Source organism: Pelagicoccus sp. SDUM812005 (assembly GCF_031127875.1).
GTDB lineage: Bacteria > Verrucomicrobiota > Verrucomicrobiia > Opitutales > Opitutaceae > Pelagicoccus.
On record NZ_JARXIA010000022.1, the window covers coordinates 1 to 106,756 of the forward strand.

Annotated in this window: 90 protein-coding genes and 1 riboswitch; of the genes, 49 read left to right on the forward strand and 41 right to left on the reverse strand. The window is 59.7% G+C overall.

All coding sequences use genetic code 11. The features are described from left to right. Positions 1-35 precede the first annotated feature (35 nt). From QEH57_RS20995 to QEH57_RS21015, 5 genes are all read right to left on the reverse strand, one after another. Entirely contained in the window at positions 36-266 is a 231-nt protein-coding gene (locus QEH57_RS20995; protein WP_309008753.1) for a helix-turn-helix domain-containing protein, read from the reverse strand. 104 nt (positions 267-370) lie between these two features. Beyond that, a complete protein-coding gene (locus QEH57_RS21000) occupies positions 371-1,405 on the reverse strand; it encodes a sugar phosphate isomerase/epimerase family protein (RefSeq protein ID WP_309008754.1) in 1,035 nt (344 codons plus the stop codon). A 24-nt stretch (positions 1,406-1,429) separates the two neighbouring features. Further along, positions 1,430-3,181, reverse strand: coding sequence for a sulfatase-like hydrolase/transferase (locus QEH57_RS21005; RefSeq protein WP_309008755.1), 1,752 nt, complete (start codon positions 3,179-3,181; stop codon positions 1,430-1,432). Positions 3,182-3,184: 3 nt separating this feature from the next. Continuing rightward, positions 3,185-4,777: a metallophosphoesterase gene (locus tag QEH57_RS21010; RefSeq protein ID WP_309008756.1), complete on the reverse strand. Its 1,593-nt coding sequence runs from the start codon at positions 4,775-4,777 to the stop codon at positions 3,185-3,187. A gap of 226 nt (positions 4,778-5,003) precedes the next feature. Continuing rightward, a complete protein-coding gene (locus QEH57_RS21015) occupies positions 5,004-8,381 on the reverse strand; it encodes a TonB-dependent receptor plug domain-containing protein (protein WP_309008757.1) in 3,378 nt (1,125 codons plus the stop codon). A 356-nt stretch (positions 8,382-8,737) separates the two neighbouring features. Between QEH57_RS21015 and QEH57_RS21020 the strand changes: the two genes are divergently transcribed. The 3 genes from QEH57_RS21020 to QEH57_RS21030 all read left to right on the forward strand — a co-directional run bounded on the left by QEH57_RS21020 (position 8,738) and on the right by QEH57_RS21030 (position 12,340). Further along, on the forward strand, positions 8,738-9,931 hold the full coding sequence (locus tag QEH57_RS21020; protein WP_309008758.1) for a XylR family transcriptional regulator: 1,194 nt from the start codon (positions 8,738-8,740) through the stop codon (positions 9,929-9,931). A 91-nt stretch (positions 9,932-10,022) separates the two neighbouring features. Continuing rightward, the gene (gene corA / locus QEH57_RS21025; protein ID WP_309008759.1) at positions 10,023-11,186 is read left to right on the forward strand and encodes a magnesium/cobalt transporter CorA; all 1,164 of its coding nucleotides are present in this window, start codon (positions 10,023-10,025) and stop codon (positions 11,184-11,186) included. 536 nt (positions 11,187-11,722) lie between these two features. Continuing rightward, a complete protein-coding gene (locus QEH57_RS21030; RefSeq protein WP_309008760.1) occupies positions 11,723-12,340 on the forward strand; it encodes a VPDSG-CTERM sorting domain-containing protein in 618 nt (205 codons plus the stop codon). Between the two features lie 255 nt (positions 12,341-12,595). On the opposite strand, the gene QEH57_RS21035 is transcribed toward QEH57_RS21030, so the two are convergent. Together QEH57_RS21035 and yihA are read right to left on the reverse strand one after the other, a co-directional pair. Continuing rightward, entirely contained in the window at positions 12,596-13,207 is a 612-nt protein-coding gene (locus tag QEH57_RS21035; RefSeq protein WP_309008761.1) for a 3'-5' exonuclease, read from the reverse strand. A 16-nt stretch (positions 13,208-13,223) separates the two neighbouring features. Continuing rightward, the gene (gene yihA / locus QEH57_RS21040) at positions 13,224-13,871 is read right to left on the reverse strand and encodes a ribosome biogenesis GTP-binding protein YihA/YsxC (RefSeq protein ID WP_309008762.1); all 648 of its coding nucleotides are present in this window, start codon (positions 13,869-13,871) and stop codon (positions 13,224-13,226) included. A gap of 138 nt (positions 13,872-14,009) precedes the next feature. On the opposite strand from yihA, the gene tyrS reads away from it, so the two are divergent. The 3 genes from tyrS (at position 14,010) to QEH57_RS21055 (ending at position 16,874) form a co-directional block, all read left to right on the forward strand. Then, positions 14,010-15,299, forward strand: a complete 1,290-nt coding sequence (gene tyrS, locus QEH57_RS21045; protein ID WP_309008763.1) for a tyrosine--tRNA ligase — start codon at positions 14,010-14,012, stop codon at positions 15,297-15,299. Between the two features lie 127 nt (positions 15,300-15,426). After that, a complete protein-coding gene (locus QEH57_RS21050; RefSeq protein ID WP_309008764.1) occupies positions 15,427-15,657 on the forward strand; it encodes a zinc ribbon domain-containing protein in 231 nt (76 codons plus the stop codon). An 86-nt stretch (positions 15,658-15,743) separates the two neighbouring features. Continuing rightward, positions 15,744-16,874: a DUF3524 domain-containing protein gene (locus tag QEH57_RS21055; RefSeq protein WP_309008765.1), complete on the forward strand. Its 1,131-nt coding sequence runs from the start codon at positions 15,744-15,746 to the stop codon at positions 16,872-16,874. A 12-nt stretch (positions 16,875-16,886) separates the two neighbouring features. Here the strand turns inward: QEH57_RS21055 and QEH57_RS21060 are convergent, their stop codons facing one another. From QEH57_RS21060 to QEH57_RS21070, 3 genes are all read right to left on the reverse strand, one after another. Next, positions 16,887-17,990, reverse strand: a complete 1,104-nt coding sequence (locus tag QEH57_RS21060) for a C1 family peptidase (protein ID WP_309008766.1) — start codon at positions 17,988-17,990, stop codon at positions 16,887-16,889. Positions 17,991-18,115: 125 nt separating this feature from the next. Next, a complete protein-coding gene (locus QEH57_RS21065) occupies positions 18,116-20,038 on the reverse strand; it encodes a methyl-accepting chemotaxis protein (RefSeq protein ID WP_309008767.1) in 1,923 nt (640 codons plus the stop codon). A 66-nt stretch (positions 20,039-20,104) separates the two neighbouring features. Then, entirely contained in the window at positions 20,105-20,671 is a 567-nt protein-coding gene (locus tag QEH57_RS21070; protein WP_309008768.1) for a TonB family protein, read from the reverse strand. A gap of 240 nt (positions 20,672-20,911) precedes the next feature. Here QEH57_RS21070 and QEH57_RS21075 point away from each other — a divergent pair, with 240 nt between their 5' ends. Further along, complete coding sequence (locus tag QEH57_RS21075) at positions 20,912-21,319, forward strand: thioredoxin family protein (protein ID WP_309008769.1); 408 nt, start codon at positions 20,912-20,914, stop codon at positions 21,317-21,319. Between the two features lie 93 nt (positions 21,320-21,412). On the opposite strand, the gene QEH57_RS21080 is transcribed toward QEH57_RS21075, so the two are convergent. From QEH57_RS21080 to QEH57_RS21125, 10 genes are all read right to left on the reverse strand, one after another. After that, on the reverse strand, positions 21,413-22,942 hold the full coding sequence (locus QEH57_RS21080) for a glycine hydroxymethyltransferase (RefSeq protein ID WP_309008770.1): 1,530 nt from the start codon (positions 22,940-22,942) through the stop codon (positions 21,413-21,415). A gap of 33 nt (positions 22,943-22,975) precedes the next feature. Further along, positions 22,976-23,058, reverse strand: a riboswitch (ZMP/ZTP riboswitch). A 77-nt stretch (positions 23,059-23,135) separates the two neighbouring features. Continuing rightward, positions 23,136-24,320 carry a HAMP domain-containing sensor histidine kinase gene (locus tag QEH57_RS21085; RefSeq protein ID WP_309008771.1) on the reverse strand — a complete coding sequence of 395 codons (1,185 nt, stop codon included), beginning with the start codon at positions 24,318-24,320 and terminating at the stop codon, positions 23,136-23,138. Further along, positions 24,320-25,444 carry an FIST C-terminal domain-containing protein gene (locus QEH57_RS21090; protein ID WP_309008772.1) on the reverse strand — a complete coding sequence of 375 codons (1,125 nt, stop codon included), beginning with the start codon at positions 25,442-25,444 and terminating at the stop codon, positions 24,320-24,322. Before QEH57_RS21090 ends, QEH57_RS21085 begins: the two co-directional genes overlap by 1 nt. An 11-nt stretch (positions 25,445-25,455) precedes the next feature. Then, the gene (locus QEH57_RS21095; protein WP_309008773.1) at positions 25,456-25,821 is read right to left on the reverse strand and encodes a nucleotide pyrophosphohydrolase; all 366 of its coding nucleotides are present in this window, start codon (positions 25,819-25,821) and stop codon (positions 25,456-25,458) included. A gap of 75 nt (positions 25,822-25,896) precedes the next feature. Then, positions 25,897-27,045: an N-acetyl-alpha-D-glucosaminyl L-malate synthase BshA gene (gene bshA, locus QEH57_RS21100; RefSeq protein ID WP_309008774.1), complete on the reverse strand. Its 1,149-nt coding sequence runs from the start codon at positions 27,043-27,045 to the stop codon at positions 25,897-25,899. Then, on the reverse strand, positions 27,046-27,756 hold the full coding sequence (locus QEH57_RS21105; protein WP_309008775.1) for a PIG-L family deacetylase: 711 nt from the start codon (positions 27,754-27,756) through the stop codon (positions 27,046-27,048). Beyond that, the gene (locus QEH57_RS21110) at positions 27,749-28,519 is read right to left on the reverse strand and encodes a hypothetical protein (protein WP_309008776.1); all 771 of its coding nucleotides are present in this window, start codon (positions 28,517-28,519) and stop codon (positions 27,749-27,751) included. The genes QEH57_RS21105 and QEH57_RS21110 overlap by 8 nt, the downstream gene beginning before the upstream one ends. After that, complete coding sequence (locus QEH57_RS21115) at positions 28,512-30,221, reverse strand: sodium:solute symporter (RefSeq protein WP_309008777.1); 1,710 nt, start codon at positions 30,219-30,221, stop codon at positions 28,512-28,514. The genes QEH57_RS21110 and QEH57_RS21115 overlap by 8 nt, the downstream gene beginning before the upstream one ends. A gap of 143 nt (positions 30,222-30,364) precedes the next feature. Beyond that, on the reverse strand, positions 30,365-32,893 hold the full coding sequence (locus QEH57_RS21120; protein ID WP_309008778.1) for a PIG-L family deacetylase: 2,529 nt from the start codon (positions 32,891-32,893) through the stop codon (positions 30,365-30,367). 78 nt (positions 32,894-32,971) lie between these two features. After that, positions 32,972-33,835: a DUF2911 domain-containing protein gene (locus QEH57_RS21125; RefSeq protein ID WP_309008779.1), complete on the reverse strand. Its 864-nt coding sequence runs from the start codon at positions 33,833-33,835 to the stop codon at positions 32,972-32,974. A gap of 216 nt (positions 33,836-34,051) precedes the next feature. Here QEH57_RS21125 and QEH57_RS21130 point away from each other — a divergent pair, with 216 nt between their 5' ends. The 4 genes from QEH57_RS21130 to QEH57_RS21145 all read left to right on the forward strand — a co-directional run bounded on the left by QEH57_RS21130 (position 34,052) and on the right by QEH57_RS21145 (position 39,032). Beyond that, positions 34,052-35,371 (forward strand): MFS transporter, encoded by a 1,320-nt coding sequence (locus QEH57_RS21130; RefSeq protein WP_309008780.1) that lies wholly within the window; start codon positions 34,052-34,054, stop codon positions 35,369-35,371. A 370-nt stretch (positions 35,372-35,741) separates the two neighbouring features. Next, positions 35,742-36,944 carry a hypothetical protein gene (locus QEH57_RS21135; protein WP_309008781.1) on the forward strand — a complete coding sequence of 401 codons (1,203 nt, stop codon included), beginning with the start codon at positions 35,742-35,744 and terminating at the stop codon, positions 36,942-36,944. Between the two features lie 31 nt (positions 36,945-36,975). Beyond that, positions 36,976-37,389 carry a hypothetical protein gene (locus tag QEH57_RS21140; RefSeq protein WP_309008782.1) on the forward strand — a complete coding sequence of 138 codons (414 nt, stop codon included), beginning with the start codon at positions 36,976-36,978 and terminating at the stop codon, positions 37,387-37,389. 41 nt (positions 37,390-37,430) lie between these two features. Continuing rightward, positions 37,431-39,032: a methyl-accepting chemotaxis protein gene (locus QEH57_RS21145; protein WP_309008783.1), complete on the forward strand. Its 1,602-nt coding sequence runs from the start codon at positions 37,431-37,433 to the stop codon at positions 39,030-39,032. Here QEH57_RS21145 and QEH57_RS21150 read toward each other — a convergent pair. Next, a complete protein-coding gene (locus QEH57_RS21150; protein ID WP_309008784.1) occupies positions 39,029-40,219 on the reverse strand; it encodes an RsmB/NOP family class I SAM-dependent RNA methyltransferase in 1,191 nt (396 codons plus the stop codon). The genes QEH57_RS21145 and QEH57_RS21150 overlap by 4 nt on opposite strands. Before the next feature lie 157 nt (positions 40,220-40,376). Here QEH57_RS21150 and QEH57_RS21155 point away from each other — a divergent pair, with 157 nt between their 5' ends. Further along, positions 40,377-42,227: a GreA/GreB family elongation factor gene (locus QEH57_RS21155; RefSeq protein WP_309008785.1), complete on the forward strand. Its 1,851-nt coding sequence runs from the start codon at positions 40,377-40,379 to the stop codon at positions 42,225-42,227. A gap of 127 nt (positions 42,228-42,354) precedes the next feature. Beyond that, entirely contained in the window at positions 42,355-43,287 is a 933-nt protein-coding gene (locus QEH57_RS21160) for a metalloregulator ArsR/SmtB family transcription factor (RefSeq protein WP_309008786.1), read from the forward strand. Positions 43,288-43,359: 72 nt separating this feature from the next. Here QEH57_RS21160 and ptsP read toward each other — a convergent pair whose 3' ends face one another. Both ptsP and ispE read right to left on the reverse strand, forming a co-directional pair. Next, positions 43,360-45,126, reverse strand: coding sequence for a phosphoenolpyruvate--protein phosphotransferase (gene ptsP / locus QEH57_RS21165; RefSeq protein WP_309008787.1), 1,767 nt, complete (start codon positions 45,124-45,126; stop codon positions 43,360-43,362). 104 nt (positions 45,127-45,230) lie between these two features. Next, positions 45,231-46,154: a 4-(cytidine 5'-diphospho)-2-C-methyl-D-erythritol kinase gene (ispE, locus tag QEH57_RS21170; protein ID WP_309008788.1), complete on the reverse strand. Its 924-nt coding sequence runs from the start codon at positions 46,152-46,154 to the stop codon at positions 45,231-45,233. Between ispE and pyrF the strand changes: the two genes are divergently transcribed. The 14 genes from pyrF (at position 46,153) to QEH57_RS21240 (ending at position 63,095) form a co-directional block, all read left to right on the forward strand. Further along, positions 46,153-46,869, forward strand: a complete 717-nt coding sequence (gene pyrF, locus QEH57_RS21175) for an orotidine-5'-phosphate decarboxylase (protein ID WP_309008789.1) — start codon at positions 46,153-46,155, stop codon at positions 46,867-46,869. The genes ispE and pyrF overlap by 2 nt on opposite strands. 34 nt (positions 46,870-46,903) lie before the next feature. Beyond that, positions 46,904-47,614 carry a 2-C-methyl-D-erythritol 4-phosphate cytidylyltransferase gene (gene ispD, locus QEH57_RS21180; RefSeq protein WP_309008790.1) on the forward strand — a complete coding sequence of 237 codons (711 nt, stop codon included), beginning with the start codon at positions 46,904-46,906 and terminating at the stop codon, positions 47,612-47,614. A gap of 51 nt (positions 47,615-47,665) precedes the next feature. After that, a complete protein-coding gene (gene ispF, locus QEH57_RS21185) occupies positions 47,666-48,163 on the forward strand; it encodes a 2-C-methyl-D-erythritol 2,4-cyclodiphosphate synthase (protein WP_343224833.1) in 498 nt (165 codons plus the stop codon). Between the two features lie 11 nt (positions 48,164-48,174). Beyond that, positions 48,175-49,833, forward strand: coding sequence for a peptide ABC transporter substrate-binding protein (locus QEH57_RS21190; protein ID WP_309008791.1), 1,659 nt, complete (start codon positions 48,175-48,177; stop codon positions 49,831-49,833). Between the two features lie 48 nt (positions 49,834-49,881). Continuing rightward, positions 49,882-50,799 (forward strand): ABC transporter permease, encoded by a 918-nt coding sequence (locus tag QEH57_RS21195; RefSeq protein ID WP_309008792.1) that lies wholly within the window; start codon positions 49,882-49,884, stop codon positions 50,797-50,799. A gap of 52 nt (positions 50,800-50,851) precedes the next feature. After that, positions 50,852-51,919: an ABC transporter permease gene (locus tag QEH57_RS21200; protein ID WP_309008793.1), complete on the forward strand. Its 1,068-nt coding sequence runs from the start codon at positions 50,852-50,854 to the stop codon at positions 51,917-51,919. A gap of 187 nt (positions 51,920-52,106) precedes the next feature. Further along, a complete protein-coding gene (locus QEH57_RS21205; RefSeq protein WP_309008794.1) occupies positions 52,107-53,852 on the forward strand; it encodes an ABC transporter ATP-binding protein in 1,746 nt (581 codons plus the stop codon). A 91-nt stretch (positions 53,853-53,943) separates the two neighbouring features. Then, a complete protein-coding gene (locus QEH57_RS21210; RefSeq protein ID WP_309008795.1) occupies positions 53,944-54,831 on the forward strand; it encodes a hypothetical protein in 888 nt (295 codons plus the stop codon). Between the two features lie 587 nt (positions 54,832-55,418). Next, positions 55,419-56,294 (forward strand): sugar phosphate isomerase/epimerase family protein, encoded by an 876-nt coding sequence (locus QEH57_RS21215; RefSeq protein ID WP_309008796.1) that lies wholly within the window; start codon positions 55,419-55,421, stop codon positions 56,292-56,294. Continuing rightward, a complete protein-coding gene (locus QEH57_RS21220; protein WP_309008797.1) occupies positions 56,279-57,298 on the forward strand; it encodes a c-type cytochrome in 1,020 nt (339 codons plus the stop codon). Before QEH57_RS21215 ends, QEH57_RS21220 begins: the two co-directional genes overlap by 16 nt. After that, positions 57,295-58,785 carry a hypothetical protein gene (locus QEH57_RS21225; RefSeq protein WP_309008798.1) on the forward strand — a complete coding sequence of 497 codons (1,491 nt, stop codon included), beginning with the start codon at positions 57,295-57,297 and terminating at the stop codon, positions 58,783-58,785. The genes QEH57_RS21220 and QEH57_RS21225 overlap by 4 nt, the downstream gene beginning before the upstream one ends. Positions 58,786-59,008: 223 nt before the next feature. Then, on the forward strand, positions 59,009-60,529 hold the full coding sequence (locus QEH57_RS21230; RefSeq protein ID WP_309008799.1) for a tetratricopeptide repeat protein: 1,521 nt from the start codon (positions 59,009-59,011) through the stop codon (positions 60,527-60,529). A gap of 119 nt (positions 60,530-60,648) precedes the next feature. Beyond that, positions 60,649-61,983 (forward strand): ammonium transporter, encoded by a 1,335-nt coding sequence (locus tag QEH57_RS21235; protein ID WP_309008800.1) that lies wholly within the window; start codon positions 60,649-60,651, stop codon positions 61,981-61,983. A gap of 221 nt (positions 61,984-62,204) precedes the next feature. Beyond that, complete coding sequence (locus tag QEH57_RS21240) at positions 62,205-63,095, forward strand: DMT family transporter (protein ID WP_309008801.1); 891 nt, start codon at positions 62,205-62,207, stop codon at positions 63,093-63,095. 30 nt (positions 63,096-63,125) lie between these two features. Here QEH57_RS21240 and QEH57_RS21245 read toward each other — a convergent pair whose 3' ends face one another. The 6 genes from QEH57_RS21245 to QEH57_RS21270 form a co-directional block, all read right to left on the reverse strand. After that, entirely contained in the window at positions 63,126-64,202 is a 1,077-nt protein-coding gene (locus QEH57_RS21245; protein WP_309008802.1) for a M48 family metallopeptidase, read from the reverse strand. 72 nt (positions 64,203-64,274) lie between these two features. After that, positions 64,275-64,637 carry an Hpt domain-containing protein gene (locus QEH57_RS21250; RefSeq protein ID WP_309008803.1) on the reverse strand — a complete coding sequence of 121 codons (363 nt, stop codon included), beginning with the start codon at positions 64,635-64,637 and terminating at the stop codon, positions 64,275-64,277. Between the two features lie 155 nt (positions 64,638-64,792). Next, the gene (locus QEH57_RS21255; protein ID WP_309008804.1) at positions 64,793-65,941 is read right to left on the reverse strand and encodes an ATP-binding protein; all 1,149 of its coding nucleotides are present in this window, start codon (positions 65,939-65,941) and stop codon (positions 64,793-64,795) included. Between the two features lie 113 nt (positions 65,942-66,054). Beyond that, positions 66,055-67,197, reverse strand: coding sequence for a response regulator (locus QEH57_RS21260; protein WP_309008805.1), 1,143 nt, complete (start codon positions 67,195-67,197; stop codon positions 66,055-66,057). 321 nt (positions 67,198-67,518) lie between these two features. Beyond that, positions 67,519-67,887 carry an Hpt domain-containing protein gene (locus tag QEH57_RS21265; protein WP_309008806.1) on the reverse strand — a complete coding sequence of 123 codons (369 nt, stop codon included), beginning with the start codon at positions 67,885-67,887 and terminating at the stop codon, positions 67,519-67,521. A 128-nt stretch (positions 67,888-68,015) separates the two neighbouring features. Next, the gene (locus tag QEH57_RS21270) at positions 68,016-68,303 is read right to left on the reverse strand and encodes a hypothetical protein (protein ID WP_309008807.1); all 288 of its coding nucleotides are present in this window, start codon (positions 68,301-68,303) and stop codon (positions 68,016-68,018) included. A 115-nt stretch (positions 68,304-68,418) separates the two neighbouring features. Between QEH57_RS21270 and nadC the strand changes: the two genes are divergently transcribed. The 6 genes from nadC to QEH57_RS21300 all read left to right on the forward strand — a co-directional run bounded on the left by nadC (position 68,419) and on the right by QEH57_RS21300 (position 72,415). After that, a complete protein-coding gene (gene nadC / locus QEH57_RS21275; protein ID WP_309008808.1) occupies positions 68,419-69,330 on the forward strand; it encodes a carboxylating nicotinate-nucleotide diphosphorylase in 912 nt (303 codons plus the stop codon). 31 nt (positions 69,331-69,361) lie between these two features. Then, entirely contained in the window at positions 69,362-70,345 is a 984-nt protein-coding gene (locus QEH57_RS21280; protein ID WP_309008809.1) for a biotin--[acetyl-CoA-carboxylase] ligase, read from the forward strand. A gap of 64 nt (positions 70,346-70,409) precedes the next feature. Further along, entirely contained in the window at positions 70,410-70,955 is a 546-nt protein-coding gene (locus QEH57_RS21285) for a pyridoxamine 5'-phosphate oxidase family protein (RefSeq protein ID WP_309008810.1), read from the forward strand. An 84-nt stretch (positions 70,956-71,039) separates the two neighbouring features. Beyond that, complete coding sequence (locus QEH57_RS21290) at positions 71,040-71,480, forward strand: DUF2721 domain-containing protein (RefSeq protein WP_309008811.1); 441 nt, start codon at positions 71,040-71,042, stop codon at positions 71,478-71,480. Then, a complete protein-coding gene (locus tag QEH57_RS21295) occupies positions 71,473-71,916 on the forward strand; it encodes a DUF2721 domain-containing protein (protein ID WP_309008812.1) in 444 nt (147 codons plus the stop codon). Before QEH57_RS21290 ends, QEH57_RS21295 begins: the two co-directional genes overlap by 8 nt. Positions 71,917-71,920: 4 nt before the next feature. After that, on the forward strand, positions 71,921-72,415 hold the full coding sequence (locus QEH57_RS21300) for a tetratricopeptide repeat protein (protein WP_309008813.1): 495 nt from the start codon (positions 71,921-71,923) through the stop codon (positions 72,413-72,415). A gap of 43 nt (positions 72,416-72,458) precedes the next feature. Here the strand turns inward: QEH57_RS21300 and QEH57_RS21305 are convergent, their stop codons facing one another. Then, positions 72,459-74,027, reverse strand: a complete 1,569-nt coding sequence (locus tag QEH57_RS21305; RefSeq protein ID WP_309008814.1) for a response regulator — start codon at positions 74,025-74,027, stop codon at positions 72,459-72,461. 295 nt (positions 74,028-74,322) lie between these two features. On the opposite strand from QEH57_RS21305, the gene larE reads away from it, so the two are divergent. Genes larE through QEH57_RS21325 form a run of 4 tightly spaced genes read left to right on the forward strand, consistent with a single transcriptional unit; the run spans position 74,323 to position 77,236 of the window. Further along, positions 74,323-75,150 carry an ATP-dependent sacrificial sulfur transferase LarE gene (larE, locus tag QEH57_RS21310; RefSeq protein ID WP_309008815.1) on the forward strand — a complete coding sequence of 276 codons (828 nt, stop codon included), beginning with the start codon at positions 74,323-74,325 and terminating at the stop codon, positions 75,148-75,150. Further along, positions 75,147-75,803 (forward strand): nickel pincer cofactor biosynthesis protein LarB, encoded by a 657-nt coding sequence (gene larB / locus QEH57_RS21315; RefSeq protein ID WP_309008816.1) that lies wholly within the window; start codon positions 75,147-75,149, stop codon positions 75,801-75,803. Before larE ends, larB begins: the two co-directional genes overlap by 4 nt. Positions 75,804-75,810: 7 nt before the next feature. Further along, positions 75,811-77,019, forward strand: a complete 1,209-nt coding sequence (gene larC / locus QEH57_RS21320) for a nickel pincer cofactor biosynthesis protein LarC (protein WP_309008817.1) — start codon at positions 75,811-75,813, stop codon at positions 77,017-77,019. 25 nt (positions 77,020-77,044) lie between these two features. After that, positions 77,045-77,236, forward strand: coding sequence for a hypothetical protein (locus tag QEH57_RS21325; RefSeq protein WP_309008818.1), 192 nt, complete (start codon positions 77,045-77,047; stop codon positions 77,234-77,236). Between the two features lie 58 nt (positions 77,237-77,294). Here the strand turns inward: QEH57_RS21325 and QEH57_RS21330 are convergent, their stop codons facing one another. Further along, complete coding sequence (locus tag QEH57_RS21330; RefSeq protein WP_309008819.1) at positions 77,295-80,099, reverse strand: ATP-binding protein; 2,805 nt, start codon at positions 80,097-80,099, stop codon at positions 77,295-77,297. Positions 80,100-80,279: 180 nt separating this feature from the next. On the opposite strand from QEH57_RS21330, the gene QEH57_RS21335 reads away from it, so the two are divergent. Beyond that, positions 80,280-80,798 carry a hypothetical protein gene (locus tag QEH57_RS21335; protein ID WP_309008820.1) on the forward strand — a complete coding sequence of 173 codons (519 nt, stop codon included), beginning with the start codon at positions 80,280-80,282 and terminating at the stop codon, positions 80,796-80,798. A gap of 87 nt (positions 80,799-80,885) precedes the next feature. Here QEH57_RS21335 and QEH57_RS21340 read toward each other — a convergent pair whose 3' ends face one another. Together QEH57_RS21340 and QEH57_RS21345 are read right to left on the reverse strand one after the other, a co-directional pair. Further along, the gene (locus QEH57_RS21340; RefSeq protein ID WP_309008821.1) at positions 80,886-82,367 is read right to left on the reverse strand and encodes a M56 family metallopeptidase; all 1,482 of its coding nucleotides are present in this window, start codon (positions 82,365-82,367) and stop codon (positions 80,886-80,888) included. 1 nt (position 82,368) lies between these two features. Beyond that, on the reverse strand, positions 82,369-82,740 hold the full coding sequence (locus tag QEH57_RS21345) for a BlaI/MecI/CopY family transcriptional regulator (RefSeq protein WP_309008822.1): 372 nt from the start codon (positions 82,738-82,740) through the stop codon (positions 82,369-82,371). A 346-nt stretch (positions 82,741-83,086) separates the two neighbouring features. On the opposite strand from QEH57_RS21345, the gene QEH57_RS21350 reads away from it, so the two are divergent. Then, a complete protein-coding gene (locus tag QEH57_RS21350) occupies positions 83,087-83,899 on the forward strand; it encodes a DUF1080 domain-containing protein (protein ID WP_309008823.1) in 813 nt (270 codons plus the stop codon). A 51-nt stretch (positions 83,900-83,950) separates the two neighbouring features. Here the strand turns inward: QEH57_RS21350 and QEH57_RS21355 are convergent, their stop codons facing one another. Continuing rightward, positions 83,951-84,802, reverse strand: a complete 852-nt coding sequence (locus tag QEH57_RS21355) for an RluA family pseudouridine synthase (protein ID WP_309008824.1) — start codon at positions 84,800-84,802, stop codon at positions 83,951-83,953. A 99-nt stretch (positions 84,803-84,901) separates the two neighbouring features. Then, complete coding sequence (locus tag QEH57_RS21360) at positions 84,902-85,783, reverse strand: LysR family transcriptional regulator (RefSeq protein ID WP_309008825.1); 882 nt, start codon at positions 85,781-85,783, stop codon at positions 84,902-84,904. A gap of 157 nt (positions 85,784-85,940) precedes the next feature. On the opposite strand from QEH57_RS21360, the gene QEH57_RS21365 reads away from it, so the two are divergent. Then, complete coding sequence (locus QEH57_RS21365; RefSeq protein ID WP_309008826.1) at positions 85,941-86,636, forward strand: pirin family protein; 696 nt, start codon at positions 85,941-85,943, stop codon at positions 86,634-86,636. Between the two features lie 82 nt (positions 86,637-86,718). Then, on the forward strand, positions 86,719-87,174 hold the full coding sequence (locus QEH57_RS21370) for a DoxX family protein (RefSeq protein ID WP_309008827.1): 456 nt from the start codon (positions 86,719-86,721) through the stop codon (positions 87,172-87,174). A 45-nt stretch (positions 87,175-87,219) separates the two neighbouring features. Here QEH57_RS21370 and QEH57_RS21375 read toward each other — a convergent pair whose 3' ends face one another. After that, positions 87,220-91,029, reverse strand: coding sequence for a hydantoinase B/oxoprolinase family protein (locus QEH57_RS21375; protein ID WP_309008828.1), 3,810 nt, complete (start codon positions 91,027-91,029; stop codon positions 87,220-87,222). 124 nt (positions 91,030-91,153) lie between these two features. Here QEH57_RS21375 and QEH57_RS21380 point away from each other — a divergent pair, with 124 nt between their 5' ends. Then, positions 91,154-92,215 carry a lactonase family protein gene (locus tag QEH57_RS21380; RefSeq protein ID WP_309008829.1) on the forward strand — a complete coding sequence of 354 codons (1,062 nt, stop codon included), beginning with the start codon at positions 91,154-91,156 and terminating at the stop codon, positions 92,213-92,215. A gap of 88 nt (positions 92,216-92,303) precedes the next feature. Here QEH57_RS21380 and QEH57_RS21385 read toward each other — a convergent pair whose 3' ends face one another. Further along, positions 92,304-93,629, reverse strand: a complete 1,326-nt coding sequence (locus QEH57_RS21385; RefSeq protein WP_309008830.1) for a mechanosensitive ion channel family protein — start codon at positions 93,627-93,629, stop codon at positions 92,304-92,306. Between the two features lie 116 nt (positions 93,630-93,745). Between QEH57_RS21385 and QEH57_RS21390 the strand changes: the two genes are divergently transcribed. The 3 genes from QEH57_RS21390 to QEH57_RS21400 all read left to right on the forward strand — a co-directional run bounded on the left by QEH57_RS21390 (position 93,746) and on the right by QEH57_RS21400 (position 96,426). Next, a complete protein-coding gene (locus QEH57_RS21390) occupies positions 93,746-94,480 on the forward strand; it encodes a phosphatase PAP2 family protein (protein WP_309008831.1) in 735 nt (244 codons plus the stop codon). A gap of 159 nt (positions 94,481-94,639) precedes the next feature. Further along, complete coding sequence (locus QEH57_RS21395) at positions 94,640-95,623, forward strand: diacylglycerol kinase family protein (RefSeq protein WP_309008832.1); 984 nt, start codon at positions 94,640-94,642, stop codon at positions 95,621-95,623. Further along, positions 95,620-96,426 carry a DUF1206 domain-containing protein gene (locus tag QEH57_RS21400; RefSeq protein ID WP_309008833.1) on the forward strand — a complete coding sequence of 269 codons (807 nt, stop codon included), beginning with the start codon at positions 95,620-95,622 and terminating at the stop codon, positions 96,424-96,426. Before QEH57_RS21395 ends, QEH57_RS21400 begins: the two co-directional genes overlap by 4 nt. A gap of 34 nt (positions 96,427-96,460) precedes the next feature. Here the strand turns inward: QEH57_RS21400 and QEH57_RS21405 are convergent, their stop codons facing one another. Next, entirely contained in the window at positions 96,461-98,197 is a 1,737-nt protein-coding gene (locus tag QEH57_RS21405) for an ABC transporter ATP-binding protein (protein ID WP_309008834.1), read from the reverse strand. A gap of 120 nt (positions 98,198-98,317) precedes the next feature. On the opposite strand from QEH57_RS21405, the gene QEH57_RS21410 reads away from it, so the two are divergent. From QEH57_RS21410 to QEH57_RS21425, 4 genes are read left to right on the forward strand one after another with little or no spacing between them, the layout of a single operon-like run. Next, positions 98,318-99,331, forward strand: a complete 1,014-nt coding sequence (locus tag QEH57_RS21410) for a small ribosomal subunit Rsm22 family protein (protein ID WP_309008835.1) — start codon at positions 98,318-98,320, stop codon at positions 99,329-99,331. A gap of 28 nt (positions 99,332-99,359) precedes the next feature. Continuing rightward, entirely contained in the window at positions 99,360-100,295 is a 936-nt protein-coding gene (locus QEH57_RS21415) for a DUF2167 domain-containing protein (protein ID WP_309008836.1), read from the forward strand. Between the two features lie 54 nt (positions 100,296-100,349). Continuing rightward, a complete protein-coding gene (locus tag QEH57_RS21420) occupies positions 100,350-101,207 on the forward strand; it encodes a hypothetical protein (protein WP_309008837.1) in 858 nt (285 codons plus the stop codon). 24 nt (positions 101,208-101,231) lie between these two features. Next, a complete protein-coding gene (locus QEH57_RS21425; RefSeq protein ID WP_309008838.1) occupies positions 101,232-101,642 on the forward strand; it encodes a hypothetical protein in 411 nt (136 codons plus the stop codon). Between the two features lie 66 nt (positions 101,643-101,708). On the opposite strand, the gene QEH57_RS21430 is transcribed toward QEH57_RS21425, so the two are convergent. The 3 genes from QEH57_RS21430 to QEH57_RS21440 all read right to left on the reverse strand — a co-directional run bounded on the left by QEH57_RS21430 (position 101,709) and on the right by QEH57_RS21440 (position 106,649). Further along, positions 101,709-104,510, reverse strand: a complete 2,802-nt coding sequence (locus QEH57_RS21430; RefSeq protein WP_309008839.1) for a TonB-dependent receptor plug domain-containing protein — start codon at positions 104,508-104,510, stop codon at positions 101,709-101,711. 197 nt (positions 104,511-104,707) lie between these two features. Beyond that, complete coding sequence (locus QEH57_RS21435; RefSeq protein WP_309008840.1) at positions 104,708-105,910, reverse strand: RtcB family protein; 1,203 nt, start codon at positions 105,908-105,910, stop codon at positions 104,708-104,710. 124 nt (positions 105,911-106,034) lie between these two features. After that, complete coding sequence (locus QEH57_RS21440; protein WP_309008841.1) at positions 106,035-106,649, reverse strand: HNH endonuclease; 615 nt, start codon at positions 106,647-106,649, stop codon at positions 106,035-106,037. Between the last annotated feature and the right edge of the window lie 107 nt (positions 106,650-106,756).

A 106,756-nucleotide genomic window follows, 5' to 3' on the forward strand; every position in this document is an offset into this window, starting at 1 on the left:
CTGCTTCTTCGACGTGGGAGTGGTAGTTTTCTGCTTCATACACGGGAACCGTTAGCGTGATCGCTCACGACTGACAACTGCTCCCATGTCATCTTGTCCTGCAAAAATCCCTCCGACTCCAAGGTCTTAACGATCCGCAAGGCGCTGGTGCGGGGAAGCTGCAAGGCCTCCGCCAGCTCCGTGACACTCTTCTCTCCGTCCTGCTCGCCCAGATAGAGCAACAAGCGACAAGCATTGCGTAAGTTTGGAATATTGTACTCAGCCATCCCCCAAACTATGGGCCCCGCACCCCGCTCAAGAACAGCAAATTCTCATTCGAACAAGCCGTTCAGAAGTGAATCCGTCTGCCATCACGCCGCTTTCCTTTCCCTCAAGCATTCGTTTCACGAAACAGTTTACGGCGCGCCTTCCTCAGCAAAGCCACCGTAAGCCTCGTTCCTTCGTCTTCCGACAAGCGCTCGCCTTCGTACTCCGCGCTAGCTAGCCCGCGAAATCCTCCCTGCAACGCCGTTCGCAAGCACAGCTCGAAGTCCACCTTTGGCTCGTTTCCATCGGAATCGAAATCGTAGGACTTGGCGCTCACCGCTCTCGTATAAGGCGCCAAATCGAGCATTCCTTGCAACGTATCGTAACGGCGTTCCGGCACATGCCCCCAGCCGCCCATGAAGAAGTTGTCGAAATCCGTAAAGGCGCCCAGTCGAGGATGCTCCGCCATTTCCAGCAACATCGCCAGCCATGCCGCGTTGCTGCTGGGATGCCCATGGTTCTCGACCAGCACATGCAACCCCCTGGATTCAGCAGCCTCCCCTAAGGCACGCAGGCTTTCCGCAGCATTTCGACAAAGCTGCAGGTAACTTCCGTCACCATAGGCGTTCACGCGCAAGAAACGACACTCCAGCGACGCTGCCGTATCCATCCACTGAATATGGTTCTGAACAGCCTTCCTACGTTCGACAGGATCGCTAGCTCCAATCTTGCCCAGCTCATCGCACATCAAGACGCCGAAGCGAACGCCTTCTCCATCCGCCCGCTTCTTGAACTCAGCCAACCAGGCCGCATCGTCGCCACGCCCAAACCAAAGAATATTGACCAGGTCCACGACCGAAACCTCCAACTCCCGCGCTTTGACCACGACGTCGCGAGGATCCAAATCTCCCTTCAGCACCGCGTCCGGATCGCTGCGCAAGGTTTTCAAAAACCACCCATAGTCGTCGCGAGCGTTTCCAAAAATGGCTCGGTGGTAGCACCACTGCGACAAGGATATCTCGAAGAGGTCCTCCGGCTTGTCCGGAGCCGCAAGCGCCTTCGCGTTCTCCGGCGTGCCCGCTTTGGCACTGACGTGGCTGCCAAGCAGCGTTCCTGCAGCCAATGCCGCGCTTCGCGTGAGAAAGGTTTTCCGGTTCATGGTCATAGGCATTGGGATAAGGGGTTAGCGACGACTCGCGACCAACCAGCGCAATGTCGCAATCTGCTCATCCACTCCTACCCCGGCGGCGCTAAGCCTCAAGCCTATCCGAGTAACATCTGGCGCTACCTGATGAGTCCCGAACTCAAGACTCCCCGCTCGCGCTTGCGAAGTGGCCACATGCTTCCCGTCCATCAACAGGTCTAGCGCAACGCCATCCGCGCACTCCAGCGAGACCGCCATCTCGTAGACGCCCGCCGCCGGCACCTGTACCGCCCAATCGATGCCTGCTCCAACTCCTGACCAATCGTGACTGTAGTGGCTACCCTGCCGCAAGCTTCCATGAATCGCAGCCGGGGCGCACCCGTGCAAGCGGAGCGAGCGGCCGGCATCCCTAGGCAATGGATACACCGGAAGGGCGTAGCTCGCTGGATTTTTCAACACCTTTTCCGTCCACCACTCCTCCAGACTCTTCTTTATATCATGCGCTCGTTCGGGCTCCGACGCAGCCAGGTTTCGCAACTCCTGTGGGTCGTCAACCACCTGATAGAGCTCTTCTCGCCCGTAGCCCTGAACCCATTTGTAATCTCCCAGCCGAGCGGACAACACCTGTTCTTCGAAGGCCATTACTTGCTTGTCCTGCAAGTAATCGTATAGCCGCGTCCGCTTTGGCCAAATGGCTTCGTGATTCGCGTACACGCGTAGCTTGGGTTCGTAGTGATGCTTTCCATACAATCGATCCACGATACTCGTGCCATCGGGATCGAGTCCTTCTGGAGCCACACCCGCAATATCCAAAAGCGTCGGAACAATATCCGTTACGTCGCCTTCGAGACCGTCCCGACGAGCTGGAAAACGATCTCCAAACCGAACGAAGCTCGGAACGCGATGTCCTCCCTCGTACAGGTTTCCCTTCATCCCCTTCAGGCCAGAGGGATTCCGGCGCCGCATTTCCTCATCGCTGAGGTGCGGGACGTTCATGGGATTTCCGATCGGTCCATTGTCTCCCATAAACCAGATCAAGGTATTGTCGCGTAGCCCCATAGCGTCTATCGCATCGAGCAAACGCCCCACCTCCCTATCGAGGTGCTCGACCATCGCGCAGAGGCGGGCATAGGATTCGGAAAGCCCTCTAGCCTTGTATCCGTCAACCAATGACTGGGGAGCGTAATAAGGCTCATGCGGATACGGGTGAGCCAGGTACAAAAAGAAAGGGCCCTCCTTGTTCTCGGAAATCCAATCGATGGCACGGTCCGTCAGGTACTCGGCTGTCCAGCCCTTGGGACGCAGTTCGGTACCATTGTGATCGATGACGGGATCGGTATGCTCGTAGAGACGATCCGTGATCGACCAAGTCGCATCGAAACCGCGATTGTAGGGCAAGTAGGCATCCGTCTTACCAAGGTGCCACTTGCCTAGCATCGCCGTGGCGTAACCGCTCTCGCGGAGGACCTCAGCCACCGTTTTCTCCGACAAGTCCAAATAATCGCGGCCGCCATGCACGCCCCAAACCCCGGCTCTCAAGAACTGTTTGCCCGTCATGAGCGAAGCTCGAGTGGGCGAGCAAACAGGAGCGGAATGGAAGTCGTCGAAACGCACCCCCTCCGCAGCAAAAGCGTCCAACCGCGGCGTCTTCATGTCTGCGGCGCCGTGCGAGGAAATATCGCCATACCCCTGGTCGTCGGAAAGGATGAAAATGATATTGGGTCGACCACCAGCAGCAAGCAGTTGCTGTATTGCAATCGTAAATACAAATATGAGAATTAGTTTCTTCATGGCCTATGGGATTATAAAGGTTCCACTCCCTTCGAAATCCTCCTCAGATCCCCATTCGGGTTTCCAATAGAGTCGCGAGGGTTTCTGGTTCTCGCTCCAATCGTGATCGAGGTAACGAAGGTTGAATCGCACTTGGGAGCTATCTGCGGCGAGACCGATTTCATCGAACGGGATCTCGATCTGAAAAATAAGTTTCCCTTGCCAGTTGAGAAGCGACGCGGCCCCTGTGTAGCCTTTAGGAGCCAGAAGCTCCCCCTGCTCCGTTGGCACGAAATCAAAAACCTTAGCACCCGAGCCAGCGTCGAAGTACAGACGCAGGCGGTCGCTCAATTCTCCGGGCAGGAACAAGTGCACGTCATCTTCAACCTCGGCTCGAAGCACCAAACGGTCGACGAGACTACTCAACGAGAAATGCAACAAGCAGTCCTCGGGACCATGCCAATCCCATCCCTGGGTCAAATATCCAGGAGGATCCAGAGCTTCGTAGTCTCGGCGGGCCGAGTCGTCTCGCAGCATTCGCCGCTGCCAATCGATTCTCCACTGCTTGCGGGTCGGCAAGCCCAGCTCAGACACCGTACCGCGCCCGTAAGTCCCCACGATCTCCACGAACACCGGCGGCAAGCGGTCCAAGTACACCGCCCCGCCATTGCTCGCGCTTATGCTGAATGGGACGTCAACCGTTTCGCCCTTACCCAAGGAAACCGCAGCCCGATCGCATTGAAAGCGTACTCCCTCGATTTCGGGGAAACGTATTTCCACATCCAATACAGACTGATCCGGATTCTCGATGGTCACCCTCCCCTCCAACGAAGCGACATAGGGTCGCGAACTCACCGAGGCGGCGACCTGGACAAAGTCTCCCGAACGCAAGGTTTCCACGCGAGCGCGGTTCTCCTCGTTGACCACATCCTTTTCCACGAAGCCGTCTAGGCTCAGGTGCGTTATTTTGGGACCGCTTTCCGTAAGGACCACATGGGTAATGTGATCGAATTCGCCAAACTCCGCCCCGCGCAGGTAGCTCCCTCCGCCAGCCGTACCTAGGATCAGGCGCTCGTTTCCCGAACCGTCCGCTTCGTAGTAATAATTGTGATGGTGTCCCGAAAAAAGCGTGTACGTCCGTCCTCGCAGCGCCTTCTCGACGACCTCGAAGCCCTCCTTGTTTCCATAAGACCAAAGCGGACGGTGCATGAAGAGAAAGGTCCAACGCACGTCGGGATGCTCCGCCAGAGCCTTCGCAAAATAGACGCCCTGCTCGGCAGAGATCCCAGACCTTCCCCCGTCCTCCGTGTGCAGGACAAGAAACAAGGCCCCTTTGTATTGAAAATGATAGTACGGTTGCCCGAGGCGTTCACGCCATTGCTCCTCCATCCACTCGTTGCTGATGTCGTGATTTCCAGGAACGTAATAAAAGGGCATATCTAGAGTATCCACCATTTGGTCGAACTCCTTCCATTGGGAATCCAACAGCTGAGGATCCAAGGTGTATCCATCGATCAGATCTCCTACCGAAAGGAGAAACTCCGGATGCATCAAGTTCGCCTTCCGCAATGCCTCCCTGAAGACACCGGCTCGCATGCCACCGGTCCGATCGGGCATGACGACGAAACGAATATCCTGATCGGACGCGCTAGGCGCTCTGGATACAGGAAGGCCTTGCCCGAAACAAAGTCCGGCAAACAGCAAGAAAACAGTTAAGCAAAGAAAGAGACGGAGCATAGAACAGATCCTAACCGACTCGTCGGCATTTTGTCGAATTTCCAAGGAATAAAGAAGACGCCGCGCCTTTCGACGCGGCGTCCGCTACCGCTTTGATACAAGCGAACTAAAACTCAAAGCTGTTGGTTAGAGTGAACAATCGTTTCGGAGCGATACGGGCTCCAGCCATGCCACCGTCCGGATTGCGGGTAAGTTCGATCAGATCGTCGCCAGCGAGGACATCCTTCACGTTGAGTTGAATTCTCCACTGAACGTCTTCGCCGAAAATAGCCTTCTGGTACCCGATCCAGAGATCGAGATGGCTCTCGGAATCGCCAATATAAGGATTGCTCAGGTCGAAGGACTCGCCATCGGGCGTCGCGATCGGCGGGTATCCGATAGCCAGTTCGTCTTCCCATCGGTAGCTACCGCCCACGTTGACTCCACTGAACTTGCCCGACTCGAAACGGTAATTGCTGACTATGTTCGCTCGCCATGGACGCAGTTCCGCGACATTGGCCCCGTCCAGCAAACGCTGCAGCTGCCAGTTGCGGTAGAACGTATTGTTCCACTGCTGCTTGATGCTGCCGCTCCCCGTGCCGTTCCACATGCGGATATCGCCAGCAGGACCGTTCCAGATTTCGTTGCGAGACTCTACCCATGCCGCCAGGCTTCCGCCGGGGTTGGCGCGGGACGCTTCCGTCTTGGACGCATTGATCATGATATCCCAATTGCTGCGAGGGCGATAGAACAGCTCCATCTCAACCCCTTCCGAACGCGTATCGGAAGTAGCGGTGATGCCCGCTGGCTCGAAGCCGCCGCTGCTCCACGGATCCCACTGCTTGTTTTGCCACTTGCTATCCGCAGGATTTGCCCAGCCCCAAGCGGCAGCCATCTCCGGCGAAAAGGCGCCGAGCACCGCGTCGACATGCTGCTGCTGCAAGGCGCGATCCGCCGCAGTCTGTACAAACTCGCCGTCCACGTTGGAACCATAGTTCCAAGACGCCCCCGCGTAATCGGGGTCTCCGCTCAAGCCCGCCTCGAAGCCCTTGGCCGCTACCCAGGCACGCGACTCGACCGCGCCGATAAACCACTTGGACAATCCCAAGTTGTCGCTCGCGCCCGCGGCCACCGTTTCATACCAATTGACCTTGAGGCTCAAGCGATCCTCCCAGCCCGAGAGCATGAAACCAACTTCCTTGGTATCTCCACTGGGAGCTCCGAGGGGATTGCCGAGCGGGTCGATGCGGCCCGCGGCAGGCTGGAAGTTCTCGGAGGTGTTCCAGAAAAGGCTGAAGTTGAAGCCACCCAGCTTTTCCGACCACGACTTGGGAGCGTGCACCACAACGCTGTAGGTTTTGGTATCGCCCTTGACGGTCGAGTCAGGATCCTCGCCGAAGGCGTAGAGCGGGGTATTCACTTCCTTGGTACCCGTTGCCGGATTGTTGGGAGCTTGCACCGACCAGGCCGAAGCCTCGTCACTGCGTAGTCCAATCGTGGGTACGAGCATTCCGTCTAACATCTTCGCCTGCCAGATGACCGCTTCGGACTCGACTGTGTCCTTGTCCAAACGGGCAGCTCGATAAAGTTGGTTTTCCGCCCCGTGCATGGCGTTGAGCAAACCGAAGCTCTCGGGAGACCAAACGCCAGCATCGATATCGTACACGGAAACGTATTGAGTCGCATTCGGCGCTTGCGGTACAGAGATCGTAGCGATGTCCAAGCCATCAGATAGGCTTTTCCCGATCAGCGAATCGCTCAGGTAGCTGACCAGCTGAAGTTCGCGATTGGGATCGATATTCGGCACCAAGCTCAAAGCACTCGTGTATCCGGTATCCAATCCGTAGAGAGCCCAACTCCTAGAGTCGGACTCGTTCGTCGTCTCCGACAGCAGTCCGGTGAAAGCGTGCTTCCCGAGGAACTTAGCAAGCATGCCATCCGAGTCCAAATGGTCGCGAAAATCGAACTCGGCGAACGCCGTAAAGCGCTTGTTCTCCCGTTCCGTCGTCAAACCGGTACTGGTGTAGGTCGTGCGATTGCTGACGAAAGCCCGCCCTACATTCGGATTCGGCTCGCCATTCAGGTAGTGCGTGTTGATGTCGACCTGAATCGCCGCATTGTCGCCTAGCATGTGCTTATTTTGCCCATCGCTGTAGCTCTGTTTGTTATAAACGAACTCGTAGCCGAGCTTGTTGTCGAGGAAGGTTTGCGAAAGAGCGAAGTTCGCGACGTCAAAGGAGCGGCGCTCGCGCTTCGTTTCGCCATCCAATAGATTATCATAGAAATTGTAGATACTCGTATCCGTGAGGACGCGGTCGCGGTAGTCTGCCCGAAACGGAATAGTCTCCCCATTGGGTCCACGGTAGGCGTTCACATATCCATTGTATCCATTAACGGATACCATTCGGGCGAAGTCACGCGGGTCCGGAGCGTCCGAAGGAAAGTTTACCGCATCGCCTTCGCGCGGAAACGCGCTCACCCCATCAAGCACGAACTGCTCGGCAGAGTCCGGATCCGCGAAGTAGATGAAGTTCCCGCCATAGAGCTGTCCGATCCAAGGTTCGGCATCGACCACTCCGTCCGGGTAGGCTTCCAGGGGATTGTAAGTGGCCTGGTCCAGCTCCGTGAACCACGGCGTGATGCGATCCTTCGGCGGCACGACCCGCGGACGGTTCGCCACGATGTCGCCATCCTCATAGCTAGCCTGGATCGAAGTGCTCCAGCTCTCTCCTTGCAACTTCTTAGGATCGAGCTTGAGCGAAAGGTAAACGCGCTCGTCATCCTCGAAGGCTGGCTTCTGTTGAAACGCTTGCTGATCGTTCAGGTAAATAAAACGAGCTGCCAACTGGTCTTCGATCAGCACTTGGTTATAGTCGAAAACACCGCGTACCGATCCGTGATTGTCGAGCTTCAGTTCGAAACGGCCTTCGTCTTCGTAGTGAGCGCGCTTCGTATGCGTATTTATGATACCCGCCGGCGATCCAAGACCGAAAAGGATCGAATTCGGTCCGCGCTGCAACTCCACCCGTTCGACATTATAGGAATCCCAAGGAACATCCGTAATAAAAAAATCGCGGGTATTCTCCGCCGCTGCAAGCCCTCGAACACGCGTATTGGTATTCGGGCGAAGCTGGGCCGTGCTTTCGTCCAAGGTACTGCCATTGCCCAGACCCGCATAGTTTCCCTGCATGCCGCCTACTTCCGTGCCGGTCGTGTAGACGAGCAAGGATTCGCTATCGGTCGAGCCCGTATCGCGCAAGAACTCTTCGGTCACCACCGAAATGGCCGAGCCAACATCGCGCAGATCCGTTCGGATACGCGTTCCCGCTAGCGTACTGGTGGCTCGGTATCCGTCAGTCTTCTCTCCTTCTACCGTGAACGGCGAGAGCTCGAAGATGTCGTCGTCGGATTCTTGCTCTACTTGGGAATAAACAAAAGGGGACGCTATCGCTAACGCGGCGAAGCAAGTCCCTGTGTATCGTTTGTAGGATATATAGGTTTTCATAGTTTGGTTTATTGATCGGGGTAAATCGTCGATCCGTGCCACTGGCGGATGACTAGGAAAATCGTTCCACGGAAAGGTACTTGGCATGGGACACAAAGCAACCGGCCGAAAGCAGCGACTCCGGTTTTCGTAACGAATATCAGGATACAGCCTATCCTGAGCTATTTTCACTTGTCAGCTCGATGCGTCCTAGTCGGAGTGAATCATGTGGGTTGCGGGGGGTTGGGGTTGGATAACAAAGGAAAGCGGCTCGCGATTCCTCGGGAGACGGCCCAATCTTAACCTAATCTCACCGCGATATCCATTTGAACGCTTGTTCGTAACCGTCGATATTTTACCACCTGACCCAATCCCCCATGAATCAAGCCAGCCGAAAGAGAGTCGCCATCATCATGCCCACCGGTCGCGAGGAATGCTTGCGATTCCTGAGAGGTGTCGGAGCCTTCCAATCCAGCTACGAGCGGTGGAACTGCCTTCTGGACAACGACGCCCACTCCATCGCCAACCCAGGCTGGCTCTTCAAGAACGAGCTCGACGGGGTCATCTGCCACCATCGCAACCCAGTGGTCCTGGAAGAGTGTCGTCAACGAAACATCCCCTGTATCGACATCAACGACGAAACCCCGCCACGCCCCGGCATTCCCAAAATCAGGCCCGACAACGTAGCGATCGGACAAATGGGAGGCGAGTACCTCATCGACCGCGGCTTCAAGAACTTCGGCTTCTGCGGATTCAACGACGAATCCTGGTCGCAGGAGCGCATGACTGGCTTTCGCGAAGCAGTCCAGCAAGTTCGCCGCAACAGCGCCGAATTGGAAACTGAATACACCCTCAACGAATCCGAACTCCTCATCGTCGTCCAAGACGACTGGGCCGCCGAGCAAGAGAAGCACATTGCGGATTGGATACAGTCCCTCCCGAAGCCCGTCGGCATCATGGCCTGCAACGATCTAAGAGCGGTGCAAGTCATCAACGCCTGCCTGAAACTGGAGCTGCCCATTCCGGAAAGCGTGGCGATCCTCGGGGCCAACGACGAGAAATCGCGCTGCGACCTCTGCCACCCGTCCGTATCCAGCGTACCAGTCAACGCCTTCTACTGGGGACAAAGGACCGCCAGTTACCTATCCAAGCTGATGAACGGCGAAGGGATTGATATCGAGGAAGAGCTGATCGAGCCCCTGGAAGTCGTCACCCGCAAGTCCACCGACATACTCGCCGTACCCGACGCCCACATCGCCAAAGCCATGGCCCTGATTCGGGAGAAAGCCTGTAGCGGCCTCAGGGTCGAGGACCTGCTGGAGGAAATCCCCGTTTCCCGCAGCTATCTCGAGAAACGATTCCGCAAATACTTCGGCAAGTCTCCGCAAATGGAAATTCGGAACACCCAGATATCCCGCATCAAATCCCTGCTCGTCGAAACCGATTTGACGCTGGGCGAAATCGCGGACCGGACGGGCTTCAGCCAAGCCGAATACCTCGGGGTCGTCTTCCGACGCGTAACCGGCGATACGCCTGGTGCATTTCGGGCCAAGATGAAGATGACCACCTAGCCAGCCAAGAGCTCCGCGCCACCGGAAAAAAGAGTCTAGATTTACCCGAATATATCGTTAGCCTTTCACCCTAGCTAACGCCTTCCAGTCTATGCCCAAGAAAAAGCCGACCCTGCATTCCCACCTCACCGACGCCGTTTCCTCCATCGGAAAGCTCGTGACCGCGCCGCTTCATTTCGTTAAGCCCCCCAAGCCTACCGTGGCTCGCAAAATCGCGTCGTCTCCCGGCATCGAGCACGCGAAGGGCGTGGACGTACCGCCCGCAGACGGCTCCATTCCCATCCAATGCATCGACTTCGGCAAAGGCGGCTGCGAAAAAACGGACTTCTCCAACGTCACCGACCTCATCGCCCACCCCCGTCCCGAATGGGGCGGATTTCGCTGGATCAACATCGAAGGCCTGCACCCCTTCATCATCAACGAACTGCGGAAGGCCTACGACTTCCACACCCTCGCCGCCGAAGACGTCCTGCACACCCCTCAGCGCCCCAAGCTCGAGCTCTACGATACCCACAGCCTCATCATCCTCGACATGGTTCGCCTCAAAGGAGAATCCCTCGCGAGCGAACAGGTCAGCATCATCGTCATCGGCGATACCCTCATCACCTTCCAGGAGAACCCCGGCGACGTCTGGAACCCCATCCGCACCCGTCTCCAAAATCCGGATGCGCGCTTCCGCCGCTACCCAATCTGGTACCTCGCCTACGCCCTCATCGACGCCATCGTCGACAACATCTACCCCATTCTCGAACGCTACGGCGACGTCCTAAACGACTTGGAAGAGGAGGCCATGGAAGACCCCAAGCCCAGCATCCAACAGCACATCTACCTCATCAAGCGCGAGCTCTACGCCCTGCGACGCTCCTTCTGGCCCGTGCGCGAGCTCACCAGCAAGCTCACCTTCGACGAGACCTCGCCCGTGGAAAAGAAAGTCCGCGTATTCATGCGAGACGTACACGACCACTCCTTGCAGATTATCGAACTCATCGAAAGCTCCCGGGAAATGTGCAACAGCCTGCAAGACTTCTACATTTCAGTGGTCTCCAACCGCATGAACGAAGTCATGAAGGCCCTCACCATCATGGCCAGCCTCTTCATGCCGATCACCTTCTTCGCCGGCATCTACGGGATGAACTTCGAGCACATCCCCGAACTCGGCTGGAAATACTCCTACCCCATCTTCTGGGGCCTCTGCATCAGCACGACCGTAGTCCTCCTCTGGTACTTCAAACGCAAAGGCTGGATCGGAAAGTAGCCTCAGTTCCCTGCTTTTCTACAGAGAAAGACGATCGCAGAATTTCCGGTTTGGAACCGGCCAGAACGACGCGCGCTCCAAGGAGAGCGACGAGCGCATCCTCGAGATTATCCTCTCGCAAACAGTTTTGGGCACGGCACCCGTTTTATGATCGTTGCCCAAGACGGCGACACAGGCGCAGCAGTATCCGCTCGCTCCCATTCAGACTACCGACCTAGTGGATTCCATGCAGTGCGAATAGCCGAGCCTAACTTGGCCTAATTGAGTGATGCGTTAAAGGTACCGACAACAACAACAATCCCCTTAGCCCCTCTCTATCAAGAACTAACCTGCCCATTCAGATTCGTTGTCGAAATACGTGACGCTTTCCAAATCTCGAAAAACAAACAACCAACTCATTTACCCTATTAAACCACTGTTAAACATATACTTAACAAACCTGACCTACTTTTGTAAAAAATAAGGCCCAATGCCTGCTCTAGCGGGCATCGGCCAGAACCGCTCCCCAAAAACAAGCCTCCGGCCCCACTTACATAATGAATAACATAAAGAAGACACTCCTCGCACTCGCACTAGCGTTTAGCTCCTTCCAAGCTCAGGCCGTTCTCATCGACAACGGGGACTATACCACGGACACCGAAACCGGTCTCGATTGGTTGGACATGTCGTTCACAATTGGAAAGACCTACAATGACGTTCTGTCCGCGACTACTGGCGGCAGCCTCAGCGGTTGGCGATTCGCGACGACATCGGAGTTTGACGCTCTCATTAGCAGCGCCGTTGGAAGTATCTATACACCTACAGCAAGTGGCAATGACTCATCCATTCTCGTTCAAATGCAGAACCTGGTTTCGCTCCTAGGCTATACCTACTCCTGGACAACCACCAGCGAGTATACAGTAGGATTTGTAGACAGTTCTAGCCTCTCCTTCGCAGACGCTCGTCAATTCGGCTACAATAATCCAAATGGCTTTGTACGCCCTGCTTCAAACACCAACTGGGACGCTTCGAAAGACGATGATGTTTTTTCATCCTACCGAGGTAGCTTTCTCCTTCGCTCCTCCAATGCCTCTACCGTGCCAGACGTCGGCAATAGCGCCCTCTTGCTCGGACTCGCCCTCACAGGCCTCGCCTTTTTCAAGCGCCGCAAGTAAGGCGAGTTTAGCCAATTTCTTAATCATAGCCGGACGGGTCGCCTCGCCCGGCTTTTTTGCGTACACAAGCCATCGATCCTATCCGAGGAACGCCAAGGCAGCTTATAAACGATCCAAACGACAGCAGTCCGTCGAGGAATTCCAAAAGACCGTGACCTCTGATAAGAAGCTGCGAATCCTAAGCATCCATTGCGACACCGCCGACGCCGTATAGCAAAAGGACCGCTTCCTAACGCTCGCTTCGCGACCCCTAAGCTAGCACTTTCTCAGGAACTTGTCCACCGCGCGCTTCGGGGTCTTGCACAGCTTCTGCATCAACGCGAAGGGCGCGTCGAAGATGCCGTGGCGATCCCCGATCGTATCCAACATTCGGAGCCAGATCTTCACCGTCATCTCCGAATCGTAGAGGGCTCGGTGAAAGGTTCCGTCTACCGGAATCCCAGCGTAACTGACCAGACTGCCCAGCTTATGGTTGGGAGCGTCCTGAAACACCCGCCGCGCCGCGAGCATCGAACACACGAAGTTTCCCGAACGGCGACGGGCAATCCGTCCCAGCTCTGCATCTAGGAACCGTTGGTCGAAGGACGCGTTGTGAGCGACCAAGTTGAAATCTCCGATGAATTCCGAAAAACGCTCCATCACCGCTTCGCAAGGTTCCGCCTCCTGCAACATGGCGTTGGAAATCCCCGTGTAGCTCTCGATAAACGGGTCGATGCGTCGCCCCGGGTTCATCAGCTCCTGAAAACGCCCGGTAACTTCCCCTGCCTCGATCCGAACCGCCCCAATCTCGATAGCCCGATCACCCAGATTAGGAGAAAGCCCCGTCGTCTCGAAATCGAGAACCACCACCGTATCCGCCCTGCTCATACTCAACCTTCAAAGCCTACCGCTTCTTCAGCCAATTCAGCTGCACGCCCGTGCCGGAACCTTTCTTCGGTTTCTTCGGCAAGGCGCCTTGTATGTACTGCAGCAATACGCCGCGTCCCGCTCGCTCCACGGAGGAGCAAGGAATCATTTCCACCTTCCTCAGCTCCAAGGCCTCCAGAGTCTCCTCGTAGATCTCCATGTTGCGCTTCCAAACCTCTTCCTTCACCTCGTCCGTCTTCGTAAAGACGATCACGTGCGGCACGGGGCAGTCTTCCAGCCAATTGAGAAATCCGAGGTCGAGCTCGATCGGTTCGGAACGGGCGTCCACCAAGGCGCAGATCAGCTTCAGCTGCTTGCGCCCCATCAAGTACTCGCTCACCGCTTCGTTGAAGTCAGCCTGCTTCCCCTTGGAAACCTGAGCGTAGCCGTAGCCCGGCAAGTCGACGAGGTTCCACCATTTGTTCATGGTGAAGAAGTTCAGCAACTTGGTGGCGCCCGGCTTCTTGGACACCTTGGCCAAGCCCTTCTGCTTCGTGAGCATGTTCACCAGCGAGGACTTCCCCACGTTCGAGCGCCCGATAAAGGCAACTTCGGGCAAGGAGGAACGCGGGCAATCCTCCAAATTCTTCGCGCTGGTCAAAAACTCCGCAGATTCGATCTTCATGCCAGCGACACAAGGGACACAAACCTCGCAGGTCAAGGGAGCGTCTGCTCGCCACGACCCCAAGCCTCCCCAAATCCCCTTTCTCTCCGCACTTCGCGTTGGACACCTCCCTGATTTCTCCCCAAAACCGTTCGCCTTATGAACATTTTGGAAGATCTACAGTGGAGAGGACTCTACACAGACTGCACGGCGCTCGAAGAGCTGACCAAGCGTCTCGAAGAAGGACCCATCACCCTCTATGCAGGCTTCGACCCGACCGCGGACTCCCTCCACGTCGGCAACCTCGTCCCCCTCATCGCCCTGCGCCGCTTCCAAAACTACGGCCATAAGCCCATCATCCTCGCCGGTGGAGCGACCGGCAGCATCGGCGATCCCTCCGGCAAGAAGGCCGAGCGCCAGCTGCTGACCAAGGAGCTGCTCGCCCACAACGTCGCCTGCGTCAAGAATCAGCTCGTCAAGATCCTCGATTTCTCCGAAGGGCTCGCCAACACCGCCCGCCTCGTCGACAACGCCGACTGGTTCGGCCCCATTGGCTTCATCGAGTTCCTGCGCGAAACTGGCAAGTACTTCACCGTCAACTCCATGATCGCCAAGGAGAGCGTCAAGTCCCGCCTCGGCGGCGACAACGAGGCCGGCATCAGCTACACCGAGTTCTCCTACATGCTCATCCAGGGCTACGACTTCTTCCACCTCAACGCCACCTACGACTGCGAACTGCAGATCGGCGGCTCCGACCAGTGGGGAAACATCACGGTCGGCACCGAGCTCACCCGCAAGAAAGCCGGCAAGTCCGTCTACGGCCTCACCTTCCCCCTTATCACCAACGCCGACGGCTCCAAGTTCGGCAAGAGCGTCGGCGGCGCCATCTACCTCGATCCCGCCCGCACCAGCGTCTACCGCTTCTACCAGTTCTTCATCAACGTCGACGACCGCGACGTCATCAAGTTTCTCAAGTTCTTCACCTTCCTCAGCCACGAGGATATCGAAGCCCTCGAAGCCAAGCACAACGAAAATCCCGGAGCCCGCGAAGCCCACCGCGCCCTCGCCTTCGAAATGACCAAGCTCGTGCACGGCGAGGAAGCCACCAACGACGCCATCAACGCTTCCAAGATCCTCTTCGGCGGCGGCCTCGACGGCATCTCGGAAAACGCCCTCGCCCAAGTCGCCAGCGAAGTGCCCAGCGCCACCATCGCCAAGGCCGACCTCGAGTGCGAAGAAGGCCTCTCCCTGCTCGACGCCCTCGTCACCGCCGGACTGTCCCAGTCCCGCAAGACGGCCAAGAAGGACGTGCAAGGCGGCGGCGTGAACGTGAACAACGAACGCGTGCAAGACCTCGGCTACAAGCTCACCTCCGCCGACGTGCACTACGGCAAGTACATTCTCCTCCGCCGCGGCAAAAAGAACTACGCCGCCCTGATCGTGGAGTAAACGAATCCTAACCATCCTCTTAGTCCCACCATCAAAAAAAATGGATGAGGACCAAGGGGATGAGGAAGATTTGCCTCTCCGTTTTCACCCTTCACTTTTCGCTCTCCACAATTCACTCTTCCCTTCCATGGCTACTTACGTTTACGAGACCATTCCCCAGTCCGCTGACGAGAAGCCCGAGCGCTTCGAGATTCAGCAGAGCATGAAAGACGAAGCCCTCACCGCGCATCCGGAAACCGGCAAGCCGATCAAGCGCGTCATCGTGGGCGGCTACGGATTCACTATGGGCGGCAACGCGCCCACGCCCTCCTCCGGCGGCCACTCCTGCGGCGGCGGTGGCTGCGGCTGCCACAATTAATCCGTAGCGCTGCGCTTTAGCCAGCGACCGCAATGCAGGATCCATTCTCCACGGACGCGGGCTAAAGCTCCGCGCTACGCCGACTCATGCCTCCTAAAAAAATCGCCCTCATCGAGCCCTTCTTCTCCGGCTCGCACCAACGTTGGGCGGAGGAGCTCCAGCGCCACTCCCGCCACCAGTTCGACCTCATCACCCTGCCCGGGCGCAGCTGGAAGTGGCGCATGCACGGGGCCGCCGTCACCCTCGCCCAAGAGCTGCTGTCGCGAGAAACTCAATACGACCTGCTGCTCGCCACCGACATGCTCGACTTCGCCGTCTTCCTGTCGCTCGCCCGCTCCCGCTACGCCCACACCCCCACCGCCGTCTATTTTCACGAGAACCAGCTCTGCTACCCCTGGTCGCCCCGCGACGCCGACGTTAAGAAAAAGCGGGACCTGCACTACGCCTTCATCAACTACACCACCGCCCTCACCGCCGATCGCGTGTATTACAATTCCCAATACCACCGCGACGCCTTCGTCGGTGCCCTGCCCCAGTTCCTCGACCGTTACCCCGACTTCCCAAACAAAGGCACCATCGCCAGCATCGACGCCAAGAGCCAAGCCCTCCCGCTCGGCATGGACCTCAAAGCCTTCGACGCCTACCAGCCTGCCGCCCCCTCTCGCAACGACGTTCCCCTACTGCTCTGGAACCACCGCTGGGAATACGACAAAAACCCGAAAGGCTTCTGCAAGCTCCTCTTCGCCCTCGCCGACCGAGGGCTCGACTTCGAAGTCGCCCTGCTCGGCGACCGATTCGAAGAGGAACCCGAATACTTCCAACAAGCCCGCCAGAAGCTCGGACAACGCATCGTCTCCTACGGACGCGCCGAGAAGTTCGAAGAGTATGCCCAGTGGCTGTGGCGAGCCGACATCCTACCCGTAACATCGCGGCAAGACTTCTTCGGCGGCAGCGTAGTCGAAGCCATCTATTGCGGCTGCCATCCCGTTCTGCCCAAACGTCTCGCGTATCCAGACCACATCGACGTCACCCAACATCCGGAGAACTACTACAAGACGCACGACGAAGCCGTTGAACGCCTCACCGCCTTGATCCAATCCGGCAATTGGCGCCAATCCAGCCCCCACGCCAGCAAGATGACTGCCTACGACTGGACGGATTGTATCGATAGATACGATACAGCCCTGTCTGAGACAGCGAGCGCGACAGCGCCTTGAAGGAACAGGCCTCTACTTCAGCTCTACCACGTAGCAGCTGTTCAGGTTATTCAACAAATACTCGTAGGTGAAGAAGCCGTATCCGCCTGCGCCCCAGTCGTCGCCCCAAGAATTGCGGAAGATAAACTTCGCATTCTCGATCTTTCCGTCTTCGCAGCGGTAGCCGATAATCGTAACCGCGTGACCGCCATCGGGCCGAACCGGCTGCTTGCTCAACACGCTAGTATGAGCGATTCGCGAGTAGGCAGGCCATGAAACGCCAACCACCACCGGCATATTCGCATTGAGCACGTGTACGATATTCTGGATACCTTTCTCGCTACGCGCCCCAGGAACCATAAAGGGACTGAAGTTCACCGTATCCAACATCGAATACGGAGTCTTCGCCGCGCGCTCCTCGCGCGTCTGCTCCAGAGCGAGACCGTGGCCGCGTATCGCTTGGAATACGTGCTCAAGGGCAAACCCGAGATCCAAGCCGTTTCTTCGTCCCGTTTCCCTGTCGAAGCCAACCGCATCGGGTCGGCCCAAGGAACGCGAGGTGGCGTTGATCAAATACGGCTCCGAAAGGTTCAGGGCTTGGCCATGTCCTTCCGCAAACTGGTACTCCAAGGCAGCCACGATGGCATGCACCGAACAACTCGGACCACTCTGGCTGCGCACCCGAATGCCATGGCTGCGGAAGCGGTCGCGCAGGTCGACTTCCGTCTTCAATTGCGGCTCCGTCCCGAAGAGCGAAAAGGCGCTGCTCGATCCCGCGGGCGACGGGGCGACGGCGCGGGCTTGGCTGCGGAGCTCTCGGGCTTGGACTGCCTTGGCCGCGGCGATGCGCTGTTCCTGGGCTTGAATCTGACGTTGGCGTTGAGCGGCCAGCTCCGCTTCGCGATCCGCCGCTCGCGCGGAGTCGTATCCATACTTCGCTTGCAGCTCCGGCGAGAGCTTCGACAGCGGCACTTGAGCGATGCCTCGAGCATGACGGATGGAAAGCGAAGACTCGTTGGCCGAGAGAACGACGACCCGATGGAAAACGTCGCTCCCCACCTCCAGCTTTTCATAGGAGTCAGCCGCGAAGGCATGGAGCGAGAAGATCAAGGAGAAGAGCAAGAGGAAGGATTTCATAACGAGCGACAGTGGATTCCTTTTCCTACCTTCGGATTTTTCGCGCGCTTCTTCAGCCGGATACAAAAAAGACGCGCTCCCGAAAAGGAAGCGCGCCTTGAAAACTTAGAACTGGCTCGTGCGGACTAGTTGTCCCACATGTCGGCGAAGGCGTCGTCCTTGACCACCTGCTTCTGGCGGGACGAGGTGCGAGGGGCCGGCGAATCGAAGGCATTTTCGATCGGAGCCGAGTAGGAACGTGCGACCGAAGAAGAGGCATTGCTGCGAGAGCCTCCATTAACCACGGCGACGAGGTCTTGGATAGTCTGCTGCATACTGTTCGACTGCTCGAGCAAGACGCGGCTGGAAGAGGCGGTTTCTTCCGCGCCAGCTGCGTTTCGCTGCGTAACGCTGTCCATGTTGCTGATAGAAGTCTGGATCAGACCCACGCCGCGGTTCTGCTCGGCGGAAGCATCGGAGATTTGGCCGACGATTTCGTCCATCTTCTGCGTATGGCTGACGATGGTCTGCAGGTTTTGGGCAACGCGCTGGTTGATCTCCACCCCGCGCTCGGACTTCTGAACCGAATTCTCGATCTTCTGAGCGGTAATGGAAGCCGCTTCCGCGGAACGGTGAGCCAGGCTGCGTACTTCGTCCGCAACTACGGCGAATCCTGCGCCAGACTCGCCGGCACGTGCCGCTTCCACCGCTGCGTTGAGAGCGAGGATGTTGGTCTGGAAAGCGATTTCGTCGATGGTCTTGATGATGTTGGCGATGTTGTCGGAAGACTCCTTGATGTCCTCCATCGCAGTGATCATGTCCTTCATGGACTCGGCGCCAGACTCCGCAGCAACACGGGCTTCGCTGGCGAGCTTCTTCGCGTTTTCGGCGTTCTGGGCGTTCTTCTCGGTCATGGCATTGACCTCCTCGAGCGACGAGCTGGTCTCCTCGATAGAGGCAGCTTGCTCGGAAGAGTCGCGGGCCAGGGCTTCGCTGCTCGCGGAGACCTGTTCGGAGGCGACCAAGGTTTCGGCGGCGGCGCCTTGCAGACGGCCTACGATCTCGTCGATGCTGCGAGTGATGCCGCGAACGACGTACCATCCGCCTACGGCGCCGATCGAAAGACCGACGAGGCTGATGATCATCACGGAGAGATTGACCGTAGCTTGGAGGCTCTCGGCGTTCTTCTTCAAATTAGCTTGATGCTCGCCGATGGTACGCTGGAAGACTTCAATCTTTTCCACAAACTCGGGACCGACCGGACGCAATTTCGTGGCGTCGATTTCCACGATGTTCTTGAGCGTGTCAGCCAGTTCCGCAACTCCCTTGGAGAAGGCGGCCGACACTTCGATGCTGTTGGCGAGGACGCGCTCCTTGAGCTCGTCCTTCAAGCTTTCGTCGAAGTCGACATTCATCTGGTAGTCTTCCTTCAGTACGCCGAGCTTGGACGCGAGCTCTGCGACCTTCTCCTTGGCTTCCGCGATGTCCTCGTCGTTGTACTTGACGATGACGCGGTTGATCGCGGAGTCGGCTTCGAACATGCTCTGCAAAGCGGACGAAGTAGCGAAGGCACCCGCGATGTCTCCCTTGGCCTGGTCGGCCGCGAGAAGCTCCTTGAGCATGTCCTTGATCTCCTTGCCGCCCGGCTTGACGACCTCTTCCAGGAGCTCGCTCTGGCGGCCCTTGAGGCTGACGATTGAATTAAAAGCGGAATTGTATCCATCCATCAACGCCGTCGCCTCCTTCAGGGCAGTGCGAGCGGTATCGTTGTCGGCTTCCCGAGCGAACTTCTCCAAGTCCGAAGAAAGCGCGCCATACATGGCTTCGTGCTTTTCGACGTGGCTGGGATCGGTCGTCGTAAGGTATTCGGCGATGTTGGATCGCATCGACAAGGCGACGTTTACTTTATCAGAGGCAGCGTTTCCTTCTTCAACGCTTTCGGAGAATTCTCCGAAAGAATCGTTGAGCTTCGATACCGCGACATAGGACACGGCAGCGAGCACGACGAAGAAGGTGAGAGCTATCGCGATGGTGAAGCCAATTTTCTTGGCGAGTGACATTGAGCTCATTTTACAGGTGGGATGTGAGGTGTTGCTTAGTTTTTAGAGTATTAAGGTGTAGTTTCCTTTTGGATACTAGCTTACAGGAGTCTCCTCGGCCGGAGACGGTGGCGGGGTATTTACAAACTTGAATGGGATTCTCAGCTTCGATCGAACCGACTTTCCTCCAACCTTCGCAGGCTCGAAAATCCAGGACTTCGCAGCCGCCAGTGAAGGCGCCTCCAAATCCGAGTGGGTCGACTTCTTGATCGATGCGTGAATCACTTGTCCTGCTTCGTTCAATACGAGATCGACCGAAACGAGACCTTTAAATTCTTCGGCGAGATACTGCTCCGGCAGGGTCGGCATGGCGCTGGACTTGATCACCGGCTGCACGTCCCACTTCGTGTAGACATCTACCTTGAGCGGATTTTCCTGGGTCCAATGCGCGATCGCGGCCTGCGATTCCGCGTCGAACTCCGATACTGGCAAATCGATGCGATCATCGCCTACTCGCAAGTAGACCGAGCCATCGAGAACCTTGTAAATGTTGCCGTCTAAGGAAGTGCCGTCCGCCTTGGTGTAGACGTCCGCAAACGCCGCTGCGATCGGAGAAATTCCGACGACGAAAAGAGCGACAATACGTGAGAGTTGGGTGTTCATTTTTTCAATACGGGAGATACCTAAACCGGCTAAGTAGAGAGCTCGGTCCCCTGTGAGATCGGTTATCGCACGTAAAGCTTGAACCGCTTTTTTCGTTCCCAATCGAAATTCAGTGAAAACAACTAGATTTCGGCGACGCTCGCCTCGGGAATTAACAATTGCTTAACGCAATTCAGGCGCGGCGGGGAGCGTTCCCTTCCCAAGGCGCACCTGCCAAAACCTTCAACAAAACGAATCGCAATGCTACCCAGATCGCTTCTCCTCCTCGCTTCCCTATTTCTCTTCGCCATGCCCTCCCACGCCAAGTCCGTGGAGGTCGTGAAACCAAAGCTCGTCGGCCTCTACTTTCATGCGACCTGGTGCGCGTCCTGCAAAACCTTGGACCCAGAAGTCGAAAAAGCAGCGGCCAGCCTCAAGAAGAGCCCCTTTCTCCTAGTCAAGCTCGACGTGTCCAACAAGGTGACTCAACACCAAGCCGGCATGACCGCCGCCGCTCTGGGCTACGACGATATCTACGCGGAGACCGGGCTCAAGACTGGGTTCATCATCCTGGTGGATACCAGCACCGGCGCCGAAGTGGGACGCATCTCCCGCGACGACGACGCCGCCACCATCTCAAGCAAAGTGAAGGCCCTGACCAAAACCTGAAGCTGAAAACCGATTTTCGAAGACACAAAAAAGGCGCGTCCCGAGCAAACGGGACGCGCCTTTGTTTTAAATAGGTTCCGAGCGAGCGGCTTCCTAGCCCACGAAAGCGGACTTGAGGAACTCGAGGTCGATCTCCGGATAGAGCACGAACTCGTCGAGCAAGGCCTTCACGCGACCGCGAGCTTCGGCGATCACCTCGTCCGCCAGCTCGTACTTGACCTTGCTTTGCTGGCCGGCGTTCTTGCCGCTAGCGATGGTGGCTGGCTTGGTGTTGGAGAGGATCAACTTGAAGATCGAAGCGATTTCCTTCATCTGCTCCACGCCCATGCCGAGCGAGGTAACCGCAGGAGCTCCCACGCGCAGGCCGCTGGTGTAGTGCGGGCCGTTCGGGTCGAACGGCAGGGAGTTTCGGTTCAGGGTAACACCGGCTTCGCGCACGGCGGCTTCCGCTTGGCGACCGTTGAGGCCGAAGCTGGTCACGTTGATCAAAAGCAAGTGGTTATCCGAACCGCCAGTCGCGATGGTCAAGCCCTCGTCGATCATGGCCTGGGCCAAGGCGCTGGTGTTTTCTACGACCTTGGCCGCGTAGTCCTTGAACTCGGGCTTGAGCGCTTCCTGGAAAGCGATGGCCTTGGCCGCCATGACGTGCGGGAGCGGACCGCCGATCACGAGCGGGCAACCCTTGTCCACGAACTCGGCGAACTCCTTCTTGCAAAGGACGATGCCGCCGCGTGGGCCGCGGAGCGTCTTGTGCGTGGTGGAAGTGACCACGTCCGCGAATGGCATCGGGTTGAAGTCGCCTTCGAAAACGTCGCCTGCCACCAGACCGGCAAAGTGCGCCATGTCGACCATGAGAACGGCGCCCACCTTGTCAGCGATCTCCTTCATGCGGCGGAAGTTGACCTTGCGCGGATAAGCGGAATAGCCGGCCAGCAGGATCAGCGGCTTGACCTCTTCGGCCTGCTTCTCGAGGGCGTCGTAGTCGAGCAAGCCAGTCGATTCGTTGACCGAGTAGCTGTAGGCATCGAAGAACTGGGCGGAAACGTTGAAACGGTAGCCGTGGGTCAGGTGACCGCCGGAGTAGTAGTCGAGGCCGAGCATGCGCTGGTTACCCATTGCGGCCCGAACCTTGTTCCAGTCCTCGCGGGAAAGCTTGGCTGGGTTGGGCTCGCCGAGTTCCGCAAGAGTCGGTACGCCGACCTTGGCCTGCAGGATAGCCCAAAACGCGATCATGTTCGCGTCGGCGCCGGAGTGCGGCTGCACGTAGGCGTGCTCGGCCTTGAAAAGCTCGCAAGCGAGGCGGCATGCCTCGGACTCGATGTCGTCGATATTGTCGCAACCCGCGTAGTAGCGAGCGCCGGCGAAGCCTTCCGCGTACTTGTCAGTCAACAAGTTGCCCATGGCCGCCTGCGTGTTGGTGGAAGTGAAGTTCTCGGACGCGATCAGCTTCAAGTTGCTGCGCTGGTCCTCGAGCTCCTTCACGATCGAGCGGGCGATCGATGGATTGACCTCTGCAACCTGCTGGAGGCTAGCGAGATAGCTAACCATTGCGGGCGAGATGGACTCGGCTGAACGGGAGGACAAGTAGTCCTGCAGTGGCGTGGCGGCGGTGGTTTCACTCATGATGGTTCTATGTGGAAGCGGTTAATCTCTGAAAAGTTCTACCCAGGCGCGCGATAGAACTGAACCGCTTCCCAGCGGTCAATCCCGCCTTTGCTTCGCCAGTCGCATTTCGGAAAAAAGCCGCTGAGCCCCTTCAAGTCAATGCGAAGTCCGCGCAGATTTGCAGCGCTTCAAGCCTGGCTTGCGCCCGCGGTCAAAGCTTGAGCTGGAAGCAGGCGCCCTTCCCCTGCCCCTCGCTTTCGGCGGAGAGCTTCCAGCCGTTGGCCTCGCAGATGAGGTTTGCCCGCGGCAAACTGAAGCCGTACCCGCCATCGCTGCGCTTGTGCTCCGGCATCTGGCACGGCTTGAAGACAACGCGCAGGTCCTCCCGTTCGATGCCAACTCCTTGGTCCCTGACCCGAAAGACGACTTGGCCCGCCTGACGCTCCAGCGAAATGCGGATGCTCTGCTCCCAAACCGAGAAGTCGACCGCGTTATCCAGCAAAACCTGCAAAACGAACAGAAGGCCCTCCTTGTCCACGATCAGGTTACCGCTCCAGCTGCCCTCGAACACCAGAGTGAGCTCCTTGGCGGCCAGCTTGGAAATCGTCTTGGATTGCAGCATCGCCTCCAGCTCGGAAAGGCTCAGGACCTGAGTCTCCCCGGGATGCTTCTGCCGGGCCTCCTCGAAGTAGGAACTGGCGAGCTGGGCCAGCTTGGAAATCCGCCTGAACCCCTTGCGCACGTAGTCCAAGTAGCGAGCGTTTTCGGGACTCAGCTCCTTGCTCTCCATCATGTTCAAGCTGCCGATCCAGTTGAGCGGCGTATTCAGCTCGTGGGAAATGTATTGGATGAAAGCCAGCTTGTCCGCGTCAAACTCCGCCAGGCGCGCGTTCGCTTCCGCCAAGCGCCGCTGGCTCTCCTCCAACGCCTCCTTCTGCAAACAGGCGTTCAAGGCGTTCGCCAGCTTGGAGTTCAAGCCGACCAGCGAATAAATCGTGCGTTGGTCCAGCGGCCCCCCGCTCTTGACCAGCGCGAGCAGGCCAAAGCCCGGCAGCGAGAAGAAGTAGGCGTACTCCTCCTCCAGCGAACTGTAGGAAAACGGAAGCTCCTCCCCCAAGGCCTTCAATCCAGCCGCGTCGTAGCTTCGTTCCAGTCGCGCTTCGACGATATGGACCGCCCGGTTGGCGGCCGCCTTCTTGGGCAGCAAGTAGAACGGCTCGAAAGCGAAGCGACCTTCCCCTGCCTCCACCTGCTTCAATACGCAGCCAGCCGAGAGGTTGAGCTTTCGCAGGTACTTCCCCAAGCACTCCTTGAGCATCTGCCGATAGCCTAAGCCGATGCCGATCGACATCGAAATCTCGTAATAGATCTGCTGCTCTTCCGCTCGCAGTAACATCAGGCTTCGATCACAGCGACCACCGCTGTCTTGTTATAGAATTCCAAGTAGTCCTTCCGGTTGTTGGCGATCTCGCCCAAGCTGAGCACGCCAAAGCTCGGAATCTCGGAATCGATCGACAGCGCCTTCAACTCCTCCTCGAAGGCCTCCCCAAGAAAGAGGTAGCGGGAAATGCAGTCCACCAAAAACACTGCCCGCCGCTCGGGCCGCCCCTCGAAAGACTCCCTCCCCCGCCGCAATGCTTCTCGGGCCGCCGCGACCAGGGATGCCGGATCCCCCTTCAAGATATGCACGAACGACTGCTCCGGCACCTCGCCGATGCAGACGATCTCCTGGTTCGGCCCCAGCGAAATCGGGTCGCGTACGATCTTTTCGGCCGCCAGCCGACTGATGCCGAACGGATAGCTGTTAGCCACCTGGAAGAAATTCTTGGTCGCGAAAACGTTGCCCGCATGGGCCTCCACCATCTCGCGATAAACCTCGAAGGCCGGCTGCCAGTCGAGCGAGACGATCTTGTTGCGATCCGACTCCGTCACCTCGAACGGCCCCTCCAGCTCCTGCCAGCCATGCGAAACTCCGATCCCCGTAGCCAAGTTGGAAAAGGCCAACACCGCGCAGTCCTTCAGCAGCCCCTCGTTCGTGAACAAGCACGGACGCTGCTCCAAGCTCAAGGAACCCGCTCCGCCGCCAATGTAGTTCGCCTCCAAGCCGAATACGGAAAACAGGTCCTCCACCAAATTGTTGATGCGCGTAGACAAGCCGTCCACGAAGACCATCACCGTGCGCGTCCGGGAAAAGTCCACCTCCAAAGCTTCCAAACGATCTTCGAAATCGTCGAAGGCATCGCTCAATCCCGCGATCGTCTCCACCTGCATCGTTTCGCCCAAGCCCACTACGATATGACCCTTCTCCATGCGGCAAGCGCCCAAGACGATCTGGGGAAAAATCCCGCCCACCACAGGGAGCGTCTGAGCCTTGAGGACCGGATCCACCGCGTCCGCCGCGTAACCGTTACCATCGCATGCCAGCACCAGCAGCGACGCCACCCCCGGCTGCGAGGCAACCGCCTCGAGGCTCCTTGCGAGCTCCCCGACCTCCGGACTTGAACTGCTCTTGATCGGCATGGCTAAGGTAACTAACCCCGCTTTTCCGAACTTCCCTTTGCTAGAATCACAGGATACTTCCGCGCATTCTTTAGCATCTTCCGGTCAATCGCCTTAGCGAGGTCGATTCCCGCCCGATTGGCGAACTGCAAGGCGTAGATCGCTACGTCAGCCAACTCGTCCTCGACCGCTTCGCGCTTCTCCCCGTCCCGCATCAGCGACTCGCATTGAGAACCTTCCAGCCATTGGAACGGCTCCATCAGCTCCGCCGCTTCGCCCGCCAAGGCCACGCTCAAGTTCTTCAAGGTGTGGAACTGCTCCCAATCCCGCTCCCTCGCAAACGCGGCCACACGCTCCTTCAAATCCGCAATGGGGGTATCCTGATCGCTGCACGACATAGGTAATCAATCAACGGATACATCCGAAGAATGCGAGCGCCGAGCAACGATTTAAGTAAACCCACCTAAGCCGAACTAAGCGACCGGCGCCCCTTCGAGCAAGGCCTGCTCGTAGCAAGCCAGGTACTTGGGAACGATCTTCTCGGCGGTGAAACGCTCCACCGCCCGTTCCTTGGCCGCAAGCCCCAAGGCGCGAGCCCGGGCCGGGTCTTCGACCAGCTCGTCGATACGGGCCGCCATCTCGTCGCAATTCCCAAAGTCGCAAAGCAAGCCGGACACGCCTTCCTCCATCACTTCCGGAATCCCGCCCACTCGAAAGGCCAAGGACGCCTTGCCCAAAAACATCCCTTCCAGAATGCTCAGGCAAAAGCTCTCCGTCTCCGAAGTGTAGATACCTAAATCGCTCGCTTCGATGTAGTCTTCCACCGGATACCCGTTCTGACGCACGATCACCGTCGACTCCAAGCCAAGCTCCCGCACCTTCCCCTCGAACTCCTCGAAAGAGTTACCCGCCAGCACGATCAGTTTCAGGCGGGAGCGAAACTTGCATCGGGCCACCGACTCCAGCAACAGGTCGATCCGCTTGACCGAACGCAGGTTCGAAGCGTGGAAAAGCGTGAAGCAGTCTCCGAGCTCCAGGTCCTTCCTCATCCGCTCCCGGGTCGAAGTCGCCTGACCGGGCGTATAGAAATTATGGATAACCTCCACCGGCTTCCCCACGTCGAAAATCTCCTCCGTGTCCCGTCTCAAACTATCCGATACAGTCGTGACACGATCCGAGTGCTGCAGCGAATACTCGATTGCCCGTCGGTAGTTCGGGTCGCGACCGAGCAAAGTCGTATCCGTGCCGTGCAGCGTCGTCACGATGCGCAAGCGATCCTGCTTGGCCATTCGCTTGGCGATATACGCCGCCGTCGCATGCGGCACCGCGTAGTGAGCGTGGATGATGTCCAAATGGACTTGGTCGGCCACCTCGGCGATCTTGACCGCCAGCGGCAGCGTATAGTCAGCGTATTCGAAAAGCTTATATTTCGAAACCGCGACCGCGTGAAAATGGATGCGCGGCAAGGACGTATCCAAGCGAACCGGCTTCGCGTAACTGAAGAAATGCACCTCGTGCCCACGAGCCGCCAACTCCATTCCCAATGCCGAAGCAAGAATTCCGCTGCCCCCGACCAAGGGGTAACAAGCGATGCCAATCTTAAGTGGGTTTTCGGAGTTCACCTAAAACAGACGAATCCCGCGCGGAGCCGAATTCAACCCATTTACAAGAACAGGGTCATTCGGCCAGAGGGCTTGAGCGTACTCGCACCCTGCTTGCAGTCCTAAGGTCCGAGCCCGCGAAACCTGCAGGTCCAGGTAACGCCGTGTCTTCATCTGGGATTGGTGACAGCTCATCAACTCCCGCCAAGCCTCGATCTGCAGTGATACGTCGAAGACGAAGGGCAGCTGGGCAGCAGGCTCCGCCCCAGGAGTAATCGCGTAAAAATAGAGCGACTCGATGGCGTGCGGCTTCAGCTCAGCCAAATCGCTTACGCCCGCGTACCGCGCCAGCCGGGCCGCGTCCATAGCCACTTTTCCAATCGCCACGTGGTCCGGATGCTGGTTTTCCACCCGGCTAGGCGCCAGCAGCACCGAAGCGCCCGTTGCCCGTATGACACGAGCCACTTCCATCGCGTTTCGAGGGCTGGCAACGATGCGCCCATCGCCGCCGCAATCGAGAAAGGAGAGACTCGCCCCGCAACGCGCCGCAGCAGCCTCGCTTTCCGCGACGCGCTCCTCCGGAGTCCCGTTGCTTCCCGACTCCCCCTTCGAACAAACCAAGAAATGGATACGGCTCCCCGCTTCCGCTTCCTTCAGCAGAATCGCCCCGCAGCCAAACTCGATATCGTCGGGATGCGCTCCTACCGCTAGAATGGTTGTTTCCTTACTCACCGACATAGGCTTCGTCACTGCGTTCAATGGGGTCACGTTCAACAAACTCGATCTCAGGTGCGTCGTCCAGGTTCAAGTATTTAATCTCCCCCGCTCCAGCAACGTAGTGCGTGCAATGCAAGACCGACTGCATCCACCGCAGGCGCGTATCGCGCGTCGGCGTGATCTTCGCCTTGTCGCTCGCGTCAGCCTCCACCTGCAAGTAAGAGCTTCCCCCTTGGTGCAAGGCGAAGCCGTCCCCATGCTTGCGAGCGCGAACCACCTCGCCCTCCAGCATCGTATCCACGAAAAAATCATCCACCGAAATCGCCTTAGCCCGAAACTCAGCCGAACCGGAACGCTCAATCCGCACCCCCTCCAGCAGTCCCATCCCGCGATACATCTCCAAGCAAAAGTCGGCTACGCTCTCCGCTTGCACCGAAGCGAAAAGCTCCGCCAACTCCGAGCTTACGAACTGCGGCAATTGTCGCGCCGTATTGGCCTGCCAACTACGATCCACTCGCTTTGCGAATAGCGGAGAGTACTTTTTCTGGATCTTGTTCTCGAAAGCAAAATTCAGGCACTGCAGCTCGCCGGTCTTCAAGTGGCAGAGCTTCGTCTGCGTTTCGCGCGGATCGTGATCGCAATCGTGATAAAAGAAAACGATTTCCCCGCCTAGTTCGCGTTGCAGTCGCCTCGCCGTCCAAATCTTGGATACGAGAAAACGCTTCGGAAAGAAACCGCAGGGCTGCTGCCCAAAACAAATAATCGGAGAGCTACTCATGCGTACCTACGCTCCTTCCCTTTCGAAAAACCGTCTGCTGCAACACAAAGGACAAAAGCATCACCATTCCGCATCCGATCAAGTTATACCAAAGGTAACCTATCTCCAAGGTCTGATACATTGCCAACACAGCCAATTGGCTCGCGATCGCTGCTGAGAAAACCGCGCTTCCTTTCACCGACTTCACAAAAAACGCCACCAGAAACATACCCAAGATGCCCCCGTAAAAGAGGGAACCGAGAATATTAACCGCCTCAATCAAGTTCTCGACCAAGTTAGCATACAGGGCAAAGGAAATAGCCAAGCCACCCCAAGCCGCCGTCAGTATTCGAGAAACCCTTACATAATGGGCATCGCTTTGGTCGGCCTTGGCAAGCCGCCGATAGAAGTCGACCATGGTCGTCGAACCCAAGGCATTCAATTCGGATGCGGTAGACGACATCGCCGCCGCAAAAATAACCGCCACTAACAAGCCAATAAGCCCCTCCGGAAGGTAGTTCAAAATGAACGTGATGAAAACGTAGTCGGAATCCTTCGCCTCGAAGTCCTCCCCTGCCTTGCCGATCAGCTCCTTCACCTCGCTGCGTACAAGCAAGGCCTCGGACTCCAAAGCCACCGCTTGCTCCTTGGACAACGCAATGGCAGCCGCGTCTCCTTGGTCCAGGTTCAAGGCAAGAGCGCGTACCGCTTCAGCCCTTTTCTCGACTACCGCTTCGTACCGATCCTGCAGGGCAGACAAATCGCCCGCGTATTCAGTTTCCGCGACCGCATCCAAGGTCGCTTGGTTGAAGAATACCGGCGGCTCCTCGAAAAGGTAGAAAACGAAAACCATCACCCCTACGAACAGGATGAAGAACTGCATCGGGATCTTAACGACCGCATTGAACAGAAGCCCGAATCGGCTGGCGCTTACCGAACTGCCCGCCAAATAGCGCTGCACTTGCGACTGGTCCGTTCCAAAATAGGATAGCGACAGAAAGAGACCGCCGAACAAGCCGGACCAAAACGTATAGCGCTCTTCGATATCGAAGGAAAAGTTGACCACCTCCAGCTTATCCATGGCGCCGGCCACCGAAAGGGCCGTGCCGAAGGAAACTTCGTCCGGAAGGTTGCCGATGATCATAGCGAAGGCTACGAACATCCCGATCAAGATGATTCCCATCTGGTAGCGCTGGGTGATGCTCACCGCCTTGGTGCCGCCCGAAACCGTGTACAGCACCACCAACGCGCCTACCAATACGATAGTCAGATCGAGGTTCCACCCCAACAACGAGGAAATCACAATGGCCGGAGCATAGATCGTAATCCCCGCCGCGAGGCCTCGCTGGATCAAAAACAAAAAGGCGCCCAGGTAGCGCGTCTTGGAATCGAACCGCTGTCCCAAGTATTCGTAGGACGTGTAGACGTTCAAACGGCGATAGATCGGAATGAAGAACACGCAAATAAAGATGATGGCGAACGGCATTCCGAAATAGTTCTGCACGAAGCCCATTCCATCGTCGTAAGCCTTTCCGGGAGTCGAGAGGAAGGTGATCGCGCTCGCTTGAGTCGCCATGACCGATAGCCCAATCGTACCCCAGCGGATCGAATCATCTCCCTTGAGGTACCCCTGCAAGCCGCCCGAACTCCGCGTGCGCCACATCCCATACGCCGCGATTCCCACCAGCGTTCCGAGCAGAACGATATAATCTAAAGTACTCACGCGTAGAACTTGGTAAACAAATAGAAGGCGATTACCTCCGCTACGAAGAAGAGAGCTACAAACCAGTATACCCGTCTCCAACTACCGAATACAGGAGCCTGGTCGCTCTCTCGTTTTTCTTTATTCGCTTCCATCAGTATCGATTATGGTCGTGCGTCAGAGCTGGCTTCATGTCCGAGAGAAAGCAAGTTCGCAAAAATCCGGTACGCCCCGGGGACGCCCGCGGGCAGCTGGCGAAACCAAGAAATCCCCGTATAAACGAAATATCCTTTCCCATGCTTGGCGACTAGCAGGCTGCCTTCCCGAGCTGGCTCGCCGGGATCGTTGATCGAGAAAACGGGCGTGAACGCTCGATCCCAGGAATCGGGAAAATAAAGCCCCCTCTCCTGCGTCCAAAAATCAAAATCGTCGGCCGTGATGCGATTCGGCGAATTCATGACCGGATGCTCCGGCGCGATAACCCGTACCTCAGCCGACTCGTCCGTCACGCGGTCGCGGGAAAGGCTCAGCGGATACGGAGCGAACTTCTGAGTCTTCAAACCTCGGTTCGTATTGTACTGAACCAACACGGTGCCGCCCTCTTCGGCGAACCGAAACAGGTCTTCCATTATCGCATCAATATTCTCAACCGTATTGTAGGCGCGGATACCAACGACTACCGTATCGATTCCCACCAGCTGAGTTTGGTCAAAGCCTTCCGCGGAAAGCTCCACGACCTCGTATCCAATCTCCCGGATGCTGGCCGGTACCACATCGCCCGCCCCCGGCAGGTAGCCGATGCGCTGCCCGAACCGGGCCACCTCCAGGCTGACTGCCCGAGTCGCTGCAGTCGCAAACACGGTCTGCTCCCGAATATGATCGTACTCGATCTGGGCAACCGACTGGTCGAACGCCCCCGCATTGGTAGACAGCCTTGCCGCGATGCTAACTTGCTCCGGCTGCGAGCGGGGCGTCACCGTAAACGAATAGCTTCGCGTGCCGCCGCTGCGCAGGGTCGGCACCTCGTAAGCCGAAGGCTCCACGGACCAACCTTTCGGCAGGTCGAGCGTCAAGCGCCCCTCGACGTCATCCAACAGAGCGCTGATGGTAACCTCGACTTGCCGGCTCTCATAGTTCGGGAAAAGCGTGACCGGATTCGCAAACTCGATAGCCGCCGCGGGCAGATTCAGAACCGGGTGGATCGTTTCCCCTTTGGCTGGATCGACCTCGCGATAGGAGATCGGCAAGCCCACCAGAACCGCCGTATCCATAATCTCGATCGCAACTTCGGCGTAGAAAGCGGGGTCGTTCTCCGCCTTGCCAATCAGCAGCTGATCTTCGACGTCGAACATCCCCAGCGTCCCCTCCCTTTCCAGCCAATAGGGCTGAGGGTAGGCCGTATCCTCCCCGATCGATACCGAAACCGAATGCTCCACTCGCTCGTTGTAGCTCAATTCCAAGCCGAGCCGCTCCGCATGCTTGGCGAAGGGGATCGCCAAGCCCACCAACTGGGCCGGAACCTGCGAGCGATTTATCAACTCGAGGGTGAGCTTCATGGAGTCGCCATTGCGAACGTACTGCTCTGAGCTCAAGGCCCTCAGATCCAGTCCCATGCAGGCCAATACGATCTCGTCCAGCTCGCCTCGCTTGCGCAAGGCCCAGCTCCCGTCGGGAAGTTCCGAGATCGCTTGCCGCAATTCGAGCAAAGCAGGCACCGAACGAGCAGGATCCCCTACATCGAAGCTGGAAATGATCTCCCTTAGCTCTGCTTGAACCGTATCCGATTTTTCGACACGCGCCCAAGTCGTATCCACTCCGCTAAAGATGTCCCCTCGCACCGGCGCGCCGACCAGATGCTCGAAGTACTCGATTCGGGAACCGCGATCGATGCGCGTGCCGAAGCCTTGGCTGAGGTGCTTGCTGCGGCTGGCGGAAGCGATTTCGTTGTAGGACTTTCCAAGCAACGGCTCGAAACCTCCCACATCGATACGGGCATACTTTTCATCGTCGAAGCTTGCATCGTTGTTCCTGAAGAACCAGCTGCTGGTATTCCAGACCACTCGCTTGGCTTGCCAGGTGTCGACGAACTCGAGCTGTTCCGGAAAGCGGCTCGGATCCGCAGCGGCCTCGAACGCTTCCAAGGCAAGGATGGTGGAAGCAGTGTGGTGGCCATGCGTGCGACCGGGCTCGAGGCCGAAACGCGTAATCAAGACGTCTGGCTGAAAGTTGCGAATCACCCAGACCGTATCTGCCAAAACCGCTTCCCGGTCCCAAATCTGGAGGGTCTCGTCGGGATGCTTGGAAAACCCGAAATCCTTGGCCCGACTGAAGAACTGCTGACCGCCGTCCACCCTACGGGCCTCCAAAAGCTCTTGCGTACGGATTACCCCAAGCTGGTCTCGAAGTTCCGGGCCGATCAGGTTCTGCCCGCCATCGCCGCGCGTCAGCGACAGGTAAGCCGTATCGTATTTGCGACCCAACGACAGGTAGGAAATCAGGTTCGTATTCTCGTCGTCCGGGTGTGCCGCAACGTAGAGGGCTCGGCCCAGCGTATCCAGTTTCTGGAGCGACCAGAGAATTTCGGATCCGGTTCGCGGCTCCGGGGCGTTCACGGCTTGAGCTTGCAACAGGCTCGTCGCCGAAGCGAGCGAGAGCAGGTAGCAGCTCACGTTTCGGAAAAGTTCTAGGGACATGTTCGGATCGGACAGGACTGGATGAGTGGAAAAAAGGCTTCCGCGGCGCGTTCGGGCGGATTCAGGGGAAAGGTAGTCTTAAAGCTGAGCCAGCATGTCCCGGGCAATCTTCTGGTAGTCGGGATTCCCGCCGGCGGTCGCGAGCTCCAGCGTCTTTTCCGCCGACGCCTTGGCAGCCGCCTTCAGCCCCAGGTCCATTTCGATGCGGGCCTTGCGAGCATACATCCAGTAAGCCGGACGTTCGCTGAGCTCGCAGGCTTTGCTCACCCATTCGAGCGCCGTTTGCAAATCCTTGCCGGACTCGTGGTAGAAGGTAGCCGCATTGAAAAGCGCCCCCGGCTTTTCGAAAGCGGGCGTGCCCTTGAGGGATTCGATCTGGGCCATGACCTTCTGCTCGGTCGGAACCTGCAACGGCATCGAGATCCGAGTGCGGTCCCAGTCGAGGTTCAACACCGCGCCGTCGTTGCGAAGCGCGTCGATGGTGAAAGTCATGGATTCGACCGGACTGGAAAGCTGGGTCGGCTTGACGACGAAGCGGACGAGGTCGCCTTTCGGGTCGTAGCCCATCGCCCCCCAAAGGTCCGTGCTCTTGTAAACGATCACCGTCCACTGGTCCCTACCGGGAATGGTGTAGAGGGCGTACTGGCCCGCGGGGATGGTTTCGCCGCCTAGCGTAACCTCGTCGCTGAAGCTGATCTTACTCGGTTGGTTGGCCCCCGTTCGCCAGACTTGGCCGTAGGGCACGAGCCCGCCAAAAATCTCTCGGCCCTTCACGCTCGGTCGGGAGTAGTCGATGGCCACTTCCGTCAAGCCGACCGTTTGCTCCAGCAAGGAGTGCGGGCTGGCAGCCGGAGTCTTCAGTTGGGCCGCGGCGTTAAGCGCGAGGAAGAGCGCCAGCCCGGCAAAGGCAACGCGTTTGAGTGAGGCAGCAGTGTGGTTCATGGAGAAGCAGTTAACTTGGGAACGGGACAGTCGGCGACCGGACCATCGAAATAGTCCAAGGATGCTAGATAGACTCCGAAAGCCCCGCTTTGGCTGCAGCTTTTTTACCCAAGCCGGAATTAGGAGAATGCGAGGGATTTCTCCAAAAATGCAGATGCCCAGCGCCTTCGCCTTTGCGCTTGCCTGCCCTAACGGGCCCCCTAATAAACGACGCCCTTGAGCCCATCTACCGACCAGTCCCGCACCAAGAGCCTCTCGCTCGGAGTCATCTTCCTGACGATTTTCATCGATCTCGTCGGCTTCAGCGTGATCTTCCCGCTCTTCCCCTCCATGCTCGACTACTACCTCGAGCTCGACGGCCAACACGGCCTGCTCGCTTGGATCCTCGAGCAGCTCTCGCAAGTGACCGACGGTTCGGAGCGCTTCACCCCCGTTCTCTTCGGCGGAGTGCTCGGCTCCCTCTACGCCGCCTTGCAATTCGTCTTCGCCCCGATCTGGGGCACTCTCTCCGACCGCCTCGGACGCCGCAAAATCCTCCTTATCACCACCACCGGTACCTTCCTTAGCTACTTCGTCTGGCTGTTCGCCGGCAACTTCGCGCTGCTCATCGCCGCTCGCTTGATCGGCGGGGCCATGGCCGGAAACCTCTCCGTCGCCACCGCAGCGGTGGCCGACGTCACCACCAAGGAAAATCGCTCCAAAGGCATGGGCATGGTTGGCGCCGCCTTCGGGCTCGGCTTCGTGGTCGGCCCCGCCATCGGCGGCGTCTGCGCCATGTTCAACCCCCTCGATTGGAATCCGCAGCTCGGCAACTTCGGCATCAACCCCTTCTCTACGGTAGCCCTCGTGGCCTGCGTTCTCTCCTTCGTAAACATTATTTGGATACGAGCCCGCTTCGCCGAATCGCTTCCTCCGGAAAAGCGCGGCCAAAGCGCCCAGTCGCCCAACCCGCTCAAGCGAATCTTCCAACCGCAGTCGCGAGCCGTCCTGCGCACCAACATAGCCTACCTCGTTTACATTTTCGCCTTCAGCGGCATGGAGTTCACCCTCTCCTTCCTCGGCGTGCAACGCTTCGACTACACCCCCGGCGACATCACCCTGATGATGGTCTTCATCGGCTTCATCCTAATCCTCGTCCAAGGCGGCATCGTACGCCGCCTCGCCCCCAAGATCGGAGAAAAGCCAACCGCCCTCATCGGCCTGACCCTCGTCGCCATCGGCCTCGCCCTGCTTTCCCAAGCCGAGTCGCAAGGCACCCTCTACCTCGGCCTTGCCTTCATGGCCTTCGGCTCAGGCCTGAGCATCCCGACCCTGACCTCCCTCATCTCGCTCTACGCCAAACCGGAAGAACAGGGAGCTGCGCTCGGCGTCTTCCGTTCCATCGGATCCCTCGGACGCGCCATTGGCCCCATCACCGCCAGCGTCATTTTCTGGTGGTACGGATCGGACGTGGTCTACCTGATCGGAGCCGGCATCGTAGCCCTCGCCGTGGTGCTCTGCCTGCGCCTGCCCAAGCCCATCAAGACCGAGGCCTAGCCGACCGGGAACTTCCATCCTCTCCCTCCTCTCCACGCCCCACGCAGCTAGCCGATGGGGCGTTTTTTGTGCCTGCCTGGCGCGAAGCTGAAAGGTGAAAGCGCCCCAACCGCTGAAACGGTGCGACGAACAGGCGCTTCTGGGAACTAGGGAGTGCTCCTTGGAAAAAAGCTAAGCAATGGGCCCTAGCGCTTATAAAAGCCCCATAAAAGGAGCCGATCCCCTACCAAAAACTGAGCGGTTCCACTTATCAAAGAAACGCTGCCGCCGATACATCCCCCCACGGTGACCACGTAAATCGCGGGACCCCGCGCGGAGCCTCTTCCCGAAGCTCCTCAGTCCCTCAACACGCAACCACATCGGACCGCAAATGACTAAAACTCACATCATCTCTATCGCCACCGCGACCCTCCTTTCCGCATGCTCCGCCGCCGGGAGCGAGGTTTCCTTCGGAGGATTTTTCAGCAACGGCTACATCAAGTCCTCAGCCAACAACTACTTGGTAGATTCCGAGGAAGGCGATTTCGACTTCGCGGAAGTCGGACTCAACGCCACCTGGTCCCCACTCGACCGCACCACCGTGCGAGGACAAGTCTTCGCCTTCGAAGTAGGCCCCTACGGAAACTTCGACCCGCTCGTCGACTACCTATTCGTCGACTACAGCGTAAATCCAGCCTTCGGCTTCCGCCTGGGACGCATCAAGCGCTCCGAAGGCATCTACACCGATATCCAGGACATCGACGTGGCCCGCACCACCGTGCTCCTGCCGACCGGCATGTACGACGCTCGCTACCGCGACTTCAGCGCCTCCGTGGACGGAGCCTCCCTCTACGGCAACTTCCAGGCAGGCAACCACTCTTTCGAATACACCGCCTACCATGGCGAAATCGATCTCGCCAAAGAAAGCGGCGTAGCGGCTTACGCTCTCGGTGAAATCGGCCGCGGCGGCATCCAAGGCGCCAATCTTACGGACATCTCCGCCAACACCAACTCCGGAGCCCAACTCTGGTGGTACACACCCCTGATCGGACTCCGCTTCGGAGCCTCCTACACCTACTACGACGAATTCACCTTCGACGTGTCCGGAACCTTGCCACACCCCCTCTACGGTCCCCTGCCCCTGCGCATCGAGACCATCGCCAACGCCGAGCAAAACCGCTTCTCGGCCGAATACTTCCTAGGAGATTGGACCTTCGTCTCCGAATACAACACCATCACCATCGAAAGCTCGGCCCGCAACACCGTCGCCGGCGCTCCGGGCGATTGGGAGCCCAGCAAGGGCAAGGGCTACTCATGGTACCTCAGCGCCTCCCGCCGCTTTCTCGACAAGTTCGAAGCCGGCCTGACCTTCGCGGAATACGTCAACAACGAAACCCGCACCTCCAATCCAATCGACTACCAAAAGGATACCCAACTTTCCCTGCGCTACAACGCCACCGACTTTTGGACCCTCAAGGCGGAGTTCCACATGATGGACGGCACCAACCGCCTCTTCAACCAGCTCGGGCAAAACGCCGGAGCGCTCGACTCCAAGTGGAACCTCATCGCGACCAAAAGCACCTTCTCCTTCTAGAGGCCGATACGAAACACTGATCAAAACGAAAATGAACGCTCCCATTAAAAGTCTCGTAGCCGCAGGAATCGCTTTCGTATCCGCAAGCATGATACACGCAGCCCCCGCAGTCGTCGTAAATCCGGAAAACGCGGATTCAGTAGACGCCGATATCCTGTCCGCCTACCTCATCGGCAAGCGCAAGTTCTGGGAAAGCGGCGGCGAAGTCATTATCGCCGTCCTCAAGGACGACGCCGACGCCAACGGCGCGCTCCAGCAGTTCACGAAAATGGACGATTCCCGCTTCAAGAGCCACTGGCAACGCCTCGCCTTCAGCGGACGCGGCACCATGCCAAAACAGTTCTCCGACCCCGCCGCCCTCCTCGCCTTCGTCAAGGTGAACAAAGGAGCCATCGGCCTCGTGACCGACACCGCAGACCTCTCCGGCGTCAAAAAGGTCAACTAAGGCTCCTTCCCAGAAAACCACCGACAGCGACCCTCAGCTAGATGACTTCACTCAAAAACCTGAACCTGAAGAACTGCTTCCGCTTCATAAACGGCGCCCTCGCGATCCTCGCCGCCCTCATCGTCGTCGAAGGCATCTACATGTTCCGTTCGACGCGCACCGGCAGCGAAATCGTTAACCGCTTCCAACGGGAGAGCGTGCCCAGCCAAAACCTGCTAAACGAGCTCCAGCAAACCTCGCTCAAGTTCGAAATCGCCAACCTCGGCTTCATCTTCGGACAAAGCGAGGAGATCAAGAAAGCCAAGGAGAACGAAGCCATCGAGCTCGCCCAGTCGGCCCGGACCTCCATCAACGAGCTCGAAGCCCTCTCCTCCAATCCGCAAGTCGCCGCGCCCATCAACGCTATCCGCAACGCCTTCGACGCCTACGCGTCCAAGACGCAGGAGATTCGCAAGCTACTCAAGCAGGACATGTTCTTCGAAGCGGTCGAGCTTTGGGATACCGACATCCCTGTCCTCAACGAAAACCTGCGCGCCTCCGTCCAACGCGGCGAAACCGCCGTCACCGCCATTTACAACAAGTCGGTGCAATCCACCACGGACAGCTTCGAGCAACTCTCCTCCAATATCTCCCTGTTCAGCCTCGTAAACCTCGCCCTGGCCCTGCTGATCGCCATCTTCTCGGGCTTCGCTTCCCTCAAGACCAAGAACATCCTCGCCCGCTTGCTCCAGTCCCTCTCCGGAAGCGCCGAGCGCGTTTCAACCACTGCGAACGAGCTCGTCGGAGCCGCCGAGCGTTCCTCGCAATCCAGCGAAACCGGAGCCCGGCTCCTCGCCACCACCACCGAGTCCATGATAAACCAGGCCAACATGACTCAGACCACCGCCGTCAATTCTCGGGCCGCCGACGAGATCACCACCGACTGCTTTAAGCGCTTCGAACGGACCCGGGACACCATCCTCGATCTCGACAAGTCCATGCAGCAGATTTCCGAATCCGGAACCGAGACGCAAAAGATCATCCAAACCATCAACGAAATCGCATTCCAAACCAATCTCCTCGCCCTCAACGCAGCCGTCGAAGCCGCCCGAGCAGGCGAAGCCGGCGCCGGATTCGCAATCGTGGCCGACGAAGTGAGAAACCTCGCCATCCGCTCCGCGGACGCGGCCAACAACAGCTCCATGCTAATCGAAAAGTCCGCCCAAAACATCCGTACCGGCAGCCAAATCGTAAAGGAAACCTGCGAATCCTTCGACGAAGTTTCCGGCATGATGCAAACCGTCAGCACCCATATCCGCGAGATCGCGGACGAAACCGACAAGCAAGCCGCCTCGATCCAGGAAATGACCGCTTCCATTAGCGAACTTTCCCACAGCACCGAGGAAAACAAGCGCTTCGCCACCGAAACCGTTTCCTCCTGCAAGGGCCTGCAGGAACAGTCAGGCAACCTGGACACCATCGTGCATGAACTCCTGCACCTTTCCGGCGACTCCCAGAAGACAAGCCCCAAGCCTCAGAAATTCGAAACCGCCACCGCGACTCCTCCCGCCAGACCAAGCGTGGATCCCTTCGACGTGAACCGGAACCGACAAACGCTCACCACCTCCAGCCCGGCAGACAGCTTCGACGATCTCTGGAACTAGGGTCCCGCCCGCCTCATCAGAAAAACGCCCGCACCATCCCGAGCATCTCTCCAAGGCAAGCTCAGCTTCGACTCCACCAGAGCGAAGGGCTTGCCTTTTTCCGTCTGCAAAAAAGCGGACACGATCCCCTCGTTCTCCTCCGCATCCACGCTGCAGGTACTGTAGACCAAAGCCCCGCCTTCCTTTACGAAAGCCGAAGCCGCTGCCAGCAAGCGAGCCTGCAGCGCCAACAGCTCCTCCAAGCCCTGGGGAGACTGGCGCCAACGAGCGTCGACCTTGTGCTGCAACACTCCGGAATTGCTGCAAGGCGCGTCCAGCAAGACCCCGTCGAACAATCCCGTCGACGCCGCATCCAACTCGAAAAGGTCCGCCCCCAGCGCTCGCAAGCGCTTGGCCCGGTAGCGTTCGAAGTTTCCCTTCATGCGCTCCAGCCGCGGCCCTTCCAGGTCCACCGAGACGATCTCTTCGATCCCCTCGCCCGCGACCGATTCCATAAACAAGCCCTTCCCGCCCGGCGCCGCGCAAAGGTCCAGCACTCGGCCGCTCCCCACCGCATCCAGCAAAAGCTGCGGAGCCAAGCCCGCCGCCGGATTCTGCACGTAGAGCCGACCCTCTTCTATATAAGAAGCAATCCACTGCCAGCTCCCCGGGATCACCCGGAAAAACGGCGAGCCATCGCCCAAAGGGCTCAAAGCCTCCAGTTCCTCCGGCTCCCGCTGCCAGCGCGCGAAGAGCCCCGCTTCCTCCTGGTTCCACTTCAGGAATGCGATCGTCTCCTCCAAACCGAACTGCTTCAGCCACCGCTTCACCAGCCATTTCGGGTGGCTGTAGCGCCAAGCCAGGTCCTTCGCATCGCTTGAAACCACGTCCTGGAGTTCCGGCAAACGCTGGGCGACCTTTCGCAGAACCGCATTGGCCAGCCCCTTCTCCACCTTGCTGAAACGCTTGCCGATCCGCTCCACCGCATGGTGCACAATCTTGGCGCTGCGGTCCGGATTCTCCATCAGCTCCCGGCTCGCCACCAAGAGGCTAGCCCAGACCGCCGGCTTGGGCCGCCGCCGCAAAAACTCGTCCAGCGCCTTCTCCAGCAGGCGAATATGCCGGACCGTTCCGAAGAGCAGCGACTGGCAGGTCCGCCGCGTCCCGGCATCCCAATGCGTCGGCATTTGCTCGAGCAAATGCGACATCCGTGCGGGTTTACGCGTAAAAGACGCCACTAAATCTACCGCTACACTCCAGGAATCATCGCTCATAAAAAGAAGCACCCTATTGATGATCTGCCTGTCTCATTGACAACTCCATAAAAAGGCTCCTGTCTTAATCCTTTAGTCTCTTTACACGACGATGAACGAAGAAGCCGTATTGGAAATCATTTCGAAAAAGCCGGAGCTGAAGGCAGCGAAGGCCAAACTGGAGGCTATGCAGCCGGGCAACTACTGCATCCACCAAAGCTGGGGATTCGGTCAGATCAAGGACTACGACGCTCCCGAAAATAAGCTGATCATCGACTTCGAAGGCAAAGAAGGCCACCGCATGGACCCAGGTTTTTGCGTCAACACCATGCAGGTCCTCCTTCCAGACCACATCCTCGTACAAAAGGAACTCGAGCCCGCCGCCGTCGAAGAGCTCATCGCCAAGGAACCTGCCGAGCTCATCGTAAACCTCCTCAAGCAGTACCCGAACACTGCCGCCAGCACCGCCGAAATCGAGAGCGTGCTCGCCCGCGTCATCGGACCTATCAAGTACAAGAAGTGGTGGACCGCCACCAAGAAGCTGCTCGCCAAGGACCCACGCATCTCCGTGCCCGCCCGCAAGACCGGCATGTACATCCTGCGCGACGAGCCTGTCACTCTAGAAGAAGAGCTCATCGAGGACTACAACTCCACCCAGTCCGCCAAGCGCCGCGTCACCATCGCCGAGGCCCTGCTCGACACCGTCGCCGACAAGCTCGAAGAGCACCGCGACGCCCTCGGACTCATCCTCCACACCCTCGCGACCGCGGTGCGCGAATCCAACCAGCTCACTTCCGCCGAGAAGCTCAAGGGCGCTTGGATCCGTAACGACATCGCCCGCCTGCTCGAAATCGACGTCGAAACCTTCGAGCCCTCCGTCGTGCAAATCCTTTCCGACATCGACGGCCTCGACCAGCTCATCGACGAGCTGCCAACCAATTCCCAAGGCCGCGCCCTCAAGGCCATCAAGGCATCCCACCCGGCCGACTGGAAGGAAATCTGCTTCTCGCTGCTCAAGAACAGCTCCGGCAAGTTCACCACCGACAGCGTCAACTTCCTCGTCGAAAACGGCTTCGCCGACGAGATCAAGGAAACCTTCATCCGCTGGCAGACCGAGCAAAACCTCAAGGAGCCCGTACTCCTCTGGATCGTTAAGAACCGTAACTCCAAGAAGTACTCGGACCTCGTGCACGACATGATCCAGCCGCGCCTCCTCAACTCGATCTTCTTCGCGATCGACTACGAAGCGCTGCAGTCCTCCACTTCCCGCCGTATCCCGCTCGCGGATATCCTCAGCGACGACAAGGAGCTCATCCCCGACCTCCTCGCCACCGCCGACGCAGAAACCGCTCGCGACCTCGCGAACAACCTCCTGCTCAACCAAGGATTCGAAGAACTCACCAAGAAGTCGCTGCTCGCGCGCTTCATCAAGCTCTTCCCCGGCGTACAATCCCTGCTCGAATCCGACGAAACCCAAGAGAGCCAAGGCCTCATGGTTTCCAAGGAATCCTACGAGCGCGCCGTCGCCGAATTCGACGACATCGTCACCAAGAAGATCCCAGAGAACTCCCAAGCCATCGCCGAAGCGCGCGAACTGGGCGACCTCAAGGAAAACTCCGAGTACAAGATGGCCAAGCAGGACCAACAAGTCCTCATGTCCCGCCGCAACCTGCTCGAAGCCGACATCAAGCGCGCCCAGATCACCGACTTCACTTCGGCCACCACCGAAACCGTCGGTATCGGAAATATCGTTACGCTCAAGGACGCGGACGACAAGGAAGTCACCTACACCCTGCTCGGCGCATGGGACGGAGATCCAGACAACTTCGTCATCTCCTACCTCACCCCGCTCGGCAAGAGCATGCTCGGCAAGCGCATCGGCGACGAAGTCACCGTATCCGTCGACTCCAACGAAACGAAGCTCACTATCGTCGATATCACTCGCTACATCGACTCCAAGTAGCTCGTATCCAAGATCTCAAACATTTTCCAACGCCGCTTCCCTCGGGAAGCGGCGTTTTTCGTACCCAGGTCCCACCTACGCCACAATTTCCTTTCCCTTTTCATTCGTCCCCCTTCACTCTTCCCCCATGAAACCCGCCTGGGACACCCTCAAAACCCTCGCCGATCCGACTCGCCTCCGAATCCTCAACCTCCTCTCCCGAGACGAGCTTTCCGTCGCCGAGCTCCAAGAAGCGCTCGGCATGGCCCAGTCCCGCATCTCCTCCCAGCTGGCCGTGCTCCGCCAGTCCGAGCTCGTCGCCGACCGCCGCGAAGGCAAGAAATCCTTCTACTCCCTCTCCCCCAACATCCCTCCCTCCGAAAGCGCCCTCCTGAAAGCAGCCCTCTCCGCTGCGGAAAATTCCAACGAAATCCAAGAGGACCTCGCCAACCTTGACCACGTCATCGCCAAACGCCGCCGCCAAGCCGAAGAGTACTTCAACCTCATCGCAGGCCGCCTCGGAAAGAACTATTGCCCCGGCCGTTCCTGGGAAGGCATCGGCCACTTCCTCCTCTACCTCGTCCCCAAGATCCGCGTCGTCGATCTCGGCGCCGGAGAAGGCCTCATCTCCCAGCTCCTGGCCCGCCACGCCGAGCACGTCTACTGCGTCGACAGCTCTCCCCGCATGGTCGAAGTCGGCACCGACCTCGCCAAACGCAACAAGCTCGACAACCTGGAGTACATCCACGGCGACATCGAAGAAACGTCTCTCCCAGACCAATCCGTCCACCTCGCCCTGCTCAGCCAAGCCCTCCACCACGCCCTCCACCCGGAGCGGGCCATCGCCGAAGCTTTCCGCCTTCTCAAGCCCGGCGGGCGACTGGTCATACTCGACCTCAAGGAGCACAACTTCGAAAAAGCCCACGAGCTATACGCCGACCGCTGGCTCGGCTTTCCCGAGAACAAGCTCCACCACTGGCTAAAGGCCGCCGGCTTCGAAAACGTAGAAGTCACCACCGTCGCCAAAGAGGAACAGGAGCCCCAGTTCGAAACCCTACTCGCCAGCGGCGTCCGCCCCTAACGCGGTTTCGACACGACCGTTTCCATACCCCAGGATACGGTTCGTTCAGGACCTGCGAGATTTCCGCAGATCCTAGTAAAGCTGGTCCATCTTCGACGTGTAGAAATCCAGCAAGCGCTCCAGAATCAAGGAGCCGTCCGTCGTCTCCAGCGCCATCTGGGCCAGAGCCTTCGCTTCGGCCATATCCATGTTCTGCACCATGAACTTCACGTTCGGCAAAAGGCTCGGCGACATGCTCAGGCTTTCCACCCCAAGGCCGACCAACAGCGGGACCATTACCGGATCCCCTGCCACTTCGCCGCAAATGCTTACGCCGATCCCGCCCTCGCGAGCCGCGTCGACGATCGTCTTAAGCGTGCGCACCACTGCAGGATGCGTCGGTTCGTACAAGTGGGCCACCCGGTCGTTCAAGCGATCGACCGCTAGGAGATACTGGATCAGATCGTTCGTTCCCACGCTGAAAAAGGAAGAACCTTCCACCAACGTATCCGCCGCGATCGCCGCGCTCGGGATTTCGATCATCGCCCCCGCTTCCACCTTTTCGTCGAAAGCGATCCCCTTCTTGCGGAGCTGCTCCTTCGCCGTTTCCAAAACGAGATTGGCGCGGCTCAACTCCAAGGCGCCGCTGATCATAGGATACATGATCCTGACCTTGCCGAAGGCGCTTGCCCTCAAGATCGCCCGCAGCTGCTCGAGAAAAAGGGGTTCGTGATCCAGGCAGAAGCGAATCGCCCGGTATCCAAGAAACGGATTCGACTCCCGATAGGTCGGCATCTCGGAAGAGTCCATCACCTTGTCACCGCCCAAATCCAAGGTACGGATCGTGACCGGCAAACCGTTCATGCTGCGCACCGCCGTTTGGTAAGCCTCGAACTGCTCTTCCTCGGACGGCAAACGATTCGCGTTCATGAACAAGTACTCCGAACGGAACAAGCCAACTCCGTCCGCGCCGAGCGAAACCGCCTTCGCCGCCTCCTCCGCGCGCTCGATGTTAGCCATCAAGTCGACTCGCGACCCATCCCGCGTACGGGACGCATCCTTGGTAAACTCGATCATCCGCTTCTCCAAGGAGAGCTTCTTATCCTTCAGCTTACCGTACTTGAACAAAGTGCTCTCGCTCGGATTCACGACGACCTTGCCGTCGTAACCGTCAACTAACACCACCGAATCGGAATGCAGGCTGGCAAAAATATCGCCCAGTCCCACCACCGCTGGAATTCCCATCGACCGGGCCACGATAACCGTATGGCTCGTCTTGCTACCCGCCGCCGTCACGATTCCCAGCAAGCCGTTCTGGTCCATGCTCGCCGAATCGGAAGGCGTCACGTCGTTGGCCACCAACACGCGATCCTTCACGATCTCGCCCAGATGCTGGAGCTGCTGCCCCGTCAAATTACTCAATAGGCGACGCATCACGTCGCGAATGTCGCTGGCTCGCTCCCGCAAGTACTCGTCGTCGATCTGGTCGAAGGCCTCGATGTAGCGCTGCCCCACCTTCCAGATCGCGTTCTCTATGTTGCAGGACGAGTCCTTCATCTCGCGGATCGACTCCGCGATCAAGGCCTGGTCCTCGAGCACCAACAAGTGGGCATCGAAAATTCGAGCTTCATCCTCGCCGATCGAATTCCGGATCTCCTCCTGGATCTTCTGGATCTGCTTGCGCGTTTCGACAATCGCATTGTCTAAACGCTCCTGCTCCGCATCGAACTTCGACGCCGAAACCGCGTACTTAGGGATGGCGATCTCCCGCTCCGCCAAGATGTAGATCTGCCCATGGGCGATCCCCGGTGAAGCGGCGATTCCCGAGAAAACTTTTTCAGACCTGTCTTTGGATTCCATGCGATGACGAGACGTTCGTGCAGAGGGGCTTAGCGAGCGAACGCGACATAGCAAACGGGAATGCCTTTCGCCTCAAGAGGAAATACTTCAATGTGCAGGAAACTTCACCCCAACAACCGCGCCCGCTGCGCAAAACTGCGCTCTCCCCAACAGGCCCGGACCTGCGAAACCACCCAATCCGCCGCCTCGTCCGAGTCGACCAACGCGAAGCAACAGCTTCCGCTGCCCGACATCAGGCACGCGACTTCCCGCTCTTCCAAGGCCTTGCACAAGGCCCCCAAGGCCGGAAACTTGTGGAAGGACGGCTGCTGGAAGCTGTTATGCAACAAGGACTCCAGCGAAAGCTCCCCCGCTTCCCAAGCCGCCAAACGCCCCTCCGACCACTCCCGTTCGTCGAAGGCGCCCGCCGCCTCAGACAAGGAACGGTACGCCCAAGCCGTCCCGATCGAAAAGCTGGGCTTGAACAAAACCAGCTCCCGGCCGGCCAAACTTTCCCGAGCTCGCGGCGAAATCGGCGCCAGCAATTCGCCGCGGCCCCGCATCACCACCGGCTTACCCTCCAAAAACAGCGGGCAATCCGATCCCAGCTCCGCAGCCAGCTCCAAGCGCTCCCCTCGCGAAAGCCCCAGCGCCCCCCGCTCCGCCGCCAGTTCAGATAGCCCCAGCAAAACCGACGACGCGTTGCTGCTCCCGCCGCCCAGGCCAGCCCCATGCGGAATCCGCTTCTCCAATTCCACCTTCACCCGCCAGTTCAAGCCGCTGCGCAAAAGGAAGCCCTCCGCCGCCGCATAAGCCAAATTGCTCCGATCCGTCGGCAAGCTCGAGTCGCTGCAGCTCAACTCCACCGCCCCCTCCGCCGCATCTTCCACTTCGATCCGGATCCGATCTCCGAAGTCCACCGGAGCCACCAGGCTGGCCAGCTCGTGGAAGCCACTGCTCATCTTCCCCAGCACCGACAGAAACAAGTTTATCTTTGCTGGACTGAAAACCTCGATTTGTCCCATAGTCCCGCAAACAAAAACCTTCATGACCGACACGCTACAAAGCAAAAATTCCTGCGAGCTCATTCTCGCCCTCGACATCGAAGAACGCGAAGACGCCCTCGCCCTCCTCGCCAAGGCCGGCCCCGAACTCAAATGGGCCAAGATCGGCCTGCAGATGTTCACCAAATACGGTCCCGACTACGTCCGCCAAATCGCCGACCTAGGCGTCAACGTCTTCCTCGACCTCAAGCTGCACGACATCCCCAATACCGTCGCCAAGGCGATCGAATCCGTCGGCAAGCTGCCCATCCAGATGCTCACCATCCACACCTGCGGCGGAAAGGAAATGATGCAGTGGGCCATCCAAGCCCAGGAAAACGTCAATCCCGACCTCCAGCTCCTAGGCGTCACCGTCCTCACCTCCATGGACCAGACCTCCCTCGACCTGCTCGGCATCCAGCAAACGCCCGCCGAACGCGTCTCCTACCTCGCTAGCCTCGCCAAGGACTCCGGCATGACCGGCCTCGTCTGCTCCACCCATGAAGTGCAAACCATCCGCGCCGCCCACGGCGACCACTTTAAGCTCATCACTCCCGGAGTCCGCCCCGCCGGCTCCGCCGCCGGCGACCAAAAGCGCATCATGACCCCCGCCCAAGCACGAGCCGTCGGCTCCAACTACATCGTGGTCGGCCGCCCCATCTACGGCGCTGAAGACCCCGCCGCCGCCGTCGCCGCCATCAACGCCGAATTGCAACGGTAAGGCTGGACCGCCGGGCCAGCCGCCAACGCACACCATGCCCATCTCAACCGCCATTCTTCTCGCCGGGGGCTCCGGCAACCGCATGCAAGGACAGGTCGAGGACAAGATCCTCGCCCCCCTCGCCGGCAAACCCGTCATCGCCCACTCCATCGAAGCCTTCCTAGCGAGCGGCCAAGTACAGCACCTCGTTATCGTCGTACGAGACGCTGCCCAACAAGCCGCCATCGAGGCCATTCTCGCTTCATCCCTCATCCCTCATCCTTCCTCCGTCTCCTTCACAACCGGCGGCGCCCAACGCCAAGACTCCGTCTTCGCCGGCCTGCAAGCCGCGCCCGCCGACACCGAAATCGCGCTCATCCACGACTGCGCCCGTCCCTGCGTTACCCCCGAGGCCATCCGCGAATCCATCGCCCAAGCCGCCGATATCGGAGCCGCCTGCCTCGCCCGTCCCGTCACCGACACCATCAAGTCCGCCGACACCTACGACGGCGCCTACCTGCCCACCACCGTGGACCGATCCAAGCTCTGGGCCATGGAAACGCCCCAAAGCTTCCAGTATCCAATCATTCGCGACGCCTACCAAAGCATCATCGCATCCGGCGCCCAGATCACCGACGACCTCTCCGCCATCGAAGACATCGACCAACCCGTAGCCTTCGTCGACAACCGCCGCCCCAATCCCAAGCTCACCACCCCCGCCGACCTCCCCTACTTAGAATACCTGCTCACCCAATCCCTCTCTTAGCCTCCCCCCCAAAGCCGCCACGCACCCACAACCCTTAAGTCACTTTTCGCCATTAACTCTTCACACCTCCCAAATCTCCGCATCGGCCAAGGCTACGACATCCATCCCTTCCAAGACGGACGCCCCATGGTGCTCGGCGGCGTCACCTTCGACACCCCCTACGGCCTCGAAGGCCACTCCGACGCCGACGTGCTCACCCACGCCATCTGCGACGCCCTCCTCGGCGCCGCTGGCCTGCCGGACATCGGTCATTACTTTCCCAATACAGACCCAAAGTACAAAGGCATCAACTCCCAGGAACTGCTCAAGGAAGTCGCCGCCACCCTGCGAGAAAAAGGCTGGGAGATCGTCAACATCGACACCGCCATGATCGCCGAAAAGCCCAAGATCTACCCCAAGCTCGGCGAAATGAAAGCTGCCCTTTCCCAATCCGCCGGGATCGAGCCCGACCGGATCGGCATCAAAGCCACCACCAACGAAAAGATCGGCTCCCTCGGTCGCGCCGAAGGCATCGCCGCCCACGCCTCCGCCCTTATTTACAAGACCTGAACACCGCTCAAATGCACCAGCGTCGAAATCCAACTCTTCACCTTTCAGTCTTCACGCTTCTCGCCGCTGCCCTGCTGCTAGCTACCTCCTGCTCCCGCTCCCCCGGTGGCGATTCCCTCCGCGACCAAGCCACCCGCGACGGCATCCTTCTTTTCGGAAACTCCGGCGAGCCGCCCTCCATCGATCCCCACCTCAACACCTCCGTCAACGGCTCCCGCATCACCTCCGCCCTCGTGGAAGGCCTCATCGCCTACCACCCCACTGACGACAATTTGCCCGAACCCGGGGTCGCCGAATCCTGGGAAAACGTCGACTCCACCCTCTGGACCTTCCACCTCCGCAAGAACGCCCGCTGGTCCAACGGCGACCCCGTCACCGCCCACGACTTCGTCTATTCCTATCGCCGCATGCTCACCCCCGAGCTCGGCGCCAAATACGCCCAACTCCTCTACATCATCAAAAACGGGCGCGAGTACAACACCGGCAAGCTCAAGGACTTTTCGCAAGTCGGCGTCAAAGCCCTCGACGACTACACCCTCCAGCTCACCCTCGCTGGTCCCACTCCCCACCTGCTCAACCTCATCAAGCACCCCACCTGGTATCCCGTCCATGCACCCACCATCGAAGCCTACGGTGGTATCGGAAAACCCGACTCGAACTGGACCCGAGAAAATTTCGTCGGCAACGGCCCCTACCAACTCAAGACCTGGATCATCAACAAAAGCATCGAAGTGGAACGCAATCCCTACTACTGGGACGCCGACAAAGTATCCATCAAGGAAATACACTTCCTTCCCATCGATGATATCTCCACCGAAGACCAAGTCTTCAACTCCGGCCGCCTCCACTACCAAAATACCGTTCCCTCGGATATGATCCCCATCTACGTCAAGGAGAACGACCCCTACTTTCGTTCCGAGCCTTGGATCGCCACCTACTATTATTCCCTCAACGTTACCGATCCCGTCCTCGCCGACAAGCGAGTCCGCCAAGCCCTCTCCCTAGCCATCAACCGGCGAGCCATTGTCAAAAGGGTTATGAAAGGCGGGCAAGACATCGCCCTCTCCCTCACTCCCGACGGGATCAAGGGCTACCAACCACCCAAGCTCGAAAGGTTCAACCCCAACAAAGCCCGCCAACTCTTGGCAGAAGCAGGCTATCCAAACGGAGAAGGATTTCCCACCCTCAAATTTATTTTCAACACCTCCGAGCAACACAAGCAGGTCGCCGAAGCCATCCAGCAAATGTGGCTAAATGTCCTCGGCATCAAAATCTCGCTCGAAAACCAGGTCTGGAAGTCCTTCATCGAAACTCGCAACAACCTCGATTTCCAGGTCGCGCGAAACGGATGGATCGGCGACTACGTTTTTCCCGACACCTTTCTCTCCATGTACAGAACCGGCGACGGAAACAACAACACCGGCTGGGGCGATCCCCGCTACGACCAACTCATAACTGACTCAATCACCGAGCCGGATTCAGCAAAGCGACTAGAAATGCTGCACGAGGCCGAAACCATCCTGCTCGAAGCGCAACCGATCATCCCACTTTTCCACTACAACCGCATCTACCGTATCGACCCCGCCGTCAAAGGCTGGTATCCAAAACTCACTGACAACCGCAACTACAAGTACATCTCCCTCGAACCTAAACGTAGCGCGGAGCGTTAGCCCGCGGCCGCATTGCAGGATCACCTCCACCCTTCACTCTTCCCAAAAGTGCTCACCTTCATCCTAAAGCGACTCGCCCAAGCGATCCCCGTCCTGCTGGCGATCTACACGATCACCTTCTTCATGATCCGCTTCTCGCCGGGCTCCCCTTTCTCCGACGAGCGCAAGGTCGCCGAGCACATCATCGCCGCCCAAAGCGAGTACTACGGCTTCAACGACCCCGTACCCGTCCAATACCTCAACACCCTCCTCCAGCACCTCCAGCTCAACCTTCCTCCTATCACCAGTCACCCCGGCCTCACCGCCGCCGACATCATTTCCGAATCCTTCCCGGTCTCCCTCGAGCTCGGCATCTGGGCGATGCTCATCGCCCTCACCCTCGGCATCCCCGCCGGCGTGCTCGCCGCCGCCCGCCAAAACACTACCCTCGACTACGCCCCCATGTCCCTGGCCATGGTAGGGATCTGCCTCCCCACCTTCGTCATCGGCCCCATCCTCGCGCTCGTATTCGGGATCTGGCTACAGTGGACCTCCGTCTCCGGCTGGTCGACTCCCACCGACCGCGTCCTCCCCTCCCTCACCCTCGGCCTCTTCTACGCCGCCTACATCGCCCGCCTCACCCGAGGCGGCATGCTCGAGATTCTAAGCTCCGACTTCGTACGCACCGCCAGAGCCAAAGGAGCCTCCGAATTCCGAGCCGTAGTGGTGCACGCCCTACGCGGCGGCATCCTCCCCGTGGTCAGCTTCCTCGGTCCCGCTCTCGCCGGCCTCGTAACCGGATCCTTCGTGGTGGAAAGCATCTTCCAAATCCCCGGCCTCGGCCGCCACTTCGTGGAAGCCACCTTCAACAAAGACCAATCCCTCATCCTCTCCACCGTGCTCTTCTACGCCGGGCTCATCATGCTCGCCAACCTCAGCGTCGACGTCGTCCAAGTCCTCCTCAACCCCAAGCTCCGCCACAAGTAAGGCTAGCTCGGCCGCGAACCCGATCCCACCACCTAGCACCCACCGCCCGACCATGCGACTCAGCCCGAAGCTTCCCACCGATACCGACGCGCCCAGCTCCCTCTGGAACGACGCCCTGCGACGCCTGCTCGACAATCGTCTCGCCATGGCAGGCCTCGCATTCTTCGCCTTCATCACCCTCTTCTGCTACGCCGGCCCGCTCGTCTACCGCTTCAACCCCGAAGCCCAAGTCCTCGCTCTCGAGAGCACCCTCCCCTTCACCACCGCCCACCTCGTCGAAGTCCGCTTCGACCCCAGCAAAGCCACCCCTGACGAAGTCACCACCCTCGAAGACTTCGCCGAAGTCTACGCCCAAAACCCCGAAGCCGAGCTCGCAGCCCTCGCCACCGGCCAGCCCCTCGAAGTAAACGGCATGCTGTTTACTCCACTCACCCGCTTCCACGTCTTCGGCACCGACGCCAAAGGCCGCGACATGCTGGCCCGCATCATGTCCGGCGGACGCATCTCCCTCGGCGTCGGCTTCCTCGCCACCGCCACCGCCCTGCTGATCGGCGTCGCCTACGGCTCCATCTCCGGCTACCTCGGCGGCCGCGTCGACGCCCTCATGATGCGCTTCGTCGACATCCTCTACGCCCTGCCCTTCCTCATCTTCGTCATCCTCCTCATGGTCCTCTTCGAAGACTTCGAGCACAAGATCCTGCTCGTATTCCTCGCCATCGGAGCCGTGGAGTGGCTCACCATGGCCCGCATCGTGCGCGGCCAAGTCATCAACCTCAAGGAGCAGGAGTTCGTGCTCGCCGCAAAAGCCACCGGCGTGCGCACCGCCTCCATCATCACCAAGCACATCGCCCCCAACCTCCTCGGCCCCGTCGTAGTCTACGCCACCCTGCTCATCCCCGCCGTCATGCTGCTCGAGTCCGTGCTCAGCTTCCTCGGCCTCGGCACCCAGGCCAACGCCGCCAGCTGGGGCAGCCTCATCCGCGAAGGCCAGCAAGCCATGCGCTCCGCCCCCTGGCAACTCATCGCCCCCTCCCTCTTCTTCTCCGCCACCCTCTTCGCCATGAACTTCCTCGGCGACGGCCTCCGCGACGCCCTCGACGTCAAGTCCGCCAAGGACTAAGGCTGCGAGAGCTCTCGCCTCGCGTCACCTTCGCTTACCAAGAACCGCGCCTTGCGATCGTCCGCATGCTCAAGAAACAAGACTTCGGGAAGTCCCTCGACCGCTAGCCTCCGCTCATTCTCCTTGTGCCCTCCGCTCCTTTTGTGGTTAACCCAGCTCCAGTTCCACCAATCCAATTTCCAGACGCGTGCTCAAAGACCTAAAAACCTTCCTCCTGCTCCTCGCAGACCATAAGAAACGGCTCAGCCTCGCCGTGCTCTTCGGCTCCATCGCTGGCTTCGTCACCGGATCCGTCCTCGTCGAAGGCGTGGAAAAGCTGTTCACCCTCATCATGGACGGCGAGCGCAACCTCTCCACCTCCGAAGTTGCCGCCATCGCCGCCGGCTTCCCCCTCATCTTCGTCGTCATCGGCGTCAGCGTATTCAGTAGCGCCTACCTGCTCAACTACGCCGGACTGGACTCCATCAGCTCCCTGCGCGCCCGCGTCTTCAACCAAATCCAAATCCTCCCCCTCGCCTACTTCGAGTCCAACAAGACCGGCGACCTCATCTCTCGCATCACCGCCGACGCCACCATCCTGCAGCAAACCATCACCTTCATCGCCCGCAACGTGATGATTCAGCCGGCCGTCGCCATCGGCGCCATCTACCAGCTCACCAGCCTCGCGATCGAAAACGAAGGCGTCTACAAGATCTACCTCTGCCTCGTCGCCCTGCCCTTCGTCATCTTCCCTATCCGCAAGTTCACCCACAAGATCGAGAAGAAAGCCCGCCAACAACAGGAAGAGCTCGGAGCCCTCACCAACAACCTCTCCCAAAACCTCACCGCCACCCGCGAAATCCGGGCCTTCAACCTCCAGCTCCGCGAAAACCGACGCTTCTCCCATCGCCTCGCGGAACTCTTCCGCTCCCAGATGAAGGTCGTCAAATACCAGTTCGGCCTCGGCCCCGTGGTAGAAGTCTGCTCCTCCATCGGCCTCTCCATCGCCTTCATCATCGGCTACTACAACGGCGTCTCCGGCGCCGTCTTCACCGCCATCTTCCTCGCCCTCTACCTGCTCTACACCGCCGTCAAGAAGCTCGGCACCTTCGCCTCCGAGCTGAAGAAAGGCGTCGCCTCCTACCAACGCATCGCCGAGATCATGGATACCCCCGTCGACATCGGCGACCCCGACGACCCTATCGATATCGAAACCGTAGCCGGCGACATCGAGTTCAAGGACGTCTCCTTCTCCTACGGCGAAACACCCGCCCTCAAGTCCGCCAACGCCCGTATCCAAAAAGGCGATATCTGCGCCCTGGTCGGGCCCTCCGGCGCCGGCAAGTCCACCTTCGCCAACCTCGTCCCACGCTTCTACGACGTTACCAGCGGCTCCATCACCCTCGACGGACAAGACCTGCGACGCTTCCGCCTCAACGACCTGCGCGAGCAAATCGCCATCGTCTCCCAAGAGCCCGTCCTTTTCGACGACAGCATCCTCGAAAACATCCGCCTCGGCCGCCAGGACGCCACCGACGCCGAAGTCCGCGAGGCCGCCCGCCAAGCCTTCGCCCACGAGTTCATCTCCGACCAAACCAATTGTCCCGACGGCTACGACACCCTCGTCGGCGAACGCGGAGCCCGCCTCTCCGGCGGCCAAAAGCAACGCATCGCCATCGCCCGCGCCTTCCTGCGCAACGCCCCTATCCTCATCCTCGACGAAGCCACTTCCGCCCTCGACTCCGAGTCCGAAGCCAAGGTCCAAGCCGCCCTCGACAAGCTTGTATCCGGAAAGACAGTACTGATCATCGCCCACCGCTTCAGCACCATCAAAAACGCCAACAAGATCCTCGTCTTCAACGAAGGCGAGATCAAGGACAGCGGCAGCCACGAAGAGCTCTACCCCCGCTGCCCCCTCTACAAAGCCCTCTACGACCAACAGCAAAACAGCTAGCGCGGAGCTCCAGCCCGATCTCGCCGCCACGCGCTGAGCCAAAGAGGCGAAGCGCTTGAACAATCCCCCCTTCCCCGCAGTCTGAGCAGCCATGATCCTGCTCAGGTACGTAGCCGCATCCTTCATCCTATTCGCAGCCAGCGCCCAAGCCCAACTGGCCCTGCGGCCTTACGCCCAAATCGAGCCCAAAGCCATCGACGAGCCTTCCGGCCTAGTCAAAAGCCGCCAGTTCGCAAACGTCTACTGGACCCATAACGACTCCGTCGACTCCGCCCGCATCTTCGCCATCACCCGCGACGGCGCAGCCGTGCAAACGGCGCAGGCTAATCCCAACGCCCCAAGCTATCCCGGCATCCCCATCGCCGCCGCCGTCAACATCGACTGGGAAGACATCTCCACCGACGACCAGGGCAACCTCATCATCGCCGCCTGCGGCAACAACGACAACAACCGCCGCGACCTCTCCCTCTACATCGTTCCCGAACCCGATCCTACCCAAACCGAAAAAGCCCGGGCCAGCCGACGTATCGCCTTCCACTATCCCGACCAAAAGAAGTTCCCCTCGAAAGGCCTCAAGGACTTCGACTGCGAAGCCCTCTTCTTCGCCAACGAAAAGCATTACCTCGTATCCAAAAACCGGAGCTCTCCCGAGACCAAACTCTACCGGCTCGACAGCCAATCGACCGCCCAAAGCAACCCCCTCACCCTTCTCAGCACCTTCAACCTGCGCGGACAAGCCACCGCAGCAGATGCCTCCCCCGACGGCCAGAAGCTCGCCGTCCTCACCTACTCAGGCTGCTGGGTTTTCGAAAAGCCGAGCGACAGCGACAACTACTTCGCCGGCCAAGCCTTCTACAAAACCTTCTACGCCAAGCAGTGCGAATCCATCTGTTGGGATGACGAAGAAACCTTGATCATTTCCAACGAGCAAAAAGACCTCTACCAAGTAACGCTCTCCGAGCTCGTTCCCAACCCGTAGTCACGTTTCAACTACAGGCGCTAAAAAGTAGAAGAAGCCATTAGCCGAAAGCGCCCCAGCCTCAAAAGGCTGGGGCGCTTCGTTTAAAGGTTACAACACACCACACACATAATAAAGCAGCCGTTAGAACAGCTGCCGTTTGGCTCGTTCCCTGAGACCTTGCTGCATTTTATGCAAACGCTCAGAGCGCTCCCGAACCCTCTCTGGACGAATCGGAGCCAGCTCATCAGGGTACTTGTTAAGCAGTTGCTCGATCCAATCTTCGAGAGGGTAGCGGAGCCGAACAGGTTCATCGAATCGATGACTCTCGTAGTTACGGTTCGTATCCATTTTCCCTCCTTTAATTAGTGATACGTACGAAGGACATAATTGGTTGTCTTACGTTCCGAACTCAGGGAAATTGACCAGGTTTTTAAAAAGCATTTACCTGCCCCTTTGGACTACTCCTAGACCCCAATCTCCCCAACAATCGCACCCAGCTTCGCCGCAACTACCCCTGCCGCCGCACCACGCTATCCCTAACTCCTTTGCATTGACCGAGCTCCCTCACAAACAATAACCTCAGCGCCCCTCAACCCCATCGCCCTATGCCCCAAGCACTTACCCGTCGCTCCTTCAACCGAGCCTTGCTTCTCCTTACCGGAGCGCTCGGCCTCGGCGGCCGACTCGCCGCCCAAGCTGCCCAACTGCCTCGCCTCGGCATCCAGTCCTCTCTCCAAAACGCCGCTAAGATCCACGCCGCCGGCGGCCAATTCGTCGGGCTCAGCGTGGCCGGCTTCCTCGATCCGCTCGGTCCCGAGTCCGAATTCGAGCAAAAGCTCCAGGATCTCGCCCAATCTCCCCTTCCCATCTACACCTGCAACAGTTTCATCCGAGCCAAGCACCTGCGCTGCACCGGCCCCGACGCCAACCACGACGAAGTCGTAGCCTACTGCGAGAAAGCCTTCGATCGAGCCCAGCGAGCCCGCGTTTCCCACATCACTTTCGGCAGCTCCGGCTCCCGCAACATCCCCGAAGGCTTCGACTACGAGACCGCGATCGAACAATTCGTCTCCCTCCTCAAACGACTCGGCCCTCTCGCCGCCGAACGAGGCATCACCGTAAGCGTAGAACAACTACAGTCTCGCGAGTGCAACTTCATCAACCGTATCGGCGAAGTCGAACGCGTTGTTCGCGCCGCCAACCATCCGAACATACGCGGCGTCGCCGACTTCTACCATATGGCCGCCGAAGGCGACACCCCCGAGCAACTAGCCTCCGCCGCCGACACCATCCACCACGTCGAGATCGCCGAGCTGGAAGGCCGCCGCGTCCCCGGCACCACCGGGCAGGATTTCCGCCCCTACTTCCGCGTCCTAAAAAAAGCCCAATACGCCGGAGCCATCGGCATCGAAGGGCGCTGGGAAATCTCCGAAATCGAAGCCGCATTCAAAGAAATCAAAAAGCAATGGATCGAAGCCTAGCCACCCTCCTCACCGCTTGCAGCCTGCTCGTAACTGCAGGCTTCGCCCAAAGCAGCGGCGAGAAGACATTCTCGCAATACTGCGCCTCCTGCCACGGCGCCGACGGATCCGGTCTGCTCGGCCCCAACCTCACCGACGCGGAAGTTCTCCACGGCAGCGAACTCGCCGACATCGAATCGGTAGTTAAAAACGGGATACCGAGCAAAGCCATGCCCGCCTGGGGCAGCGTGCTGGACGACAACCAAATCCGTGACGTCGCCCAATACGTCCAGTCCATCATGGGCACCAACCGCATCGGCCCCAGCCAGCTCGGCAAATCCACCGTGACCCCCTTCCCTGAAGGCACCCTCGGCCAGCCCTACCTCATCCGTACCTTCATGCCCACCCTTGGCTTGAGCGACGAAACCTTTCCCCACCACGGCAAAGGAGCCCCCACCCCGCACTACAACCCACGCGACGCCAGCTTCGACAACGACAAGCTCGATCCCACCATCCCCGGCATTCCCGGCGCCATCGCCGTAAATTTCGGCGACACCCTTTCCTACTGCTTCGACACTACCGAGTGCCGCTTGCTCTACACTTGGAGCGGACCCTTTCTCGACATGACCGACTACTGGGGCGAAGGAGAAGGCGGACAACGAAAACGCTTCGGCTACCTGCCAAAGGTGCTCGGGCCGCTCGTCTTCCAAGCCTCCGCCGCACCCATCTTCGAAGGCGCCCCTCGCTTCCAAGCCTATCGCAAAGAAAACGGTGTACCCGTTTTTGAATACACGGTCGGCCAGCGAACGATTACCTTGAAGGTGGAACCCACCGACACGCCCGGCGAAGCACGCTGCACCTACAGCAGCTCTCCCGCTACTGAGCTCTCCATCCCTCTGCCGGACTCGTCCTCCTACACCTTGAGCTGCGACCAAGGCAGCCTCGCAGCCGGCACCCTGCAGCTCTCCGCAGAAGAAGCCGCCACCTTCACCCTCACTCTCACCCCGACCCCAGCCGCTCGATGAAAAAAGCCGCCACCCTCGCACTCTTCGGCCTGCTCTCCCAAGCTCCCTTCCTCAGCGCCGGCAGCTACGAAATAGAGGCCATCGAAGTTCCCCCCTACGTCGTGCCGGAGGTCGGAGGCCTCGGCTTCACTCCCGACGGCGAGCTGGTCGTCGCCCTGCGACGCCACGGCATCCTCATGGCCAAGCCTAGCGAAAACCCAAGCGCCTTCCCCTGGCGAGCTTTCTCCACCGATAGCCTGCACAATTCCTGCGGCATCCAAGTCATCTCCAGAAACGAAGTCATCGTCTCCCAGATGGCCGAACTCACCCGCGTGCTCGACACCGACCACGACGGCATCGCCGACCGCTACGAAAACATAGCCGCCCCTTGGGGAGTCAGCGGCAACTACCACGAAACCAACACCCTCGTACCCGACGAGCAAGGCGGCTGGTACGTCTCCGTAGGCACCGCCTCCCACAACGGCCCCACCTTCGCCCACACCCGCGGAGCTTTCGCCACCAACGGACGCACCGGCCGCAACTACGCCGCCGTACCCTGGAAAGGCTGGATCCTTCACCTCGACGCCGCAGGCAACAGCACCCCCATCGCCAGCGGTTTCCGCATGGCAAACGGAATCGCCCGCGATCCCCAAGGCCGCCTCTTCGCTACCGATAACCAAGGCGACTGGAAAGGAACCTCCCCTCTCTATCACGTCGAAGAAGGCAAGTTCTACGGACACCCATCCAGCCTCGTCTGGGACGAGGCCTTCATGGAGAACGTATCCAACGACCCCCTACAGTACTACATCGACGACTTCGAACAATACCAGCAAGACCGCACCCGGGCCGCCGTCGAGCTCCCCCATGGCTTCATGTGCAACTCGCCCAGCGAGCCCCTCTTCGACACCACCGGCGGAGCCTTCGGTCCCTTCGCCGGACAGGCCCTCATCGGCGACATTGCCGGCGATCGCATCCTGCGCTGCATGATCGAAGAAGTGGACGGCGTCCTCCAAGGCGCCGTGGTCAAGTTCATCGACGGCGGACTCGGCGCCGGCAACAACCGCCTCGCCTTCAGTCCCGACGGCAAATCCCTGTACGTGGGCCAAACCGTACGCGGCTGGGCCAAGAACCTAGCCGAAGGCCTCAAACGCGTCATCTACACCGGCGAACTCCCCTTCGAGGTGCAAAACATCTCCCTCGAAAAGGACGGCTTCACCCTTACCTTCACCAAGCCCATTTCATCGGCGAGCTCGTATCAGCTCGCCAACTACGCTGCAAAATCCTACTGGTACAAGTCCTTCCACGCCTACGGCAGCCCTCAGATGGACCTGCAGGAGCTCGAGATCCCCAAAATCCAAGTGGACGGCAATACCCTCTTCATCCAAGTGCCCCAACTGCAAGCGGACCGCATCGTCGAGCTCAACCTACCCGCCGACCTGCAAGCCGCCGACGGCACCCCGCTCGGCCAAAGCCAAATCTGCTACACCATCCGCAAGCTGAGAAAGTAGCCTGCCTCCGCCGGCTGGCCCTCTTTGACCAGAGCTTTCCCTCCCTCGCTCGCGAGCGTTCGTCCGCCCGGCGAGCGTGCCCGACGCGACCCCGCTTTCAGAGTTGCCCCCGATCTCCTTTCCGACTAGGAGAACCCCTTAAACAACTCCGGTAGCCTATCCTTCGCCGGTACACTCGAAAAGCCTCCCAGCATCGCTCGGTCGGAATCCTCGCAGCGACACCATGAATCCTCTCCTTCGCTCCCTTTTCCTCCTCTGCTGCCTGAGTCTCGCCAGCCAGGTCCTCGCCAAGAAAAACTGGATCCACATCCAGAGCGAACACTTCGAAGTGTTCAGCGAAACGGGAAAAGGCCGCACCCGCACCATCGTGGAGGAGCTCCACGACACCCACGGCATTTTCGAAGTGCTCTTCCCCAAACTCGGAAACAGCAAACGGCACCGGCTCAAGGTCATCATCGCCAAGGAAAGGACCTTGAATCGGGAAATCGCCCCCCTCTACAAAGGCAAACCCAAAGACCTAGCCGGATTCTACGGAAAATCCCTGGAAGGCAGGCTCCTCGTCATCAACGGAAGCGTCGACTGGAATTACCTGCGGGAAGTCGTGCTCCACGAATATACCCACTTCTTGCTCGATCAACCGGGAATCGAATTCCCGCTGTGGATGAACGAGGGGCTCGCTGAAGTATTCTCCACCATCAGCCGCAACGGAAAAGGAAAGGTCACAGTGGGAAGAGCAAACGATTACCGCCTCCTGCTGCTGGCCCGAAGCAAACTCATGCCGCTTGACGAATTGTTCGCCGTCGACCACAGCTCGCCCGTCTACAACAATTCCGGGCACGGGGCCGGCATCTACTACGCCCAGTCCTGGGCCCTCATCCACTACCTGCTTTTCGGCACGCACGAGCTGCCTAAGAACGCATTTACCAAAGTCGTCGAGCACGCCATCGCAGGAAAAACCTTCTACGATACCGCCATCCAAAAGCTGCTGGGGCGAGACTTGGACACCCTCAAGCGCGAGCTCGACAGCTACTGCGACGGAGGCGAGTATTCGAGTTATCGATACACTCTGGACGACGCGGACTCGGACCTGCAATTCGAGGAGTTCAAGCTGTCCGGCAAGGAGCTCGAATACTTGATCGTGGAAGCTAAGCTCAGCATCCGCGGACGGAAAGAGGCCCAAGCAAGCGTCGACGCCTTCATCGAAGCCTACCCCGACGAACCTGAGAGCTATTCCCTGCGCGGCTACCTGGAGCTCCTCTCCGGCCGGGACCCGCAAGCCATCGAGCTCTTGGAAAAAGCGGTGAAGCGTAGCAGCCAGTCACCCCAGACCTACCTCCACTTCGCCGGAGCCAAGCTGCGGCAATACATAAACTCGACCACCTATCGCGAAAACGCCCTCGACGAACTGAAAACGAGGGAACTGCTCACCTACCTCTTCAAAGCCCGAGCCCTGGCCGGCCCCTTCGACGAAAAGCTCTACCACTGCATCGGCGAAGTTTGGCTATCCTCCCAGGTCCGGCCCACCAGCGACCACATGGCAATCCTGATCGAGGGACTGCAAAACTACCCGCACGATTCCCACCTCGCCTTCTACCTCGCCCGCTACTACGAAAAGGAAGGCGAGTTCGAAAACGCCCTGCAGCTCCACCAACGCTACTACCAGCCCCACCTTCCCCCCTACCTCAAGGTCTCCTACGAACAGCTCGCCTACCGCATCAAAACGACGCAAGAGCAGACGAAATAGCCGCCGCGTCGGCCCTGCCACCCACTCCCAAGCAAATTTATCGAACCGGGTTTCCATGAATTAAACTCATGAAAAACCCCTTGCCTCATTCATGGCGGACGCGATTATCGCCGCCACAGATGAAGCGAATAAAATCCCTCCTCCCTCTACTCGCTCTACTGTCCCTCCCCCAAGTCTGCTTCGCCCAAGAAGCGAACGCAGAAGGAGCAGTAGACACTGGCACTACCGCGTGGATGCTCATATCCACCGCCCTCGTCCTCTTCATGGTCCCTGGACTGGCCATGTTCTACGGCGGGCTCGTCCGTACCAAAAACGTGCTCAGCACCATGATGCATAGCTTCGTAGCGATGGCTGTCATCGGCGTGCTCTGGGTCGTTTGCGGCTACGCCCTCACCTTCGGCGACAGCGTGCTCGGCGGATTCGTCGGCTGGAATCCCAACTATTTCATGCTCAGCGGCATCGACGACAGCATCGTGGATGGCATCCCCGAATACATCGTCGCCATGTTCCAAGGCAAGTTCGCCATCATCACGCCCGCCCTAATCAGCGGCGCCCTCGCGGAACGCGTATTCTTTCGTGGATACGTCTTCTTCATAGCCCTTTGGTTCCTCTTCGTCTACTGCCCGCTTTGCCACTGGATCTGGTCCGCGGACGGCTGGCTGCTCAACGCCGGGGCCGCAGGAGTCATCGACCTCGCAGGCGGCCTGGTCATCCACGTATCCGCCGGAACCAGCGCTCTCGTAGTCGCCCTTTTCCTCGGCAAGCGCCACGGCAACCCGCGCGACCTCATCAACCCGAACAACCTCGTCATGACCATGATGGGCGCCGGCTTCCTCTGGGTCGGCTGGTTCGGCTTCAACGCTGGCTCCACCGTGCAGTCCGGACTCGACACCGCCCGCGCCCTCACCATGACGCAAATCTCCGGCGCCGCCGGAGCCCTCGCCTGGACCGTCATCGAAGCCATCAAGTTCCGCAAGGTCACCTCCCTCGGCTTCGTTTCCGGCATCCTTTCCGGCCTCGTCGTCATCACCCCCGCCGCAGCCGTGGTACAGCCCATGGGCGCCATCCTGCTCGGAGCCGCCTCCTCCTGCGTCTGCTTCCTCGCCCTCAAGATGAAGGACAAGCTCGGTTACGACGACACCCTCGACTGCTTCGGCATCCACGGCGTCGGCAGCGGACTGGGCGTAGTGCTGCTCGCCTTCCTCCTGCGACCCAGCTGGCTCGCGGAAGCGGCCGCCAATACCGAATCCGGAGTCTGGACCGCCATGGACCAATTCGGTATCCAAATGCTGGGCATGGCCGCCACTATCGCCCTCTCCGGCGTCGCGACTTATCTCATTTGCGTGCTCGTATCCAAGACCACCGGCTTCCGCGTCGACAAGCAAACCGAGATCACCGGCCTCGACAAGACCCTGCACGGCGAACACGGCTACGGCCTCGCCAACAGCGAATAGCCTGGCGCCGCCAATCCGAAAACTTTTACCAGCCCCGCTTCGCCCTTCGCGAGCGGGGCTTTCGCTAGCCATCTTTTACATCCCCTCGGCGAACTGCTGCAACTCGTGCAGCAATTCCCCTAGCGCCATACGCCAAGGCAACGTCGACCAAACAAATCGCCGCCCCGCTTCCTTTTACGTCGTGACAGTCGCCGCCCTTCGTGGGAGATACGGCAGTTCGCATGCTTCGCTTTCTCCTACTGCTCTCCGGCGTCTTCTTTTGCTCCACTTCGGTTATCCTGATCCGGTCGAGCAGCCTGCCGCCCGCCTTGGTCGGCACCTACCGCCTCCTGTTCGCCTCCATCCTCCTGCTGCCGATCTTCCTCAAGAGCTGGAGCACGCACCGAGCCGCCGTGCAGCCGCGCCTGTTCCTCCGCTGCGTGATCCCCGCCGCCTTGCTGGCCATCCACCTGATGTCCTGGGCCATGGGCGCCCGGATGACCTACATCGCCAACGCCACCTTGATCATCAACCTCACGCCTGCCGTCATGCCCTTGCTCGCCTTTTTCCTCATCAAGGAAAAGGTCACCCGTCGCGAAATTCTGGGTACGCTGGTCGCCCTGAGCGGCGTTGGCATCCTCTCCGCGAACGCTTTCAGCATCAATCCCGACTACCTCTGGGGAAATATCGTTTGCTTCGCCTCCATGATCACCTTCGCGGCTTACCTCGCCTTTGGTCGCATCAACAAGGACTTCCCCTCCATTTGGCTCTACATGGTCCCGATCTACATGATCGCGACCGTCTTCTGCCTACTCTTTTCCCTGGCCACCCTCGACTCGGTAAGCCTCGGCTCCTGGGAGGAAGCAGGCTGGATGCTGGCGATGGCCATCCTGCCCACCATCCTCGGCCACGTTACCCTCAACAATAGCCTGCGCTACTTCACGGCCCAGACCTTCGCCGTCGTAAACCTGCACCAATTCGTTTCGGCCGGCATCATGGGCTGGCTCATTTTCGGCGACACCCCGCCGACCACCTTCTACTTCGCCGCCGCCCTTTGCGTCAGCGGAGCTATCATCGTCATCCACGAAGCCGCCAAGATCCGCCGCATCGCCCGAGCCCGCCAGGCGGGTTAGCGGAAGCGACAACAGTCGGACGCAGCTTCCCTATTCGATCTCGCTGACATCGCCCTGCAGGTATTCCTCGGGAAAGATCGGTTCCTCCGCCTCCCGTTTCGCTTCGATGGAAGCGATCACCTTGCCGGCCGTTTCGATGCGTTCGACCTCCTTGGCGGTCAGCTCTCCTTTGCGACTCCGTCCCCGCAGGGCCCTGTCCCAAAACTCTGGATACCCCGCAATTTCGTAGTCGGCAGAAGCCAGCAGGTAGAGGGCGATCAAGTCGGCCTCGACTTCGAAGGCATGCGAGTAGGCGTTGCCGCCCATGCCGCCAAAAATCCCGCCCGTATTCACTCCGCTGGCAGCCGCAGCCACGTCGAGCAATTGCCCCAGCATCGCGTTCTTTCCCTTCTGCTTGGAGTGGCGCATCACGTTTTTCGCGAGCGCGTAGGCGCAAAGGTAGGCGAGGTCCTCGCTGCGCTTAATGCTCTCCACCAAGGATAGGCCGATCCAAATCACGTCGCCGTCCACCTGCAAGTCCACCGCGTCGGTCGCGACCACCACCACGCCATAATAAGCGCCTTCGACGGGCGTCACCTCCAGTTCAAGAACCTCGTTCCCGCGCTGCACTTCCAACAGGTTGGGTCCGCCCGGCTCCAGCTGACGCTTGACCTGTCGTGCCGCGTAGATGGCCGAGCGAGAGCCTTGCGGCACCTTGGCTCCATTGATGGAGAGCAATCTGTCTCCCGCCCTCAAGCCCGCGCTCTCCGCTGGCGAATCGGGAAACACGGTGAGAACCGTCACCCACGGACCGAAGCCCTCCGCTCTCGCTTCCGCGAGTAGGGCCTCGCTGTAGAAGGCTTCCGTAACGAAGGCGGCTCCGATATAGCCGTGCGTTTCTTCGGCTCGATAGTTGGCCGCCTTTTCAATCAAGGGATGCAAGGTCTGCCAAACCGCTGACTCCGCTTCGTGGATACGCCCGAGGAAAGCCGCTCGCATGCGGGCTTGCTCCGCGGCTTGGCGAGCCTGTTCGGCCTTGCGTTCCGCGGAATGAGTCGAGTCGCAAGCGCTGAGCAGCAACAAGCTGAGGCTGATACCGAGGGCAAAAAGAGGTCTTGAGCGGAGCATAGGCTGGATGGACCGAAAGCCTAGCCCCAGCCGCCCGCTTATCAACTCCTTAACGGAGGGACTCGCGACGCCCTAGTTGTTGAGGTAGCGACGCACCTCGCCGATGGTTTGCCCTACCATCTCTTCGAGCTGATCTACGCTCCCACGAGCGAATTCGGTTTCCCCCGCCCGCAAGGACGACTCGATGCGTTGGGTGAGCTCGGATACCGCCGTCAGGTCCGCATTTTGCGAGGCCCCCTTCATGGCGTGGATGCGAATCGTAGCCGTATTGATTTCGCCGGATTCGATCGCTTCCACGAAATCGCGAAAATTTGCGTTGATATCCGGCACGCAGGCTTCGAGCACTTGAGCAACAAGTTCCTCGTCGCCCATGAGTCTAGATTTGAGGTTCTCCGAATCGAAGAGTTTCAATGAGTCGCAGGGTTGGTCGTTCATGGTTCGGGTGGGTCGATCCACAGGAAATAATAAAGCTTACCTTCCTGATCGGCAGCGGTAACCGCCATTTAAAGCAAAGATCAAAAGACGAGGTAAATAACCGTCCCCACTAGGCTCCACTACTCACACGCTAGGGACAACATCCCCCAACGCGCCTAGGGGTGAAGCGAAGGCGAGCTAGCCTCCTGCAGCTCGCAGGAGCTCTCCGTATCCTCCTTAGCCATCGGCAGGCTAAACTTGAATGTCGAGCCCAGGCCTAACTCCGATTCCACCCAAATTTTGCCGCCATGGGCCGCCACGACGCGCTGGCAAATCGCAAGGCCCAAGCCTACTCCTTCCGGCTGAGTCGGTCCGACCAAGCGCTTAAAGGGCTCGAAGATCCTCTCGAAATACCTCGCGTCGATGCCGCGACCATTGTCGGCCACCGCGATAACGATTTCCCCTTTCGCTTCCGCGCTCGAAATCCTTATCGATGGCGGAGCGTCTCCGTGGTACTTGATCGCATTGGCGACCAGGTTCTGCAGGACATGGATCAAAAGCCCCTCGTCCGCCTGAGCCTGCGGCAAAGCTTCGATCTCGATGCTCGCGCCCTTCTCCTCCACCAAAGCGCTCAGGTTCGAAACCGCTTGCTGAGCCAGGGCGGCAAGGTCCACCGCAGCCAAGGTCACCGACTTGTCGCCAAGCACGCTGAAATTCAAAAGGCTGTCTACCAGCCGCTCCGCTTGGTCGGTGAAGGACTCAATGTAACCGATGAACTCGAGCTCCTCCGCCTCCGCATCCCGGGCCTTCGCCTTCTGCATCAACAGGCTCGCGTACATGCCAATCGACTTGACGGGCGACTTCAGGTCGTGGGCGGCGACGTGAGCGAAACTCTTGAGATTTCGCTGGGCTTCTTCCAGTTCCAGCCGCTGCCGCCAACGCTCCAAGCCGTATCGAACCGCCCGGGCCAGTTGGTCCGCGCCAAATTCGCCCTTGGTCAGGAAGTCGATGGCGCCTCGGCGCAAGGACTGCTCGCCGATTTCCTCGTCCGTATTCGCAGTCAGCACAATGACCGGATTCGATGGTCCCAAAACTCGAAAAAAGGTTTCCACCGTCTCGAGACCTTGGCTCTCCGGCAGGCCGAGATCGAGCACGATCAAGTCGTAGGGCGTCACGGAAAGCTCCTCGAAACTTGAGGATAGCGAATCGACCACCCGAACATGGTGCGCCGGCTTGAAAGCCTTTCCCAAGGCAGCCTTGAAGAACACCGCATGGTCGCGGCTGTCCTCTACTAACAATATTCGAATAGGTCCTGAAAGCTCCATTTCTTGGTCGGTCTAAGAACGCGGCTCAATGGAGAGCCGCTTCTTCCACAACTGAAACGCGGCTTCGTCGCATAGTATCGACGCCACCTCGCCCCAGCTAATTCGCCACTAGACTACAAGCCGAATGGCAGCTTGAGCGGCAAGTTGAACGAGAACCTCACCCCTCGCTTGCTTTCGTTACGGATCTCCAAGGAGCAGCCCATAGCATCGAGCATATGGCTGGCAACCTGGATCGAGCAAATGGCCTGGCGGTCAGCCGCGCTGCGCTCCTGGCCATCGGATCCTGACGCATTGCAGAGCGTTGCGAAGTCGCTGGTCTCGATGCCGCGCCCCTCGCAGGAGATCGCGAGCCCGAGCTTTCCGTCGTCGACCTCGGATTCGATGCAAACGGTCTTGTTGTCGCCCGAATAACAAAGGGCAGCGGTTAGCAAATTGCGCAGGACCGTGGAAATCATCCGCTCGTCGCAATAGGCCTTGAAGTCGAAAACCCCGCGTTGGGCAATGTAGATGCCTCGCTCGTCGGCCAAAGTGGTGAGCAAACGCACCGCTCGGTGAATACTGCCGGCAACATCGACCATCGTCAGGTTCGGCCGCATCGCCCCCCTCACGCTGCGGCCCCAGTCCAACAGCTCCTTCGTCGCTACCAATGCCTCGCAGGAGGTTTGGTAGGCCGTATCCAAAAGTTCGATCAACATCTCTTTCGGCATGTTGTCCGCTTCCTTGTAAGTCGTGGAAAGCAGCTGGTTGAGCGCGAAAAGCGGCGTCGCCAAATCGGTCTCGAGCAGCGACATGAGCCAGTCCTTGGACGCGTTCGCTACCTTCAGCGAAGTCTCGGTCCGCTTGCGCTCCACCGCGTATTGGGCCATGCGATCGAAGATCATTCCGCAATCCTTGTTCTTCTGCACGAAATTCACGGCGCCCGCCCGAATGCCTCTCTTGTAGACGTCCGGATCCTGATTGCCCGTCACCATGATGTAAGCCGAAGCGGGATAGCTGCCCGCGAGGCGCTGGATCACTTCCGAACCTTCCTCCAAGCCCAGATTGTAGTCGACCGCTACGATTTCATAGCTGCCATCCTCGAGCTTCGACTCAGCTTCCTCCGAGTTGCGGGCCCAATCGAATTCGTAGCTATTGTCGGAATTAGTCCCTATCATCACCGAAAGGGAGCGGTAGTCGTGAATGCTGTCATCCACGATGAGGACGTTAACAGGGGCAGCGAGGGAGGTACCTTTCTCTGCAGGAGCGCTAGATTTCATGGGCAATCAGTGGTTTGGATTATCGTACGTCGGTGGCGCCCAACTCGCCCTTCGGTCAGAACAGGCTCGAGCAGCAATCGATGAACTTCGTTTTTCTCTACCCTCATGAACGGCAGCGGATTCACCTTAGGTAAGGGCTAAGGGCTTGAAACGCGTCCTTCTCGCCCCGATTAGCAAAGCTTTTAAAGGAGCCCCACGAAACGGTCCCAGCAATCGTCAAAAAGCGGCGCCTGCCGCATATCCTCTAAGGCAGCGTTTACAGGCCTAGGGTCACTCTTTCGCGAACTGAGAACTAAGGCCTGCCGCCCGCCCGCTTCCGACTCACCCCAACTCAGGAAAATACCCCTGTATCTCGCGGATGGTATTCTCTATCACGTCCGCAAGCTCGCCTACCTTGGCTCGCGCAAAGCCTTCGTCGCCCTCTTTCAAGGAATCTTCGATCTCCAAGGTAAGGGCCGCCAAGGCCCTCAAGTCGGAGTTTTGCGCGGAGCCCTTAATCGAATGCACCGTCCGACGGGCTTCCTTCACATCCCCCGCTGCCAGCTGCTCCCGGAAACGCTCCAGGTTGTTCCGCAGATCCGGCAAGCAAGCTTCCAGAACTTGCAACATCAAGTCCCGATCGTCCATCAGGCGAGAGAGCAGGGATTCCGGAACGAACAACTTCAGGTCCTTGTAGGTAGCGTCGGGCATCAAAAAATAGGGGCAGGGTTCACGGTTTCAGTTCCCACAACATAGCGAATTTCCCTCAGCTCCGCCAGAGGGGCACCTTGCTTTTTACAACTTTAATAAAAATTGCCCCGCGAGAAGAACCGCTCTCCCTAGCCCAGCAAACGACTCGAGATATGGGTCCATTCCTCCTCCAGGGTCCCCTCGAAAAACGGCTGACGCGCCCGAGCATACCAATAGCCCGCGTTTCCCTCGTCCCCCTCCTTGCGGTGCAGGTAGGCGTGCACCCAATCCCCCTCGCGGTTCCCCGCCTTCTGGGCCAACTCGTGGGCGAGCTCCCAATTCCCCTTCGCGTCCCACCACAAGGCCAGCAGAGCGGTCGGCAATCCCTCCGGAGCCGACTCCGATTCCACCGACTCGATAAATGCGTTCAAATCCATCCCCAAATCCAAGAGCCCCTCCCCAAAGCCCTCAAGCGCCAATCGCCGCCGCCTAGCTACATTTCAGCTTTTCGCCCTTCACTCTTTCACAATCAACCCCACTATCCCCCCACAAATGAAACAACCTGACCGTTGCTGCCAGCGCCTGTCGTGGTCCGACCTCGACCTCGCTCCCCTCAAGTCACTCATCCAACTCGCCAAATCCGAAGACCTCTCGGCCGGCGGGCTACGCAACGGCACCGCCACTCCGGGCGACCACTCCTCCGCCCTGCTCGACCCTTCGCAAACCGTCACCGCCAGCCTGAGGGCCCGGACTGCCCTCACCCTTTGCGGCCTCGAGCTCGCCCCCCACGTCCTCGCAGCCTACGACAGCTCCCTGCGCTTCGACGCCGCCGCCCGCGATGGCGATACCCTCGCCAAGGGCGACGCCATCGGCACCGTTTCCGGCCCCGCCACCAGTCTCCTCAGCGCCGAACGCCCCCTGCTCAACTTCCTGCAAAAGCTCTCCGGCGTCGCCACCCTGACCCGCCGCTACGTCGACGCCCTCGGCGACTCCTCCACCCGCCTCCTCGACACCCGCAAGACCACCCCCGGCTATCGAGTCCTCGAAAAATACGCCGTCGCCTGCGGCGGAGGCTGGAACCACCGCATCGGCCTCTTCGACCGCGTCATGCTCAAGGACAATCACCTCGCCGCCTTCGGCGACAACCCGCGCCAATCCGCAATCGACGCCGTATCCGAATCGCGGAGACGCCACCCTGACATCCTCGTCGAGATGGAAGTCGATACCCTGGAGCAAATCGAGCACGCCCTCGCCGCCAAGGTAGACATCATCCTCCTGGACAACTTCCCCGTCCCCCAGCTCCAGCAAGCCATCCAACTCATCGGCGACCAAGCCGTCACCGAAGCGAGCGGCGGCATCACCATCGACTCGCTCCCCGAGCTTGCCAGCCTCGGACTCGATTTCATATCCACTGGAGCCACCGTGCATCAATCCACCTGGATCGACATCGGCCTCGACTCCTAACCCAGCTCCTTTCCCAATCACCTTCCATTCCATGCCCGACAGCCACGTCCTCATCATTCGCGAATTCCTTGCAGCCGACGGCGACTTCGTCTCCGGCAGCGAGCTTGCCGAACTCATAGGCGTCTCCCGCGTATCCGTCTGGTCCTACATGGAGAAGCTCAAAGCCCAAGGCTTCGACTTCGAAGCCGTACGCAGCAAAGGTTACCGCCTTACCAAAGTCCCCGAAGAGCTCAACCAAGCCCTCATCCAATCCCGCCTGCAGCACGCCGCCGAACACTTCCGAGCCATCGTGCTCGACGAAGTCGACAGCACCAACTCCGAGGCCGAACGCCTTATCGCCAACGGCGAAGAAGCCCCCTTCGTAGTCATCTCGCGACTACAAACCATCGGACGCGGAAGGCTCGGCCGAATCTGGCACAGCCCCCAAAACGGAAACCTCTACGCCAGCTTCGGCTTCCGCCCCCAGATCTCTCCCACTCAAATGTCGCTCTTCACCCTCTGGATGGGCATCAACATTTGCGAATGCATCAACTCCATCTGCCGCGTCAACTGCCAAGTCAAATGGCCCAACGACCTGCACATCGAAGGAAAGAAAGTGGCCGGCATCCTTACCGAAGCGCGCATGGAAGCAGACCAGGTCCTCAGCGCCGTGCTCGGACTCGGACTCAACGTCAATAGCGACGGTTCCGACTGGCCCGCCGAACTCAAGGAGATCGCCACCTCCCTGCGCCAAAGCGCCGGCCAAAGCTTCGACATCAACAAGCTCGTATCCGCAATCACAGGACGCATCGCCATCGCATACAAGCAGCTCGCCGACGGCAGCCACCGCGCCGCCCTCAAGGAACGCTGGCCCATCTACGATACCCTCGCCGGAAAAAAGATCAGCCTCATCCAAGGAGAAAACCGCATCTCCGGCATCGCCCGAGGCATCGATACCAGCGGCGCCCTGGTCGTGGAAAAGGAAGACGGCGCACGCTTCCTCGCCCGAGCCGGCGAAGTCACCATCGAAAAATAACGCCCCTCCCCGCAGCCCATCCGGACAGCGGCCATGCGACACCCCACTTCGCCGCACACCTTGCATGAAATTACATCCAGAAATGTCACCCAAGCACATCGCTTGGATCGAGAATCAAAAGATGTTCTTCGTCGGGACCGCCCCGCTCGCGGCGGACGGACACGTAAACCTGTCGCCAAAAGGTGGTGACAGCTTTCGCGTACTCGGTCCCCTCGAAGTCGCCTACCTCGACTACACCGGCAGCGGTGCCGAAACCATTGCCCACCTGCGCGAAAACGGCCGCATGGTTATCATGTTCTGCGCCTTCGAAGGCCCGCCGCAAATCTTCCGACTGCACGGCATCGGCACCGCCCACCTCAAGGGCTCGGAAACCTACGAGAAGCTAGCCGCCCACTTCCCCGAGAATCCCGGCGCCCGCGCCATCATCCATCTCGACGTCAAACGCGTCGCCGATTCCTGCGGCTACGCCGTCCCCTTCTACGACTACCGAGGCGATCGCGACGGACTCGACAAGTGGGCCTCGAAAAAAGGCGAGACCGGCATCCAGGCCTACCAGCAGGAGAAAAACACCCAGAGCATCGACGGGCTCCCTAGCATCGATCCCAGCTAAAGAGTAGACAGTCGACAAATTCGACTTTCTCCGCCTTACTTCACCCCGCCGACGTCGATGCGGCACGAACACTTTGTCGCCACAATGCAACTACAAGACGCCATAAACTTCATAAACGCCTCCCTGGCGCCCGCCGTCTTGGTCACCGGCGTTGGCCTCCTGCTCGCCGGGCTGCAATCCAAGTACAGCACCCTGGTCGGAGTCATCCGCCAGCTCAACGCCGAGCGCCGCAACCTCGAGCCGCTCAGCCCCAGCCTCAACCGCGTCAGCAAGCAAATCGACTCCCTCATGCAGCGGGCCCGCCTCGTACGCAACGCCATCTTCTGCTTCTACGCCACCGTCGTCTTCCTCGTCTTCTCATCGATAGCGCTCGGCATCGGCGTGCTGAGCTCTCTCGCCTCCACCATCCTCGTATTCATCCTTTTCGGAATATCCCTCGCCTTCCTCTTCGTCGGACTCGGCTACGCCACCCGCGAAGCCATCCTCTCCTACCGCATCGTCCAACTCGAGACCTCCGATGAGTGACCTCACGCAGCTCACCCTTGAGAACTACCAAGCGATCCTGGCGCCCTTCCTCATGATGACCTCGGCCGCCACCCTCGCTTGGGCATTGCAAACTCGCTTCAGCCGCATCGTGCAAGGCATCCGCAGCCTCGTATCCGACGGCAGCAGAGACAATATCGACTACGCCAGCTCCCTCGACAAACAAATCAAAAACCTCACCGAGCGCTCCCTCCTGCTGAGAAACGCGATCGCAACCCTCTACGGTTCCATGTGCCTCTCCCTCCTCACCGCCATCCTGCTCGCCGCCGCCACCGTCGCCAGCCTACCCCTCGCCGGCGCCGTGATCGGAACCTTCCTGCTCAGCCTCGTAGCCCTCTCGCTCGGCCTGCTCTTCGCCCTGCGCGAAACCACCCAGCACTACGTCACCCTCAAGGAGGAAATAGAGCACCACTCCTAGGCGCATGATCCCCACCGCCACACGACTGTCCTACGCAAACGGATACATCGAGCTCGGCATGCTCAAGGAGGCAAGCGAGGAGCTCGACGCGATCGATCCCGCCGATCGACTCAAGGACAGCGTCCTGCTCCTGCGCTCCAAGCTCTACCTCGAGGCCAAAAACTGGGAAGTCATGGCAGCCGTCTCCCAGCAGCTCGCCGAGCAAAGCCCCCACTCGCCGCACGCCTGGACCAATTGGGCCTACGCCCTGCGCGAAATGAACCGAAACGAGGAAGCCAAAAAAGTCGCCCTGCGCGGCCTCGTCATCCACCCGCAAGAGCCAATCCTCTGGTTCAACCTAGCCTGCTACTGTTCCCTGCTCGGCCAATTCCAGGACGCCTCCGACCACCTCGATTCCGCCATCAAGCTCGACAAGGACTTCGAAACGGAAAGCGTGGACGATCCGGACCTCGAAGGCCTTTGGAACTGGCTCAAAAGCCAGGAGGAAAGCGACGCCTGATTCCGCCCGCTCGCGAGCCCAGTCCAGCCCGCAAGCGCGCGACCTAGTTCACGCCCCGCCCGTGCTTCGGACGCGAAAGCGAAGCCGCCCGCAAGGTAGCTCGAATGTCCTCAATCTCGATCGGCTTGCTCAGCAAGCAGTGGATGCCGGCCGCTTCGCACTTGTCCTTCACGTCCTGGGTCACCGTCGACGTGATCGCAGCCACATAGGGCACGCTACCATCCGCCCCTTCCTGCAGTTCGAAAAGCAAGGCCGCCGTATCGAAGCCGTCCAGATCCGGCATGCGAATATCCATGAAAATCGCATCGTAGCGATTTTCATCCGCCAACCGCAAAGCCTCGCTTCCGCTCTCCGCTTCGTGCGGCTCGTAGCCAAGCTTCGACAAGGTCGCCATCAGGAAACTCCGCACCAAACGGCTGTCCTCCACCACCAACACGCTGAGCGGATAGGCCTGGGCGAAGCGGGCCGAGGACCCGTTTTCGAGCGCCCGCATCTGCGCCTCCACCTCCGAGCCCTCCGGACAGCTCACGGTGAAACGAAAATCGGAACCGCGCCCCAGTTCGCTTTCCACGCGAATCGTGCCGCCCAACATGCGCACCAAGCGCTTGCAAATCGCCAAGCCCAAGCCCGTGCCCGTGTAGCGGCGGCTGTACGACGAATCGACCTGCGTAAACGTGTCGAAGATCGAATCCACATCCGAGGGAGCGATGCCGATGCCCGTATCCGTCACGCGAAACTCCACCAGCTGCCCTTCCAACTGCCGAGCATGGATCCGCACCTCCCCCTCCGAGGTAAACTTAACCGCATTGCCAACCAGATTGACCAAGACCTGCCGTAAACGCTGGGCATCCGAAATCAACTCCCGCGGCAAGTTCGGGTCAATGCTCACGGCCAGCTTCAAGCCCTTCTCGCGGGCCGCATAGGACACCGCGCTCAATACGCTGGAGATCAAGTCGCGCGGACTGAAGCCCTCGTAGGCCAATTCCAAGCCACCCGCTTCGATCTTGCTGATGTCCAACACGTCCCCGATCAAGGTCAACTGGCTCTCCGCGCACTGCTTCATCATGGTCAGCAGCTCCTGGGCCTGCGGCTTCTCGCAAAGCGAGGACAGCAAGTTGATGCCGCCGATGATGCCATTCATCGGCGTGCGAAACTCATGGCTCATCACCGCTAGGAAATCGCTCTTGGCCTGCGAGGCAGCCTCCACCTTCCGCTTCGCCTTCGACAGCTCCACGATCAAACGGTAGCGCTCGATCGAGTGGTTTATGGTGCGCTCCAGAGCGGCCGCCGACAGCTCGTTCTTGCTCAGGTATTCCTGCACCCCCTTTTGCATCACCTTCCTCGCGATTTCCTCGTTGTCCAAGGCGCTCAGAATGACCAAGGGACAACTTGCGTGCTCCTGCAAGGCGTCGAGCTTCTCCATGTCCACCTCCACCGAAAGGCCGAGGTCCAGCAGCAGCACGTCGAAACGCTCCTCGTCCAGAAGCGCCAAAGCCGCCTCCTGGTTCGTGGCAAAGGTCAAACCGAAACGATTCCTCATTCCCCGAGCCTCGAACAAGCGCTTCAAAAACTCGCGATCGACCTCGCTCTCCTGGACTACGAGGATCCGCATCCGAATCTCCTTTTGCACACTGCTCTCACTTCTCTTTCTTCCGTTCTCCGTCTCAACCATACATAAGAGCTAACCAAACCTAGCCTCCCCACCGGCAGGCCGTATAAGGACGCTTTGGATACATACAATTAACACACAACTTTACGCATTTCGCAAAACCCATATGCCAATTGCGCCCTCTCTTTTCCCGGGAAAACAAGGCCCGCCCCCACTTCACAGAAGCGCTTCAGCGAAGACTCTTCTCGCATTTCCCCCCAACTCGCAGTCAAATGATCCCCTGCCTAGTATGAAGAGTGTGGCTCCCCAGTTAAACACAGACGAAACGCTGCTCCAGATCCGCGACTGGTTCGCCCAGATCCCGGGCAGCGTCACCGCATTCTCCGGAGGCGTCGACTCCGCCCTCGTGCTCTTCCTCGCCCGCAAGTACCTCGGCAAGGAACGGGCCATCGGCTGCATTTCCGACTCCCCCAGCCTTAAGCGCTCCGACCTCCAGGAAGCCAAGGACTTCTGCCAACGCTACGACATCCAGCTCGAAATCATCCATACCCAGGAGATCGACGACGAAGCCTACTACTCCAACCCCTTCAATCGCTGCTACGCCTGCAAGAGCCACCTCTACCAAGACCTTTCCGAGCTGCTGCAACGCCACCCCGGCTACGTGGCCACCAACGGCACCAACCGCGACGACCTCGGCGACTACCGGCCCGGACTGCAAGCCGCCTCCCAAGCGCAAGTCCGCTCGCCGCTGGCCGACTGCGGACTCGACAAGGCCGCCGTGCGCGCCCTCGCCAAACACCTCCAGCTGCCCAACTGGGACAAGCCCGCCAGCCCCTGCCTCAGCTCCCGCATCCCCTACGGGCAAGCCGTCACCCGCGAGAAGCTCAGCCGCATCGAACTCGCCGAAAGCGTGCTCGAACGCTACGGCTTCAAGCAAGCCCGCGTCCGCCACTACCAGGACGAAGCCCGCATCGAAGTCCCCGCCGCCGACATCGAGAAACTGCGCGACCAACTTCCCAAAATCACTGAAACCTTTACCGCTATCGGATTCCCTTCCACGACCTTGGATACCGAAGGGCTCGTATCCGGAAAACTGAACCGAGCCCTCCCCCGCCAGCAAACATGAGCGACTCTTTCGAAATCGATTTCAACCGCCCGGAACGGCTAGGCTTCCCCGAAGTCATCTTCGGAGCCAGCAAGCCCCTCCCCGTTCTCGCCGAAATCCTGCAAAGCCACCAAAGCAAGGGCCTCAACGCCCTCGCCACCAAAGTCCAAGCCGACAAGGGCGCCGCCCTCCAAGCCCAATTCCCCGGAAGCTTCTACGACGAGACTTCAGGCGTCTTCGCCCTCGAGGAGCCCGAACCCCGCGAGCCCGAGCAAAAGCAAATTGCCATCCTCTCGGCCGGCACCTCCGACGCCTTCGTCGTCAACGAAGCCTACTACACCCTGCGTTTCCTCGGCTGCGCCCCTAACCGCTACAACGACATCGGCATCGCCGGCATCCACCGCCTCCTCTCCAAAGTCGAAGCCCTAAAAAAGTACCGCGTCCTCATCGTCGTGGCCGGCTTCGAAGGCGCCTTGCCCACCGCTGTCGGCGGCCTTCTCCCCCAGCCCATCATCGCCGTGCCCGCCTCCGTCGGCTACGGTGTCTCCGCCGACGGAACCGTAGCCCTCAACACCATGCTCTCCAGCTGCGCCAACGGCATCACCGTGGTCAACGTCGACAATGGATACGGAGCCGCCATGGCCGCCTACCGCATCCTCCGCAGCAACGCCTAGTCACCAAATGTCGAATACGCTCTACATCGAACCCTTTTCCGGCATCGCCGGCGACATGCTCCTAAGCGCCCTCTGCTCCCTTGCAAATGCTTACGACACCATCCAGGCGCTCCCCGACAAGCTCCACCTGCACGACGCCAAGATAGAGATCCAAACCCTCAACAAAAACGGCATCGTCTGCAAACATATCAACATTATCGATACAGGCGAGCCGCACGGCCACCACCACCATCACCACCACGGCGAGCATTCCCACGACCACAGCCACGGGCCCCACCGTCACCTTAGCGATATCCTCGCCCTCATCGAAGCCGGACAAATTTCCCCGCGAGCCAAACAGATCGCAAAAGCCATCTTCCAAATAATCGGCGAATCCGAAGCGCGGATACACGATATCCCAATCGAAAAGATACACTTCCACGAAGTCAGCGGAGTCGACTCCATCCTCGACATCGTCGGCTGCGCCGTCCTGCTCGACCAACTCGACATCACCGCCTGCTACAGCGATCCCGTCTGCCTCGGCTACGGCTCCGTCAACACCCAGCACGGACTGCTTCCCGTGCCCGCGCCCGCCACCGCCGACATCCTCAAAGGCATTCCCACCTACAAGGGCGACGAAGCAGGCGAACGCTGCACCCCCACAGGGGCCGCCATCCTCAAGTTCCTGCAACCGCAATTCGCGCCGCCTCCCAGCCCCGCCCAAGACATCGCCTACGGCCCCGGCAAAAAGGACTTCAAGTCGGCCAACGTCGTTCGCCTCTCCCTGCTCGCCCCCCAACAAAGCGAAGCCACCACCACCTGGGTCATCGAAACCAACCTCGACGACTGCACCGGCGAGTACCTCGGCTCCGACTTCCAAGACGGACTGCTGCAAGCCGGCGCCCTCGACTACCACCTCAGCTCCGCGCAAATGAAAAAAGGCCGCCCGGGCCTGCTCCTCAGCGCCCTTGCACCCACCGAATTCCGGGACGCCGTAGCCGACTATATCCTGGAGAACACCAGCAGCATCGGGGTGCGCTACCACGCCACCGAACGACGCGTCCTCAAAAGAAGAAAGATTGCCATCGAGACCGAGTACGGTACGGTTCTAGCTAAAGAATCCGAAACGCCTTCCGGACAAAAAAAGACCAAACTCGAATACGAATCCCTCAAGGAACTAGCCCGAAAACACCAGATTTCCGTCCAAGAGCTGAAACGAAAGATTGCCCGCTCCTAAGTCGCAGCCAAGACTCCAGACTCAAATGAAAAAGACCATCACCGCAATTGCCTCCCTCGCCCTTGCCGCAACCGCCGCAGCGCACACCACTGCCGTTCCCCACACCCACTCCGGCTGGGAACTCAACGCAAACACGCTCCTAGGCGCAGCCGGCACCTTAGCCCTCGCCGTCCTCGCCATCTGTATCTTTCGCAGAAAAGCGAGCAGAGCCAAGTAGGCCTCCGGCCCAAACCATTTTCTCCCGCAAGCCCGCCGCCTTCCCGCTGCGGGTTTCCTTACGCCCCGATACCCAGAACATCGCGCAACAGTCGCTGCGCCTCGGTCTTCGTTTCCGCCACCATGGTCGGCACCTCCCGCCAAGCCGACTCGACCTGCCCCCAGTCACCGCCTACGCAGGCTGTCTCCACCACGTCGGCAACGTTCCCCAGCCGGTTCGCTCCGAAACTCCGAGAGCTCCCTTTCATGGTGTGGGAGTGCAAACGGGCCTTTTCGATGTCCGCCACCTCTTCGATGGCATGACGCAGCGCCTCGAAGGTTTCGTCCAATCCGCTCAAATAATCGCCGACCAAGCTGCTGACCAATTCCTTGTCCTCCCCAAACATGCTAAGCAGCTCTTCCAAGTCGAACAGAGCCGCCTCGCTCGTTCCCTCCACAGGCCCATGCGCTTGCGCAGTTCCCGGGCCGTCTAAGTCAACAGCAACGTCCTCACCGAGCGCCTCAACTTCCTGGCTTTCAGAACTGGCCGTATCCTTCGCCTGTTCCGAGGGCTGCCCTAGGAACTGACGCAGCTTCTCGGTCAAAACCTTCGGCCGGATCGGCTTCGCCAAGTAGTCGTCCATCCCGGCATTCAGGCACTTGTCCCGATCCCCCGACATCGCATTGGCCGTCAAGGCTACGATGACCGAATCGCGGCATAGCGTATCGCTCTTTCCACTACGGATAATTCCCGTCGTCTCGTATCCGTCGAGTTCCGGCATCATGCAATCCATGAAGATCATGTCGTAACGCTTCCGACGGGTCGCTTCGATAGCCTCCAAGCCGTTCGACGCCGTATCTGGCTGCAAACCGTGACGCTTGAAAAGCTCCTCCGCCACCAAGCGGTTCGCCGTGTTGTCATCCACGACCAAGACCTTCGCTTGCGGAAACTGGGGCAGCTCCTCGCTTTCCACGCGACGCTTCGCGTCCGCGTTCTCATCGTTCAAGATCGAATGCGCAATGCGGCGAGCCGACGCTGGCGGAAGCAAAAGCCGAATCCCCGGTACCGCCACGTCCACGTTGGTCCGCCGCAGCGAGGGGTCCGCCAGCATCAAGCTACGAACCTGCCTACCCTTGAAGCATGCCTTCCACGGGCCCAGCCCCAAGCCTTCCTCGAACACGACATCCGTATACGCCCGACCGTCGAAATCCGCTTCATCGAGCAATAGCTTGCTGGCCTCGAAGTCCGCCGCCACATCCGCTTCCACCGCGACTTCCCGCAAGGCATACTTCAGCGAATAGGCCAGCTCCGAGCGATTGGATACAATGAGGATGCGGCGCCGAGCCAGCGTTTCCTCCTGCTTCTGCCCCATCTTGAAACGCGGCCCCGCCGTTCGCTCAAACGGAATCCGTATCCAGAACTTGGATCCTTCTCCCACTTCGCTTGAGACCCCGATCGTTCCATGCATCAACTCCACTAAACGCCGACTGATCACCAATCCCAGGCCCGTTCCGCCAAACTTGCGGGATGTCGATTCGTCCGCTTGGGAAAAAGCCCGAAACAACTTCTTCTGCACCGATTCCGGAATACCCATTCCGGTATCGCGTACCCAAATATTCGCTACCAATTCATCCGCCCCTACTTCGAGCTCCACTCCCAACTCGATGGAGCCACGCTCCGTGAACTTAATCGCATTGTTCACCAAGTTCGAGAGCACCTGCTTTAGCCGATGCGAATCGCCCCGCACCGGTTCGCTGATCCGCCCATCCGGCAGCACCACCACGTCCAAACCTTTCTGGCTGGCGCTCAAGGCAAAGAGACTTGCGACCTCCTCCATCACCTCGATCAAGTCAAAGGGACTGTCGTCGATCTCCAGCTTGCCAGCTTCGATCTTCGAGAAATCCAAGATATCGTTGATCAAAACCATCAAGGACTCCGAACAGTTCGACAAGGTATCGAGATAACGACGCTGCACGTCGTCGAGAGCCGTCTCCCTTAACACCGTATTCATTCCTAGAATACCGTTCATGGGCGTGCGAATCTCATGGCTCATGTTCGCCAAAAAGTTCGACTTCGCCTCCTCAGCCTCCTTCGCCTGACGGGCAAACGCTTCCGCCCGCCTCATCTGCTGCTCCAAAGCCACATTCGATTCCGTCAATTCCTTGGTACGCTCCCTCACTAGCTCATGCATTCGGCTCGAAAACTTCTCCAAGCTCTCGCCCAGGCTTTGCAGCTCCGTCACTTCCGCATTGCGAAACCCGATACGCTTCGCTCCTCGCACCGCCCGATCCGCCGCGCGGGACAACAAAATGATCGGAGACGCAATCCGCCGAATCGTCTCCTTAATCGTTCGCAGGTAGAAAAAAACCAGCACCGTAAGCGTCAGCAAGGTCCCCCCGCCTGCAATCCACTTCATGTTGCGGATCGACGCTTCCTGTTCCCGCAACACCCTGCCAGCTCGAGCTTCCAACTGAGTCAGCTCTTTCTCGAAGCCCTCGGAAGAATCGTGGAAAACCCATTGCTTGTTGTCGTTCCCTCCATCCTCGAAGACGGCCTCAGCAGATAGAAGATAGGCGCGGAAGGCCTCCTCCACCTCAGCCCACTGGTAGTCGCGGCGGGCCACTTCGCTAACGTTCATCTTCTCGATGATCTCCTCGCACTTCTCCAAGCGGCTATCGACCAGGAAACCCAGATAGTCCGCATCGCCGTAACTGTAAACGTCGTGCAGCAAACGCAGCTCTCTGGCATGGTACACGAACTCCCCGATCAGCTGGCGATGCACCGAGCCTTCCCCCGAGGTCTTCTGCTTCATCACTACGCCCCAAGCCAGAGTCGAGATCGTTCCCATGACGAGAATCACCACGACCAGAATCTTAAGGGACAAAAGAGTTAGAAGCTTCGATAGAGTCACAATACAGGTAAGTATGAGTAAAGTTCACATCGCCCCAGAGGGACGCTAACTATAGTTTTCTGCCCCGATTGCTCAAATCCCCCCTCCGTTTAATGCATTTTTGACTTAGAAGGAGGCTTGCAGCGCCCGCCCCCCTTAAAACACAGTCCCCCTATGCTTCAGAAATTGCCTGCCTCCCTCTGCCTGCTCGCCCTCGCAGCCTCCTCTCTCCCGCTGCACGGGCAAGACAAGATCGACCAAGTGCTCACCGAGCTGAAAAGCCTGCGCCAGCAGGTGGCCGAGCTCGAAGCCAGAATCGATAGCCTCGAAACCGAAAACGCTGCCGCCGTCGCCGCCCTCGACAGCGATTCCTCCGAAATCCAGCCCCGCCAACGCAAGAACCTCTTCGACAACATGCGCATCGAGCTCAAGAAGGCGGAAGTGCGGGCCAGCGGAGCTTGGACCTCGCCCGCCGCCTGGAACAGCATCGACAACGGACTCAGCGTCGACGAAGTCATCGCCGCCCTCGGCGAACCCACCGCCCGCAAATTTTCCGTACGCCGCGACACCGACGAGATCCTCTACTACCGCGGCGATCTCGAAGGAACCGGCGAACCCATCGAAGGAGAAATCCGCATCTACAAGGGCAAAGTACGCCGCTTCACCCTGCCCGACTTTCCCGAGAACGATTAAGCTGCAATCCAGCCTCGTCCCTTGGCAAATAGGTGGCGAGCGACCACAAAAAAGCCGTATCCTTAAATCAGATACGGCTTTTAAATCTCAATTCCGGAATCGTCCCGAAGGCTCTATCAACTCGAACGACCTGAGCCAAACTCCGGACGCACCGCTCGCGCTCAAGCCATAGTCGATTTCTCGAGCGCTGCTGGCTAAGCCTAGCCGTAATTCCATGAAGCGCACATCCGAGCCCGCGTCGCTCACCGCCGAGGTCGAGGCCCGATTGATCACGCGGCCCTCCTGGTTTCGCACCGAAACCCAAAAGTCCTGGTCGGCGCTGCCCGCATCGACCTCGTAGGTCACCCGAGCGATCACCTCGCGACCAGCCATGCTAGCCACGTCCACTTCCTGCAGCCAGCTACGCGGCTTGCTCAGCAAGGCGGAGTCCAGCAGGCGACCGATCTCGATATCCTCCGCCCGGTCCCGCTCCTGTCCAGTCAGACGGAAAAAGGCCGAACCCGAGAAACGCGTCAGCCCCAGCAGGCGCTCCGCCTCGTTTTCGACCTCCGCTTCTTCCGTGATCGAGTAAACGAAGGAGGCCCCGAAAAGCCCCAAACCGAGAATCGCGAAAACCGGAGCCGAGCGGCGCGGGCTCGCGATCAGATGGATGCGGTCGCGCAAAGCGCTGGCCTTGCGGTTCCCGAGCAGGCAAAGCGCCCCTGCCGGCGAAGTCAGCGAACCGCGGCAGCGCTGCATCACCCGCAACAAAGTCAGGCCGTAATCCCGCACCGTGGTAATGCTCACCGTGTCCACCACATCCGCGTCGCAGGCTTGCTCCATGGATATCTTGAACTGGCGGAATACCAGCCAGACCAAGGGGTTGTACCAGTGGACAAAGCAAACCAGCATCAGGAGGTGATGCAGGAACAAGTCGCCTCGCTTGTAATGGGTCAGCTCGTGCAGAAGCACGCAGCGAATCTCCTCGTCGCTCAATTCGTCCGCCAAAACCTTCGGAATCACTACCCGCGGATTGAAGATGCCAGCGATGCCCGGCGTCTTCACGTCCCTGGAAACCAGCAAGGGCACATTCGCGTGAATCCCGAAACGGCGGCGCGTGTCCTTGAACACCTCGTACAAGCGACCGGAATGGATCCGCTCCGCTCGCCCGAAAAAGCGGTGTAGGCGAATCGCGTTCGTCACCAAACGGGCCACCAGGACCAAGAAGCCGACCGCCCACAGCGTCACCAAGGCGTTCTCCCAGGAAAAGCCGACCAAAGTGCTCTTCACCAACTCGTCCTGCGTGCGGAAATCGGGCAGCAAGGTTTCGCCCCAGCCAGACTCCACCACGCCGCTGCGCAGCACGCTGGTCCAAGTCGAAGGCTGCAAGTTCTCGCTCAGATTGAAGATGCTGCCGCTAAACGGCAGGGCCAATGGCAGCGACAAGCGAATCACCAACAAAGCCCAGGCCCAGCAAAGAAGCTTGGGCGAAAGCCAACGCCTCAAGGCCGGGATGGCCAAAAGCATGAAAAAGCTGAGCAGCGCGAAGCGTACCGATGCGTCCCAATAGGACCAAAATAGATCTGCCATGTTACTTTGCCTTCCGGTCGAGGATAGCCCTTAGCTCATCCAGTTCACCATCCGACAACTCTTCGTTCTCGATGAAATGGAGCATCATCGGAGCAACCTTGCCCCGAAACACTTTGCTAAGGAAATGACTTCCCTCGGTCCGTCGGCACTCCCCTTCGCTCAGAAGGCAGGAGTAAACGTTCGCGCGTCCTTCGCGCTGAGACTCGATCACGCCCTTCTGCTCCAAACGAGCCAAGAAGGTGTTCACGGTCTTTTGCTTCCATTGGTCGTGGGGCAGCAGGTCGAGCACTTCCGTAGCGGTCATCGGGGCATGATCCCAGACTACTTTCATGACTTCCCATTCTGCATCGGATATTTTGGGGCCTTTTTCCATAGCAAGTAAAACGAGGCCTCGAATAGACTACGAATGTAGTAAAGAGTCAAGGCCGGGCGGTTATTTTAGAGTGCCCCCTTTTCTGCGGATCCTCCGCTCCGCTGCAACGCCAAAAGCGACTGCCGGCCGGCCGCGAGCGACCCGCGATCGCATTTACGCATTCTTCGCAAAGAAAACGCCTCCTCCCCGCTCCACGGGATAAGCGAATTCCAGAGCTTCCTCACCACCCGCCCTGTCCCCCCTCCGGCACGGGGAAAGCGATGCCCGCCAGCCCGCGAAATTAGCCGCGAGAGCTCCGCAAATGCCTTGAAAAATCGCCCCAGAGCTGCGACTTCAATTCTCCACTATGTTGAAACTAGCCCCTGCCCTCATCGCCACTCTCAGCCTCGCCCTAGCGACCTCCTGCGCCGCCCAAAATAAGGTCGAGCTCCCCGATCCCAAGCTCACCGAGCAGTGGGAACCCAAAGTGCCCGTGGTTGACGCCCCCGCCAACGGAATCCCCTCCGACGCCATCGTGCTCTTCGACGGCAGCAACCTCGACGCCTGGGAGCACACCAACCCCGACGCCAAGCCCTGGACCATAGCGGACGGGGCCTTCACCGTAGCCAAGCAAAAGCCCAAGACCAACAACGGCCTCCGCACCAAGCAATCCTTCGGCGACGTGCAACTCCACCTCGAATTCCGCTCCCCCCCTGTCGTCGAAAGCCAAGGACAGGGACGCGGCAACAGCGGCCTCTTCTTCGGCGACGGCCGCTACGAAACGCAAATCCTCGATTCCTACCAAAACGAGACCTACGCCAACGGCCAGCTCGGCGCCCTCTACAAGCAGTACCCGCCCCTCGCCAACCCTGCCCGCAAGCCAGGCGAATGGTCCACCTACGACGTCGTCTACATCGCCCCCCGCTTCCACGCCGACGGCTCCCTCAAGTCCCCCGCCCGCATCACGACCTTCATCAACGGCGTACTCACCCAGCTGGACGCCGAACTGTTCGGCCCCACCATCTTCCGCGGAATCCCCGAGTACAGCGCCCACCCCGTCAAGCAACCCATCTTCCTGCAAGACCACGGAGACCTCGTTTCCTTCCGCAACATCTGGTTGCGCGAACTCGACGGCGACGAAATCAACGACCGCACCATCCTTCCCGAGCTGAAAAAGTAAGTCACCACCCTTTCCGCTCCGCTGCCCCGACCAGCGGAGCCGCCCCAGCCCCTAGAGCTCCATGCCGCGAGGCAAGGGCGCCTCGAACTCCAGCAAGGCGCCCGTCTTCGGGTGCGGTATCCATAATTTCGATGCATGCAAGGCGAGCCGACCCATAGGATTGGACCGCGCCCCATACTTCAAGTCGCCCGCTACCGGATGCCCGATCGCCGCCAACTGAGAGCGGATCTGGTTCTTCTTGCCGGTCTTCAGCTGCACGCTCAACAAGCTGTGCTCCCCACGCTCCGCAACGACCCGATAGCTCAGCGTCGCCATCACGCTGTTCTTCGACTGCGACTCCGACGCGTGCATGACCAGCCGTTCGTCCTCCCGCAAAAAGTGCGTCAAGGTCGCGACCTTGCGCTGTAGCCTCCCCTCCACCAGGGCGTGATACACCTTCTTCGCCGCCGCCCAATGCTTCATCACCTTGGCCTGGTACTCCTCGCTCTTCACCAACACCAAGACGCCGGAGGTATAGAGGTCCAGGCGATGCACGATAAACGCATGCTCCCGCGTCTGCCTCAGCGCCGCGTTCACCAAGCTCAAAACGTTGCGCGACTTCTCGTGCTTGCTCGGCACCGTCAGCAAGCCATTGGGCTTCACCACCACCAGCAAGGCTCCATCCTCGTACAAGACCTCGAAAGGCAAGGCCCGCCGCGGGGCCACCCGCTCCGTCCTGATCTCGATCAAATCCCGGCTCCCCACCAACACGTCATGGCGAGTCACCGATTGCCCGTTCACATGCACGAAACCGCTGCGAAGCAGGTCCTTCAATCGCGTACGCTTGGAGTCCGGCAGGGCGATAAACAAGTGAGCCAGCAAACCAGTCGATTCGCTGGGGCTGGGCAAAGTGCGATTTGCCATACAGTCTTTTGAGCGAATCCATTGCTCCTTCCCGAGCACCTTGTCGACTGCAAAAACGCAAGGCCCCAAGCCCCTCTCAACTCCCGGCCCCGAGCTCCGTCACGCGTCCCCCCGGCAAACCTCCATCGCCTTATCCAGAAAGGCCGCCTCCTTCGCCAGCAGAGCGCGCTCCCGCCAAGCGATCCCTACCACCAAACATTCCATCTCCTCCTCTAGTTCCAGCAAGGTCACGCGCCCACCTGCCACGCAGGCCAGCGACTCGGTAACGACCGCCACCCCCATGCCCGCTTCCACGGCAGCCACCAAGCTGCTCACGCTCTCATGCTGCTCCGCCAGCTTGAGCCTTACCTTAGCCGCCTTGAACAAGCGCCCCAGCAAGTCCCCATACTCCGGATACTCCTTGAGGTCGAAGCCCAGCAAAGTCTCCTTCTTCAGCCTCCCCAGCGACACGCTCCCGCCCTTAGCCAAAGCATGCTCGTTTCCCACTGCCAACCGCAAGCCCTCCCGCTTCAAAGCCTCGAAACGGAAGCCCGCCAAGGCCTTCACCTTGCTCTCCAACATAAAGGCGAAATCCAGGTCCCCGCTCCGCAAGCCCGCCATCATTTCCTCCGACGAAAGGTCGTGCAGCTTCACCTTAACCTTGGGAAACTCCGCCTGAAAGGCCCGAATCGTCGGCGGCAAAATCTTAACCGTAAGCGACGGAGCGTAACCGATATGCAGCTCCCCGCTTCCTCCTTCCGCCACAGCCCGCGCCGCAGCGATCCCCACCTCCAAGCGCTTCAGCACCTCGCTGGCCTCGTCCAAAAACACCCGCCCCGCTTCCGTTAAAGCCACCGACTTGGCGCTGCGCTCGAGCAAGGCAAAGCCCAGCTCCTCCTCCAAATCCCTCACCTGGCGACTCAAAGCCGGCTGCGACACGTGCAGCTTCTCCGCCGCTCGCGTCACGTTTTCCTCCAATGCCACCTCAATAAAATACCTCAAATGCCTCAGCTCCATCTCACATCTTCTCCAACCAAATCCTAACCTAATTCCACAACCCCAGTACCCAGTACTCAGCATCCAACCATGCACCAAAAGCATGCTCAGGCAAGAATCATAGTCTTTCACAAAACGCCCCTTCCCGTGGCATACTGCATCCATGATACAAATACGCAGATCAAATGAACGCGGCCACGCCAACCACGGCTGGCTCGAATCCTACCACAGCTTCAGCTTCGCCAACTACTACGATCCCAACTGGATGGGCTACCGTAGCCTCCGCGTCATCAACGACGACATCGTCATGCCGGGCAAGGGCTTCGGCACCCACCCTCACCGCGACATGGAAATCATCACTTACGTGCTCAGCGGCCAACTCGAGCACAAGGACTCCATGGGCAACGGCCGCGTCATCCAACCGGGCGACTTCCAATACATGGCCGCCGGTACCGGCATCCAGCACAGCGAGTTCAATCCCTCCAGCGACGAAGCCGTGCACCTCCTGCAAATCTGGATACAGCCCGACAAAAACGGAGTCGCGCCCCGCTACGCCGAACGCCACATGGCCGAAGTCACCAGCGGACAATGGCACCTTGCCGCCAGCAAGTCAGGCCGCGACAACTCCATGGCCATCCACCAAGACGCCGAGCTCTCCCTTGCCCGCCTCGATCCGCATCAGGAAATCGAATACACGCTCGCCGAAGGCCGCCACGCCTGGATGCACCTCGCCGAAGGCCAAGTCGAGCTAAACGGCCAACGCCTAGAAGCGGGAGACGCCGCCTATCTCAGCGGCCCCGAAACGCTCCAGCTAACAGCCGCCACCGCGTCCCAAGTTCTCCTCTTCGACCTGAAGTAAGTGCGACCTTCATCGCGATCCCATCAGCCCCCCGGGGCGGAGCCTACCCAAAACCCAACAATCTTAAAACAACCTATACACAATGAAATACATCCAATCCATCCTCGCGACTTCCAACACCGTCGCTCCTCTCATCGCTCGCCTGACCCTGGCCATCGTCATCTTCCCGCACGGAGCTCAAAAGCTCCTCGGCTGGTTCGGCGGCTACGGCTTCTCCGGCACCATGGGCTACTTCACCGAAAACCTCGGCATCCCCGCCCTCTTCGCCTTCCTTGCCATCATCGCGGAGTCCTTCGGAGCCCTAGCCCTCTTCGCCGGAGCCCTCTCCCGCGTCGCCGCCTTCGGTATCGGAATAACCATGACAGTTGCCATGTTCATGGGCCACACCACTAACGGCTTCTTCATGAACTGGTACGGCAACCAAGCCGGCGAAGGCTTCGAATACCACCTCCTAGCCATCGGCCTAGCCCTCATCGGCATCATCTCCGGCGGCGGAAAACTCTCCGTAGACGCAGCCCTTTCCCAAAACAAAAACTAAGCCACCTCCCAAGGGCCTCCTAAGCACGGAGGCCCTTTTCACTTTTCAACCTTCCTCTCCCCAGGCCCCGCCGCCCGGCGTGCGAATTTCCAATACGCTCTCCGCGGCCAAATTCCAATGCCCATTGCCCGCCAGCATCTCCGCTTCTCCATTGGGCTTAAACAGCACCTGCTCCCCGCAAGCTCCCGCGTCGCCGCCAGAAACGCCAAACGGCTCCTCCACCCGACGCTGCGTCAAAAGCGACAAGGTTACCGGTTCCAAAAACCGGATACGCTTCACCACGCCGTCTCCCCCTCGGTTTTTTCCGCATCCGCCCGATCCGGGCCGCAAGGAAAACGCTTCCACCCGCACCGGATACCGCAACTCCATGATCTCCGGATCCGTCATCGCCGTATTCGTCATATGAGTGTGCACCCCACTCGCCCCAGCCCGCTCGGAGGTTGCCCCCTCGCCGCCTGCAATCGTTTCGTAATACCCGAAACGATCCGTGCCAAAAATTAAGTTGTTCATGGTCGACTGGCTGCAAGCCGCCAAGTCAAAGGCCTTTATCAATACGGAAACCACCAGCTGGCTCACTTCCACATTGCCGGCCACCACTGCTGGACACTTACTCGGGTCTCCCTCGAAAGCCGGATTCAACATTCCCTCCGGTATTCGAATATCAACCACATCGAGAAAACCCTCGTTGAGCGGAACGTCCACCGCCGCCAACAAACGCAGCACGTAAATCACCGCGCTCGTCGTAATCGCCGGCGTCGCATTGTAGTTGTCGGGCTGCACCTCTGCCGTCCCCGAAAAGTCGATCAACCACTTGCCGCTTTCCTGCTTCGAGACCGCCACCGAAACCTCAGCCCCATTGTCCAAGCGCTCCGTAAACACAGTCAGCTCGCCCTCCAAGGGGCGATCGCTCAACGACAGCCGCAAGGCCGTAGCCGCCCTCTCCTTCAGCAGGCCCATAAAGCGACTCACCCGCTTCGTTCCCTCCTTCCGAGCGAGTTCCCGCAAAGCCGACTGGCCACGGCGGATCGACGCCAGCTGGGCCGACAAGTCGGCCACGTTTTCATCCACCGAGCGACTCGGGAAACGACCTTCCTTCAACAAGCCCAGCAAGGGAGCCCAATCAACCTTCCCGCCTACAACCAACTTCAAAGGGGCGATCACCACTCCCTCTTCCTCCAAACTTCGAGCATGCGGAGGCATGCTCCCGGGAGCGATGCCCCCGATCTCCGCGTGGTGAGCGCGATTCGCCACATAGCCTAGCAAGCTTTCCCCAGATTCCGAATACACCGGAGCCAGCAAAGTTACATCCGGCAAATGCGAACCGCCAAAGGCAGGATGATTCGTCACCACCACATCGCCCGGCTCCAAATCCATCGATCCCAGCACCGTGCGCAAACAGACGCCCAAAGCCCCCAGATGCACCGGAATGTGGGGAGCATTCGCCAGCAGGTACCCCTGCCGATCCAAAAGCGCGCAGGAGAAATCCTTGCGATCCTTCACGTTCGTCGAAAAAGCCGCTCGCTCCAGCAGAGCCCCCATCTCCTCCACGATCGAAAGAAAGCGATTCGTAAATAACTCCAGCTCCACCACATCGCCCCGAGGCCCGCGTTGCTCGCGTGCCTTCCTCTTACTGAGCTTCAAAGTTCCCTGACTCCCAACTACCGCCGACCAACCGGTATCCACAAAAACCGTACTAAACGGATCCTGGATCACCACGGGTCCTTCGACCCCATCCCCCGCAGCAAGGTCCTTCCGGTCTACGAAACCCTTCGAGCGAGCCCCCGTCTCCAATCCCCCTGCATCCTCAGAGGGCAAGGCGCCAGAGCCAGGATCCGCTCGGAACGTTTCCTCCTCCAGCTCGCTCTCTCCGCTCACCGCCGCGACGCGGACAGCAACCAGCTCGACGGCCAACCCTTCCGGCAAAAAGCCGAACTGCTCCTGGTACGCCGTTTCGAAGCGTTCCTGCAAGCGATCCAGCTCGCCCCCTTCCAGGGTCACGATCGATTCCTGCCCCCTAAACCTCAACTCGAAACGCGGATCCCGCAGTCGGACCTCCCTCTCGGCAATCCCGTCCTCGATCAAGCGCGTCCGCGCCTCCTTAGCCAACTCCGCAACCCAATCCGCCAACTCGTCCCTACTCTCGCTCAGGGCCCGCAAAACCTGGCGACCCGCAAACTGCTCGACCTGGGCAAAACGCAAGCCCCGCGCGCTCAGCAAGCCCGCATCCGCCGGAAAGACGATCGTATCCATATCCAAGATACTCGCCACCGCGCAAGCATGCAGTCCCCCGGCTCCGCCAAAAGCCACCAACGCATACTCCGACGGGTCGTAGCCTTCACCCGTGGAAATCTTGCGAATCGCTTCCGCCATGGTCTCGTTGGCGATCGCCAAAAGTCCCTCTAGAATCGCCATGCGCTCCATGCGCTCGCCCGTCGCTTCCAAAATCGACTCCTGCAGCTCCGCCAACCTTCGCTCCGCCTGGTCCAAGAAAACCGGAATCCCAAACTTCGACGCGTCCAAACGCCCTAGCAACAAGTTCACGTCCGTAATCGCCAAGGGCCCGCCCGCCCCATAGCACGCCGGCCCCGGATTCGCCCCCGCGCTCTGCGGACCGACCCGCAAGGCAGACCCGTCGAACCAACAGATCGACCCGCCGCCCGCTGCGACCGTTTCAATTCGTAAGCTCGGAGCGAATACACGCGCGGCGCCGATTCGCTGTTCGAACTTGTAGTCCAGCTGCCCATCGAATCGGGACACATCCGTACTGGTCCCACCCATGTCAAAAGCGATGCTACGCGCCCTGCCCGCCTGCAGCCCCGACCTCGACGAGCCCACCACTCCGCCAGCAGGACCGCTCAACAAGCTATCCTTCGGCCGGTAATTCCCGCGACTCACCAAACCACCAGCGCTGGTCATCACCCGCAAACGGCCCGACTTCGAAGCCGGCGATTCGCGGCGCGCACCTCCATCAGTTGCAACCTCCACCGCATCCAAGTACGCATCCATAATGGGCGCCAGATACGCGTCCACCAACGCCGTTTCCGCGCGCGGCAGAATCTTCGCAAACGGACTCAGCTCGCTCGAAATCGAAACAAAGTGCGCCCCCTCCTCGCGCAATATTTCCGCCACACGACGCTCCTGCGCCCCGTCGCGATAGCTATGCAGCAAAGCAACCGCGAAGCTCTCCACCCTATCCGCCAAAGACTTCCTAGCGAAAGCCCGCACCGACGCCTCGTCCAAGCCTTGCAGCTGCGATCCATCCGCCGCCAAACGTCCCGAAACTTCGAATACACACTCATGCAAAGGTTCAGGCTTCCGGATCCCGAGTTCGAACAAGTCGGGACGCTGCTGGTTCCCAATCCTCAACAAATCCCCGAATCCCTCCGTCACTAAAAACGCAGTCTTCGCCCCCTTCAGCTCCAGCAAGGCGTTCGTTCCCCGCGTCGTCGCCAGCCGCATCTCCAGCTCCGGCAGTTCCTCGTCCAAACGCGCGCCCGACAGTATCCGCGCCGCCAAAACCGGCGGCTCCTCGGGGGACTGCAGCTCGCAAAGCTGCCCGACTTCGATCCCCCCAATCTCCGCATCCAACACCAGCTCACCCGACTCCGCGTCCCAACCGAGCGCCTTGGCTCTCTGCTCCGTCCCCAAAACTTCGAAACCGTAACCCCGATAAAAGTCTCTACAAACCGGATACGCCAAATCGACCCGGATCTTCCTCTCTCCGCAAACCTCCAGCACACGCCCCCGCAAAGCCGAAGAGGAAAGCGTCTTCACCCGCAGCTCTTCCCCCTCCGGCGAAAGCGCGATGCAATCCGTAAATGTTCCCCCCGTATCGATCCAAAATTTCCAAGGCATCGTCTCACGCTATTTCTCATAGCGCCTACATCAACCCTCATTCACTCGGCTTCTCCTCCCTCTCTCCTCCGGCCCCGTATTTTGTGATCGATCTCCCCCGCGCAAAACGTTGTCCTCCCCCGCCATGAAGACTTTCGTTTACTTTGGCACCAAACCCGTCGCCCACAGCAAGGGCCTCTACTGCTACAGCCTCGACCTCGAGTCCGGCGACATGGAGCTCGTCTCTACCACGCCTGCCGGAAACTGCGCCTTCCTCAGCATCCACCCCTCCAAGCGCGTGCTCTACAGCCTCGCCAACGTCGAAGGAGCGGAAAAAGGCCAGAACGGCGGACTCGCCGCCTACCGCATCGATCTCGAAACCGGCGCCCTCTCCCACATCAATACCGAACCCTGCCCCTCCGCGTCCCCCAGCCACGTGCAGGTCGATCGCATCGGAGCCAACGTATTCGCTGCCAACTACGGCGCCAGCTACGCCATCGCCTACCCCGTCCGAGCCGACGGCGGCCTCGCCCCCTACAGCGACCTCAAACGCTACGAAGGCAACGGCCCAAACAAGGATCGCCAGGAAGCCCCGCACCCGCATTCCGTATTCACTTCTCCTGACAATCGCTTCGCCCTCGTGAGCGACCTCGGCACCGACACCGTGCACGTCTACGAAAACGACACCGTCAACCACAAGCTCGCCCCCTCCGCCTTCGGCCATGTCAAGACCGCCCCCGGCGCCGGACCGCGCCACCTCGCCTTCCACCCGAGCGGCGGCTTCGTCTACGTGCTCAACGAAATGGCCTCCACCATCGGCGTCTACGACTACGACTCCGCCACCGGCGCCCTCAGCGAAACCCAAGTCATCGACACCCTGCCCGCCGACTACGACGAAATCCGGTGGGCCGCCGAAGTCCTCGTCTCCCCAGACGGACGCTTCGTCTACTCCTCCAACCGGGGACACGAGAGCATCGCCATTTTCTCCGTCGATCCCGCCACCGGCAAACTCACCGCCGTCGGCCACGAACCTACCCGTGGCGTGCAACCCCGCAACTTCAACATCGACCCCAGCGGCCGTTGGCTCATCGCCGCCAACATGGACAGCGACAACTGCGAACTCTTCCGCATCGACCCCGTATCCGGAAAGCTAACACACACCCGCAGCCTCAACATCCCAGCCTGCGCTCGCGTCGCCTTCCTCTAGCCGCATCTCGCCCCGCGCCCTTCGCCCTGCGCTCGCGTCGCCTTCCTCTAGCCGCATCTCGCCCCGCGCCCTTCGCCCCGCGCCCGGTCTACTCCGGCGGGGCGTCTTCCAACAACAGGTTGCGGCTGCCCACCTTGCCGGCTTCCTCCTCGACCTGCCGCTCGATCGCATCGTCGCGCGACACGTCCGCTTGCTGCAAAGGCTTGCTGGGGCCAGACGACTTCTCAGCCTCGCTCCCCGGATCAACCGCCAGCGCCTCAGCCGCGCTCCAATTTTCCAGCCGCACGCGGTGGATCGGCTCGGGCAGATCCATGCCAGCTTCTTCCAGGCGACCCTTCACCAAGCGGATCGCCTCGCTGCGCACTTTCGCATAGCTGAAAGCGGATTGGTCGACCCAACCAAAAAACTGGATGCTGACACTCGAATCGGCCAAGGACTCGATCATAGCCCAAGGCGGCGGATCCTCCATCACCCCCGCCATCCCCTTCAAGGTTGCCACTCCCAGCGCCTGCGCCGCGGTCAAGTCTTCCGTCACGCCGACCCCGACCACGAAGTCGAAGCGACGTTCGCTGTTGGTCGTGTAATTAAGTATCACGCTTTTGAATACTAAGCTATTGGGCAGCCTCAAGTGGTTCCCATCCAGAGTCATGAGGATAGTCGCCCGCGTGCTCAGGCTAATCACCCGCCCTTCCTGGCCATCGATGACCACATGGTCGTTCGGCTTGAACGGCCGCCGCACGCTCAGCAAAAGGCTGGCCACGTAATTCTCGATCAAGTCGCGAAAGGCGAAGCCGATCGCTAACCCTGCCACGCCGGCCGCACCAAAGACCGCTCCCACCAAGGCTGTCGCATCCAGCAAATCGAGAGCCACCACCAGCCCCACCAGAAACACGCCCAGCTTCAAGCCCTGGGACGCGATCTCCTGCAAGAAGCGGTTCCCGCCGACGAAGCGACGCGAAACTCCCGATCGGGCCAAGAGCCCGCCAAGCCAGCCGAACCCGACCACGATGGCGACCGCTACCAAAAAGAGCGGAAGGTAGCCCAGCGCCATCTGCAGCTTCAGGAGGCTCCGGTCCAGAGCATTGCCCACCCGATCCCGAATCTTGCCTCCCAGCACCAACTCGTTCTTCACGTCGATGACCGTGGGCAAGGCCTCCGCGATTTCCTCGGCGGTAGCGCGAAGCGACGAGTCGTCCACCGTTCCCGCCAAGGTGACGATCCCGCCTTGGTAATCCGCCTCCACCCGCTCCAAGCCCGCCACATCGGACAAGCGCCCCTGCAATTCCTCCAATACCTGCTCGTCAGGCGAGAGCTCCGCGGCTCCCTCCTCCTGCCCCACCAACGATGCCCCCGAAGACAGGCCAATGGCGAAGAACAGAAATGCTCGTAGAGCAAGCGGGAGGAACGGATGCATCAACTTCACAGCATCCTCCCTGCATGAAACATGCCTCGCCCTCCGCCAACGCCCCATTCCTCACGCGAGCCATCGCCCCATGGCGCGCTCCCTGCGTATCACGATTCCCTAGCAACATGAGAAAAGTACTGCGACGCATCCAACCGAAACAATACAAGAACCTTTTCCTCGCCCTGCTCTGCTCGCTGGGCGCCTGGGGCTTCATCGAGGTCGCAGACGAAGTCGCCGAGGAGGACACCAAGCAGTTCGACGAAGCCATCCTGCTCAGCCTGCGCGAGGCCGACGACACTGCCGATCCCATCGGCCCCATCTGGTTCGAGGAAGCGGCCCGCGACATCACCGCCCTCGGCAGCCTCGCCGTCCTGCTCATCGCCAGCCTCGGCACCGCCGTATTCCTGCTGCTTATCGGAAAACGCCACACCTGCCTGCTCTTCGTCCTCTGCGCCCTCTCTGGCGTAGCCCTCAGCCAAGGGCTCAAAGGCTTCTACGACCGGGCCCGCCCCGACCTCGTCGCCCACGAGATGCATGTGCTGACGGCCAGTTTTCCCAGCGGACACTCGCTCCTCTCCGCTGTCATCTACCTCAGCCTCGGGGCCATGCTGGCGAGCAGCCAACCGAAAATCCTGGTCAAATCCTTCCTGATCGGCACCTCCATCGTCCTCGCCATCCTCGTCGGACTCTCCCGTCTTTACCTCGGCGTGCACTGGCCCTCCGACGTGCTTGCCGGCTGGAGCGCCGGGACGGCTTGGGCAATCCTCTGGGTGATCGTTGCCCGCCTCTACCTCCCGCGCCGCGAAACCGAAACGTCCGGCCTAGAAGGACAAACACCCTCCCAACCGCCCTCGGCGTAGCGCAAAGCACCCCGAACGTCCTCGCGCGGTGCGCAATGCACCACAAGGCGAAGCCAACGGAGAGCGAGCAACCGCGAACTTCCCTCCCGCCAGTCCGATTCTCGCCCCCTTTCCTCTCCGTGGCGCAAGACCCGCAATACAACAGAGAAGTCCTCCCCTATGAACGCTCCCACTAAAGCATCCCCTCTCCCTCACTCCACGCCCGACGCCCGAAAGACCGCCCGCTGCGTGGTGATCCTAAACAAGAAGTCCGGCACCTTGTCCGAACTCTGGTCGGACGACTTCGAACAGGAATTGCTGGGCGCCTTGAAAGCAAACGGATGGGCGCCCGAACTGCACCTTACCGACGGAAGCGACATCGACTCCATCGTCGAGCGCGCCATCGAAAGCCGCTGCGACGCCATCATCGCCGGCGGCGGCGACGGGACCACCACCTCCATCGCCTCCCAACTGCGCAATACCGAAATCCCCCTCGGCATCCTGCCCTGCGGCACGCTCAACCTCGCCGCCCGCGACCTCGGCACCCCCTTGGATCCACTCGAAGCCGTCAAGTCGCTCCACCCCCACCGCTACCGCAACATCGACGTGCTCGAGGTCAACGGACAGACCTGCCTCTGCCTCACCATCCTCGGCGTCTACCCCGAGCTCCTTCACCAAGCCGAAGAGTTCCACGGCCGCAAATGGTGGATAAAATTCTGCAAGCTGAGCGGACAACTGGCGACAGCCTACTTCCGCTCGCCCCGCTTCCGTATCAAGATCGAGAAAAATTCCGGCGAGACGAAAGATGTATCCACACGGCTACTACTCATCGTTCCCGGCGAATACGAAGACGAGTTCGGCTTCATCCCTCGCCGCGAAGGGCTCTCCTCCGGAAAATGCCGCCTCTACGTTTCCAAGCACCAATCGCGCTGGTCCAACCTCAAGATGGCCTTCCGCTTCCTCACCGGCCATACCAAGCAAGACCCCGACATGCTGGTGGAAAGCGCCGACTCGGTCGAAATTTCCGTCAAAGGAAAAAGCTCCGCCAAAGTCTCTCTCGACGGAGAACTCCTCGAACTGAAGCTACCGGCCCGCTTCGACCTCAAACGCCACGAGCTCCGCGTGCTCGTGCCCCAGACCGACACCCTCCCCCCACGACCATGAGCAACTCTTCCCAAACAAACAGCGCTCCCACCTGGCTCGTCGCCCTCGCCAAGGCAGGCTACGGAGCCCGCGGCCTACTCTACACTCTCATCGGCGGCCTCGCCTTTCTCGAAGCCGTCGGGCAAGGCGGCGAAAAAACCGACTCCAAAGGCGCCATCCAAAACATTCTGCAAGCTCCCGGCGGAGTCGCCATCCTCTGGATCATGGCCGCCTCGCTCGTCGGTTACTCCACCTGGCGACTGGTCCAATCCGTCCTCGACGCCGACCAACACGGCCTCGACCTCAAAGGCGTCCTCGTTCGCGGAGGACTCTTCGTCAGCGCCGTCACCCACCTCTTCCTCGCCTACACCACCGTGAAGGTCGCCCTCAACCTCGGAAGCTCCGGAGGCAAATCAAAGGAAAGCATCGTGGCAACCCTGCTCGGCCTTCCGGGCGGTCCTTGGATCGTCGGAGTCCTAGGCTGCTGCATCGCGGGCGCCGGAATCGCCCACTGGATAAAGGCCTACAAGGAACAATACAAAAAACACTTCGACCTCGATTCCGAAAAGATGGCCACCCTCAACCCCATCTGCCGCTTCGGACTCTTCGCCCGGGGATTCGCTTTCCTCACCATCGCCGGCATGTTCGTCTACGCCGCCGCCACCCAGGATCCCGACAAGGCGGGCGGGCTCAAGGAGGTCTTTTCCACGCTCTCCCAACAGGCCTTCGGCCCCTACCTGCTCGGAGCCATGGGGATCGGCCTCATCGCCTTCGGAGCCTACAGCGGCATCGAATCCTTGTACCGAAAGATCGACTACAAATAGGCAGCCCGCGCCTCGCGAGCTGCCGCGTGGCTTCCTACTCCGCGATCAGGTCCGTCTGCACCTTCCAAAGGTTCGCGTAGTGGCCGTCGATGTGAATCAACTCGTCATGCGTACCCGTTTCGATGATACGCCCTTGATCCAGCACCACGATCTTGTCGGCTTTCAATACCGTCGAAAGCCTGTGGGCGATCACCAGCGTCGTGCGCTCCTTTACCAGATTGTCGACCGCCGCCTGGATCTTCGCCTCCGTTAAGGTATCCACCGCAGAGGTCGCCTCGTCCAGAATGACCAACGGCGGATTCCTCAATATCACGCGAGCAATGGTGATGCGCTGCTTTTCGCCCATGCTCAAGCGGATCCCCCGCTCTCCAATCAAGGTATCCATCCCATCGGGCAACTTCGATACGAACTCCCAGGCGCAAGCTCCCTCCAGAGCGCGCACGAGGTCCTCCTCCGTCGCGTCCTCCCGGGCTAGCAAGAGGTTGTCCCGCACCGAACCATCGAAGAGAAACGGATCTTGGGAAACCATGCCGATGTTCGAACGCAGCGACTGCAAGGTCAGGTCCCGCACGTCCACCCCGCCGATCGTCACCGATCCCTCGCTCACGTCGTAGTAGCGCTGCAGCAAGTTCGCCACCGTCGACTTGCCCGCTCCCGTATGCCCCACCAAGGCCGTAACCTTGCCCTCCGGCATGATCAGCGAAAAGTCGCTCAGCAGCGTAGCGCGTTCGGAGTACTTGAAGTCCACCGAATCGAACTGCACCTTCAGCGGAGCTTTCGGAAACGGCTTCGGCGTATCCGGATCCTGGATATCCACATCGAAATCAAGCAAGTCGAACACGCGCTCCGCCGACGCCTTGCCGGTCGCCAGCATATTGTTGAGCGAAGTGATCAAGCTCAGCGGCGCGTACAGCATGTAACAGTAAAGCAAATACTCGACCAAGTCGCTGTTGGTAAAGGTCTCCGCCTCCGCGAAAGTCAGGTAACCGCCATAGCCGATCACCGCTACCGTGCCCAAGCTTACGATGAAGTTGTTCACCGGCCCATGCAGCGACCAGCGGAACATTCCCTTCAAGGTATAGCGCCGCAGCTCATCGGCCTTGTCGTCGAAGCGCTGGCGCTCGCGCCCCTTCAAGGCAAAGGAGTTGATCAAGCGATTCCCCTGGATGTCTTCGATCAAGAGGGAGCTCAGCTCCCCGGAAGCCTCCCGCACCTTGCGCCAGTTCACGCTCTGCGACTTGAAGTGCAGGCGGGACAAAACCAGCATCACCGGGATCGGCAAGATCATCAGGGCCGCCAGTCGCGGCTCCGAGAAGAACATCATCCCCGTCACCCCGAGCAAGGTCAGCATCGCCGTGCTTCCCTGCTCCGTTCCGTCCAGTATCACCCGCTCCACGTTCTGCACGTCCTCGATCACCCGCGAAGCGATGTCCCCGCTCTTGCGGGTATCGAAATAGCGCACCGGCAGGTCCAGAAGCTTGGCATGCAAGTCGCGCCGCAGGTCGATCAGCACCTTCTGCTCCAAAACGTTGTTCACCCGGATCCGCAAGGAGTTCAAAATCTCCCGCAAGGCGAAACAGCCCACCAGTACGCCCACCAGAACCCAGTACCCGTCCAAGCTATCCTGCTCCTCCAGGCGAGCCACGATCGCCCCCGCCACCTTCGGAACCAGCAAGTAGGAGAGCGTGCTCCCGATAGCCAAGGCGATCGTCCCCCAAAACATCCACTTGTAGCGAAACAAGTAACTCGAAACTCTCCAGATCGTCTTCATAAAACCTGAACGATTGAGACGCCCACCTCCTGCAACACAAGCCCCGATCCTTCAAATCACGGAAGCGAGCTTGTCACGCGACCTGCCTTCCCCACTCTCCCCAAGCCAACGATCCACCAAATGCAAGAGACCGAAATCAACTGGGAAACCCTCGAACGCCTCCGCTCCCGCTTCCTCGACAGCGGGACCAGCGCCGGCGTCTATTGGCAAAGCGAAGACGACCTCGCCCACTACCACGCCACCTTCGCCGCCCGCATCGGCTGGAAATGGGACAACGCCCTCGCCCTGGCCGCCCAAGCCGGCTTCCAGCCCCAATCCCGCACCCTCTACGACTGGGGTTGCGGCTCCGGCATCGCCGCCCTGCGCGTCCTCGACTTCTACGGCCCCGACGCCTTCGACGAGATCCAGCTCTGGGACCACTCCGCCCTCGCCTGCCGCTTCGCCCAAAAGACCATCCGCGAGGCCTACCCCCAGCTCAAGGTCGAGATCGCTCCCGCCCCCAGCTCCGATTCCCACTCCTCTTTCCACAAGGCCCTCGTGCTCGTCAGCCACGCCCTCAACGAGCTCGGCTACGAAACCCAGCAGCAGCTCTCCCAGCAGCTCAAAGGCGCCGCCCAGGTCATCTTCGTGGAGCCGGGCGACCACACCGCCAGCCGCAAGCTCATCGCCCAGCGGGAGGCCCTTCGCGACGCCTTCCAAATCGCCGCGCCCTGCACCCACTGCGAGACCTGCCCCATGCTCGCCGAAGAAAACCTCCGCCACTGGTGCCACTTCTTCGGCAAGCCCCCCATCGAGGCCTTCACGGAAGGCTTCTGGGCCCGCTTCTCCCAAACCATGGAGATCGACCTACGCAGCCTCCCTTACAGCTTCCTGGTCCTGCAAAGCAAGCAGCTCCCCGCCACTTTCCCCGCTTCCCAGCCCGACAGCCCCTCTCGCCTGATCGGCCGACCTCGCCAGTTCAAGGGCTACACCCGCCTGCTCAGCTGCGACTCAGCCGGACTGCGCGACCTCGAGCTGCAGAAACGCGACGACAAACAACTCTGGAAATCCCTCAAAAAAGAGCAAAGCTCCCTCTACCAGTGGAGCGAAATCGATTCCTCCACCCAACGCCTCAAAAGCGGCTCTCCCCTCTAACCCCATACCGGTCCAACCAAAATACAATATGAAAGCAAAGTCCCTCCTCCTCCCCCTCCTCGCCCTCCTCGCTAGCTGCGCCGCTCCGCTCTTCGCCCAAGACGAGACCACCGCCGCCGCGGAGCAAGCCCAAGCCGAAGCCCAAGCCCAATGGGACGCCTTCATGCAAAGCCTCGCCTGGAAGGACGAAGGTACCGGCGAACTCAAGGAATGGGCCACCATCGAAATCCCCCGCGGCTACCGCTACCTCGACGGCGCCGACGCTGCCCGCCTCATGCAGGCCTGGGGCAACCTCCCCTCCGAATACGAAGGCCTGGTCGCCACCAACGACCTCGACTGGCTCGTGCTCTTCCAGTTCGACCCGAGCGGCTACGTCAAGGACGACGAAAAGGACGAGCTCGACGCCGACAAGCTCTTGGAGCAGATGAAGGAAAACCAAGCCGCCGGCAACCGCTACCGCCAAGAGCAAGGCCTTCCCCCCATGTACATCGACGGCTGGGCCATGGAACCGCGCTACAACGAGTACACCAACAACCTGGAGTGGGGACTGCTCCTGCGCACCGGCGACAACCCCCAGCAATTCGTAAACTACGAAACCAAGCTGCTCGGACGCGAAGGCGTCATGGAAGTCACCCTCATCTGCGATTTCGAAGACATGCAAATGATCCTCCCCGACTACCAAGAGCTGCTGCTCGGCCACCAGTACAAGGAAGGCAAGTCCTACGCCGAGTACCGCCAGGGCGACAAGATCGCCGAATACGGCCTCACCGCCCTCATCGCTGGCGGAGCCGTCTACGGAGCCGCCAAGCTCGGATTCCTCGGCGGCATCCTCGCCTTCGGAAAGAAGTTCCTCAAGTTCATCGTCATCGGACTCGTAGCCGTCGGCGCCGGCCTCAAGAAGTTCTTCTCCCGCATGTCCGGCCGCGAAATCGTCGAACAGCCGAAAGACACCAACGCATCCTAAGATTGGATACGAAGGACGGCTCGCGCCCGCGAAAGCCGAGCCGCCCCTACCCCCATGACAGACGGACAGTCCTTCTACTTCATCCTCGTGGTCTTCTACCTGATGGAGTGCGTCAAATTCGCCCCGCCGGGCTCGCAGGCCCTCGTTTGCCATCTCGGCAAATTCGGAGCCTGCTCGCTCCGCCAGCCCGTCACCACCGCTTGGGGACTCAAAAAGTCCGTCTTCCTCGCCCCCCTGCTCCCTTGGCCCTCCGCCCTGTATCTCGCTCCTGGATACGCGCCGGAGCAAACACCCGCCACCACCATCGCCCGCGTCTCCAGCATCCGGCACCACCAACGCTTCCTGCGCAAGGCCACCCAGCCGCTGCGGGCCCTGGCCGTATTAAACCTGCTCAACTTCTTCGCTCTTCTGCCTGCCGTCTACGTGCGCACCTACGACGAACGCAGCATCCTCTGGACCCTCGCCTACTGCTACGCCAGCCTGATCGCGACCGCTATCCACTACCACCGACTGCACCGCCGCCTCCTGCCGCGCGAGCAGGCCGACCGCTTCAAAACCACCCTCTACACCGCCCTCTTGCCCTGGCACGCCCCTAGAGCCGCCGACCTGATCCTACTCAAAGGCTCCCTCCGCTGGAGCCCTCTCGCAGCCCTCGCCGCCAACGCCAAAAACCCCGCTATCCTCAAGCAGCTCCAATACCACTGGCGAGCCGCCCACTTCCACCCCAAGCCCCGCTTCCCCCAAGCAGCCCTCGCCACGGCCTTCCGCGAGGCAGGCCTCGACCCTAGCGATTGGCTCGCCAAACCCAAGGAGCTCGACGGTCCCCAATACTGCCCGTGCTGCCACAGTGGATACGAAAAGCAAGCCACCCGCTGCTCCGACTGCGACGGAGTCGAGCTCCAACCCGCCTAGCGCAGCCGCCCCCTATCCCGAAAGATGACCCCCATCGAAACCATAGAAACGGACTTCGCCACCTTCGAGCTCCTGCCTCGCATCATCCTCATGCGCTGCCACGCCGGCATCAACCTAGGCTTGGACCAGCTCGATGAAATCCGAAGGGTCGTGGACCGCTCCTACGAATTGGATCCCTCCTTCACCGGCTGGATTTCCGACAAGGTCAATAGCTACTCGACCGACCCTTTGGTCGTCCCCCCTATCCAAAAGGACTACCCCTTCCTCCGCTCCTGGTGCAACGTCGTCTACGGACGCAATATAGCCAACTACGTGCCCCTCTTCAAGGCCGTATCAGTCAACGACTTCGGCATCAACAGCTTCGATACCCTCCCGCCCGCTATCGAGTGGACTTACGAGTACCTGAAAAATCTGGACGACGCTCGCGAAACGTAACCCGATTTCGGATACGAACCCGCTCGCTTGGCAACGCGCGTTGCCAAGCGCCCAAATTGCCACCCCCTAAAAGTCCATGCTCACGCTCAAGCGAGCCGTGCGCGGGGCCGGAAAGTAGTAGCCATTGAGTATAGGCCGGCCGCCGCTCAGCCAACCGCCATCGTAACTGCTCGCGACATAGTCGGAATCGTCTAGCACGTTGTCCACGTTGAGGGCGATACGCGTAGGCGTTTCCCAAAGCTGCGTCTCGTAAGCCAACACGAGGTTCGCAGATACGCGCTCGTCCCGGTAACGGGCTTCGTCCAACACCTCGCCAGCGTACTGCTCTCCCACGAAGGTCGCTCCTCCGCCCACCGAAAATCCGCCGAAGACCCCGTCGCGAAAGGTGTAGTGGGCAAACACGTTCGCAGTGTAGTCGACAAGGCCAATCTTGGTCTGTCCTTCCGCGTTCTGGTCGAGCAAGTTCTGCCCGTCGCGCAAGGCTGTCTGCAGCTCGGACGCCTCGCTCGTCCCGCCTGCTGTCGCCGAGCTCCAAGTATCGTAGTGATTCGCCCAATACAGCCTTTGACCTGCCATCGCCTCTACGATCTCCGAGTCCGGCTTCGCGAAGCCCGCCTGCAGACGCAAGCCCTCGATCGGGTTGGCCACCACCTCGAACTCGTATCCGCTCACCTCCAGCGACTCCACGTCGTCGAAGCTCAAGGAAATATTTCGCTCCACTGGATCCAAGCCTGTCGCGTCGTAGTAGCGCTGCCAAATTGAAGCCAAGCCTATCTTCGCTCCCGTGATGCGCCCTTCGGACTTGCTCTCGTAGCGGCTAAGCGTCGCGTAGTAGTTGTGGTCCGCAGTGGAAATCCGGATACCGAAATCCACCCCTTCGCCTTCCGCCGCTTCGTGGGCCGTGCCGTCTAGCTTCGGAGCCCTGCCGGGACCGATCGGGTCGAAGTTCGTAGCGAAGTTTCCGAAAACGCCAAAGGGGCCGATGTAGTAAACCGCGCCAGCCGAATACGAAGTCCCGTCCGCGGAGTGGCTGGCCCGCGAATCGCTGTGCACTCCCAATCGCTCGTAGTCATACTCGTCGTAGCGGGCCCCGAGCATCACGTTCAGCCGGTCCTCCCACAAGCGAGTTTGAGAAACGAACGCTCCATTGCGCAGCTCGTAGCTCTCGTCAAAGTCGAACCAGTCGATCGACAGCGGAGCGTAGGCGACGGGCTGGCCATCGATCTCATCCGGCAGCGCCACCGCCGCATTAGGCGTGTCCTCGTACAAGCGCACCCATACCATGTTCTCCCTCCAATTCTCCGGGTCGTCGTCGATCACCTGCGCGTTGCGCTGCCGGGCCGACCACTCGATCTCCTGCACCCCGCCGCCCAGCGAAAAGACCTGCTCGTAGGGAATTTCGCCCCAGCGCCCCTCGAAACGATAAGTGGCCAAGGCTCGCACTTCCGAAACCGTCCTCTCCTGCATCTGGCGGCTGGCGAAAAAGTCGCCGTAGCGCTTGCCGAAGTTCGGGTTGGCCTCGCCGTTCGGCAGCTGCCGATTCAGGTCCGTTCCGAGGAACGCGACCGACTCGTAATTCTGGGCGAGATTGCTGTCCTCGTACCTGTATCCAGAAAGCGATACCTCGAACTGATCCGTAAAGCGATGGTCGAGCCACAGGGTTCCCACGTCGAACTCAGGAGTCGAAACCGAATCCGCAGCGCTCAAAGTCCAGTCGCTACGCGGCAATACCGGCATTGCCGACGTATCCGGATGCGGCACCGGCTGCCAGCTGGCCTGCATCTCCGACGGATAAAAAGTCGCCGTCGGAGCGACCGGCAGGTAAGTGCCTTGCGAGCTGTAGCCTTGAGCCCAGTCCTGCAGGCCGAGCACTTCCTGGCCCGCTATCCACAGATTGTAGTTCTCCCCACCCCACGGATGCATTGAGCGAACGCCCGGCGCTCCAGCCGTAAACTGAGGATCCTCCGTCGAGAGCTCGTTTCCCCAGCTTTCGGATACAGTCGATCCGTCCCAGAGCGAAACCGCTTCGCTGTAGGTATTCGAAATCACGGTACGCTCCGACTCGCTGTGCTCGAACTCCCCGCGCAGCGTGCTCTTGTCGCTCAACTTAAACTTAGCGGCGATCGTCACCGCATCCGTGTCGTTCCGGTCGTTTTCGCGCCACCCTCGATTCCGATCCCGAAGCGCGTTCACGCGAATCGCGTTCCCCTCGCCTATGCGCATATTGCCGTCGATCGAGATCCGCAGCGAACCATGCTCGTCCGCTTGGATGGTCGGCGTAAAGAAATCCTTATCGATGTGCGGGATTTTCGAATACGTGCTCATGACGCCCCCAACCGATCCGACCCCGAACAGGATCGCGTTCGGCCCGCGGTCGAACTCCATGCGCTCCACGTTGTAGGAATCGGCGACTTGGTAGAAGGTGAAATAGTTGCGGGTCGGACCGCTGCCGCCCTGCAGGTTCTGCCCCGCTCCGCGAAAGTTGTAGTCCCAGGCATTGAAGGGGCTGCTCTTCCCGCCCGTCGGATCGGCGGGCGTCACGTTGATCGTCCAAGCCAAAGCGTCGCGGGCATTGTTCACCGCCACGTCCTGCAAAAAGTCGCTCGTGAGCGAAGACATTGCGGACGGCGTCAAACGAACCGGCGTGTTGATGCGCCCTCCCGCCAGAGCGTCGACGGCGACGTATCCCACATCGGTCTCACCAGTCACCGTAAAGGAATCCAAATCGTAGACCTCCATCGATTCCGTTTGCGGAAGATCCACCCGAGGCGGGGACGCGGGAGAACTTTGGGCGGACAGGTCGAAGGTCGGGATAAGCGGGAGAACAGCAGACAACGCCATCCCCTGCAAACAGGGTATGTTTTTCATGTTTGTAGTGGTTTGAGTTTACCGAATGGGTTGTCTGGGAAGCGCCCCGCTCAAGGCAGGAACGCCTGAACGGATTCGACGCGTCCCTTTCCTCCAAGTTCCGCCGATCGACTCACTTAAACCCCGCTCCCCCTGAGGCTTACGGGCAGTCACGCAAAAAAGGACGCAGCCCGCAGACCGCGCCCTCGACGCTTTCCTCAATCCTCCGGACGCTCGCCGGCCGGAGCCATCTTCACCAAGCGGGGAAAGAAGCGGGCAAGCGATTCCACCAAGTCGCTCTGAGCCCCCATCACTTCGTCGATGTCCTTGTAGACGAAAGGCACTTCGTCCAAACCGGCCGAGAGCAGGGTCACGCCTCGCTGCTTCAAGAGCTGGTTCGCGTCCTTCCACTTCAGCTTGCTCGTAGCCTTCTTACGGCTCATCACGCGCCCCGCTCCGTGCGAAGCCGAGTTCAGCGAGTCCGCGTTCCCCTTCCCGCGCACCACGTAGGCAGGGCTCGCCATGGATCCCGGAATCACGCCTAGGACACCTTCGCCCGCCGGCGTAGCGCCCTTGCGGTGCACCACCACTTGCTTGCCGTCGTGCTCTTCCTTCCAGGCGAAATTGTGATGGTTCTCCACGTCGAGAATCGGCTCCAGCCCTAGGTTCTCCGCAATGTGCTTGTGGATACAAGCATGGTTCGCCGCCGCGTACTCGCCCATCAGCTCCATTGCCGCCCAGTACTCCTGCCCCGCCTCGGAATCGAGGTCCAGCCAGGACAGGTGAGCCAACTCCTTAGGCAACTCCGGGTGAAACGTCCGGGCCAGCTTGCTGTAGTGAGCAGCCACGTTAGCTCCCGTGCCACGGCTACCGCTGTGGCTCATCAGGGCCACGTAGGTCCCGGGCTCCAAACCGAGCGAAGTATCCAGAATCTGGATTTCTCCAAACTCCACGAAGTGGTTACCGCTGCCGCTGGTCCCGAGCTGCTTCCAGGCCTTGTCCTTGCACGCCTGCGTGATCGGCGATACCGACCAGTCCCGGTCCAGCACCGCATGCTCGCGCTTGTCGCGAAAGAAGGCGCCCACGCCAAACTTCGTCTCGGCCTGAATCGCTTCCGTAAAACGGCCGCGGCCTTCGTCGCGCAGCAGTCGCTTCACCGGAATATCGTAGACGCTCAGCTTCATGCGACAGGCGATGTCCACGCCCACCGCGTAAGGAATCACCGCGTTGCGGGTCGCCAGGACCCCGCCGATCGGCAGGCCGTACCCCAAGTGGGCATCCGGCATCAAGGCCCCGCGCTCCGCGATCGGCAGGTTGCAGGCATTGACCATCTGCTGCACCGAAGTCGGCTCCAAGTCCTCGCCCCACTGGCGATAAGGCGCGGGCGTCGCGCGCGGCGTATACTGTATTTCGTTAGTCATGGTTCATGGGAGCGATTCTCCCTATCTATTCAGTTTTCTTTGCAAAAGGGGATGGAAAAATGGTGGAGCGGCCCCGCCTTACATGGCGTTCTATCCCGCCGCTCCACCCGGCGACTTTCCTCGTTCAGTACTTCAAGAACCACCTCCAGTCGTCGTGCTTCAGGTCCTTGATGCGACGGAAGACAGGCTGCGGCAAGGGGGCCCGCGGCTTGCGCAGCAAGCGCAAGCCGGCTTCTTCCGGCAGGCGGTCCGCCTTGCGGGTGTTCACCCCCTTGTCCGACCAAACGAGGTTTTCGAAGGAGTCGAGACCGCCTCGGGAACGCGGAACGACGTGGTCGAGGTTTCCCTCGGACCAACCCACCCGGCGACCCGTGTACTGGCAGATACCTCCGTCCCGCTCGTAGATGGAGCGCCGCGTCACGCCCGGACGCCAAAGCGGCATGCCGGAGTAGTTGGCCACGACGATCACGGTCGGCACCCGCAGCGCCTTCTTCGGGGTCTGTATCGACAAATCGAATTCCCGCACCGGCAACTCGAGCCATTGCTCCCAGCTGACCGGCACGCAATCGGCCGGGCCGCTCAAGTCAGCCGCTCCGTCCTCGTCGACAGCGTAGCGAATATCCATCGCCAAAGCGGTGCCGCTCATCAAGTCGCAAAAGGCCTGCCGCACGGTACGCTGACCGATGGCCCGCCAAGTACGATTCAAGGTTAGCACGATTGCTTTATCTATAGTGTTCATCTGGGTTTCCTCAAAAAAGGAGACAGACAAAAGCGCGCGCTCTTTTAATGGATACACTACGTAGCGCGGAGCTTCAGCCCGCGGCCGCATTGCAAGATCAATTCTCC

What these genes read in the sequence shown, in the direction of transcription:
- QEH57_RS20995 (WP_309008753.1), bottom strand. Translation starts at nt 266, where the DNA reads ATGGCTGAGTACAATATTCCAAACTTACGCAATGCTTGTCGCTTGTTG.
- QEH57_RS21000 (WP_309008754.1), bottom strand. Translation starts at nt 1,405, where the DNA reads ATGAACCGGAAAACCTTTCTCACGCGAAGCGCGGCATTGGCTGCAGGA.
- QEH57_RS21005 (WP_309008755.1), bottom strand. Translation starts at nt 3,181, where the DNA reads ATGAAGAAACTAATTCTCATATTTGTATTTACGATTGCAATACAGCAA.
- QEH57_RS21010 (WP_309008756.1), bottom strand. Translation starts at nt 4,777, where the DNA reads ATGCCCGATCGGACCGGTGGCATGCGAGCCGGTGTCTTCAGGGAGGCA.
- QEH57_RS21015 (WP_309008757.1), bottom strand. Translation starts at nt 8,381, where the DNA reads ATGAAAACCTATATATCCTACAAACGATACACAGGGACTTGCTTCGCC.
- QEH57_RS21020 (WP_309008758.1), top strand. Translation starts at nt 8,738, where the DNA reads ATGAATCAAGCCAGCCGAAAGAGAGTCGCCATCATCATGCCCACCGGT.
- corA (WP_309008759.1), top strand. Translation starts at nt 10,023, where the DNA reads ATGCCCAAGAAAAAGCCGACCCTGCATTCCCACCTCACCGACGCCGTT.
- QEH57_RS21030 (WP_309008760.1), top strand. Translation starts at nt 11,723, where the DNA reads ATGAATAACATAAAGAAGACACTCCTCGCACTCGCACTAGCGTTTAGC.
- QEH57_RS21035 (WP_309008761.1), bottom strand. Translation starts at nt 13,207, where the DNA reads ATGAGCAGGGCGGATACGGTGGTGGTTCTCGATTTCGAGACGACGGGG.
- yihA (WP_309008762.1), bottom strand. Translation starts at nt 13,871, where the DNA reads ATGAAGATCGAATCTGCGGAGTTTTTGACCAGCGCGAAGAATTTGGAG.
- tyrS (WP_309008763.1), top strand. Translation starts at nt 14,010, where the DNA reads ATGAACATTTTGGAAGATCTACAGTGGAGAGGACTCTACACAGACTGC.
- QEH57_RS21050 (WP_309008764.1), top strand. Translation starts at nt 15,427, where the DNA reads ATGGCTACTTACGTTTACGAGACCATTCCCCAGTCCGCTGACGAGAAG.
- QEH57_RS21055 (WP_309008765.1), top strand. Translation starts at nt 15,744, where the DNA reads ATGCCTCCTAAAAAAATCGCCCTCATCGAGCCCTTCTTCTCCGGCTCG.
- QEH57_RS21060 (WP_309008766.1), bottom strand. Translation starts at nt 17,990, where the DNA reads ATGAAATCCTTCCTCTTGCTCTTCTCCTTGATCTTCTCGCTCCATGCC.
- QEH57_RS21065 (WP_309008767.1), bottom strand. Translation starts at nt 20,038, where the DNA reads ATGAGCTCAATGTCACTCGCCAAGAAAATTGGCTTCACCATCGCGATA.
- QEH57_RS21070 (WP_309008768.1), bottom strand. Translation starts at nt 20,671, where the DNA reads ATGAACACCCAACTCTCACGTATTGTCGCTCTTTTCGTCGTCGGAATT.
- QEH57_RS21075 (WP_309008769.1), top strand. Translation starts at nt 20,912, where the DNA reads ATGCTACCCAGATCGCTTCTCCTCCTCGCTTCCCTATTTCTCTTCGCC.
- QEH57_RS21080 (WP_309008770.1), bottom strand. Translation starts at nt 22,942, where the DNA reads ATGAGTGAAACCACCGCCGCCACGCCACTGCAGGACTACTTGTCCTCC.
- QEH57_RS21085 (WP_309008771.1), bottom strand. Translation starts at nt 24,320, where the DNA reads ATGTTACTGCGAGCGGAAGAGCAGCAGATCTATTACGAGATTTCGATG.
- QEH57_RS21090 (WP_309008772.1), bottom strand. Translation starts at nt 25,444, where the DNA reads ATGCCGATCAAGAGCAGTTCAAGTCCGGAGGTCGGGGAGCTCGCAAGG.
- QEH57_RS21095 (WP_309008773.1), bottom strand. Translation starts at nt 25,821, where the DNA reads ATGTCGTGCAGCGATCAGGATACCCCCATTGCGGATTTGAAGGAGCGT.
- QEH57_RS21110 (WP_309008776.1), bottom strand. Translation starts at nt 28,519, where the DNA reads ATGAGTAGCTCTCCGATTATTTGTTTTGGGCAGCAGCCCTGCGGTTTC.
- QEH57_RS21120 (WP_309008778.1), bottom strand. Translation starts at nt 32,893, where the DNA reads ATGTCCCTAGAACTTTTCCGAAACGTGAGCTGCTACCTGCTCTCGCTC.
- QEH57_RS21125 (WP_309008779.1), bottom strand. Translation starts at nt 33,835, where the DNA reads ATGAACCACACTGCTGCCTCACTCAAACGCGTTGCCTTTGCCGGGCTG.
- QEH57_RS21135 (WP_309008781.1), top strand. Translation starts at nt 35,742, where the DNA reads ATGACTAAAACTCACATCATCTCTATCGCCACCGCGACCCTCCTTTCC.
- QEH57_RS21140 (WP_309008782.1), top strand. Translation starts at nt 36,976, where the DNA reads ATGAACGCTCCCATTAAAAGTCTCGTAGCCGCAGGAATCGCTTTCGTA.
- QEH57_RS21145 (WP_309008783.1), top strand. Translation starts at nt 37,431, where the DNA reads ATGACTTCACTCAAAAACCTGAACCTGAAGAACTGCTTCCGCTTCATA.
- QEH57_RS21150 (WP_309008784.1), bottom strand. Translation starts at nt 40,219, where the DNA reads ATGTCGCATTTGCTCGAGCAAATGCCGACGCATTGGGATGCCGGGACG.
- QEH57_RS21155 (WP_309008785.1), top strand. Translation starts at nt 40,377, where the DNA reads ATGAACGAAGAAGCCGTATTGGAAATCATTTCGAAAAAGCCGGAGCTG.
- QEH57_RS21160 (WP_309008786.1), top strand. Translation starts at nt 42,355, where the DNA reads ATGAAACCCGCCTGGGACACCCTCAAAACCCTCGCCGATCCGACTCGC.
- ptsP (WP_309008787.1), bottom strand. Translation starts at nt 45,126, where the DNA reads ATGGAATCCAAAGACAGGTCTGAAAAAGTTTTCTCGGGAATCGCCGCT.
- pyrF (WP_309008789.1), top strand. Translation starts at nt 46,153, where the DNA reads ATGACCGACACGCTACAAAGCAAAAATTCCTGCGAGCTCATTCTCGCC.
- ispE (WP_309008788.1), bottom strand. Translation starts at nt 46,154, where the DNA reads ATGAAGGTTTTTGTTTGCGGGACTATGGGACAAATCGAGGTTTTCAGT.
- ispD (WP_309008790.1), top strand. Translation starts at nt 46,904, where the DNA reads ATGCCCATCTCAACCGCCATTCTTCTCGCCGGGGGCTCCGGCAACCGC.
- QEH57_RS21190 (WP_309008791.1), top strand. Translation starts at nt 48,175, where the DNA reads ATGCACCAGCGTCGAAATCCAACTCTTCACCTTTCAGTCTTCACGCTT.
- QEH57_RS21200 (WP_309008793.1), top strand. Translation starts at nt 50,852, where the DNA reads ATGCGACTCAGCCCGAAGCTTCCCACCGATACCGACGCGCCCAGCTCC.
- QEH57_RS21210 (WP_309008795.1), top strand. Translation starts at nt 53,944, where the DNA reads ATGATCCTGCTCAGGTACGTAGCCGCATCCTTCATCCTATTCGCAGCC.
- QEH57_RS21215 (WP_309008796.1), top strand. Translation starts at nt 55,419, where the DNA reads ATGCCCCAAGCACTTACCCGTCGCTCCTTCAACCGAGCCTTGCTTCTC.
- QEH57_RS21220 (WP_309008797.1), top strand. Translation starts at nt 56,279, where the DNA reads ATGGATCGAAGCCTAGCCACCCTCCTCACCGCTTGCAGCCTGCTCGTA.
- QEH57_RS21225 (WP_309008798.1), top strand. Translation starts at nt 57,295, where the DNA reads ATGAAAAAAGCCGCCACCCTCGCACTCTTCGGCCTGCTCTCCCAAGCT.
- QEH57_RS21230 (WP_309008799.1), top strand. Translation starts at nt 59,009, where the DNA reads ATGAATCCTCTCCTTCGCTCCCTTTTCCTCCTCTGCTGCCTGAGTCTC.
- QEH57_RS21235 (WP_309008800.1), top strand. Translation starts at nt 60,649, where the DNA reads ATGAAGCGAATAAAATCCCTCCTCCCTCTACTCGCTCTACTGTCCCTC.
- QEH57_RS21240 (WP_309008801.1), top strand. Translation starts at nt 62,205, where the DNA reads ATGCTTCGCTTTCTCCTACTGCTCTCCGGCGTCTTCTTTTGCTCCACT.
- QEH57_RS21245 (WP_309008802.1), bottom strand. Translation starts at nt 64,202, where the DNA reads ATGCTCCGCTCAAGACCTCTTTTTGCCCTCGGTATCAGCCTCAGCTTG.
- QEH57_RS21250 (WP_309008803.1), bottom strand. Translation starts at nt 64,637, where the DNA reads ATGAACGACCAACCCTGCGACTCATTGAAACTCTTCGATTCGGAGAAC.
- QEH57_RS21255 (WP_309008804.1), bottom strand. Translation starts at nt 65,941, where the DNA reads ATGGAGCTTTCAGGACCTATTCGAATATTGTTAGTAGAGGACAGCCGC.
- QEH57_RS21260 (WP_309008805.1), bottom strand. Translation starts at nt 67,197, where the DNA reads ATGAAATCTAGCGCTCCTGCAGAGAAAGGTACCTCCCTCGCTGCCCCT.
- QEH57_RS21265 (WP_309008806.1), bottom strand. Translation starts at nt 67,887, where the DNA reads ATGCCCGACGCTACCTACAAGGACCTGAAGTTGTTCGTTCCGGAATCC.
- QEH57_RS21270 (WP_309008807.1), bottom strand. Translation starts at nt 68,303, where the DNA reads ATGGATTTGAACGCATTTATCGAGTCGGTGGAATCGGAGTCGGCTCCG.
- nadC (WP_309008808.1), top strand. Translation starts at nt 68,419, where the DNA reads ATGAAACAACCTGACCGTTGCTGCCAGCGCCTGTCGTGGTCCGACCTC.
- QEH57_RS21280 (WP_309008809.1), top strand. Translation starts at nt 69,362, where the DNA reads ATGCCCGACAGCCACGTCCTCATCATTCGCGAATTCCTTGCAGCCGAC.
- QEH57_RS21285 (WP_309008810.1), top strand. Translation starts at nt 70,410, where the DNA reads ATGAAATTACATCCAGAAATGTCACCCAAGCACATCGCTTGGATCGAG.
- QEH57_RS21290 (WP_309008811.1), top strand. Translation starts at nt 71,040, where the DNA reads ATGCAACTACAAGACGCCATAAACTTCATAAACGCCTCCCTGGCGCCC.
- QEH57_RS21295 (WP_309008812.1), top strand. Translation starts at nt 71,473, where the DNA reads ATGAGTGACCTCACGCAGCTCACCCTTGAGAACTACCAAGCGATCCTG.
- QEH57_RS21300 (WP_309008813.1), top strand. Translation starts at nt 71,921, where the DNA reads ATGATCCCCACCGCCACACGACTGTCCTACGCAAACGGATACATCGAG.
- QEH57_RS21305 (WP_309008814.1), bottom strand. Translation starts at nt 74,027, where the DNA reads ATGCGGATCCTCGTAGTCCAGGAGAGCGAGGTCGATCGCGAGTTTTTG.
- larB (WP_309008816.1), top strand. Translation starts at nt 75,147, where the DNA reads ATGAGCGACTCTTTCGAAATCGATTTCAACCGCCCGGAACGGCTAGGC.
- larC (WP_309008817.1), top strand. Translation starts at nt 75,811, where the DNA reads ATGTCGAATACGCTCTACATCGAACCCTTTTCCGGCATCGCCGGCGAC.
- QEH57_RS21325 (WP_309008818.1), top strand. Translation starts at nt 77,045, where the DNA reads ATGAAAAAGACCATCACCGCAATTGCCTCCCTCGCCCTTGCCGCAACC.
- QEH57_RS21335 (WP_309008820.1), top strand. Translation starts at nt 80,280, where the DNA reads ATGCTTCAGAAATTGCCTGCCTCCCTCTGCCTGCTCGCCCTCGCAGCC.
- QEH57_RS21340 (WP_309008821.1), bottom strand. Translation starts at nt 82,367, where the DNA reads ATGGCAGATCTATTTTGGTCCTATTGGGACGCATCGGTACGCTTCGCG.
- QEH57_RS21345 (WP_309008822.1), bottom strand. Translation starts at nt 82,740, where the DNA reads ATGGAAAAAGGCCCCAAAATATCCGATGCAGAATGGGAAGTCATGAAA.
- QEH57_RS21350 (WP_309008823.1), top strand. Translation starts at nt 83,087, where the DNA reads ATGTTGAAACTAGCCCCTGCCCTCATCGCCACTCTCAGCCTCGCCCTA.
- QEH57_RS21355 (WP_309008824.1), bottom strand. Translation starts at nt 84,802, where the DNA reads ATGGCAAATCGCACTTTGCCCAGCCCCAGCGAATCGACTGGTTTGCTG.
- QEH57_RS21365 (WP_309008826.1), top strand. Translation starts at nt 85,941, where the DNA reads ATGATACAAATACGCAGATCAAATGAACGCGGCCACGCCAACCACGGC.
- QEH57_RS21370 (WP_309008827.1), top strand. Translation starts at nt 86,719, where the DNA reads ATGAAATACATCCAATCCATCCTCGCGACTTCCAACACCGTCGCTCCT.
- QEH57_RS21375 (WP_309008828.1), bottom strand. Translation starts at nt 91,029, where the DNA reads ATGCCTTGGAAATTTTGGATCGATACGGGGGGAACATTTACGGATTGC.
- QEH57_RS21380 (WP_309008829.1), top strand. Translation starts at nt 91,154, where the DNA reads ATGAAGACTTTCGTTTACTTTGGCACCAAACCCGTCGCCCACAGCAAG.
- QEH57_RS21385 (WP_309008830.1), bottom strand. Translation starts at nt 93,629, where the DNA reads ATGCATCCGTTCCTCCCGCTTGCTCTACGAGCATTTCTGTTCTTCGCC.
- QEH57_RS21390 (WP_309008831.1), top strand. Translation starts at nt 93,746, where the DNA reads ATGAGAAAAGTACTGCGACGCATCCAACCGAAACAATACAAGAACCTT.
- QEH57_RS21395 (WP_309008832.1), top strand. Translation starts at nt 94,640, where the DNA reads ATGAACGCTCCCACTAAAGCATCCCCTCTCCCTCACTCCACGCCCGAC.
- QEH57_RS21400 (WP_309008833.1), top strand. Translation starts at nt 95,620, where the DNA reads ATGAGCAACTCTTCCCAAACAAACAGCGCTCCCACCTGGCTCGTCGCC.
- QEH57_RS21405 (WP_309008834.1), bottom strand. Translation starts at nt 98,197, where the DNA reads ATGAAGACGATCTGGAGAGTTTCGAGTTACTTGTTTCGCTACAAGTGG.
- QEH57_RS21410 (WP_309008835.1), top strand. Translation starts at nt 98,318, where the DNA reads ATGCAAGAGACCGAAATCAACTGGGAAACCCTCGAACGCCTCCGCTCC.
- QEH57_RS21415 (WP_309008836.1), top strand. Translation starts at nt 99,360, where the DNA reads ATGAAAGCAAAGTCCCTCCTCCTCCCCCTCCTCGCCCTCCTCGCTAGC.
- QEH57_RS21420 (WP_309008837.1), top strand. Translation starts at nt 100,350, where the DNA reads ATGACAGACGGACAGTCCTTCTACTTCATCCTCGTGGTCTTCTACCTG.
- QEH57_RS21425 (WP_309008838.1), top strand. Translation starts at nt 101,232, where the DNA reads ATGACCCCCATCGAAACCATAGAAACGGACTTCGCCACCTTCGAGCTC.
- QEH57_RS21430 (WP_309008839.1), bottom strand. Translation starts at nt 104,510, where the DNA reads ATGAAAAACATACCCTGTTTGCAGGGGATGGCGTTGTCTGCTGTTCTC.
- QEH57_RS21435 (WP_309008840.1), bottom strand. Translation starts at nt 105,910, where the DNA reads ATGACTAACGAAATACAGTATACGCCGCGCGCGACGCCCGCGCCTTAT.
- QEH57_RS21440 (WP_309008841.1), bottom strand. Translation starts at nt 106,649, where the DNA reads ATGAACACTATAGATAAAGCAATCGTGCTAACCTTGAATCGTACTTGG.